The organism is Citrobacter amalonaticus, from assembly GCF_018252635.1.
In the GTDB taxonomy this organism is placed as follows: Bacteria; Pseudomonadota; Gammaproteobacteria; order Enterobacterales; family Enterobacteriaceae; genus Citrobacter_A; species Citrobacter_A amalonaticus_E.
In genome coordinates this window covers 692,057-807,399 of the sequence record NZ_JAGTXM010000001.1, presented here as the reverse complement: position 1 = coordinate 807,399, position 115,343 = coordinate 692,057, and the positions used below count along the sequence as shown (strand labels likewise).

Genomic DNA, 115,343 nt, shown 5'->3' with positions numbered 1-115,343 from the left:
TCATTTCTCCAGGCTGCAGGTCGATGCGATCGTCATCGATCATCATCAGCATGCCGTCACGCTCCAGCACCGGGCGCTCTGCCGCCAGATACAACGGGACGATCTCAATGTTTTCCAGCCAGATGTACTGCCAGATGTCCTGTTCCGTCCAGTTAGACAGCGGGAAGACGCGGATACTTTCGCCCTTGTTAATCTGCCCGTTGTAGTTATGCCACAGCTCAGGACGCTGATTTTTAGGGTCCCAGCGATGAAAGCGGTCGCGGAAGGAGTAGATGCGCTCTTTCGCTCGCGACTTTTCTTCATCGCGACGCGCGCCGCCAAATGCGGCGTCAAAACCGTATTTGTTCAGCGCCTGCTTCAGCCCTTCCGTTTTCATAATGTCGGTGTGCTTGGCGCTGCCGTGGACAAACGGATTGATGCCCATCGCCACCCCTTCCGGGTTTTTATGTACCAGCAGCTCGCAGCCGTACGCTTTGGCAGTACGATCGCGGAATTCATACATTTCGCGAAACTTCCAGCCGGTATCGACATGCAGCAGCGGAAACGGCAGCGAGCCCGGGTAAAATGCCTTACGGGCAAGATGCAGCATGACGCTGGAATCTTTACCGATGGAGTACAGCATTACCGGGTTCGAAAATTCTGCTGCCACCTCGCGAATGATGTGGATGCTTTCGGCCTCCAGCTGTCGCAGGTGGGTGAGTCGTTTTTGGTCCATAACCGTTCCTTTACAATACCGCAAATGTCGAGCACGTCAGATAACCCGACTATAGGGAGCGCAGGAGAACGAATGAAATTACGAATTGGAATGAGTAGTTCCTCAAAGGAATAACGATCTGGCAAAGCAAATATCAAAAAGTGCTTAACCCGCCGGAATTCGGGCATTTAAGAGCAAATGAAATTGTTTTAGCGAGGTCACAGTTTCATACTAGATGGATTAAAATTTTTGCTTTGTATTCAGGGCTTCTCCCGCTGGCTATTAAGGACTCACTATGTTTTCCGCGACGCGCCGTCTCTCTGCCCTCCTGGCGTTCGGCGTATGTTTTATTGTCCCCGCTCAGGCGTCATCGCCAAAACCAGGCGAATTTGCGACAGCACAGACCCGTCATATTGCAACCGTTTTCCCCGGAAGGATGACAGGCTCTCCGGCAGAAATGTTATCTGCTGACTATTTACGCCAGCAGTTTGAGCAAATGGGCTATCGCAGTGATATCCGCACGTTCAATAGTCGCTACATTTATACCGCTAAAAATAACCGCAAAAACTGGCATAACGTGACTGGCAGTACCGTCATTGCCGCTCATGAAGGCAAAGCCCCGCAGCAGATTATTATCATGGCGCATCTGGATACCTACGCGCCGCAAAGTGACGCCGACACCGACGCGAATCTTGGCGGGCTCACTCTGCAAGGGGTGGATGATAACGCCGCCGGTCTGGGTGTGATGCTTGAACTGGCAGAACGCCTCAAAGATGTGCCGACTGAATATGGCATTCGTTTTATTGCCACCAGCGGCGAGGAAGAGGGAAAGCTGGGAGCCGAAAACTTGCTCAAGCGCATGAGCGCGGCTGAGAAGAAAAATACGCTGCTGGTGATTAATCTCGACAACCTGATCGTCGGTGACAAACTGTATTTTAATAGCGGGCAAAGCACCCCGGAAGCCGTACGTAAGTTAACCCGCGACCGGGCGCTAGCCATTGCGCACAATCATGGAATTGCCGCCACCAGCAATCCAGGCCTCAATAAGGCCTATCCCAAAGGCACCGGTTGCTGCAATGACGCCGAGGTCTTCGATAAAGCGGGAATTTCGGTGCTGTCCGTCGAAGCGACAAACTGGAGCCTTGGTAAGAAAGATGGTTATCAACAGCGCGCCAAAACCGCCTCTTTCCCGGCGGGAAATAGCTGGCACGACGTGCGTCTTGATAATCAACAGCATATCGATAAAGCCCTGCCTGGACGCATTGAACATCGCACTCGTGATGTCATGAGAATTATGTTACCACTGGTTAAAGAGTTGGCAAAGGCGAGTTAATTAATGCGAAATGCCGGATAGGGTATTCGCCCGACTCCGGCCAAAATAAACAGTTAATATTATTTTGAGCATAATAATTTTAATTATGCTCTGTATAATAATAAATTATTGAATACCCATCGATTGCTTCATTTGCGCGAGTGCATCGGCGCCTTGCTTACAGCCAACATCCTGATTTTCAGCAGGAAGATCCGCAAGCTGCTTTTTGGCCTGCTCGAGCTGCGGTTTCATGGCTTCCATCTGCTGCTTCGCCTGTTCGCTGGTTTTTGACGCCTGGACAATCAGCGCGTCAACATCGTCGAAATATTTCTGACATGTTTCTGTAATTGCGGCAAAAGAAGAGCCTGACACTAGAGCCAACGCTGAAACCAAAATAACTTTTTTCATTATCCAGATCCCTTAGTAATAAATAAACGTCACAGCTTTCAACAATAACGCCCCAAGGGTAAAACAAAGCAATTTATAAAACAGCTCGAGATAACACTTTCAGATTTTTATTTCGCATTGTTAATAGCTCAATCACATATTCGGTTATCCCCGCTGACGCGAGGAACACGCAAGCGAGCCTTAAAGTCAATAACAACACGGTTATATTAAAAGTGAGGAAGAGAGTGTGACAGTCAGAAATACATTCCACCCATAAAGAATGGAATGTATGTAATCAAGATGAGATTACCCTTCATGCAATCCGCATTCACGCTTGAGACCAAAGAAGCGGGTCTCTTCCTCCGCCATGCCGGGTTCCCATTTGCGTGTGGTGTGGGTATCACCGACCGAAAGATAACCCTGATCCCACAACGGATGGTATTTCAGCCCGTGTTTTTGCAGGTACTGATAAACCGTGCGGTTATCCCAGTCGATAATCGGCAGCACTTTAAAAACCCCACGCTGGATAGCCAGCACGGGCAGATGCGCACGACTGCCAGACTGTTCGCGTCGCAGTCCCGCAAACCAGGTTTGCGCATTCAGTTCCTGCAGTGCCCGGTTCATCGGTTCGACTTTGTTGATCGCATTGTATTTCTCAATGCCCTCAACGCCTTGCTCCCAAAGCTTACCGTAACGCGCTTCCTGCCAGGCGGCGCTCTCGGTGGCGCGATAGACTTTCAGGTTCAGCTTCAGTTTGTCCGTCAACTCATCAATAAACTGGTACGTTTCCGGGAACAGGTAGCCGGTATCGGTGAGGATCACCGGGATATCCGGGCGGATCTGATTCACCAGATGCAGGCTGACCGCCGCCTGAATCCCGAAGCTTGATGAAAGGACGTATTCGCCAGGTAAATTCTCCAGCGCCCAGGCTACGCGCCCCTCAGCGTCAAGTTTTTCCAGTTGGCTGTTGGTTTCAGCCAGTGCCATCACGCGCTCAACTTTCGGCAACGCGTTCAGAGCGTGTAGATCGAGTCTGGACATAGATTCCTCACTGTTTGACTGCCTGATGGCGCTTCGCTTATCAGGCCTACAAAATCCGTAGGCCGGATAAGGCGTTCACGCCACCATCCGGCAATAAGACGTTATTCCCAGAAATCCCGTGCGGGATCGAGCACCGGGCGAATAATGCCCGCACGCACCGTAAAGTCACCGAAGCCTTCACCCGCTTCGCGCTCTTTCGCCCAGCGCCCAATCAGTTCGTCCAGCGAATCAAGGATTTCCGGTTCCGTGATGTTCTCTTTGAACATGCGCGGAATACGCGTGCCAATTCGGTTACCGCCCAGATGCAGGTTATAGCGCCCCGGCGCTTTCCCCACCAGCCCCACTTCCGCCAGCATCGCGCGACCACAACCGTTCGGACATCCTGTGACACGCATGACAATATGCTCATCGCTCACGTGATGCTTCGCCATCAGGCCATCAATTTTATCGATAAACGTCGGCAGAAAACGTTCGGCCTCCGCCATCGCCAACGGACAGGTCGGGAACGACACACAGGCCATAGAGTTTTCGCGCTGTGGCGTCACGGTGTTCATCAGACCGCTCTCTTGCGCGATCTTTTCAATCTTCGCTTTCTGGCTTTCCGGGACGCCCGCGATGATCAGATTCTGATTCGCGGTAATACGGAACTCGCCTTTATGGATTTTGGAAATTTCCAGCAGGCCGGTTTTCAGTGGACGTCCCGGATAATCGAGGATTCGGCCATTTTCAATAAACAACGTCAGGTGCCATTTATTGTCGATGCCCTTCACCCAGCCAATGCGATCGCCGCGACCGGTGAATTCATAAGGACGAATCGGTTCAAATTTGATGCCTGCCCGACGTTCCACTTCCGCTTTGAACGTCTCAACGCCGACGCGCTCAAGGGTGTATTTGGTTTTCGCATTCTTACGATCGGTACGGTTGCCCCAGTCGCGCTGGGTGGTCACCACCGCTTCCGCTACGGCCAGCGTATGTTCCAGCGGTAGATAACCAAACTCGCTTGCCGTACGGGCATAGGTTTTCTTATTACCGTGCTCTATGGAAAGACCGCCGCCCACCAACAGATTAAAGCCTACCAGCTTGCCGTTTTCCGCCACCGCGACAAAGTTCATGTCGTTGGCGTGCAGATCGATGTCGTTCTGCGGCGGGATCACTACCGTGGTTTTAAACTTACGCGGCAGATAGGTCTGACCCAGGATCGGCTCTTCATCCGTTGTCGCCACTTTTTCCTGATCGAGCCAAATTTCCGCATAGGCACGGGTGCGCGGCAGCAGATGCTCAGATATCTTTTTCGCCCACTCATAGGCTTCGGCGTGCAGCTCAGACTCGTACGGGTTCGAGGTGCACAACACGTTACGGTTCATGTCATTGGCCGTCGCCAGCGCATCCAGCCCCACGGAATGCAGCATCTGGTGCACCGGCTTCACGTTTTTCTTCAGAATCCCGTGAAACTGAAACGTCTGGCGGTTGGTAAGACGAATGCTGCCGTAAATCGTATTTTCACCGGCAAATTTATCAATTGCCTGCCACTGTTTGGTGGTGATGACGCCACCCGGCAGACGGCAGCGAAGCAGCATCGCGTGACGCGGCTCCAGCTTCTGCTCTGCACGCTCGGCGCGGATATCACGGTCATCCTGCTGGTACATTCCGTGAAAACGGATCAGCAGGAAGTTATCACCGTTGAAACCGCCGGTGAGACCGTCATTTAAATCTTCAGCAATGGTGCCGCGCAGATAGTTGCTTTCCAGCTTCATGCGCTCGGCGTCTGTCAGTTTACCTTCGACCACCAGGGGCCCTGGATGTTTTTCGCTCATTAGTAGACATCTCGCTGATAACGGCGCTCAACGCGCAGCTCACTTAAAAATTCATCCGCTGATTCCGCATCCATCGCACCAAATTCAGCAATCACGTCCAGCAGTGCTTGCTCAACGTCTTTCGCCATGCGATTAGCGTCACCGCAGACATAAATGTGCGCACCGTCATTAATCCAGCGCCACAGTTCTGCGCCCTGTTCGCGCAGTTTGTCTTGTACATAGACTTTTTCTTTTTGGTCTCGTGACCAGGCGAGATCGATACGGCTCAGCACGCCTTCTTTGACGTAACGCTGCCATTCCACCTGGTAGAGGAAATCTTCGGTAAAGTGGGGGTTGCCAAAAAACAGCCAGTTTTTACCGGACGCTTCGTCGGCGGCGCGCTGTTGCATAAAGGCACGGAACGGCGCAATGCCGGTTCCCGGACCAATCATAATCACCGGGGTTTCAGGATTCGTCGGCAGGCGGAAGTTATCGTTATGTTCGATGAACACACGAACTTCGCCATCTTCTTCGACGCGATCGGCGAGGAAGCTGGATGCGCCACCGGCACGCGCGCGACCTTCCACTTCATAACGCACCGCACCCACGGTGATATGCACTTCGCTCTCCACTTCCGCTTGAGACGAGGCAATGGAATACAGGCGCGGCGTCAACGGACGCAGCAGGTCGACCAACGCTTGTGCATCCAGTTGCGCGGGCGAAAAGCGCAACATATCGACGATGGGCGTCGTGGCGGCGTAATGCTGCAACTGTGCCTTATCGCCGACCAGCGGCAGCAACGATTCACTGCGCGTTAAGGTGGCGTAGTTTTCAACGATATTGGCAGTATTGACGGTCAGTTCAACATGCCACTGTAGCGCTTCGGACAGCGGAAGAGACTGACCATTAACCGTTACAGGCTCATCACCTTTTAGCCAGACCAGTTCCACCATCTCTTTAACCAGCGCCGGATCGTTTTGATACCAGACGCCCAGCGCGTCGCCAGGCTGGTAGCGCAGACCCGAATCACCGAGATCGATTTCGATATGACGAACATCTTTCTCTGAGTCACGCCCGGTGATTTTTTGATTCACGGATAACACCGCGCTCAGCGGTGCTTCTTTGGTATACGGACTGGTATGGATTTCATTTACCGCTCCGCTGGCAACCGCCTGAGTCTGTGTCGCAACCGGCGCACGTGATTTCAATACTTCAACCACACGGGCACGCCACTCGGCGGCGGCAGTCTGGTATTCCACATCTGCGTCAACGCGATCTAACAAGCGCTCACCGCCAAGTTCCGCCAGCTTGCTGTCAAAATCTTTGCCCGACTGGCAGAAAAACTCGTATGACGTGTCACCCAGACCAAAAATAGCAAATGCGGTGTTTTCGAGCTTCGGTGCTTTTTTAGAGAACAGGAACTTATGCAACGCGACGGCTTCTTCCGGCGGTTCACCTTCTCCTTGTGTAGAAGTGACGACAACCAGCAACTTTTCATTGGCAATTTGTTTGAATTTGTAGTCGCCCGCGTTTACCAGCGTGACGCTGAGTTTCGCCGCCAGCAGGTCATCACGCAGTGCTTCCGCCACACGACGCGCATTGCCCGTTTGTGATGCGGAGATAAGCGTGATGCCCGGCATTTCAGCCGCAGGAGCCGGGGTTGCAACAACAGCGCCGGGTTGCTGATTCAGCGTGCCCCAGAAATAGCCAGAAACCCATGCAAGCTGCATGGGGGTGAGATCGGTGGTGGCCGCCTGAAGGCGTGCCAGTTGCTCCGGGTTCAGCGGAAGCAAAGCGGAAGGTGGGGCCTGTGTCGTCATGCGTCGTTATGTTCCAGTAAGCAAAGCGGATTTCAGTCATAAAATCCAAACTGATGATAAGGGTAACGGCGCTGATAGTAACAATTAAAGAAGGGATGGAAATAACAAATAACCAAATGAACTAACCTGTTTTAGTTATAGTTGTTAACGACAAAAGTGATTAAGTAACTGTATGATATATAAATAGTTATTCAGTGTTTCTCATTAATATGTGGCATTCTGCTGCTTAGCGCCCTTTTAACTAATGATAAAAATTGTACTTTACGGTACCCTACGGCGTTTTTTTGCATTCTTGAGAGTAAATAATGTCCACCACCTTGTTTAAAGATTTCACCTTCGAAGCCGCTCACCGCCTGCCGCACGTACCGGAAGGGCATAAATGTGGCCGCCTGCATGGTCACTCATTTATGGTGCGTCTTGAAATTACCGGTGAAGTCTGCCCGCATACCGGTTGGATCATGGATTTTGCCGAGTTAAAAGCCGCATTTAAGCCGACTTATGACAGGCTCGATCATTACTACCTGAACGATATTCCTGGACTCGAAAACCCGACCAGCGAAGTACTGGCACAATGGATTTGGGATCAGGTCAAACCGGCAGTTCCTCTGCTGAGCGCAGTGATGGTGAAAGAGACCTGTACGGCGGGCTGTGTGTATCGCGGGGAATAAGCATTTCGCCTAGCCGGATAGCGACGTAAAGCGTCTATTCGGCTAACAGAAGAGCCCGGTAAGCTAACGCGCCGGGCTTTTTATCAGGCAATATTAAGATACTTATGCGTCTGCATCGACAGGCGCCAGTTGCGCGCAATACAGGTTTCGATGCACAGACGCGTAGCATCGTCTTTCTGGCTGATGGGTTGCAGCGCAATCACCCGCGGTTTATCGTCGCTCAGCGTGGCAAGCAGTTCGTCCAGCGCTTCAATATCACGTACGCGTCCAACTGGGTGTTTGATCTCATTTGCGCGTTCCAGCGCCTGTGACAGAACGTCATAACCGCCACGCATGTTCACCTTTGGAGAAACGGTCACCCAGGTGTTTGGCGTACAGCGCACTTCGTGCGTACCACTGGTCTCAATCTGGCAGCTAAAGCCGTTCTTTTCCAACAGGTCAGTGAGCGGCATCAGGTCGTGAATGCAGGGTTCGCCGCCGGTAATCACCACATGACGCGCGGTGTATCCTTGTCGGCCAATCACGGCCAGCAGATCTTCACTGCTCGCCGCGCCCCATTTATCACTCTCTTTGGTTTTCGCCAGGATGCTGTACAGGGAGACTTCCCGATCCTCAAGCTTATCCCAGGTGTGTTTGGTATCGCACCAGGCACAGCCAACCGGGCATCCCTGTAAACGAATAAAAATGGCGGGGACGCCGGTAAAGTAACCCTCACCTTGCAGGGTCTGGAACATCTCGTTAATCGGGTACTGCATAGCGTTCTCTGTTAAAGGAATAATACGTAATTATCGCAGATTTCGTCTTTCTGGTCATGCGCAGCGGCTGCGCTAATGGCTGGCATAAAAAAACCCGCCGAAGCGGGTTTCTTAGAGTATAAAGCGACAGTAATAGATTACTGACCTTTGATCTCTTTACGGCCGTTGTACGGTGCTTTTTCACCCAGCGCTTCTTCGATACGAATCAGCTGGTTGTATTTAGCAACGCGGTCAGAACGGCTCATAGAACCGGTTTTGATCTGGCCTGCAGCAGTACCTACAGCCAGGTCAGCGATGGTCGCATCTTCAGTTTCACCAGAACGGTGAGAGATCACAGCCGTGTAGCCAGCGTCTTTCGCCATCTTGATTGCAGCCAGCGTTTCGGTCAGAGAACCGATCTGGTTGAATTTGATCAGGATGGAGTTAACGATACCTTTTTCGATACCTTCTTTCAGGATCTTGGTGTTGGTTACGAACAGATCGTCACCAACCAGCTGGATTTTGTCGCCCAGTACTTTGGTCTGGTATGCAAAACCATCCCAGTCAGACTCGTCCAGACCGTCTTCGATAGAAACGATCGGGTACTGTTTGGTCAGGTCTTCCAGGAAGTGAGTGAATTCTTCAGAGGTGAACGCTTTGTTGCCTTCGCCAGCCAGAACGTATTTGCCATCTTTGTAGAATTCAGATGCTGCACAGTCCATCGCCAGAGTGATGTCTTTGCCCAGCTCGTAGCCAGCAGCTTTAACCGCTTCAGCAATTACAGCCAGCGCTTCAGCGTTGGAGCCCAGGTTCGGCGCATAGCCGCCTTCGTCACCCACAGCGGTGTTCATGCCTTTCGCTTTCAGCACTTTAGCCAGGTTGTGGAACACTTCAGAACCCATACGTACGGCTTCTTTCAGGGTTTTCGCACCAACTGGCTGAATCATGAATTCCTGGATGTCGACGTTGTTGTCAGCGTGCTCACCACCGTTGATGATGTTCATCATCGGAACCGGCATGGAGTATTTGCCCGGAGTACCGTTCAGCTCAGCGATGTGCTCGTACAGCGGCATGCCTTTGGCAGCAGCAGCAGCTTTGGCGTTAGCCAGAGACACAGCCAGGATGGCGTTCGCACCGAAGTTGGATTTGTTTTCAGTACCGTCCAGATCGATCATGATCTTGTCGATGCCAGCCTGATCTTTGGCATCTTTGCCAAGGATAGCCTGAGCGATCGGGCCGTTAACCGCGCCAACAGCTTTCAGTACGCCTTTACCCATGAAGCGGGATTTGTCGCCATCGCGCAGTTCCAGCGCTTCGCGGGAACCCGTAGATGCACCTGACGGAGCTGCTGCCATACCGACGAAACCACCTTCCAGGTGTACTTCGGCTTCAACAGTCGGGTTACCACGGGAGTCGATGATTTCACGACCGATGACTTTAACGATTTTGGACATTAGGTTTTCCTCAGTACAAGTTAAACTAAAACTCCAGACAAACAACGCGTACCTTTGGTACGCGTTGCCGTTCTAACTTTTTTACTTCTTACTTCGCCTGACGCTTCTGATGCTCGCTGGCGGCTTTCACAAAGCCAGCAAACAGCGGATGTCCATCACGTGGCGTGGAAGTAAATTCCGGATGGAACTGACAGGCCACGAACCACGGATGATTCGGTACCTCAATGATCTCGACCAACTGATCATCACCGGAACGGCCTGCAACGCGCAGACCCGCAGCTTCAATCTGTTTCAACAGCATATTGTTGACTTCGTAACGATGGCGATGACGCTCAACAATCGTCGGTGTGCCGTACAACTGACGAACCAGACTATCGTCCCCAAGCTGACACTGCTGCGCGCCAAGACGCATAGTGCCACCCAGATCGCTCTTCTCGGTACGGACTTCAACGTTACCGTCTTCGTCACGCCATTCGGTAATCAGCGCCACAACGGGGTACTTACAGTCTGGCACAAATTCCGTCGAGTTGGCGTTGTCCATACCGGCGACATTACGCGCAAACTCAATCAACGCAACCTGCATACCCAGGCAAATGCCCAGATAAGGAATATTGTTCTCACGCGCATAGCGTGCAGTCGCGATCTTCCCTTCTACACCACGGTAGCCGAAGCCGCCAGGGATCAGGATAGCGTCCAAATCTTTCAGGATTTCGACACCGCGCGTTTCAACATCCTGCGAATCGATCAGCTTGATGTTGACGGTCACGCGATTCTTCAGACCGCCATGTTTCAGCGCTTCAATCACGGATTTATAGGCATCCGGCAGTTCAATGTACTTACCGACCATGCCGATAGTGACTTCACCTGCCGGGTTCGCTTCTTCATAAATAACCTGTTCCCATTCAGACAGGTTAGCTTCCGGACAGTTCAAGCTGAATCGTTTACAAATATAATCGTCCAGCCCCTGAGATTTCAACAGGCCTGGAATTTTATAAATGGAATCGACATCTTTCATTGAAATAACGGCTTTTTCCGGCACATTACAGAACAATGCAATTTTTGCGCGTTCATTCGCCGGAACAGCGCGATCGGAACGACAAATCAGGACATCAGGCTGAATCCCGATAGACAACAGTTCTTTCACAGAGTGCTGGGTCGGTTTGGTTTTCACTTCACCCGCAGCAGCCAGATAAGGCACCAGCGTCAGGTGCATGAACAGCGCGTGTTCACGGCCGATATCAACCGCCAGTTGCCGAATCGCTTCAAGGAACGGCAGTGATTCAATATCACCGACGGTGCCGCCAATTTCGACCAGGACAACATCATGGCCTTCGCCGCCTTCCAGCACGCGTTCTTTGATGGCATTGGTGATGTGCGGGATAACCTGTACGGTCGCGCCCAGATAGTCGCCACGGCGCTCTTTGCGCAGAACGTCAGAGTAGATACGACCCGTGGTGAAGTTGTTGCGGCGGCTCATTTTGGTGCGAATGAAACGCTCGTAGTGACCCAGGTCCAGGTCGGTTTCAGCGCCGTCTTCAGTAACGAACACTTCCCCGTGCTGGATTGGGCTCATGGTACCCGGATCGACGTTGATGTACGGATCCAGTTTCATGATGGTCACGTTGAGGCCACGGGCTTCAAGAATGGCTGCGAGGGAGGCTGCGGCAATGCCTTTACCCAGAGAGGATACGACCCCGCCGGTCACAAAAATATAGTTCGTTGTCATGCTGAACCTGAGAAGTTAGGGTGAAACGATGGAATAACCAGGACGGGAAAGTAGTATACCCGAACATGACGTACGCCACAAACTTTCATTATCCCCTCTCCTTCGTTCTTCAAGCCGCACCGGTGTTGGCTTCCTTCACTCACCCCAGCCACATAGCATTTCTATGTTCCTGGGGATTCTTTCAGTCGCCGCCTTGTTGCGACTCGAATAACTCGAAGAAGCAGTATACACGGTCTTTCATCAGCATAACGGGAAGAGAAAATAGCCGCTTTGGGGTAAATGTTTTTGACGCAAATCAAGCGCTTGTTATTTAAAAAATCACACAAAACGCCCTTGACCACTCAATTCCCTTAGAGATCAATTTCCTGCCGTTTTACCTGCTGCCAGACTTCTTCCATCGTTTCCAGATCAACACCGGTCATTTCCAGACCCCGCGCCGCCACAATCCGTTCGACCTCACGAAAACGCCGCTCGAACTTTTGATTGGCTTTTTGCAGGGCGGTCTCCGCTTTAGTGCCTAAATGACGGGCCATATTGACGGTGGCAAACAGTAAATCCCCCATTTCCTCTTCCAGTTTAGCCTGGTCGACAACGACCTGCCGGGCCTCGTGCATGACCTCGTCGATCTCTTCGTACACCTTATCGACCACCGGCCCCAGCGTCGTCCAGTCAAAACCGACATTCGAACAGCGCTTCTGGATTTTCTGCGCCCGCATTAACGCCGGTAAACTGCGCGGAATATCATCGAGGGCAGAATGCTGCGCTTTTTGCGCCCGTTCGCCGGTTTTGATTTGTTCCCAACGGGCCAGCACTTCGCTGCTGTTGCGGGCGGAAGCATCAGCAAAAACATGCGGATGGCGACGCTCGAGCTTGTCACTGATAGCGGCACAAATATCATTGAAATCAAAACGCCCTTCTTCCTGGGCTATCTGCGCGTAAAACACTACCTGAAACAGCAGGTCGCCCAGTTCGCCGCGCAGATCGTCAAAATCCTCACGGGAAATCGCATCGAGCACTTCGTAGGTTTCTTCAAGGGTGTAAGGGGCAAGCGTGGTAAATGTCTGCTCGTTATCCCACGGGCAGCCGGTTTCCGGGTCGCGCAGGCGCTGCATGATGCCGAGCAGGCGGTCAATCTGGTTCATTGGTGAGTCCTGAATACCCAGGCCCGATAAGCGAATCGTCATCGGGCATTGTGATATTGCCGGATGACGGCTAACGCCTTATCCGGCCTACAAATCATTAATTACCGTGAAGACGACGCGCGTCAATCACATCAGGCACCTGATTCAGCTTACTGAGCACGCGTCCCAGCACCTGCAGGTTGTAGATTTCTATCGTCATATCGATAGTGGCAAGCTGCTGTTTGGTATCACTACGGCTGGCGACGCCAAGCACGTTGACCTTCTCGTTTGCCAGAATCGTCGTGATATCACGCAGTAAGCCACTGCGATCGTTGGCCTGAACCCGCACCACCAGCGAGTATCCTGCCGAATAGCTTTCACCCCAGACGGCATCTACAAGGCGTTCCGGCGCATGCGCACGCAGTTCGACCAGTTGCTCACAATCCGCCCGATGGACGGAAATTCCGCGTCCCTGAGTAATGAACCCAACAATCTCATCGCCCGGAATCGGCTGGCAGCAGCGGGCAATGTGATGCATCAGGTTACCTACGCCTTCTACAACGACACGACCATCGTCCTTACGCCGGTTCTGTGGAGCATGCGTTTTCTGCTGAAGCTGTTTCAGCGCGGCGGCATCTTCTTCGGCGGCGCTCGGTTTGTTGAACTGCGATTGCAGGAAGTTCACCATCTGATTCAGACGGATATCGCCCCCGCCAATCGCCGCCAGCAGTTCCTCCAGCTCGTTGAAGTTGTAGCGCGGCAGCAGATGCTTTTCCGCCTCTTTGAGGCTTATCCCCAAATGCGACAGTTCATCATCCAGAATCTGCCGTCCGGCAAGGATGTTCTTGTCCCGATCCTGTTTGCGGAACCAGGCGTGGATTTTCGAACGGCCACGACTGGTCGTCACATAGCCCAGATTCGGATTCAGCCAGTCACGGCTCGGGTTCGGCTGTTTCTGGGTGATGATCTCTATCTGATCGCCCATTTGCAGCTGATAGGTAAACGGTACGATGCGCCCACCGATTTTCGCCCCTATACAACGGTGCCCGACATCACTGTGAATGTGATAGGCAAAGTCGAGCGGCGTGGAACCTGCGGGCAGATCCACCACATCGCCTTTCGGCGTAAAGACGTAGACCCGATCGTCGAACACCTGGCTGCGCACTTCGTCGAGCATTTCGCCGGAATCGGCCATCTCTTCCTGCCAGGCGATCAGTTTACGCAGCCAGGCAATGCGGTCCTCATGGCCTGAACGCGCGCCGCCTGCGGCTGCGCCTTCTTTATACTTCCAGTGCGCGGCAACGCCCAGTTCGGCGTCCTCGTGCATTTGTCTGGTTCGAATCTGGATCTCAACCGTTTTGCCACCTGGCCCCAGCACCACGGTGTGAATAGACTGATAGCCATTCGGTTTCGGATTGGCAACATAGTCGTCAAACTCATCCGGCAGATGGCGATAATGCGTGTGTACAATCCCCAGCGCAGCGTAGCAGTCCTGCAATCGCTCGGCGACGATACGCACGGCGCGGACATCAAACAACTCATCAAACGCCAGATGCTTTTTCTGCATTTTTCGCCAGATGCTGTAGATGTGTTTCGGGCGTCCGTACACTTCCGCCTTCACGCCTTCCGTTTTCATCTCAGCGCGCAAATGCCCCACGAACTCTTCAATATAGTGCTCACGATCGATACGGCGTTCGTGTAGCAGTTTGGCGATGCGTTTGTATTCAGCAGGATGCAGATAGCGGAAGCAATAATCTTCCAGCTCCCACTTCAACTGCCCGATACCTAATCGGTTCGCCAGCGGGGCATAGATATTGGTGCACTCTTTCGCCGCCAGTACGCGCTCATCTTCCGGCGCGTCTTTCACCTCGCGCAGATGGGCGATTCGTTCGGCAAGTTTAATAACCACGCAGCGGAAATCATCGACCATCGCCAACAGCATCCGTCGCACGTTATCGACCTGCTCAGAGGAGACGGAATCGGTATGGGTCGCTTTCAGTTGGCGAATGGCCGCCATGTCACGCACGCCATGAATCAGATTGACGATAGACTTACCTACGCTTTCCTGCAGGGTATCTTCGCTAACGACATTGGCATCGGCCAGAGGGAACAGCAGCGCAGCCCGCAGCGTGTCGATATCCATACTCAGCGTCGAGAGAATTTCCACCATCTCCACGCCACGCCACAGCAGCAGCTCCGCATCGGGATGCCCCTGTGTCTGTTGCAGGCAATACGCCCAGGTTTCGGCTAAGCGTTCACATGACTGCTGGCTGGAGATCCCAAGACTTTCGATCCACTTTTTCGGGTCAAATTCCCCAGCTTTATTTAGATGTGCACTTCTTACCGCAACCATTGTCCTCTCCTTAAGGGACGTGACCTGTCGAAGTCGACAAGCCGTGATTCATTATGAATGCTCAAACAACACCATCGATTCCAGATGTCCCGTGTGGGGGAACATGTCGAGCATCGCCAGCCGCTGTATCTGGTATCCCGCGCGTAATAACGCCTCACTATCACGCGCCAGCGTGGCTGGATTACAGGATACATAAACAATGCGGCCAGGCTGCAATTTTATAATATGTTGCATTACACCTGCAGCCCCTGCGCGCGCTGGGTCGAGCAAGATTTTATCAAAACCGTTTTTGGCCCACGGCTGTCGGGTGACATCCTCTTCAAGATTTTCATGAAAAAATGTCACGTTGTGTAACCCATTTTGTTGCGCGTTTTCGCGCCCTTTTTCCACCAATGCAAGCACGCCTTCCACCCCGACGACGCTTGCCGCCCGGGTCGCCAACGGGAGTGTAAAATTGCCCATCCCGCAAAAGAGATCCAGCACGCGTTCGCCAGGCTGTATGTCCAGCCACGTCAGCGCGCTGGCCACCATTTTCTGATTCACGCCTTCGTTGACCTGAATAAAATCACGCGGACTAAAGTTTAAGCGTAGCCCGTTTGACTCATACCAGGGCGTCTGACCCGTCACCGTTTCCAGTATCTCGCTTTGCGGCGCCAGATACAGAGACAGTCCCTTTGAATGCGAAAAGCATTCCAGTTTTTCGTTATCCGCACGACTTAATGGCGCGGTATGGCGCAGAATCATCAGCGTGCCGCTGCCTGCCTGCACCAGTTCAACGTGCCCCAGATGGCGAATTCCCTGCAGGCTGCCGAGGCATGCCCTAAGATCGGGCAGCAATGCTTCAAGTTGGGGCACCAGAATAGGGCATTGTTTGACATCGACGATATCGCTGGACGCTGATTTGCGAAATCCCATCTGGAACTGCTGGGTTTTCGGTTGGTAATGGAGACTTAAACGCGCGCGTCGGCGATAGCCCCACGGCGCATCAGCGATCACCTCAGCGACATCGTTGTTCATCAGGCGTGACAGCGCGGCGCTTTTACTGCGCTGCTGCAGTTCGATACTGGCATGCTGTTGCTGACAGCCGCCGCAAATGCCAAAGTGTGGACAGCGCGGCGTAACGCGATCCGGGCTATCATTCAAACGGCGCTTAACCTGGGCTTTCGCGTACTGTTTTTTATCTTCGGTGATCGCCACATCCGCACTTTCCTGCGGAAGCAATCCGGGGATAAACAGCGTCTTTCCGTTGTGTCGCGCAACACCCTGACCAAAAGCATCGAGGTCATTGACGGTAACGGTTATGATCTGGCGCGTCGTCACGCGCCGTTTTGCAGAGTAGAATTGCGCCATCGACGAGGATATTCTCAATTTAACAGTGTGACCCTAATTGTCCCATAACGGAACTCCATGACCAACTACAGCCTGCGCGCTCGCATGATGATTCTGATCCTGGCCCCGACCGTGCTTATTGGTTTACTGCTCAGTATCTTTTTTGTTGTGCATCGCTACCACGACTTGCAGCGTCAACTGGAAGATGCCGGTGCCAGTATCATCGAGCCTCTCGCGGTCTCTACCGAATACGGTATGAACCTGCAAAACCGCGAATCCATCGGCCAACTCATCAGCGTTCTACATCGCCGCCACTCTGATATCGTGCGCGCGATTTCGGTCTACGACGAGAATAATCGCCTCTTCGTCACCTCGAATTTCAACCTCAATCCGTCAGAAATGCAGCTGCCGCCGGGCTCTCCGTTCCCGCGCCGACTGAGCGTTGAACGTCATGGCGATATTTTAATTCTGCGCACGCCGATCGTTTCAGAAAGCTATTCACTTGACGAATCCCCGGCCACTGATGCAAAAAACGCGGGTAATATGTTGGGATATGTGGCGCTTGAGCTCGATCTCAAGTCCGTCCGCTTACAACAGTATAAAGAAATCTTCATTTCCACCGTGATGATGCTGTTTTGTATTGGCATTGCGCTGATCTTTGGCTGGCGTCTGATGCGCGATGTGACAGGCCCCATTCGCAACATGGTCAATACGGTTGACCGCATCCGCCGGGGGCAACTCGACAGCCGTGTTGAGGGCTTTATGCTTGGCGAGCTGGATATGCTGAAAAACGGCATTAACTCGATGGCCATGTCACTCGCCGCCTATCACGAAGAGATGCAGCACAATATCGATCAGGCGACCTCTGATTTGCGTGAAACGCTCGAACAGATGGAGATCCAAAACGTCGAGCTGGATCTGGCGAAAAAACGCGCACAAGAAGCGGCGCGTATCAAGTCTGAATTTCTGGCCAATATGTCCCATGAGCTGCGTACCCCGCTGAACGGCGTGATCGGCTTTACGCGCCTGACGCTGAAAACAGAACTGAACACCACCCAGCGCGACCACCTGAATACCATCGAACGATCGGCAAATAATCTGCTGGCAATCATCAACGACGTTCTCGATTTTTCTAAGCTGGAAGCGGGTAAACTGATTCTCGAAAGTATTCCTTTTGCACTTCGCAATACCCTCGATGAAGTGGTGACGCTGCTGGCGCATTCGTCGCACGACAAAGGGCTGGAGCTGACGCTCAATATTAAAAATGACGTGCCGGACAACGTGATTGGCGACCCGCTGCGTTTACAGCAGGTGATCACCAATCTGGTCGGCAACGCTATTAAATTCACCGAGAGCGGCAACATCGACATTCTGGTGGAAAAGCGCTCGCTGAGTAACACCAAAGTGCAGATCGAAGTACAGATCCGCGATACGGGTATCGGTATCCCCGAGCGCGATCAGTCGCGCCTGTTCCAGGCTTTCCGTCAGGCCGATGCCAGTATCTCCCGTCGCCATGGTGGAACCGGGCTGGGGCTGGTGATCACGCAGAAACTGGTCAACGAAATGGGGGGCGATATCTCCTTCCACAGCCAGCCGCATCGCGGTTCAACCTTCTGGTTCCATATCAATCTCGATCTGAATCCGAATGTGATCAACGACGGTCCGGCCACCGCATGTCTGGCCGGAAAACGCATTGCCTACATAGAGCCGAATGCCGCCGCCGCGCAATGCACGCTGGATATACTCAGCGAAACGCCGCTGGAGGTGGTCTACAGCCCAACGTTTTCCGCACTGACCGTTGAGCACTACGACTTTATGCTGCTTGGCGTGGCCGTCACCTTCAAAGAGCCGCTGACGATGCAGCACGAGCGGCTAATTCAGGCGACGAAAATGGCCGACTTCCTGATGCTGGCGCTGCCGTGCCACGCTCAGGTGAATGCCGAGAAACTCAAGCAGGACGGCGTGGCCAGTTGTCTGCTAAAACCTTTGACCTCCACGCGTCTGCTGCCGGCGCTGGTAGATTTGTGCCGTCAAAACCCCCACGAAAGCGCACTGATCTCAGACGAGAGCAAAATTGCCATGACGGTGATGGCGGTTGATGATAATCCAGCGAATCTGAAGCTTATCGGCGCACTGCTGGACGATCTGGTTCAACACGTTGAGCTGTGTGATAGCGGTCAACAGGCGGTCGATCGCGCGAAGCAAATGCAGTTTGATCTGATCCTGATGGATATTCAGATGCCAGACATGGATGGCATTCGGGCCTGCGAACTGATCCACCAGCTTCCCCATCAACAACAAACCCCGGTAATTGCCGTCACCGCGCACGCAATGGCAGGTCAGAAAGAGAAATTACTGAGTGCCGGAATGAATGACTATCTGGCAAAACCGATCGAAGAAGAGAAGCTCTGTAACCTGCTGCAACGCTATAAACCCGGCGCAGCCGTTCCGACGCGCCAGATTAGCGCTGAACCGATCGAACCCGTTTTCAACCCAAATGCCACGCTGGACTGGCAACTGGCGCTGCGCCAGGCTGCCGGGAAACCGGATCTGGCACGCGATATGCTGCAAATGCTGATCGATTTCCTGCCAGAAGTGCGTAATAAAATTGAAGAGCAACTGGTGGGAGAAAACCCGCAAGGCTTAATCGATCTGATTCATAAACTGCATGGCAGTTGCGGCTATAGCGGCGTACCGCGCATGAAGAATTTGTGTCAGTTGCTGGAAAGCCAGTTGCGCGAAGGGACGCCAGAAGAAGATCTGGAACCCGAGTTTCTGGAACTGCTGGACGAGATGGATAACGTGGCGCGTGAAGCGCGAAAATGGCTGTTATAGGCCGGACAGGCATCGCGCCATCCGGCCTGCGGCTCGCTCAGCGTAGCGTCCGTCCCATTTTGAGCGTGGCTGCGACATTGCGTGCGGTCATGCGCACATTCTCTGCGGCATTCTTCAACGCATCGTCCAGCGTACAAATGGTATAAATCACGCTAAAGACCGCATCCAGCCCATGTTCATGGACGATGCCAACATCCGGCGTCAGGCTACCAGCAATACCAATCACCGGCTTGTGGTAACGCTTTGCCACCTTCGCCACGCCGACCGGCACTTTACCGTGAATGGTCTGGCTGTCGATGCGCCCTTCGCCGGTTACCACCAGATCGGCATCAGCGACACACTCATCCAACTGGAGAGCATCGGTGACTATTTCAATTCCTCGTCGCAGTTGCGCACCGCAAAACGCATACAGCGCCGCGCCCATACCGCCTGCGGCACCGCCGCCGGCCAGCTCAAGGACATCCACTTGCAGATCGCGGGCAATCATCTGCGCATAATGCGCCAGTGCCGTATCCAGACGATCGATCGTTTCTGCTGTTGCCCCTTTTTGTGGGCCAAACACCGCCGACGCCCCCTCTTTACCGGTCAACGGATTGGTCACATCGCAGGCCACTTCTATCCGGCAGGCCGCCAGACGCTTATCCAGTTGGCTGATGTCAATTTGCTCAAGCGCCTCAAGAGCCGCACCGCCCTGACCAATGTCATTCTGTTGAGCATCAAGCAATTTTGCCCCTAACGCCTGCACCATGCCCGCGCCGCCGTCGTTGGTCGCACTGCCGCCGAGCCCGATAATAATATGGTCTACGCCAGCATCCAGCGCATGACGAATCAACTCTCCGGTTCCCCAGGAGGTCGTTTTTAATGGATCGCGTAACGCGACAGGCACCTGTTCCAGACCGCTGGCTGCCGCCATCTCAATGAAGGCCGTGCGCTCATCGCCGGATAAACCGAAAAATGCGGTGACCGGCTCTCCCAGAGGGCCCGTAACGTCGACATCAACAATGCGCCCCGCCGTCGCGGCCACCATGGCTTCAACCGTTCCTTCACCACCATCCGCAACCGGAAGTTTTACGTAATCCGCATCGGGCCAGATTTCACGAAAACCTTGCTCAATGGCGTTCGCCACCTCAAGAGCACTCAAACTTTCCTTATACGAGTCCGGTGCGATCACTATTTTCATAAGCCGTCCTTACGCATGTTGACTCTGTTAAGCATACACCCGGTTTACCGATAAAAAATAACCGGCCCTTTTAGGACCGGTTGACATCTTAACGAACCATGCACGGACGTTTGTTATCGAACGTCCAGTTCGGGATAAGATACTGCATTCCCATCGCGTCATCACGTGCGCCCAGCCCGTGCTTCTGATACAGCTCGTGGGCTTTCATGACCTGGTCCATATCCAGTTCAACACCCAGACCCGGTTTTGCCGGTACCTGTACCATGCCGCCTTTAATTTCAAACGGCTCTTTAGTCAGGCGCTGGTTGCCTTCCTGCCAGATCCAGTGGGTGTCGATCGCCGTGATCTTGCCCGGTGCCGCGGCGGCCACATGGGTGAACATCGCCAGCGAAACGTCAAAGTGGTTATTGGAGTGTGAACCCCAGGTCAGACCGAACTCATGGCACATCTGCGCGACGCGCACAGAGCCCTGCATCGTCCAGAAGTGCGGGTCAGCCAGCGGAATATCCACCGACTGTAGTGACAGCGTATGGCCCATCTGACGCCAGTCGGTGGAGATCATGTTGGTCGCTGTCGGCAGACCGGTGGCGCGCCGAAACTCCGCCATCACCTCACGCCCCGAGAACCCCTGCTCAGCGCCACATGGATCTTCCGCGTAGGCCAGAGATCCTTTCAGGTACTTACCGATTTTGATCGCTTCATTCAGCGACCATGCGCCATTCGGATCCAACGTCACACGCGCCTGCGGGAAACGTTTTGCCAGCGCCACAATCGATTCCGCCTCTTCTTCCCCAGCCAGTACGCCCCCCTTCAGTTTAAAATCGTTAAAACCGTATTTTTCGTACGCGGCTTCAGCCAGACGGACGACCGCCTCGGGCGTCATCGCCTCTTCATGACGCAGACGATACCAGTCGCACTGCTCATCCGGTTGGCTCTGATACGGCAGCGGTGTAGCGTTGCGGTTACCGACGAAGAACAGATAACCGAGCATTTCCACTTCACTACGCTGTTGACCGTCGCCCAGCAGAGACGCCACGTTTACGCCCAGATGCTGTCCCAGCAGATCCAGCAACGCAGCTTCAATCCCGGTGACCACATGGATAGTGGTGCGCAGATCGAACGTTTGCAGACCGCGTCCGCCTGAGTCACGATCGGCAAAGGTATTGCGCACCGCATTCAACACGTTCTTGTACTCGCCGAGCTGCTTACCCACCACCAGTGGGATCGCCTCTTCCAGCGTCTGACGGATTTTTTCGCCACCAGGAATTTCACCTACACCAGTATGACCTGAATTATCTTTGATAATTACAATATTACGCGTGAAGAACGGGGCATGCGCACCACTCAGGTTCATCAGCATACTGTCGTGACCCGCAACCGGAATAACCTGCATTGCCGTAACAACAGGGGTAGTAAATTGTGCGTTCATTGTTGAGTCCTTATACAAATCAGTGACGGCCGAAAACGGGACGTTTACGGTCAAAAGTCCAGCCGGGGATCAGGTACTGCATCGGACCGGCGTCGTTTCTCGCGCCGCCTGGCAGTTTCTTATAAGCTTCATGTGCCTTCTGCACCTGATCCCAGTCCAGCTCAACACCCAGTCCAGGCGCGTGAGGAACAGCAATTTTTCCGTTTTTAATCTCAAGAGGTTTTTTCGTCAGGCGGCAATCACCCTCCTGCCAGATCCAGTGCGTGTCGATGGCGGTCGGTTTACCCGGCGCAGCTGCGCCAACGTGGGTAAACATCGCCAGTGAAATATCGAAGTGGTTATTAGAGTGACAGCCCCAGGTCAGCCCCCAGTCATCGCACAACTGTGCCACACGCACCGCGCCGGAAAGCGTCCAGAAATGCGGATCGGCAAGCGGGATATCGACAGCATTGAGCATCACCGCATGGCCCATTTCGCGCCAGTTAGTGGCGATCATGTTCGTCGCCACCGGCAACCCCGTGGCGCGACGAAATTCTGCCATCACTTCGCGGCCCGAGAAGCCTTGTTCGGCGCCACACGGATCTTCGGCGTAGGTGAGCACATCATTCAGCCCTTTACACAGCGAGATAGCCTCATCAAGCAGCCAGGCGCCGTTGGGATCAACGGTAATCCGCGCATCCGGGAAACGCTTTTTCAGCGCACGAGCAGTCTCTATCTCTTGCTCGCCTGGCAGCACGCCGCCTTTAAGTTTGAAATCTTTAAAACCGTAGCGATCCTGCGAGGCTTCCGCCAGGCGCACCACGGCGTCGCTGTTCATCGCTTCCTGATGGCGCAGATGATACCAGTCGTGATTGCCCGGCGTGGTTTCCAGATAAGGGAGATCGGTTTTCGTGCGATCGCCGACGTAGAAAAGATAACCAAGCACGGTCACTGCATCACGCTGCTTGCCTGGTCCCAACAGTTCGCAGACCGGCACGTTGAGCGCCTTACCCAGCAGATCGAGCAGTGCGGCTTCCAGCGCGGCCACGGCATTGACGCGCAATTCGAAGGTCCACGCGCCTTTGCCAAAGGTATCAAAATCCGCGGCCTGATTGCCTTTGTGTACTCGCTGAACCACGTTGTTCAGTCGGGCCACTTCCTGACCGAGTACCATCGGGATGGCATCAACCAACGTCTGGTAGATGACCTCACCGCCTGGCGCTTCACCCACGCCGGTGTTGCCAGCGTTGTCGGTAAGGACCACGATGTTGCGGGTAAAGTACGCGTTATGCGCGCCGCCAATATTGAGGAGCATACTGTCATATCCGGCAACCGGAATGACCTTCATGTCCGTGATAACGGGGCTGGATTGTGTCGTCATGATAGTTGTCCTGCGACTGGTTTCAGTTCAATACGTTTAATATCCCCCACCAGCACCAGGTAGCTCAGTACCGCAATCAACGCGTGCACGCCCACATAAATCAATGCGCCGTTGAAGGAGCCGGTTGTGCCGACAATGTAGCCAATCGCAATAGGCGTCACGATGCCGGAGATATTGCCGAACATGTTAAACAGACCGCCGCTCAGGCCGCTGATCTCTTTCGGTGCCGTATCTGCCATCACCGCCCAGCCCAGCGCACCGATGCCTTTACCAAAGAACGCCAGCGCCATGAAGCCAATGATCATCCACTCGACGTTAACGTAGTTACAGAACACCATTACCATCGACAACAGCATCCCCATCACGATAGGCGTTTTGCGCGCAATGTTCAGTGAGCCGGTACGACGCATCAGCCAGTCGGAGATAATGCCACCCAGCACCCCGCCGATAAATCCGCATACGGCCGGAACAGAGGCCACAAAGCCCGCTTTCAGAATCGACATACCGCGAGCCTGCACCAGATAAACCGGGAACCAGGTGATAAAGAAGTAGGTCAGCGCGTTAATGCAGTACTGGCCGATGTACACGCCGATCATCATACGCGAGCCCAGCAACTGCTTTATCTGCCCCCACTTCACGCTAAACGGCACTTTGGCTTTGGTGTCTTTCTGATCCATATTAATCAGCGCGCCACCTTCTGCGATGTACTCCAGCTCTTTCTTATTCACGCCAGGATGCTGGTTTGGTTCGTGGATCACTTTCAGCCAGACAAAGCTGATAACAATCCCGAGGCCACCCATAAAGAAGAACACATGCGACCAACCCACTTCATGGGTCAGCCAACCCATGATCGGAGCAAAAATAACGGTGGCAAAGTACTGTGCAGAGTTAAAGATCGCGACTGCCGTTCCCCTCTCCTGTGCCGGGAACCAGGCCGCGACAATGCGACTGTTGCCAGGGAAAGATGGCGCTTCCGCCAGACCGACGAGGAAGCGCAGGGTAAACAGCGCGACGATAATACCGAATCCGCTAAAGATATCGACGAAACCCTGTAACAGGGTAAACAAGGACCAGATAAAGATGGACCAGAAGTAAACGCGTTTGGAACCAAAACGGTCCAGCAGCCAGCCGCCCGGGATCTGCCCGATGACGTAGGCCCATGAAAACGCAGAGAAAACGTAACCCATCCCGACCGGATCCAGACCAATATCTTTGGCCATCTCCGAACCGGCAATGGATAAGGTGGCGCGGTCGCCATAGTTGAAGGAGGTGACGATAAACAACATCACCACTATCCAGTAGCGGGCATTGGTGCGTTTTTCCGCACCGCTCGCAGCCTGACTTAATGAACTCATTGTTGCACTCCTGAATTTTCGCGTTAGTCACGCTCACTCTGAACAGCACAACTGGTAGGGGATCAGAGGTGACGTTTCGTGTTTTTTTGCAGCTTTTATTAGGTCGTTCGCCTTGCTTACTGCATTTTTTTATCGCTGGCAGGAGAAGTATAAAAAGCACATGGTTCTTGCTCACCGTGCAAGAACCCAACATTTAGGCAGCGTATCACTTATGTTTATGGCAAAAGCCCAGGGTGATGGAAGCGACTTCACGGAAATGAAAACATATAACGGAAATCGCGTGGGGCTTACGTGGAAAAGGCGGGAGTGTGAAACAGGTCGCTTGACCCTATGAAAACGCCCCTAAAAACCCTTCAATATTGAGGGCTTTTAGGGGCGTTTGCCCGAAGCTAACACGATTCAGTGTTGAGTAGAATAGAGGCAGGTTGTTCCCGAGCCTAGCGTCAAAAGGGAGTCCCTCCCGGTAGGGGGAGGGTTAACTCTCAGGATAAGAGTGTGCCCCAATGTTCGACCCAGGGATTGGATTCACTTTCAGGTTCCGGATGCTCACTGGCATCAATCAGCAACATTTCCCCCACGCGCTGTGCGCTTTGCTCCTGTAACAGGGCATCAAACTGTTTACCGCCGTTGCAGAAATTGACGTAGCTACTGTCGCCTAACGCAATCACGCCGTAACGCAGATTGGGCTGGAACCCCAGTCGATCTTTGATTCCCTGAAACAACGGCACAATGCTGTCCGGTAAATCACCTTGCCCGGTGGTGGAGGTGACCACCAGCGCGATTTTGTCCTGATATTCCTGCCAGTCCGCCAGTTCAGGATCTTCAAAAACAGTCGCTTTGTGCCCCTGGGCCGTCAGGATCGCTTCGGCCTCTTCGGCCACCAGCAGCGCGTTGCCATACATTGTTCCGACAAAAATCCCGATTTCCGCCATGCTTAATTACTCCCTGAATGAAGAACGTATGCATTCATCCTGACCTGCTGGCTCACTTAACTCAACCCTTTCATTCTCAGGGAGAAGTCCCTGCCAGCCAAACTGTGATAGCGCCTGCATCCAGACCGTATCCAGCCCGGCATGAATCGTCAACGGTTCACCGGTAAACGGATGGGTCAGCGCAAGCTGGCTGGCATGCAGCATCAGTCGGTTGCAGCCAAAATGTTCCGCCGCGCTGCGGTTCTGCCGCAAATCGCCATGCTTGCTGTCGCCAATAATCGGATGGCGCAGGTGCGCCAGATGACGTCTGAGCTGATGCTTGCGCCCCGTTTGCGGATCCAGTTCCACCAGACCGTAACGAGTCGTCGGATAACGCCCGGTCGCTAGTGGCATTTCAACGGTGGCGAGGCCACGGTAATGGGTTACCGCCGGCTGTGGATCCTTGTTTTCACGGGCAAACTTATCGGCAATTTTATCCCGTTCTTCCACCAGCGGATAATCCAGCACCGCCTCCTCCATTAGCCAGCCACGGACAATGGCGTGATAGCGCTTATGGATCTGGTGTTGCTCAAACTGCTGCGCGAGACGGCGTCCGGCTTCGCTGGATAACCCCATCAACAGCACGCCGGATGTGGGTCTGTCGAGGCGATGCGCGGTAAACACATGCTGACCAATCTGGTCACGCACGGTCTGCATCACTACCACTTTTTCATCGCGATCCAGCCAGCTGCGGTGGACCAGCCAGCCGGAGGGTTTGTTAACCGCAACCAGCCATTCGTCCTGATACAAAATCTCCAGCATCAGGATTTATCTTGCGCGAAAAGCGCATCCAGTGCCTGCAACGTCTCCAGCAGGATTTCGCGCTGCGGATGATCGGCGGTCAGGGCCATTTCGTAATAGGGGGCGACGGCAAACGCCTCGGGTAGCGGTTGCGCACTGTCCAGTAAAGTATGCATACGTGGGATCAAGACCCATTGCAGCCATTCAAGCGGCTCCATCGTATCCATACAAAATGGTTGGGAACTGGTAAACAGGTGGGCTTCGGGTTCATCCATCCGCCAGTGTTGATGTTCACGCAGCAGCGCTTCAAGTACATGGAGCTGCTGACGCACACGGTCATGGGTCGTCATGAAAGTCACCTCAATGATGAAAAATCTGGCGCGAAGGATACCACCAGTAAAAAGAGAAACAAAAAAAGGGAGCACTGTAAAAACAGTGCTCCCGGTTCGTTTCGCAGCATTCCAGCTACTTTTCGTGCTCCCTGCTCATCCGTGACAACTTTTCCTCTGGTCTTGCGACCCGTTGTTCATCCTGAACATTGTGCATCCTGCTCACACCACCCCGATGTGATTACTTCATCCTGAAGCGTCCTGGCCATCCTGACCCACCGACTATCCTGACCGGCTCTCGTTCTCCTTCCTGGAGGTGTCCTTTAACGCATTCCCGCGCTGTCCTCTTCACTTCATCCTGAAGTTTTTCCTTTTAACACCGTCCTGGTGTGTCCTGCTGAAGTGTCATCATCCTGATGTTCACTTCTTTATGCGACTCCCTGTCGACGTACATAGAATCGCCTTTTTCACGCCGTCTTACAAGACGCTTACAGACAATACCTTAAGGAAAATTTCATATGAAAGTTGACAGGAATTTATTAACTTAATGATTTATTAGAATATTAGTTATTTTTGCTTTCTGATGTCTTCATTTACTACCTGGCGATCTCCTACAGGGCTTGTAAGAGATCTCTCACATATTCATGGGTGAAATGGATTACAGAAGAGGCTTAAGTTGCGTAAGGAAATCCGCAAGAGAAGGGGCCAGAACGGTACGGTTACGGGTTCCCAGCGTTTCTTTGATCACTTCCCCCGACAGATTGCAGAGCGAAATGACCTCCAGTTCATTGTCCAGTGTGGCAATAAAAAGGGTCGGCGACAGTTTCAAACGTTTTTGCGTCACCAGATGACCAATCAGGTTCTCCTGAACCCGCCTGAAGTCATCAACGCTCCAGGTCTGTAACAGCGTCAACGTTTCACTGCCTGACTGCGCATGCATATCCCCGGCAAACTGCGTGGTATAAAATGCGTGAAGCGCAGGTTGTACCACAATATCGAAGGCGCGTTCAACCGCGTTTACATTCTGTTCACCTTCAAACGGCTGAGGTTGCCAGTACACAGCATCACGGGTCGTCGAGATAATGCAGGGAGAAGGCACGCCATACAGCGCTTCGCTCATCGGCCAACTGTCGTTTTTTGCATGCCATGCGTCGCAGTAACGCGTCGTAAAATCCTTCAGGGCCAAAGCTGTCTGTTCGTCCACCGGTTTCTCTCTTCATAAAAGCCAGGATACACTTGGCGCATAGTGTATCTGGTTTATGACGGTGAAACATGTCTTCTTATGAAAACCATCAGGCTCTTGATAGCCTGACGCTCGGTAAATCAACGGATTACCGGGATATTTACGACCCCAGCCTGCTACAGGGTGTGCCCCGTAGTCTGAATCGCGATCCGCTGGGATTAAAAGCAGACCGTCTGCCGTTTCACGGCGCCGATATCTGGACGCTGTATGAGCTGTCATGGCTGAATGCCAAGGGATTACCACAGGTGGCGGTGGGTCATGTGGAACTGGATTACACCAGCCTCAATCTGATTGAATCCAAAAGCTTTAAGCTGTACCTGAACAGCTTTAACCAGACGCGGTTTGACTCCTGGGAAGCGGTGCAACAGACGCTGGAAAACGATCTGCGCGCCTGTGCCGAAGGGAAAGTAACCGTTGCGCTATACCGTCTCGATGAGCTGGAAGGACAACCGGTCGCGCATTTTCACGGGACCTGCATTGATGAGCAAGATATCGACATCGACAGCTACCAGTTCACTACCGATTATCTGCAATCCGCCGCCGGTGGGGAAAAAGTGGTTGAAGAGACGCTGGTGAGCCATCTGTTGAAATCAAACTGTCTAATCACCCATCAGCCGGACTGGGGCTCGATACAAATTCAGTATCGCGGACGCAAAATCGATCGCGAGAAGCTGCTCCGTTATCTGGTCTCTTTCCGCCATCATAACGAATTTCATGAACAGTGCGTGGAGCGCATTTTCAACGACCTGCTACGCTTCTGTCAGCCGGAAAAACTGAGCGTTTATGCACGCTATACGCGCCGTGGTGGGCTGGATATTAACCCATGGCGAAGCAACACCGACTTTGTTCCGGCGACGGGCAGATTAGTTCGACAATGAATTATTTCACAATTTTGCGGGTCGGATTCCACGCGTAAGGTTGTGAAAGGTCATAAGCCAGGGCTATTGTAATCTACAGGGAATGACGTTTTGCGTCCCATAAGGAGTTTACTTGATTACACATATTAGCCCGCTTGGCTCAATGGACATGTTGTCGCAGCTGGAAGTCGATATGCTTAAACGCACGGCCAGCAGCGACCTGTATCAACTGTTTCGTAACTGTTCGCTTGCCGTTTTAAACTCCGGCAGTCTGACTGACAACAGCAAAGAGCTGCTGTCCCGCTTTGAAAGTTTCGATATTAACGTGCTGCGTCGCGAACGTGGCGTAAAGCTTGAACTGATCAACCCGCCAGAAGATGCCTTCGTCGATGGCCGTATCATCCGCGCACTGCAGGCAAACCTGTTTGCCGTGCTGCGCGACATTCTGTTTGTTAACGGTCAGATTCATAATGCGGGTCGCTTCCAGCATTTGGATCTCGAAAGCTCCGTGCACATTACAAACCTGGTATTCTCTATTTTGCGTAATGCTAGAGCGCTACACGTGGGCGAAGCGCCAAACATGGTTGTCTGCTGGGGCGGCCACTCCATTAATGAAAACGAATACCTGTACGCCCGACGCGTCGGGACACAGTTAGGCCTGCGCGAGCTGAACATCTGCACCGGTTGCGGACCAGGTGCTATGGAAGCGCCGATGAAAGGCGCAGCGGTGGGCCATGCTCAGCAGCGCTATAAAGACAGCCGTTTTATTGGGATGACTGAGCCGTCAATCATCGCCGCTGAACCACCGAACCCGCTGGTTAACGAACTGATCATTATGCCGGACATTGAAAAACGTCTGGAAGCCTTCGTGCGTATCGCCCACGGCATTATCATTTTCCCTGGCGGTGTAGGGACGGCAGAAGAGCTGCTGTATCTGTTGGGGATCCTGATGAACCCGGCGAACAAAGATCAGGTTCTGCCGCTCATCCTCACCGGCCCGAAAGAGAGCGCCGACTACTTCCGCGTGCTCGATGAGTTCATCGTGCATACGCTGGGAGAAGCAGCGCGAGTGCATTACCGCATTATCATTGATGACGCGGCCGAAGTGGCGCGCCTGATGAAAAAAGCGATGCCACTGGTGAAAGAGAATCGTCGTGATACCGGTGACGCCTACAGCTTCAACTGGTCGATTCGCATCACGCCGGATCTGCAAATGCCGTTCGAACCGTCCCACGAGAACATGGCTAACCTTAAGCTGTACCCTGACCAACCGGTTGAAGTACTGGCGGCAGACCTGCGTCGCGCCTTCTCCGGCATAGTGGCGGGTAACGTTAAGGAAGTGGGTATCCGCGCCATTGAAGAGTTTGGGCCTTACAAAATCCACGGCGACAGTGAAATGATGCGCCGGATGGACGATCTCCTGCAAGGCTTTGTCGCGCAGCACCGTATGAAGCTGCCTGGCACCGCCTATATCCCCTGCTACGAAATTTGCGCCTGACGCGAAAAGCGTTTCATGGACCGGGAGCGGCTGATGGCCCTTCCGGTTTTTTTATAATTACCAAAGAGATAACACGTTCACTTTATTAGTCCTGCTAATACATCATACAAAAAATAGCGCAACGCAAACGATTACCTTGCTAATGCAACCGCGTTTTATCATCCATAAATTAAATTAGTCGCCATAAACGACTATAAAGATCGCTTTTTGCAACGTAACCCCCGTATCTTTCTGACAATCCTTTCTGTCAATATGTTGTTAATGCTAGCCTTCGCACGCGTAAATTCGCTGTGATGATTTTTTAACAGACTAATGATCCAAACATATCCACTTTAAAAGTGGATTATTGCATTTGGGATCGCGATCACTGATAGATTCATTAGTTAAATGTATCTTTCTGCCCGCAAATTACTACGGTTAAAAATTTTATAAAAATCGTCACTGCAAGAATTTCGTTTTACGGTCAGGAGCTTTTTCCTGATTTTTAGCTTCCTCCAGGAGAAATAGATGGAAACCATTCAAACCAGCACAATTGCTTCGACTGAATCACGAAGCGCATGGCGCAAGACCGATACCATGTGGATGCTGGGCCTTTATGGCACGGCTATCGGTGCGGGCGTGTTGTTCTTGCCAATCAACGCAGGTGTTGGCGGTATGATCCCGCTGATTATCATGGCTATTATCGCCTTCCCGATGACCTTCTTCGCCCACCGGGGTCTGACTCGCTTTGTACTGTCTGGCAAAAATCCGGGTGAAGACATCACAGAAGTGGTTGAAGAGCACTTTGGTATCGGCGCGGGTAAACTGATTACCCTGCTGTACTTCTTCGCGATTTACCCGATTCTGTTGGTTTACAGCGTCGCGATTACTAACACGGTTGAGAGCTTCCTGACTCACCAGTTAGCCATCACCCCGCCGCCGCGTGCGATCCTGTCGCTGATCCTGATTGTCGGGATGATGACTATCGTTCGTTTTGGTGAGCAGATGATTGTGAAGGCGATGAGCATCCTGGTGTTCCCGTTTGTTGCTGCGCTGATGCTGCTGGCACTGTACCTGATCCCACAATGGAGCGGTGCCGCGCTGGAAACCCTGTCCTTTGACTCTGCGGCTACGACCGGCAACGGTCTGTGGATGACCCTGTGGCTGGCGATTCCGGTAATGGTGTTCTCTTTCAACCACTCTCCGATTATCTCTTCCTTCGCCGTGGCGAAGCGTGAAGAGTACGGCGATGCGGCAGAGAAAAAATGCTCGAAGATTCTGGCATTCGCTCACATCATGATGGTACTGACAGTTATGTTCTTCGTCTTCAGTTGCGTACTGAGCCTGACGCCAGCGGACCTGGCGGCAGCGAAAGATCAGAACATCTCGATTCTGTCTTACCTGGCGAACCACTTTAACGCGCCGATCATTGCCTGGATGGCGCCGATCATCGCGATGATTGCTATCACTAAATCCTTCCTCGGCCACTACCTGGGGGCACGTGAAGGTTTCAACGGGATGGTTATCAAGTCGCTGCGCGGTAAAGGCAAGTCTATTGAAATCAACAAACTGAACCGCATCACTGCGTTGTTCATGCTGGTAACGACCTGGATTGTCGCCACCCTGAACCCGAGCATCCTCGGTATGATTGAAACTCTGGGTGGTCCAATCATCGCGATGATCCTGTTCCTGATGCCGATGTACGCAATCCAGAAAGTACCGGCAATGCGTAAATACAGCGGTCACATCAGCAACGTGTTTGTTGTCGTGATGGGCCTGATTGCTATCTCCGCGATTTTCTACTCCCTGTTCAACTAAGTTGTTTAGCGCCGCTTTCGGGCGGCGCTTCCTCCCTGATATAACCGCAATGGATGCCCTATGATTAGCGTATTCGATATTTTCAAAATCGGCATTGGCCCCTCCAGTTCACATACCGTTGGACCAATGAAAGCTGGCAAACAATTCACGGATGATCTGATTGCCCGCAATATTCTGATGGATGTCACCCGAGTCGTGGTGGATGTGTATGGCTCCCTGTCGCTGACGGGTAAAGGCCACCACACTGATATCGCGATTATCATGGGGCTGGCGGGAAACCTGCCGGATACCGTTGACATCGATGCCATCCCAGGCTTCATCCAGGATGTCAACACCCATGGGCGACTGCTGTTGGCGAACGGCCAGCATGAGGTCGAATTCCCGGTGGATAAGTGCATGAATTTCCATGCCGACAATCTGTCTCTGCACGAGAACGGAATGCGTATCACCGCGCTGGCCGGCGATAGCGTCCTCTACAGTCAGACTTACTACTCTATTGGCGGTGGTTTCATCGTTGATGAAGAACACTTCGGTTTACCGAACAGTGCGCCGGTCAACGTACCGTATCCGTACAAATCAGCTGCCGATCTGCAAAAACACTGCCAGGAAACCGGGCTTTCCCTTTCCGGTCTGATGATGCAAAACGAGCTGGCATTACACAGCAAAGAAGAGCTGGAACAGCACTTTGCCAACGTCTGGGAGGTGATGCGCGGCGGCATTGAGCGCGGCATCACCACCGAGGGCGTTCTGCCTGGAAAACTGCGCGTCCCCCGCCGTGCGGCGGCGCTGCGTCGTATGCTGGTGAGCAGCGACAAAACCACGACCGATCCGATGGCAGTCGTTGACTGGATCAATATGTTCGCGCTGGCGGTAAACGAAGAGAATGCCGCAGGCGGACGCGTGGTTACCGCCCCGACGAACGGTGCCTGCGGTATCGTGCCGGCAGTCCTCGCTTACTACGACAAATTCATCCGCGAAGTGAACGCGAACTCACTGGCACGCTACATGTTGGTTGCTAGTGCAATTGGGTCATTGTACAAGATGAATGCCTCCATTTCCGGCGCGGAAGTGGGTTGTCAGGGCGAAGTCGGCGTGGCCTGTTCGATGGCGGCAGCCGGTCTGGCAGAACTTCTGGGCGGAAGTCCGACCCAGGTATGCATTGCCGCAGAAATCGGCATGGAACACAACCTCGGTCTCACCTGCGACCCGGTTGCGGGCCAGGTTCAGGTACCGTGCATCGAGCGTAACGCGATTGCTTCCGTCAAAGCGGTCAACGCGGCGCGTATGGCGCTGCGTCGGACCAGTGAACCGCGCGTCTGCCTCGATAAAGTGATCGAAACCATGTACGAAACCGGTAAAGACATGAACGCCAAGTATCGCGAAACCTCTCGCGGCGGCCTGGCGATGAAGATCGTCACCTGCGATTAATCCTTCCCCAGAGGCCTCCTTTTGCGAGGCCTCTTCCCGTTTTAGCCTCCGGTAATGGCCTGATCCCATACTGAATGTTACCCTACACGCTGATCTGTAAGGGAGAACACCGTGGCTGTCCATCTGCTTATCGTTGACGCGCTCAATCTCATACGCCGTATTCATGCCGTTCAGGGCTCTCCCTGCGTGGAGACCTGCCAGCACGCGCTTGATCAGCTCATTGTCCACAGCCACCCCACCCACGCCGTGGCGGTGTTTGATGATGAAGCGCGTAACAGCGGATGGCGTCATCAACGTCTTCCGGACTATAAAGCGGGTCGTCCACCCATGCCTGACGAACTGCACACTGAAATGCCCGCCCTGCGCGCCGCCTTTGAGCAGCGCGGCGTTGCATGCTGGGTTTCCCGCGGAAACGAAGCAGATGATTTAGCGGCAACCCTGGCGGTAAAGGTCACGCAAGCAGGCCATCAGGCCACTATCGTGTCGACTGACAAAGGCTATTGCCAGTTGCTCTCCCCGACGTTACGCATTCGTGATTATTTTCAGAAACGCTGGCTGGATGCGCCGTTTATTGAAAAAGAGTTTGGCGTTCAACCGCAGCAGTTACCGGATTACTGGGGACTGGCGGGGATCAGCAGTTCAAAAGTACCCGGCGTTGCCGGTATTGGCCCGAAAAGCGCCACCCAACTGTTGGTGCAGTTTCAGACGCTGGAAGGTCTCTATGCGCATCTGGATGAAGTGCCGGAAAAGTGGCGTAAGAAACTGGAGGCCCACCAGGAGATGGCATTTTTGTGTCGCGATATCGCTCGTTTGCAAACCGATTTGCGGCTTGACGGGAACCTGCAACAGTTGCGCCTGCCACGGTAGAATTGCGGGCCGGATGGCGCAGACCGTCCGACCCGGCACACAAACCGCGACGGTTCTCCACCGCTTATTCTTCGATACGTAATCCGTAGGTTTTAAACTTCTCGAGCACCACGGCGATTTCTTCATCGGATAACACCGGCACCGGATCCATCACCGCCAGCGTCTTCATATAGAGTTGCGCCAGCACCTCCACCTCGTGCGCCAGCCACAGTGCCTTTTGCAGGTTCTCCTCGCAGGCAATTAAACCATGGTGTTGCAGCAGCGTGGCTTTGCGATTTTTCAGCGCCACAACCACGTGTTCTGAGAGTTCGCGAGTACCGAAGGTGGCATAGGGCGCACAGGGAATCGAATTCCCTCCCGCCGCCGCAATCATATAGTGAATGGCCGGGATCGGCCGGTTGAGAATAGATACCGCGGTACAATGAATGGCGTGGTTATGCACAACGGCATTCGCATCCGGGCGAGTCTGATAAGCCGCCAGATGAAAACGCCATTCACTGGACGGTAATTTCCCCTCTTCGTACTTGCCGTCATTATCCACGTAGACAATCATCTGTTCGGTCATTCGCTCATAAGGAATGCCGCTCGGGGTAATCAACATACCGTCCTGATAACGCGCGCTCACATTTCCCGCCGTCCCCTGGTTTAAACCCAGGCGCGTCATTTCCAGACAGGTTTCAATAATTTCTCGAGATAAACGAGTTCTTTCCATCTCAGTTCTCCGGGGTACTCGGTTCAATGACTGATAACACGATTTTTGTCGCGCGTTTTATTTTTGTCTTAAGCGCTTAATTAATTTCATTTCTACTTTTACCGTCTCATGAACAGGGCGATCTTCAATGGCGTTGAGCATCATAGTGAACGCTTTTTCCGCCCAGGCGTTCTCATCCTGCTGCATTGACCATACGTTATTGGACAGGAATCCCAGCATCGGGTGTTCGTCGAACGTGCCGATATTGATCTCAGGCGGAATGACGCCAAAACGGTCGCGGATGGCTCTTACCGCGCCTTCCAGCACCGGTAACGACGAGGCGATAAACGCCTGCGGGCATCCCGCGTCGTCAATCAACGCCTGCATAATCTGGTATCCCCCTTCCGGGGTGTTCACCGGTCCTTCGCGCACCCAGTCACGGTGATGAATTCCTTTTTTACTGAGCGCATTCAGGTAGCCCGTCAGACGATCGCTGATACTGGGCAAACCGGTATCGCCCACCAGAAACCAGACCGGCAGCTTTTCAGCATCCAACAAACTCTGGGTTAAGTGTTCCCCGCCTGAAATATTGTGACTTTCCACCAGCGCGTTATCCGTGTATTTAAAATCACGGTCCAGCAATACCATCGGTTTTCTCACCTGACGTAAATGATGTTGCTGGTTTTCTAACGTTGACGGGACAATAAAAAGACCATCCACGTTACGGGCAATTAACGCCTTGGTGATTTTGTTTTCGTAATCGACGTCATCATAGGTACAGCTAATCATCAGTTGATAACCGGAGCGACGACAGCGCTGCTCCAGTTTCTCCGCCAGCGTGGCAAAGAAGACGTTAGAAATATTGGGAACGATCAGGCCAAGGGTATCCGTTTTATTCAGCTTCAGACTGCGGGCGGAATGGTTAATCACATAACCATATCGCTCAACATATTCATTAATACGCGTTTGCGTTTTGAGGCTGATTCGATACTGTTCAGCTTTTCCGTTTAGCACCAGTCTCACGGTTGTCACCGATAAATTCAGGTCGCTGGCTATCTGTTCTACTGTTTTAGCCATGTATGTGCCCCAGTCACCGTCCAAGCGTCAATTGACAATCATAAAAGCATTTTACACTTTTGTCTTACCGCATCAGTCGGTTAAGCGCACGCCGTTGATCACACCCGCTAAGCGGGGGGCGAAGACACCGCCCCCAGCCGATTTATTTCTTGCCGAAAGGATGTAACAGCTTGTCTATTTCCGGCGTATTGATGTTCTGGGCGCTCACGAATTTCACCGGGATATCGATCTCTTTCGCGACCGTTTGCCCGGACAGCGCCGCATTCAGGGTTTTAATCCCCTGGTAACCAATCTGATAAGCGTCCTGGACGACAAAGCCCTGGATAACGCCTGTGTTAAGGAAGTGAATAATCGCTTCGGTACTGTCGAAACCAATGACTTTCACCTTCCCTTTCAGATTCTGACTGTCGATGGCGTTGGCGACGCCCAGCGTTGAGCCCTCATTGGTGCCATAGATCCCGGCCAGATCGGGATTGGCCTGAATCATATCAATGGTCTTATCCATCGCTTTTTGCGGATCGCCATCGCTGTACTGCACGGGCAGCACCTTGATATCCGGATACTTTTCCTTCATGCGGGTAATGAACCCTTCCGAGCGTTCAATCGCGGATGACGTCCCGGCGACATGAGCGATAATGCCGACTTTGCCTTTATTATTCACCTGTGCTGCCAGCGCATCCGCCGCCTCAGCGCCAGCTTTACGGTTATTGGTCGCTACGAAGCTGACCGGAATATCCGAATTCACGCCGGAGTCAAAAGTGACGACCTTAATACCACGCGAATTCGCCGTTTCCACCAGCGGAGCAAGCGCATTGGCATCCAGCGCCGCCAGCAGCAGACCGTTCGGCTTTTGCGCCATGGCGTTTTCAACCAGTTGAATTTGTTCCGCAATTTGAGTTTCGTCCGCGGGTCCGACATAGCTGGTTTTATCGCCCAACTCCTTCGCCGCCGCTTCCGTCCCCATTTTCACGGTTTGCCAGAACTCATGCTGGAAACCTTTACTGATGACCGGAAGGTTCAAATCTTTCGCTAACGCACTGGAAGTGATGCACGCCAGCAGGGATAACGCATAGACAAAATGCCTGGTTTTCATTGTTGTACTCCGTTGTGAGTGTGTCACCCTTAACGTCAGGGTCAGTGTTCCCCGTGACTGCCGGGAGCGTAAATCAACGAATCTTTTTGCGTAACGTATCGAGATAGACAGCGGCGACGACCACAATCCCCATCGCGACCATTTGCCAGAACTGGGAGACCCCCATCAGGTTCAGGCCGTTTTTCAATACGCTCATGATGAATGCACCGATGATCGTGCCGCCGATGGTGCCAATTCCGCCCATCAGACTGGTACCGCCGATCACGACTGCGGCAATGGCTTCCAGTTCATAACCGACGCCGACCGTTGGCTGGCCAGAGTTCAGCCGTGAGGCCAGTATCACCCCGGCAATGCCGGTCAGCAGGCCGCAGAAGGCATAGACGAAGATTTTGACGCGCTGAACTTTGATCCCGGAAAGGTGCGCCGCCACTTCATTACTGCCCACGGCATAGACATAGCGACCAATAACCGTTTTCTTGAGGATGTAACCGGCAACCAGCGCGACAATCACCAGATAGAACACCGGATACGGCAGCACATCGAATAAACGTCCCTGCGCCAGCAACTTGAAGGTGGGATAATCGGCGAAATAGATGGCGCGCCCATCCGTCATTACCATGTTAATTCCCCTGACGGACATCATCAGCCCCAGCGTGGCGATGAACGGTGGAATCGTCATTTTGGTCACCAGCAGACCATTCACGTAGCCGCACAATCCTCCGGCCAGCACGCCTGCCAGAATACAGATCGGCAACGGAAGTCCGAGCGTCGCGCAGATGCCGACCGCTACACCGGAAAACGCCACCACCGATCCTAAAGAGAGATCGATCCCTGCGGTAATAATCACAAACGTTACGCCAATGGCCATAATGCCGATAACCGAGGTTTGCAGCGCAATGGTCATAATATTTTCAGTATTAAAGAAAAACGGCGAACTGAAACTGAAAAAAACAACCAGGATAATCAAACTAAAAAGTGGCGCAAGACGCATTAAAAGTTCTTTATTAATTTTTATTTTCTTAGTATTGCTGTCTGAAGAGGTTACAGAGATGGTCATGATTTAATCCTCTAACGTCGCATATTGCATGATTTTTTCTTGTGTGGCGTTACCAGCAGTTAATTCTCCAGTAATACGACCACTGCGCATGACTAAAATACGATCGCACATGCCCAGGACCTCCGGTAATTCAGAGGAAATCATAATAATCGATTTCCCTTTTGCCACGAGGCGATTCATTAATTCATAGATTTCCAGCTTAGCGCCGACATCAATTCCGCGAGTAGGCTCATCAAAAATAAGAATATCGGTATCTTTGCACACCCAACGGGCAATAATAATTTTTTGCTGATTTCCCCCACTCAAATTCAGCGCCGCCTGTTCAAGGTGCGGCGTTTTGATTCTGAGCGCCCTGACCTGTTCCTCACTCATTTTCTGGCAGCGTTTTGCGTCAACGTTGCCAAAACGGTCGGCGTATTCAGGATAATTTCCCAACATGATATTGCGCTCAACGGACAGATTAAGCGCCAGCCCCTCTTTTTTACGGTCTTCGGTTAAATAGCTAATACCTTGTGCAATGGCGTCAGAAATCCCCTTTATCACAATAGCCTTGCCGTTCAGCTTAATGGTCCCGCTGTCGATGGGATCGGCGCCAAAAATGGCGCGCGCCAGCTCCGTACGCCCGGCGCCCATCAACCCGGCAAAACCCAGGATCTCGCCCCGGTTCAACGTAAAGTCGATGTTATTGAGCACGCCTTTGCGCGTGAGCCCGCTGACCTCCAGCACCGGTTCCTGATGTACCCGCGCTTCACGGCGAGGATAGATGTTTCCCAGTTCGCGGCCGACCATCATCGCAATCAGATCGCTTATCTTCACCGTTTCATACTCAACGGTATCAATGTACTGGCCGTCGCGCATGACCGTCGCGCGATCGGCAATCAGCGCTAACTCTTCAAGACGATGCGAGATGTAGACAATCCCGGTCCCCTGCGCTTTAAGCAGTCGGGTCACCTGGAATAAGCTTTCTATTTCTGTTTCCGTCAGCGCCGCGGTGGGTTCATCCATAATCAGGATTTTGGCATTGACGGATATCGCTTTCGCGATTTCCACCATCTGCTGTTGTGCCACGGTCAGGTCTGCCACCAGCGTTTCAGGCGAAATATTCAGGTTTAATTTATGCAAAATCTCGGTTGCCGCCTGGCGCTGTTGTTTTTCATCCAGCCGCCAACGGTTATTTTTACAAAACTCTCTGCCGATAAAGATATTTTCTTCTACGGTTAATTCCGGAAAGAGATTAAATTCCTGATGAATAATGGTAATCCCGGCACTCTGCGCACTGAGCGGGTCGCTGAATGACACAGGCTTCCCCTCAAATATAATCTCCCCTTCATCCGGTTGATAAACACCGGACAAAATTTTCATCAGTGTAGATTTGCCTGCGCCATTTTCACCTAATAGCGCATGCACTTCACCTTTGCGAAGAGTAAAGTCCACATTACTCAACGCTAATACGCCGGGAAAGCGTTTGGTAATATGATTCATCTGTAAAAATGTTTCGGACATTGCTGCTTTCCTCAATAATCAGAAACCGCAGGCAGTGAATCAGGCGAAGTGCATTCTCAGGGAGCGAACGCCACTATGAATGTGATGACTTCCTGAAAACACGTTTACGTCACGTCGATATGTTGCCAGATATTGCTAACTCGAGTTAGCGATGTGCCCTTTAAAGCTATTTTAGCCACCAAAAATAGCCAAATCATTTGGGTTAAAACTGTGATACCGGACAGACATTTATTTGTAATCATCTGATTTTAAATACTTTAATAAATTTGACTGTCTTTATATTATTTGATGTAGATCGAATTTTAACCACTTCTCGTGAAGCGACTCACAATCCCGTCAGAAAAAAGTTGTGTATAAATCACGTCAATACCTAAGCTAACTCGAGTTAGCAAATTTATTGATTTCAGTCGACTGCTGCGGTGGTGCTCTGTCATCCGCCTGAGCAGCACGCCTACACGTGAGATGAGGAACCGCGAATGAAGAAGATTAGCCTGCCGAAAATTGGTATTCGTCCGGTTATTGATGGACGCCGAATGGGCGTTCGTGAATCACTGGAAGCCCAGACGATGAATATGGCAAAGGCCACTGCCGCCCTGCTGACAGAGAAACTCCGCTACGCCTGTGGCACGCCGGTTGACTGCGTTATTGCCGACAGCTGTATTGCCGGAATGGCAGAATCCGCCGCCTGTGAGGAAAAGTTCAGCGGTCAAAACGTCGGACTGACAATCACCGTAACACCGTGCTGGTGCTACGGCAGCGAAACCATTGATATGGATCCTCTGCGTCCGAAAGCCATCTGGGGCTTTAACGGTACCGAACGCCCTGGCGCGGTCTACCTGGCGGCCGCGCTGGCAGCGCATAGTCAAAAAGGGATCCCTGCGTTCTCGATCTACGGCCAGGATGTACAGGATGCCGGAGATACCTCGATCCCGGCCGATGTTGAGGAAAAGCTACTGCGTTTCGCCCGGGCAGGGCTCGCCGTCGCCAGCATGAAGGGGAAAAGCTACCTCTCGCTGGGCGGGGTGTCGATGGGGATCGCCGGTTCCATCGTCGATCATGATTTCTTTGAGTCCTGGCTAGGGATGAAGGTCCAGTCCGTCGATATGACCGAACTGCGCCGCCGCATCGATCAACACATCTATGACGAGGCAGAGCTGGAAATGGCGCTAGCGTGGGCGGATAAACACTTCCGTTACGGCGAAGATAAAAACGCGAAGCAATATCAACGTAACGCCGAACAGAGCCGGGCTATCCTGCGCGAAAGCCTGCTGATGGCAATGTGCATCCGCGACATGATGCAAGGGAACGCTAAACTGGCGCAGACAGGGCGCGTGGAAGAGTCGCTCGGCTATAACGCGATTGCCGCCGGATTTCAGGGGCAGCGTCACTGGACCGATCAATACCCTAACGGTGATACCGCCGAAGCGCTTCTGAACAGTTCATTTGACTGGAATGGTGTGCGTGAACCGTTTGTTGTCGCCACCGAAAACGACAGCCTGAACGGCGTTGCCATGCTGTTGGGGCATCAGTTGACCGGCACCGCGCAGGTCTTTGCCGATGTACGTACCTACTGGTCGCCAGAAGCAGTTAAACGCGTGACTGGTCAGCCGCTGACCGGACGGGCAGAACACGGCATTATCCATCTGATCAACTCCGGTTCCGCCGCGCTGGACGGCACCTGTAAACAGCGTGACAGCGAAGGAAAACCGACAATGAAACCGCACTGGGAGGTCACGCAGCAGGAGGCTGACGCCTGCCTGGCGGCAACCGAGTGGTGTCCGGCGATCCATGAATATTTCCGCGGCGGCGGTTACTCGTCACGCTTCCTGACCGAAGGCGGCGTGCCGTTCACCATGACCCGCGTAAACATCATCAAAGGTCTGGGGCCAGTACTGCAAATTGCGGAAGGCTGGAGCGTCGAACTGCCGAAAGAGGTCCATGATACTCTCGACAAACGCACCGATTCCAGTTGGCCCACTACCTGGTTTGCGCCACGTCTTACCGGGAAAGGACCATTCTCCGACGTCTATTCCGTGATGGCGAACTGGGGAGCGAACCACGGCGTACTGACCGTTGGTCACGTCGGCGCGGACTTCATCACTCTCGCTGCAATGCTGCGTATTCCGGTCTGCATGCACAACGTGGAAGAGGCGAAAATTTACCGTCCCTCAGCCTGGGCCGCGCATGGGATGGATAGTGAAGGCCAGGATTACCGCGCCTGTCAGAACTACGGACCACTGTATAAACGTTAAGGATCGCGCAATTGCCTGATGGCGACGCTGACGCAGCGTATCAGGTCTACGGAGAACGACTCGTAGGCCGGATAAGCGCAGCGCCATCCGGCGACGGGAGTCATTATGAAAAATGAAATCATCCTGGTTCTCGACTGTGGTGCGACCAACGTGCGGGCCATCGCCGTTGATCGTCAGGGACAGATCGTTGCTCGTGCGGCGGTTGCCAATGCCAGCGAGGAAGCCATGGAAAACAATGCCTGGCATCAGTGGTCGCTGGACGCCATCCTGCAACGTTTCGCACAGTGCTGCCGGAAACTGTCGGCTGAACTCACAGCCTTTCGGATCCGCGGCCTCACCGTCACCACCTTTGGCGTTGATGGCGCGCTGGTCGATCAAAACGGCGAATTACTCTACCCCATCATCAGTTGGAAATGTCCGCGCACCGCTGCGATAATGGACAATATCAGCCGCTTTATGCCACCGCGTCAGCTTCAGGCCCTTTCCGGCGTCGGCGCATTCAGTTTCAATACCTTATATAAGCTGATATGGCTAAAAGAAAATCACCCGCAACGGCTGGAACAGGCCCACGCCTGGCTGTTTATCTCCTCACTCATAAATCATCGCCTGACCGGCGAATTTACCACTGACATCACCATGGCAGGCACCAGCCAAATGCTGGATATCCAGCAACGGGATTTCAGTGCCGACATCTTGCTGGCCACAGGGTTGCCGAGACGACTCTTCCCGCGACTCGTGGAAGCCGGTGAACAGGTTGGTTCGCTGCAGCCCGAAATGGCAACGATGCTCGGTCTCCCACCGGGAATTCCCGTGATCTCTGCCGGACACGATACCCAGTTCGCGCTGTTTGGCGCCGGTGCGGGACAAGATGAGCCGGTTCTCTCTTCTGGCACGTGGGAAATCCTGATGGTACGAAGCGCCAGGGTCGATACGTCGTTACTGAGCAGACATGCCGGTTCAACCTGTGAACTGGACAGCCAGCCGGGACTTTACAATCCGGGGATGCAATGGCTTGCTTCTGGCATTCTTGAATGGGTGCGTAAGCTACTGTGGACACCCGAAACCCCGTGGCAAACGTTAATTGCAGAAGCGCAAGCGGTTCCTGCCGGGGCCGATGGCGTGCGGATGCAGTGCGAACTACTCTCCTCTGTGGACGCAGGCTGGCGCGGCGTCACCCTGAATACTACCCGCGGTCATTTCTATCGCGCGGCGCTGGAAGGATTAACGAACCAGTTGCGACATAACCTGCATACGCTGGAAAAAATTGGCCAGTTCAACGCCACAGAACTGCTGTTGGTCGGCGGCGGAAGCCGTAATACCTTGTGGAATCAGATTAAGGCCAACACCCTGGAGATCCCTATCAAGGTGTTGGATGACGCTGAAACCACCGTTGCCGGCGCGGCGATGTACGGCTGGTACGGCATCGGCGCATTTTCCAGTCCACAACAGGCCAGAGAACAGGTGCGCTACCAGTACCGTTATTTCTATCCCGAACCCAGTAAAGGTATATCGCATGCTTAAAACGATTTCTCCCCTCCTCTCGCCGGAGCTACTTAAAGTACTGGCGCAGATGGGACACGGCGACGAGATTATTTTCTCAGACGCGCACTTCCCGGCGCACAGTATGGGGCCGCAGGTGATCCGTGCGGATGGCCTCAGCGTCAGTGACTTACTGCGGGCCGTGATCCCACTGTTCGAACTCGACAGCTATGCGCCACCGCTGGTGATGATGGCGGCCGTCGAGGGCGATACCCTAGACCCGCACGTTGAAACGCGCTATCGCGAAGCGCTTTCCCTACAGGCACCCTGTCCGGCGATCGCGCGAATCGATCGCTTCGCCTTCTACACCCGCGCGCAAAAGGCCTTTGCGATCGTCATTACTGGCGAGCGCGCAAAATACGGGAATATTCTTTTAAAAAAAGGGGTAACGCCGTAATCTCAATCGCGGGCTGGGCATTTGATTGAGGGGTTAGAAGAGATGAAAGCGGTACGTCAGCAGACGATTGTGGATCTGCTCAGTCAGCATAAAAGCCTGACCACCGAAGCACTGGCAGCTCAGCTCAACGTCAGTAAAGAGACTATCCGCCGCGATCTCAGTGAACTACAGGAACAAGGGAAGGTTCTGCGCAATCACGGGCGCGTTAAAGGGATTGTGCGGGAAAACCCGGACAGTGGCGATCCCTTTCATATTCGCCTGAAGAGCCATTACGCGCACAAAGCCGATATCGCCAGAAAGGCGCTCGGCTGGATCGAAGAAGGCATGGTGATTGCGCTGGATGCCAGTTCCACCTGCTGGTATCTGGCGCGACAGCTGCCGGATATCAATATACAGGTCTTTACCAACAGCCAGCCCATTTGCCAGGAGCTCGGCAAACGCCAACATATACAGCTCATCAGTTCTGGCGGCAGGCTGGAGCGCAAACACGGCTGCTACGTCAATCCTGCGCTCATTTCACAGCTTAAATCTCTTGAGGTCGATCTGTTTATTTTTTCCTGCGAAGGGATCGACCGCCACGGCGCGATGTGGGATTCCAGCACCTTCAACGCGGATTTCAAATCGATCCTGCTGAAACGGGCGTCGCAATCGTTATTGCTGATCGACAAGAGTAAATTCAATCGTTCAGGAGAAGCCCGACTCGGCCATCTGGATGACGTAACGCATATTGTGTCGGACGCGCCGTAGTCATAACGGCTAACAGGAATGGGTTGCAGACCTGAGCAACATCAGTGCATCAGGTCTGCAACGGCGCGAGTTAACGCTCGTCGCGGCGCCCACCAACCGCGGCCCACAGGCGACGGACGTGCACCGTCACTTCTTCACGGTCGTGATACAACTGGCGTGCCTGAATCTGCGCATTCACACCGTGCTCGTCAAGCTGCGCCTGAATATAAGCAAGGTTCTGCGAGACCTCTTCGTAGCGCTTTTTCATCGGCAACTTGAGGTTAAAGATGGTTTCCCGACACCAGCCATTGACCAGCCACTGCGCCATCAGCGCCGCCACTTTCGCCGGCTTCTCAACCATGTCGCACACCATCCACGAGATGTTGTTGCGATTGGGGCGATACTTGAAACCGTCTTCGCGCAGCCAGGTGACCTGCCCGGTATCCATCAGACTCTGCGCCATCGGGCCATTATCGACCGAATACACCCACATGTTGCGTTTAACCAGTTGATAAGTCCAGCCGCCAGGGCAAGCCCCTAAATCCACCGCATACATTCCGTTTGCCAGACGCTCATCCCACTCATCTTGTGGAATAAACACGTGCAACGCCTCTTCCAATTTCAGCGTTGAACGACTTGGCGCATCGGCCGGGAACTTCAGGCGCGGAATACCCATATAGTACGGCGAGTTATTACTGGCCCATGAGTAGCCGGTATAGCAACAGCCCGGCGCGATAAAGAAGACGTGCACCACCGGGCGTTTCGGCGTCTCATAGTTCGTGAGAACGCCAGCATCACGCAACGCAGCACGCAGCGGCACGGTGAATTTACGGCAGAACTTCATCAGCTCTTTGCTTTCGTTAGTATCCGCCACTTCCACGCGCAGATCGCCGCCCTTCTCCACCACGCCCTGCAACATGCCGACAATCGGCGTAATGCGATCTTCTGGCGGCAAGTGCTGTAGCAACTCGCCAACCACAAACCACTGACGGGCAAAAATGAGAGAACTGAACGGCAGCTCGCTGATAATTTTTTCGGCGTCTTCAGCCTGATAGCACTCATAGATGACATAGCCCGCGTTCTCTTTGACGCGAGCAAAACCGAAACGCTCCCGACGCCCTGCTTTATCGGTAATCTCGGCGGCACACTCTTTTTCAAAGCCCGGGCGACACAACAACACAACCTTATTCATGAACTACGCCCTTACGCTTCAAACGGATGGCGCCGATTAACATCAGCACCCAACCTGCCAGGAAGCTGACGCCGCCGACAGGGGTAACAAACGCCCACAGGCGAAGATGAGACAGCGCCAGGCAATACAGGCTGCCGCTGAACAGCACCGTACCCAACGCAAGGAAAACGCTACTCCAGTAAAACCAGATGCTGATCCGGCGTTGCATCGCAACCGCCAGCCCGAAGATAGCCAACGTATGAAACGCCTGATATTGCAGGCCGGTCTGGATCCAGCCCATTTCAACCACACCGAGGGTTTTGCTCAGGACATGCGCACCGAAAGCCCCCAGAGCGACATAAATAAAGCCACTGATAGCGGCAAAAATCAGCATAAAACGGCTGGTCATGGTAATACCCTAAGTAAGTTATTGTTCGTAACGAAAGCGGAATTTCTCTTGTTCCGTGGCCGCTTTCGCCAGTATCCACTGACGGAAAGCGGCTATTTTACCCAGTTCTGCCTGACTGTCATGACAAACCAGGTAAAATGCATTTTTACTGACCAGAACATCATTAAACGGGCAGACCAGTCGTCCCGCTTCAATTTCTGACTGCGCCATCACGTTATTCGCCAGCGCCACGCCCTGCCCGTGGATAGCGGCCTGTAGCACCATCGCACTATGGCTAAAGATAGGTCCCTGCTGAACGTTGATATGATTCAACCCCAGTTGTCGCGTATAGGTTTGCCAGTCACGACGCGAGGCATCGTGCAGCAGGGTATGTGAGGCTAAATCCTCTGGCGATTTCAGGGGCTTATCACCCGTCAGCAGCAACGGCGAGCACACCGGCAGCAGATATTCTGCGTACAATTTTTCTACACGGAGTCCCGGCCAGTTGCCGCGACCATAAAAAATTGCCACGTCGACATCGTCCGCCAGTTTATCTTCCTGACGGTCCACCGCCTGGATCCTGACGTCAATTCCCGGATAAGCTGAGTTAAAGCTAGAGAGTCGGGGCACCAGCCACTGAATCGCAAAACTGGGCAATAAACTGACCGTCAACGCCCCCTTTGCACTCCGCGCCTGAAGTTTACGCGTCGCTTCGGTTAATTGCGAAAAAATCTCTTTTATATCGAGAAAGTAGCTCTGTCCTTCTTCGGTAAGAAGAAGAGAACGGTTGCGTCGGCGAAACAGCTTAAGCCCCAAAAAATCCTCAAGTGACTTGATTTGGTGGCTTACTGCGGCCTGCGTCACAAAAAGCTCTTCTGCTGCGCGGGTAAAGCTCAGGTGCCGTGCGGCGGCATCAAAAACACGTAATGCGTTCAGAGGTGGAAGTCGTTTTGACATGGCTTTTAAACTTTGATGTTAAAAGAATTTAACAATTAAGCTACACTATGTAACCTATTAGTTTTTTTAATCTGAGCCATTATAATTTGTCCGTTGAGGAACTACCAGCAAATACCTATAGTGGCGGCACTTCCTGAGCCGGAACGAAAAGTTTTATCGGAATGCGTGTTCTGGTGGGCTTTTGGCTTACGGTTGTGATGTTGTGTTGTTGTGTTTGCAATTGGTCTGCGATTCAGACCACGGTAGCAACGCTACCCTTTTTCACTTCCTGTACATTTACCCTGTCTGTCCATAGTGATTAATGTAGCACCGCCAATTTGCGGTGCTTTTTTTTATCTGCTATCTACCGACTACTGATCTAACTCGACCATCTCTTTCACGTCGGTACGATTGATCTGCTGTTTGTTGCCATTAGCGTCCTTGTACGAAATCATCCCGGTTTCATCATCGGTTTTCGGCTTACCATCCGCGACGATGCTACGCCCGTCATTGGTGTGCATCACGTAGTTCGGACCGGAACAGGCGCTCAGGGCAAAAGTCAGCATACATGCAGAGATAATTGCGGCAGTCTTTTTCATCTGTTTCTCCTTAAAGCTGTTTATGCTACTTAAAACGTACTCTGTAACAGGCATAAATATTTGCCTAACATAATTCAGCATAAGCTACTGGTCTGATTTCGCCACAATATCCAGAGGATTCCTGGAGACCGTGCACTTCTTGAATCAGCGACCAATTTGCGCCACGATCGGGTTACTGAACCGAGGAATACCATGAACGCTTTCAATCCCGCGCAGTTTCGCGCGCAATTTCCCGCACTCGCTGACGCGGGCGTCTATCTGGATAGCGCCGCGACGGCCCTTAAACCGCAGGCCGTGATCGAGGCGACCCGGCAGTGTTATAGCCTGAGCGCTGGCAACGTCCATCGCAGCCAGTTCGCCGAAGCCCAACGTCTGACCGCACGCTATGAGGCCGCACGGGAGAAAGTGGCGCGTTTGCTGAATGCGCCAGATGACAAAACCGTCGTCTGGACCCGCGGCACCACGGAGGCCATCAATATGGTGGCGCAGAGCTATGCCCGCCCTCGCCTGCAACCGGGCGATGAGATCATCGTTAGCGTCGCAGAGCATCATGCGAATCTCGTGCCGTGGCTGATGGTCGCAGAGCAAACCGGGGCGAAAGTGGTCAGGCTGCCGCTCAATGCCAAGCACCTGCCGGACGTTGAACGTCTGCCGACGATCATTACCCCGCGCAGTCGAATCCTCGCTCTGGGGCAGATGTCAAACGTCACCGGCGGCTGCCCGGATTTAGCTTGTGCCATTACGCTCGCCCATGCCGCAGGCATAGTAGTGATGGTGGATGGCGCGCAGGGAGTGGTTCACTTCCCGGCGGATGTCCAGGCGCTCGACATCGACTTCTACGCTTTCTCAGGCCACAAGCTGTACGGTCCAACCGGTATCGGCGTGCTTTACGGCAAACCTGCGCTGCTGGAAGCCATGTCGCCCTGGCTCGGTGGCGGTAAGATGATCAACGACGTCAGTTTCGAGGGCTTCACTACTCAGGCCGCACCGTGGAAGCTGGAAGCAGGTACCCCAAACGTTGCTGGCGTGATTGGTATGAGCGCCGCACTGGAATGGCTGGCCGATGTTGATATCGTCCAGGCGGAAAGCTGGAGTCGCGGGCTGGCAACGCTGGCGGAAGAGGCGCTGGCTCAGCGTCCGGGGTTCCGTTCGTTTCGCTGTCAGGACTCCAGTCTGCTGGCCTTTGATTTTGCCGGCGTTCACCATAGCGATATGGTTACCCTGCTTGCGGAATATGGCATCGCGCTACGTGCCGGTCAGCACTGCGCGCAGCCGCTTCTGGCTGAACTTGGCGTCTCGGGTACGCTCCGTGCCTCATTTGCGCCGTATAATACCCAAAGTGATGTGGATGCGTTGATCAACGCCGTTGATCGAGCACTGGAAATACTGGTGGATTAATGACTAGCCCAATGTTTGCCGGACACCCGTTTGGCACAACCGTAACCGAAGAGACGTTACGTCATACCTTTCTCCCACTGACCCAGTGGGAAGACAAATATCGTCAGCTGATTTTGCTCGGTAAACAGCTTCCGGCGCTGCCCAACGATCTCAAAGCGCAGGCTAAGGAGATCGCTGGCTGCGAAAATCGCGTCTGGCTGGGATATACGCGTACCGAAAAGGGCACATTGCACTTTTTCGGCGACAGTGAAGGTCGCATCGTGCGCGGGCTGCTGGCCGTATTGCTAACCGCCGCAGAAGGAAAAACGGCGGCGGAACTGCTGGCCCACTCGCCGTTGGCATTGTTTGATGAACTGGGGTTACGTGCTCAGCTCAGCGCGTCGCGTAGTCAGGGACTGGCGGCGCTGAATGAGGCAATCATTAAGGCGGCTCATTCTGCCGGGTGACGACGCAAAAGCGTCTTATGCGGCCTGCTCCTGACGTGCCGCTTTTGCCATCATTTTTTTCAACGCGTGGGAGACTGCCACAAAACCAAACGTGGCGGTAACCATCGTTGCCGCACCGAAACCCGACGCACAGTCCATTCGTTTAGGCCCTTCGGCCGTTGCCTTCATGGCGCAAACACTTCCATCAGACTGCGGATAGACCAGCGCTTCCGTTGAAAACACACAGTCGACACCGAGTTTGCCTTTGCTGTTCTTTACGACGCCAAAATCACTTTTCAACCGTTCACGCAGTTTCGCCGCCAGCGGATCCTGGATCGTTTTCGCCAGATCGACGACCTGAATCTGCGTCGGATCGATCTGCCCACCTGCGCCACCGGTCGTCACCAGCGGGATCTTATTGCGCCGACAGTACGCAATCAGCGCCGCTTTTGGCCGCACACTGTCAATGGCATCAATGACATAACTGAACCCCGCGCTCATATATTCCGCAACGTTATCCGGCGTGACAAAGTCATCGACTACCGTCACTCGACATTCGGGATTAATCAGGCGAATACGTTCAGCCATCACTTCGGCTTTTGCCAGGCCGACATTATCACGCAGCGCATGAATCTGGCGGTTGGTATTCGTCACGCAGACGTCGTCCATATCGATGAGCGTAATCGCGCCAATCCCGGTTCGCGCCAGCGCTTCTGCAGCCCAGGAACCGACACCGCCGATCCCAACCACACAGATATGCGCATCGGCAAACCGTTGTAGCGCCTTTTCCCCGTACAGACGCGCGGTGCCGCCAAAACGCTGACGCCATGCATCACTGATAACCACAGACATAACACCTCAAATTCATTAATATCGAACGGTACGACTGCCTGATGGCGGCTATGCCTTATCAGACCTACATCATCAAGTAGGCCGGCTAAGCGAAGCGCCATCCGGCTACTAGCCGCTAAACACGTTACCTGCACCCGGTGCGCTCTTCAGCACCCACACGCGACCATAGTGATTATACCAACCTGCGCGGTGCCCGGCATCCGGGCCGATTCCCTGGTATATATCAAAGTGCTGGCCTTTAATCGCCCCGCCAACATCCAGCGCCACCATCAGGCGCAGTTCATATTGCCCGTTAAATTTACCGTTGTTGTCCAGCAGCGGGACCTCGGCGAGCAGCGTGGTGCCCGCTGGGATAATACTGCGATCAGACGCCACCGACGCGCGACCAATCAGCGGTACCGCACTGGCCCCTTTCACCGGGGCAAAAGATTGCGGTTTAAAGAAGACGAACGACGGATTCTGCTCAAGTAATTCACGCACCTCCGCTTCGCTGTGCGTTTCGCCCCAATGGCGAATCGCCTGCATTGACATATCTTCTCTCTTCACTTCGCCGCGATCGATCAGCACTTTGCCGATACTGCGATAGGCATGACCGTTTTTCCCGGCATAGCTAAAGAAATTGAGCGGGGAGCCGTCGCCAAAGTCGATATAGCCGCTACCCTGGACGTCCATGATGAAGTTATCCATCAGGGAGTTGCTGTACGCCAGAATATAGCTGTCGCTTAGCGCGCCGGAGTAGATCTCGGCGCGAGACGGCAGGCGACCGCGCTTAGGCGGCATGCGATAGATGGGATACTGGAATTCGCCCTGACGCGTATGACGCGCCTGAATCACCGGCGTGTAGTAACCGGTAAACTGCACGTTGCCGTAGTTGTCCGCCCCTTCCATCTGCCAGGCGTCAAGGCCGAACTGACGCATCGTGCGCGTATCGCCACCGGAACGCAGCCAGTCCTGCACGGCGTTGTAGACGTTGCTCTGATTACCATACAGGCGTGGAGAAGCACTGCGTATCTGATTGACCTGCTCGGCAAAATCGCCGGCGTTGATTGGTGCGCCAACCGCATCCGGCTGGTTCACCAGTGAGAAAGGCTGGGTAAACTTCCCGTCTTTATACTGCTGTCCGCGATCGGTTGGTTTAGAAGTACAGGCTGCCAGCATTGCCACCACCGCGCCCATGAGAAGGTAACTGACCCAACGTCCTTTCATTGTTCTCTTCTTCTAGCTGAAAATTATGCGCAATGAAGATAACAAACCCTGTCACCTAATGAAACGAGCACAGATACCCTGACGCAAATTTTGCACAATAATTAAGCTGAAATGCCTTGTTTTTGTTCATTTTCATTCCAAAACCGTGATCCAGGTGAAAAAAGGGTTGCATGAAAATGTTAGCAGAGTATAGTGCGCATCCACGGACGCGGGGTGGAGCAGCCTGGTAGCTCGTCGGGCTCATAACCCGAAGGTCGTCGGTTCAAATCCGGCCCCCGCAACCAATTAAAATTTGATGCAGTAACAGCTTCTGCACAGTGGCTTAAAATACACAGCAGAATGGCGGACGCGGGGTGGAGCAGCCTGGTAGCTCGTCGGGCTCATAACCCGAAGGTCGTCGGTTCAAATCCGGCCCCCGCAACCAATCAAATTTGAAGAAGTGAAAGTATCTGCATAGCAGTTCGAATCACAGGAAGGCGGCGACGCAGTGAGTCCTTAGGAGTTTACATCAGTAAATGACTAAGGTGGGCGAGGAAAGCCAACGCACATGTGGTTTGAAATGCGCAGCAGAAAGACGGACGCGGGGTGGAGCAGCCTGGTAGCTCGTCGGGCTCATAACCCGAAGGTCGTCGGTTCAAATCCGGCCCCCGCAACCACTATCAAACACCTTAACGGGTGTTTTTTTGTTTCTGCAGTCCGTAAAAAAAGCGCTTTTGAGCGCTTTTTTATTATCCCCTTCTCGCCAGCGTCGCCCCATCGGCGAAGTAGGCTTTGATCCCCGCCAGAATCGACTCCGCCACTTCCTGCTGGAAGGTTGCCGTTTTCAGCTTCCGCTCTTCTTCGATGTTACTGATAAAGGCCGTTTCGACGAGAATCGACGGGATATCCGGCGCTTTCAGCACCGCAAACCCGGCCTGCTCCACCTGATTTTTATGCAGATTGTTAATTTTGCCGAGTTTATTGAGCACCGCTTTACCAAATTTCAGGCTGTCTGCGATAGTCAGCGACTGCACCATATCGAACATGGTGTGGTCGACGTAACGATCGCCGCTTTTGCTCACGCCGCCGATCAAATCCGAGGCGTTCTGCGTCTGGGCAAGATATTTTGCCGCTGTACTGGTCGCCCCTTTGGTGGACAGCGCAAACACGGATGAACCGCTGGGCTGCCGACTGGTGAACGCATCGGCATGAATTGAGACGAAGAGATCCGCACGCTGCTTCTGGGCTTTCGCTACGCGCACCTTCAGCGGAATGAAGATGTCTTCATTCCGCGTCATGTAGACCTTCATGTTGCCTTCTTTCTCGATTAACGCGCGCAGTCGCCGGGCAATCTGCAACACCACATCTTTCTCACGCGTGTTGTATTTACCGACGGCGCCAGAATCTTCACCGCCATGCCCCGGATCGAGCATGATCACAATCGGACGGTCGCGCCCGGCTTTACCCGGCTGCGGCCCACTCTGCGCGGGCGGCACCTGCTTATCAAGATCGCCTTTGTTGTAATCTTCCAATAACGCCAACAGAGGATCCTGCATATCCTGCGCATTGGCTGGATAGAGATCCATTACCAGACGCTCTTTAAAACCTGCCACCGGCGCCAGGGCGAACAGTTGCGGCTTCACGTCTTGCTTCAGTTCAAACACCATGCGTACGGTTTGCGGATCGAACTGCCCCACGCGCGCCGACTTGATATAAGGATCGTCGGGACGAATTTGCGCTGCCATGCCTTTCAGCACGGAGTTCAGGTTCACACCTTCAATATCCACCACCACGCGTTCAGGATTGCTCAACGCAAACTGTTTGTACTTCAGCTGCTGATTCGATTCCACCGTCACACGGGTGTAACTGGATGCTGGCCAAATACGAACCGCAACGACCTGACTGGCCGCAGCCAGACCGACCTGACTGACGCTCAATAGCCACATGGCGCCCGCCCCTTGCAGTAAACGACGGCGACTGATAGGTGGATTGGATCCTGACATGCTTCTCCCGAGCAAAATAAACCGTAGTGGTGATGAGATAGTAAACGACTAAATTGACCGAAAACTTTAACGAATGACGCATAATCTGTCATCTATAAAAGGGTAAACATTGTTATTGTATTCACGGTATTACTGAGAAAAAACTTTGTCAGGGTCAAAATTTGCACTTGCGCGCGGCGGAAAAACAGAATAAAAATACACTAATTACGAATAATCATGCAATGAGGATATGCCGTGGTGAAGGAGCGTAGAACCGAACTGGTACAGGGATTCCGCCATTCTGTTCCCTATATCAATACCCATCGGGGAAAAACGTTTGTCATTATGCTCGGCGGCGAAGCCATTGAGCATGAAAACTTTTCCAGCATCGTCAACGACATTGGCCTTCTTCACAGCCTTGGCATTCGCCTGGTAGTGGTTTATGGCGCGCGTCCGCAAATCGATGCCAACCTCGTGACCCATCACCATGAGCCGATGTATCACAAAAATACCCGCGTCACCGACGCCAAAACGCTGGAGCTGGTAAAGCAGGCGGCGGGAACGTTGCAACTGGATATTACCGCTCGCCTGTCGATGAGCCTGAACAATACGCCGCTTCAGGGCGCGCATATCAACGTGGTCAGCGGCAACTTTATCATTGCGCAACCGCTGGGCGTCGATGACGGCGTGGACTACTGCCACAGCGGACGTATCCGTCGCATCGATGAAGAGGCGATCCACCGTCAACTGGACAGCGGTGCCATTGTGCTGATGGGCCCCGTTGCAGTGTCTGTCACCGGCGAAAGCTTTAATCTCACCTCGGAAGAGATCGCGACACAGTTGGCTATCAAGCTGAAAGCCGAAAAGATGATCGGTTTCTGCTCTTCACAGGGGGTAACTAACGACGACGGTGATATCGTCTCCGAACTGTTCCCGAACGAAGCGCAGGCGCGCGTAGAAGCACAGGAAGAAAAAGGCGATTACAACTCGGGAACCGTGCGCTTTCTGCGCGGCGCGGTGAAAGCCTGTCGCAGCGGCGTCCGTCGTTGTCACCTGATCAGCTATCAGGAAGATGGCGCACTGTTGCAGGAGCTATTCTCGCGCGACGGTATCGGGACACAAATTGTGATGGAAAGCGCCGAACAGATCCGCCGCGCTACCATTAACGATATCGGTGGGATCCTGGAGCTGATCCGTCCACTGGAACAGCAGGGCATTCTGGTGCGTCGTTCACGCGAACAGCTGGAAATGGAGATCGACAAATTCACCATTATCCAGCGCGATAACATGACCATCGCCTGTGCCGCGCTATACCCCTTCCCGGAAGAGAAAATCGGCGAAATGGCCTGCGTGGCAGTCCATCCGGACTACCGCAGTTCTTCAAGGGGAGAAGTATTACTGGAGCGGATCGCCGCCCAGGCGAAGCAGATTGGCCTGAGCAAGCTGTTTGTCCTGACGACCCGCAGCATTCACTGGTTCCAGGAACGCGGCTTTACGCCGGTGGATATCGACCTGCTGCCGGAAAGCAAGAAAGAGATGTACAACTATCAGCGCAAATCCAAAGTGCTAATGGCGGATCTGGGTTAACGGTTATCAAATGGCCGGATAGCGGCGTAAACGCCTTATCCGGACTACAAACACGCTCTCAACGTAGGCCGGATAAGCGTAGGCGCCATCCGGCAACATATCATTTAAACAACGTCGACAGCCCGCTACGTCTTTCGGTTCGGGTGGCAATCGCACTGCCAAGAATGCGTTCATCGGCATATAACGACAGACGGCGACGAGCGCGGGTGACGGCGGTATATACCAGTTCCCGTGTCACCACCGGCGTGCGTTGCGTGGGTAACACCAGCGCGGCATGATCGAACTCCGAACCCTGTGATTTGTGCACCGTCATCGCCCAAGTGGTTTCATGCTCCGGCAGACGGCTGGGTTGCACAGATTTAATGCTGCCATCCGGCATCGCAAACCAGACCCTTAATCCTTGCCCACGATCGAGCGCCACACCGATATCGCCGTTAAACAATCCCAATGCGCTGTCGTTGCGGGCAATCATCACTGGCCGCCCTTCGTACCAGCGGGAATGTGGCTGGCGATGAATTTTGCGCTTTTGCTGCATCGCCAGTTCGATGCGTTCATTCAGTCCGCTCACGCCAAACGGACCTTCGCGCAGCGCGCACAGCAGTTGAAACTCATTGAATGCCTGAATGATTAACGCAGGCTCCGCACGCGCCTGAAGCCGTTGCAGATAGTGTCCGTAACCTGTCAACGCGTCTTCAAGCATGGTGGTGTAATCTTCACTACTTTCCAGCGTTCGTTTATCAATATCACTGAAACCCTGCTGGAAAATACCGTTTATCGCCGCCTTATCGCCACGGTTGATCGCCGCAGCCAGTTGTCCGATGCCGGAATCACTGCCAAAACGGTAGCTCTTTTGCAACAGACAGAGACTGTCCCGCAGCGTAGCAGCCTCTTCACCCGCACCTGCCGGAACGGGCATCCCCGTCAAACGAGCCAGTTGCTGCGCCCGTTCAGGGGTATAGCCTGCATTCACCCAGGCACAAATATCGCCAAGCACCGCCCCCGCCTCAACCGAGGCAAGCTGATCGCGATCGCCGAGGAAAATGACGCGCCCATGCGCCGGCAACGCATCGATTAAACGCGCCATCATCGGCAGGTCTATCATTGACGCCTCATCCACTACCAGCACATCCAGATGTAGCGGGTTGCCCGCGTGATGGCGTAAACGCTGACTGCCTGGTTGCGCGCCCAGCAACCGGTGCAGAGTACTGGCATCATCCGGGATGCGTTTCTTTTGTTGATCCGTCAGCGGTAACTGGCGTAGCGCCTTGCCTAATGACTCCGTCAGACGCGCCGCGGCTTTGCCCGTCGGTGCCGCCAGGCGAATTCGGCAATGCTCGCCTTCCGCCATCTGGATCAGCGCCGCGAGCAGTCTCGCCACGGTCGTCGTTTTTCCCGTCCCCGGCCCGCCGGAAATCACCGAAATACGCCGGGTCAGCGCCACTGCCGCAGCCACTTTTTGCCAGTTGATTTCGTTTGTCGTCGGAAACAGCGCTTCCAGCGTTTGCGTCAGCAAGGCTTCATCCACCTCAATGGGCCGGTTCACCTCACTAAAGAAACGGGCAACGGTACGTTCGTTACACCACATTCGGTTCAGATACAGCCGATCGCCGTAGAGGACCATCGGTGATGGCCGCTCTCCACGACTGACGGCGTCCGAGGCGAGCAGGCATTCCGTCCAGTCCGCCGGTTCGCCTGCCTCACGTAAACAAGCCGCCAACAGCGGCGGCAGATCGGCATCGCTCGCCAGTCGTGCGAGCGGTAAACAGACATGCCCTTCTCCGGCATCCCGGCTGAGTAACGCCGCAGCCAGCGTCACGGCGGGTTCATGTTCGCCGGTCACCGCCAGAGCGAATTGCGCATCCAGAGGACGCAGTTGCTTCTGCTCGACGGCCTCAAGCAATCGCTTCTTTAGCGTCATGATGCCTCCTCCAGCGCCACACCGGCAAACATCTCGTCCATCCGGGCAATCAATTCACCCGCCGGACGAGTGGTGTAAATCCCCTGCTGTGGTTGTTCGTTGTCCACACCGCGCAGGAACAGATAAATCACACCGCCAAAATGGCGCTCGTAGTCGTAATCTGCGATGCGATGGCGTAAATACCGGTGCAGCGCAAGGGTATAGAGTTGATACTGCAAATCGTAGCGATGTGCCTGCATAGCTGCCGCCATTGCCTCAGGGGTATAAGCCGAGCTGTTTTCACCCAGCCAGTTCGATTTGTAATCCAGCAGGTAATAACGTCCGTCATGACGAAACACCAGATCGATAAAGCCCTTCAGCATCCCGCGAACCTGGGTGAACTCCAGTGACGGACACCCCGCCGAGAGCGGATCAAACTGGCGGATCAGCGCATCCAGTTCTTCCGCAATAAGCGGTTGGCTAATGGGCAGATAAAACTCCATCTCGACCTGTTTTTCACGCGCAGAAAGTTGGCTCAGGCTGACGCCAGTCTCATTAAGCGGCGCATGGAGAATCGCCGTCACCCACGCGGTGATGACCGGTTCCCAGTTGGCATCGTAGCCACCAAGCTCCAGTTTTTCCTGCACCCAGGCAGCCTCAACCGGCTGGGTAAAATCGAGATCTTCAAACAGGCTGTGTAAAAATGTCCCCGGCGACGCACCGCGTGGAAACTGGTGCGGCGTCAGTTCCGGCTCTGCAACCACCTCACCGACGCCTGCCGCATCGATGTCCAGTCGCGGCATAAGATCCTGCGCAATACCATGACCTCGCTGTTGCAGGCCGGAATAGCTGGTCACCCGCCAGTTATCGCCCGGCGTTCGTCGTACCCGTCGGGCATTCAGAGACGCCTCGCCTGCCACGGTGCCCGGCAACGGCTCCATACTGACCGCGTCCGGAATCCGGCAGGCGATGTTCTCATCACAAACTGCGTCTATCGCTGCACGTAGCCCACGAGCATCCATGGGTTCGCCTTTTTGCAGCAGACGCCCCAACGCGCTCTGATGCACATCGGTATCGCCCTTTTTATCGCCCCGACGACGAACCAGAGGGGCAACGCCCAGACTGCAGTGCCAGATTGAACGGGTTAGCGCCACGTACAGTAAACGCAAATCCTCCGCCAGCCGTTCGGCTTCAGCCAGCGCAACGCTTTCGTCCGCCTCGCTCAGATCCAGAATCGCTTCAAACGAGTTACGGTCGTGATAAAACGCCTGATCCTGAACGCGGAAATGAGTAATAAACGGCAGCCAGACCAGCGGATATTCCAGCCCTTTTGACTTGTGGATGGTAACGATCTGCACCAGATGGTTATCGCTTTCCAGACGCATCTGCTGGCTGGCGGCATTGCTGTCGGGCTCAAGAATATGCTGCGAGAGCCAGCGCACCAGCGCATGCTCGCTTTCCAGTTGCGAAGCGGCTTCCTGCAACAGCTCGCTGATGTGCAAAATATCGGTCAGGCGCCGTTCGCCTCCTGCCGTTGCCAGCAGGTTCTCCGCAATCTTGCGCGCCGACATCAGCGCACGTAACATCGGCATCACGCCGCGTTTTTGCCAGACTTGACGGTAGCCGACGAACTCTTCGACCACCCGATCCCAGGCATTTTCATTGCCGTTGAGCATGTCAATGTCGCGCGCGTTCAACCCCATCATTGAGGTCGCCAGCGCGCTACGCAGCGTAGTTTCTTTTTCCGGCGCCATCACCGCCTGTAGCACCCAGAGCATCTCCTGCGCTTCCAGCGTTTCAAACACGCTGTCGCGGTTGGAAAGATAGACGGACGGAATCGCCAGTTGTGTCAGGGCATCGCGTACCAGCGCCGCTTCCTGGCGGCTACGCACCAGCACGCTGATATCCGCCGCGCTCACCGGACGCGCATCGTGACCGCTGATAAGCATCGCCTCTCCGCGCAACCCGGCTTTCAGCCAGTCGCGGATCTGCGCGGCACACACCTGCGCCATATAGCTCTGATAATCCCCTATCCCACAGCTTTCCCCTTCCATCAGCCACATCGTCATCGCGGGTTGAGTTTCACCGTGAAATTCAAAACGCAGCGACTGATTTTTATCGGCGTATTTCACCGGCTGAAACGGGATCTCGCGGAACATAAAGGCGTCGTCCATCTGGCTGAACAACCTGTTGACGCTGTTTACCATGCCAGGGGAGGAACGCCAGTTAGTATCGAGGGTATAGTGCGCGCTGACCTCACTGCGGGCCTTCATATAGGTAAAAATATCCGCGCCGCGAAACGCATAAATCGCCTGCTTCGGGTCGCCAATCAGTAGCAGCGCGGTGTCTGGCTGATGCTGCCAGATACGACGGAAAATACGGTATTGCTGCGGATCGGTATCCTGGAACTCATCGATCATCGCAACCGGGAAGCGGGTACGGATCGCCGCCGCCAGCGCATCGCCGCTTTCACTGCGCAGTGCGCTATCCAGTCGACTGAGCATATCGTCAAACCCCAGCTCACCCCGGCGGCGTTTTTCGTTCGCCACCGTCTCACGGATCTCCGCCAGTGCGCGGGTAATCATCAGATCTCTGAGCGTTAGCGGTTCCGCCAGTAATTCATCAATCGCAACAAACAGCGGATGCTGCGGCACAACGCCGCCTTCTTTGGTTCTGTCCTCAAGGAAACGCTGAGAGAATTTCTCCAGTGCCTCTGGCAACTGGTAGCTTTGCGTTTCGGACTGCGCCCAGGCGCTGATCTTCTCGATCCATTTGCCCTGATTGCCACGGTTAAATTTACGCCGGTCGATGCCTGAGGCTTCTATCAGTCCCTCAAGTTCATCTACCGCTTCACACCACTGCTGCTTAAGCGCATTGATTCGCTGAACAATCTGTTGATGGCGGGACGCCAGCGTTTCGTCATCCGGCGGTGGCGCTTTGATGACCGGCGCTTCCCCTTGCAGGTAACGATTGATATCTGCGAGCAGCGCCTGCGGCCCTTTCCATGTTTCAAACACCACCTGGGCAATTTCCCGCGGCAAGGGGTAACAGTGTCGACGCCAGAAATCCGCACAGGCCTGATAACGCAGCAGCGATTCATCCTCGATCAACTGCTGCTCAAACAACATGCCGGATTCGAAGGCATTCAGACTCAGCATCCGCTGGCAAAAACCGTGGATGGTGAACACCGCCGCTTCATCCATCTGTCTTTCGGCGAGCAACAGCCACTGAGCCGCCTGCTTTTTATCGTCGATCTCGTCGAGCAGACGAGCATACAGAGGATTTTGGGTCGATTCGCGCAGGCAGGCGATACGCAGCTCATGAATGTTACTGCGAATTCGACCGCGTAACTCGTCGGTGGCGGCCTCGGTAAAGGTCACCACCAGCAGCTCTTCGACGGTCAGGGGACGGGGGAAAGCGGAGGAACCGCCGAGCCCGAGAAGTAAGCGCAGATAGAGCGCCGCGATAGTAAAGGTTTTGCCAGTGCCTGCAGAGGCTTCAATCAGGCGCTCGCCCGAGAGGGGCAAGCGCAGGGGATCAAGGGACTCAGCGACATCATTCATTCTGTTCTTTCACCAGGGGCAAAGTTTGCTGCAACGCGCTGACGTTATCCCACACTTTCCAGCCTTCCGGGTGCACAAAGTGCAGCTTCCCGTTTTGACCACCGGAAATCTGCGACAAGACCGCCATGCCTTGCGGCTCCACCACCGCCTGATGGAAGAAATCAGCAAGTTTTTGCGGCGTCAGCTGTTTTATCTGAGCCACAATTTTATCACGTGAATCGAAGCGCATATTACCGCGATCGAAATCTTTGCTTAATTTCGATGCTTCTTCGCCCAGCGTTTGCGGTGCCTGCAACATCTGCGCGACGATAGCCTGCTTAATCTGGGCGAACTCTTCTGGTTTCATTGCCCGCAGTTTTGCTTCCGCCGTGGGGAAAAATGCCTTGTAGCGATCCCAAAGATATGGCGGCTGTTTATCGCTACTTTGCAGCAGGAAACCCATTCCCCACTGGCGTCCGATGCTCATCGGGAAGGCAAACACCGCATATCCTAACTGCTCTTCCGTACGCAGTTGATTGTAGAACCACGGCTGAACAATCTGGCCCAACATGGCGCTGTAGGCCGCGCTGGCGTACTCGTCATAACCGCCAGGGACAAATACCGCCGCCAGTGCGGAGTCAGTGCTACTGCCCGCTTTCTCAAAAATGACCGACTGTTTCTTATCCACCAGCACATCTTTGTTGCGGCACCATTCGGAACCGTTCGCGCCCAGTTGCTTCTGGATATCTCGCGCCATCGTTGTAACCTGCGCTTCGCTCATGTTGCCAACCGCCAGAAACTCCGGACGAGCGCCCGTTTTCAACGCGTCCCGATAGGCCATCACCTCTTTCAGGGTGATCGACGGTAGCAGCGCACGCCGCTCGTCGCGAGAGAAATAAGGTACCTGAGAGATCATCTGCACCGGCATAATCGCCTGCTCGTAAGCTTTCCCTTTCTCGGCGGAATCCATCATCTGGCTATACCAGGATTTCGCCTGTTCAAGCTGCTCTTCGGTGGCGGTGTAGCTGAAATAACCTTCAAGCAACGCCTGGAAAAGTTGCGGCAGACGCTGGGTATAACCGTCGGCATTGAGCATTAAGCCATTATTAGCGTTGGTTGAGAAACCAATGCCGCCCACAGCCGCCTGGTTACTTAACTGGTCGAGCGCAATTCCCGCCAGATAGTCGTTCAGCGCAAACATGACCTGATTTCTGGCGCTGTCCATCGCCTGCGGATTACGCAGAATGACGCTCACATCCGCTTTTGGCTCGCTGGCGAAATGCTGGCTAGGGGCGTACACCACGCGCAGATTAGGTTCATTGACAATCAGCGCCGGACGGTCGTATTTCTTTTCTGGCTTAATCAAGGTGAAATCATCAGGAATGTAGGGGTTCAGTTCCGGCAGCGACAGAACTATCTTCTGCGCTTTTTTCTGCCAGTCGCTGAACGTCTGTTCGCTGATTTTATTGACCTGATAAGGAGCATCAACAAAGTAAGCGGTCTTGTTGTGCGGTTCTTTTGGGCTGATGTACCAGATTCGCGCATTTTGCGGCGTCATCATTTCCAGACGCGCCTGAATGGCTTTCGCATCATATTGATCGGCGATGTTCACCGCGTCCAGCGTATGCGCCACCGGTACGCGGATCATGGTATCCGCCAGCCATTCGACGTAGTCCATATCACGGGTGATCGACGGGTAACGGAAGTCGAGATCAAGCACATGCGACAGCTCGTCAAAGTAGCGTTTATCGACGCCCTTTTCACGTAGCAGATTGAGATAGCTGAAAATAGCCGCAACCACCTCTTCGCGATTCGCCAGGCCTTTATCGGTCAGAGTGGCTGAAATGGCTAACACTCCGCTGTTGCCATTGACCACCGGATCGGAATCCGCACGAATGCCTTCCACCAGCCCTTGTTTTTGCAGCCAGTCAGAAAGCGTACCCGGGCTACGGTTGCCAATCAGATAGGTGATCAGCTCGTCGGTTTTACTGCGAAACTGCGCGCTGTTGTTGTCGATTCGGAACTCAATGCGCAGCACTTTACGCGGCAGCGCAGGAACGTAATGGATGATAACGCCCTTCTGGGCATCGGTGACGACCGGAACGGTAATTTCCGGCTTTTCGATATTCTTGTTGGGTACCCGTCCAAAGGTCTCAGCCGCAATCGTTGCCAGTTCCGGCAACGGCTTATTGCTATAGATAACGGCTTTCATCAGGTTGGCGGAGTAATACTTGCTGTGAAAATCGCGCAACGCCTGCTGCACCGGATTACCCGGTTTGTCGCTTAAGGTTTCCAGGTTGCCGCCGGAAAAACGTGAGCCGGGGTGAGCCGGGTTGATGGTTTCTGCACTCACCTGCGCCATCCGCATCCCGTCACGGGTACGCGCCATTGTCAGTTCAGCGTTTACCGCATTGCGCTCACGCTCGGCATATTTTTTATCCAGCAACGGTTCAGCAATGGCATCGGCCAGGCGGTCAACGGCACCGGTAAGCGCGTCGTTTTCCACTTCCAGGTAAAACGCCGTGCGGTATGGCGCAGTGCTGGCATTGTGGCTGCCGCCGTGCAGTTTGAGGTATTCCGCAAGGCTATCGGCCTGTGGATACTTTTTCGATCCCATCAGACACATGTGTTCAAGATAATGCGCCAGCCCCTGATGCGCATCGGGATCTTCCAGAGACCCCACGGGCACCACCAGCGCAGAAAGCGATTTCACCGCCTGCGAGTCGGATACCAGTAATACCACCATGCCATTATCCAGACGGACGGCCTGATACTGGCGGGTATCTTTGTCGCTTTTACGGATGGTTTCCGCAATGGGTTGCCAACCAGTATCTGCCTGACTTAAGGGCGCCCAAAAGGCGACCAACAACAGTAACGCTTTGAACCAGGTGCTGCGGGGCATTCAAGAACCTCATCATTAACTTTCTTTCTGCGCAAAGACACATTGGATGCTTCTCTGAGCAGGGCAACGCATCATAAAGGAAGCATCAAAATTGCGCAATTTTTATACAATCATCGCGACTGATTAAATCTGAAAAGCGGAAGCAGGTAACGTTGTGACTGCAAAATAATGGCCTCAAAGGTTTCTGAGTCCAGCTGTCGCCACAGGCGTTGATACCAGATATCCTCGCCTTCGCCGCGCATAACCATGTTGCCTTCGTAAGCCTGCATAAACTTCGCGCGGGCTTTTTGTCGCGTATCATCGTCATCTAACATGGCATCATTCGCCGCGTCATAACAGGTTTTTATCCACGCGCCGCCGCTTTCTGGCAACACCAGCAACGGTGCGGACATCCCTTCGCGATATCCGTCAATCAGTTGCGCCAGATACCCCAATGCCTGCTCTTGATCCAGCGGTGGGAATCGCCACTCTCCGTCTTTTCGCAAAAACAGCCGGCTTTCACCTTTCCCTCCGCAGGCACAATAGACAAGGTGTTCGAGCCAAAGTTGCACGCCTTGCGAAATGCTGATTAACGAAGGCCGCCAACGCAATAAGCCATCGTCCTGTACCTGCGGCAGCCAGCCGGTCAACTGTACACCGTTGCAATACAAATTGACTTCCAGGCTTTGGCTCGGCTGACGGCAGGCCACGATCCTGTCCGCCAGCGTCTGCATTTCCTGATGCTGAGCTTCCCAGAGGATCTCACCAAAAGCGCCATACGGCAGATCTCCCGCCGCACGGAAGCGACGGAAAAGACGTTCGGCATCATCCTGTTCAACCAACGTATTCAGTAACTGCTGATTGAGTTGATAACGGGTTAGCCCTTCCAGGGTGAAGGGTTCGGTATCCGGGATCTCACTCTCTTCGGATCGGAAATTAACCTGCAAGCGCTGCTGGAAAAACGCCCTCACTGGATGCGCCCAGAAGCGTTGCAGCGCTTCCAGACTCAGCGTCTCAGGCATATCAAAGGCTAACGGCTGCACAAAATCGCTATGGACCTCGCCGCTGCGGCTTGCCGCCGGTAACCACTCGCTGGCATAGCTCTGTTGCTCACCGGGCTGGAAGTTTTGCGCATCGAACGGCACGCGGGTATGCAACCGGGCAATATGCGCTTTCACCCGTTTCTCGCTCTCATCGCTGGTCAACGCTTCGTCACCCGGCAAATAGTGGCTTTGTCCGATGTAATCGAGCAGTTCCTGAACCAGCACGGAAGGGAAACGTTCACTGTTATCCTGGATCGAGCGCCCGATATAGCTGATGTAAAGCGACTGCTGGGCAGAAATTAAGGCTTCAAGAAACAGATAGCGGTCGTCATCGCGACGACTGCGATCTCCCCGCATCGGTTTCTGACTCATCAGATCAAAGCCGAGCGGCGCAAGCTGGCGCGGATAGACACCGTCGTTCATTCCCAACAGGCAAACCACTTTGAAAGGAATAGAACGCATTGGCATGAGAGTACAGATATTTACCGGCCCCGCCAAAAAGCGCTGGCTGATCCGCTCCTGATCCAACCGCAGCGCCAGTTCATCGCGCAGTAGCGACAACGGGACCGCGTCATCATACTTAGCGTCTATTCCTTCGGCGATGATCGCCTGCCACTGTTGCTCGATCAGCGTCATGGCCGCCTCGGTTTCAGCATCAGGCAGGAAGAAATCGTTGAGCATCTCACGACACACCGGCAACCACTCTTCCAGCGGGCGTTCCTGTGCCAGGCCACAACGCCAAAGATTAAGCTGCATCAGTAACGATGCCAGATGTCCCACCAGTTCGGCGATCAGTCCGCTGGACTCATCGTAAGGCAGAACGGACTGCCATTCGCCCTGCTCACTTTCCATGGCATAGCCCAGCAGCATCCGCGTGAGACCAAATTGCCACGTATGCTGCCCCGTTGCCGGAAGTTCCAGTTCCCGCACGTTGTCGTCATCAATGCCCCAACGAATGCCCGATTCATTGACCCACAATCGCAAATAGCGCAACCCTTCTTCGCTGATATTAAAGCGCGCCGCCAGCACCGGGACATCCAGCAGCGCCAGCACATCTTCAGAAACAAAGCGGCTGTCAGGCAAAGACAACAGGCTAATGAACGCCTGCAATACCGGATGTGACTGACGCGCCCGGCGATCGGAAATGGCATAAGGCAGATAACGCTCCGCAGGGGCGCTGCCAAAGACAGCCTGAATAAATGGGCTATAGCTGTCGATATCCGCCACCATCACGATGATGTCACGCGGCGTGAGCGTTGGGTCCGCCTCCAGCATTGCCAGCAGACGATCGTGGAGGACTTCGACTTCACGCTGTGGGCTATGACAGATGTGGAAGGTGACGCTGGTATCGTTTGGATCAAGGCGTCGCTTATTGTCACTGCGGGAATACTCTTCAAGACTCACGCCCGCCACTGCGCGATTTTCCAGCTCAAGAATATCGGCCTGGATGTTATGCAACAGGTTGTCTGCCGTCACGTCGACAAACGCGTCCAGCTCCTGGCTGTTTTCCAGTTCAGAGAGCAGGTAAATATAGTCGCGTCCCAGTTTTCCCCACGAGGCCAGCATCGGGTTTCCGACATCCTGTTCGCCATCGCCGTTAAACAAACTTTCAGCCTTCTGATTGTCCCGAAACAGCGGCAAATGGCGGTCTTCAAAACTGTGTCGCCGCTGGCGTGCCAGCAGTTTCGCCAGATACGTCGGATCTTTGATATCCCCCCAGTAGTAGCGACAGGGATTGGTGAAGAGCAGATGAATATCGATATGTTTACCGAGCGCCTGAAGTGCCTGTAAGTATACAGGTGGTAACGCGGAGATCCCGCAGATAAACACACGAGAAGGGAGTCCTGACGGGCTGCGGTCAGCGTTTTCGAGGGTCTGGATAAACCGTTGATAGAGATTGGCACGATGCCAGCGCGGCTGCCCCAGCGCATCGGTATATTCCACCAACGCCTTCCACAGCGGCGCCTGCCAGCATTGCGCCTCTCCCAACCCTTCGACTTTTTGCCCTGCTTCCCACTGGATTAGCCATTCCGGTCGATAGACCAGATACTGATCGAAAAGATCCGCCGCCCGCGACGATAACTGAAACAGCTTACGTTTATCAGTATCGTCCGTCAGATAGTGGCGTAATAGCGCAAAGTCTTCATGATCCAGCAGTTGCGGAAGCAGCGTCATCAACTTCCAGCTCATGCTTTGTTTGTTGAAGGCGCTCTCTTTGGGGATCTCCGGCAGTACGCGGACGAACATGTCCCAGATAAAGCTAGCCGGGAGCGGGAATTCTATGTTGGCGGCAATGCCAAATTTCTGCGAAAGGGTCATCTGTAACCACTGCGCCATCCCGGTACTCTGCACCAGAATCATTTCTGGCTCAAAAGGATCGTCCAGCCGTTCACGCTCGACGATGAACTCCATCAATGCTTCCAGCACATCCAGACGGTTTGAGTGGTAGACCCTTAACATAGAGACTCCTGACAACTAACGGTTCGGGCAATGCAGACGCGTCATTTTTCCCTGCCTGCCCAGTGGAGAAGATAGCGTAACGCTGATGCTGACACATCCCGCCTGCGTTGTCTGCATCCGCTTGACCTGCCAGTTAAGCGGTGGCGAAAACAAACGCAGTTGCGTCTGCTGCCAGCCCTGCCGCCAGAGTTGAAGAGACTGGTCTCTGGTGAAAAAACTGTTCATCAGCGCCCGCTTATATCCGGTCAGCGCCGTCACCACCATCACCATGAGAACCATTGCCAGTATCACTTCCGGCAAGCTAAACCCGCGCTGACGGTTCAGGGGATCTGGCATAACGTAACCTCCCGTAGCGGACAGAAGTCGCTCCAGCCATGAGGAGAAAAAACGACGCTTTCCTCCTGCTGTTCACCTGCGCGCCATAGAGACATTCCCTGATAGCTGGCAACAAGCAAAGCGCGGCGATTAGCGAGTCTGCGCAAGCAGACGGGGACATTGGCTTCCCCGTAATACCGACACGGTTTATCTGAGCTTATCGACCATGGCTGCATCCTGCCCCACTCCATAGCGGACTGCACGACAGCCTGACGCTGTAGAGCCTGACTTTCTATCGCCACCCGCCAGGCAAAACGGCTCTGCTGCTGATTAACGCCTTGTAACAGTAAACTGCCAAGGACCAGCAACAGCAGAACCAGCGCCAGAGAGGAGACACCCCGCTCGCGATTCATAAATTAAAACCAGTAACGCTGTAGCGTGCATCAGCTACAGTTTGCGGGTCCACCCGGCTAATACCGCGCAGATGTAAGGTCAGTTCGGGCGCAAAGCCCACGATATCCTGGCGCGTGACCTCAAATGCCGTAATCTGCACAACGTCAGGATCGGTCATTTTATCCCATCCTTTTCCGTTACACGTTTTCGCGCCGCGCTGCGTCTCCAGCACGTTGTCACTCAGGCGAAACCCGGTTTGTTCTGCCTCCTTCACCGGCTCGTTTTCAAAGACGCCATTTGCATTGGCGTCCCACTGAACGATGACACACCGGCCCGCGTCGGTAATACTTACCCCTTCGCCGCTACAGTTACCGTGACAATACCCTGCGCGTTGAAGGTGCTTCGCGACGGTGTACACCCGCTGCCACACATCATCTTCCAGCGCGAGTTTGCGAGTCTGCTGCAAAATATCGCGCTGTAACGCTGGCAAAAAACGGGCGGCTCCCAGCAAAAGTACACTGCTGATCGCCATTGCAATCAGCACCTCAAGCAGAGAAAAACCACGTTCTCTTACTGGCAGCCCTGGGTATCGTCGCGCTCGCACAGGCGGATGCGTCCCCAGGGCGAAACCACCACCCGCCACTCGCCTGTCGCATTTTTCAGGCGAACGTTCCCCGGCCACGCGGTATTGCGTTGACCATAAAACGCCAGCGAGGCGGTGATTCCGACAAGGTCGACATCGCGCCAGAGCGGCACAAAAACGAACGCAGAGTGCGGCGTACAAGTAGTTTGTGAGGCTGTCGAACTGACAAGGCACCATGACGCGTCCTCCCTGATGGCGGTAATGATGTGATCGCGGTTATGCCAGTTGGCGTCCTCCCGTAGTTGCAGCAAGAAATCGCGCAGCTGACAGGCGGTCTGCCAGAGATGTTGCTGTTGCTGCCACTGCTGCCAGCCGTAGAGTCCTGTGGCACTCAGGCTAATAATAATGAGCATCGCGATCAGCGTTTCGATGAGCGTATAGCCCTGTTGTGTTTTCATGGCGGCAGTATGGCGCGTCAGGAGATTAAAACGAGGCGAGAATTCAGCTTTTTCGGCGCATTACGAGGAAAACGTCCCCTGTTGCAGCGAATTGCAACATTTCAGGAACCCGCACCGAAAAACGAAAATTAGGGTAAAAAAAACCGACGCGCTAAGGCGTCGGCTATGACAGGATAAACCCGGTTCAGATAGCAACCGGCGCTTTTATCCCGGGATGCGGGTCGTAACCCTCGATTTCAAAATCATCGAAGCGGTAGTCGAAGAGGGAATCGGGTTTACGTTTAATCACCAGTTTCGGCAGCGCGCGCGGTTCGCGAGTCAGTTGCAGATGCGTCTGCTCCATGTGGTTGCTGTACAGATGCGTGTCACCACCGGTCCAGACGAAATCGCCGACCTCCAGATCGCACTGCTGCGCCATCATATGCACCAGCAACGCATAGCTGGCGATGTTAAACGGCAGGCCGAGGAACACGTCGCAGGAGCGCTGATACAGCTGACAAGAAAGTTTGCCATCCGCAACATAGAACTGGAAGAACGCATGGCACGGCGCCAGCGCCATTTTGTCCAGTTCGCCAACGTTCCACGCCGAAACGATAATACGGCGCGAATCGGGATCATTTTTCAACTGGTTCAGTACCGTCGCGATCTGGTCAATGTGGCGACCGTCCGGCGTCGGCCAGGCGCGCCACTGTTTGCCATACACCGGACCCAGGTCGCCGTTTTCATCCGCCCATTCGTCCCAGATGGTGACGTTATTGTCGTGCAGATAGGCCACGTTGGTGTCACCTTGCAGGAACCACAGCAGCTCGTGGATGATGGAGCGCAAGTGGCAACGTTTTGTCGTCACCAGCGGGAATCCTTCCTGCAGGTTAAAACGCATCTGATGACCAAAAATGGAAAGCGTTCCGGTTCCGGTACGGTCGTTTTTCTGTGTGCCTTCATCCAGCACTTTTTGCATCAGTTCTAAATACTGTTTCATGGTTCCTCAGGAAACGTGTTGCAGTGGGCGACGACGATAGGCCCAAACCATCATGATCACACCAGCGACAATCATCGGAATCGAGAGGATCTGTCCCATGCTGATGTACTGTACCCATTCACCGGTGAACTGCTGATCCGGCTGACGGAAGAATTCAACAATGATACGAAACGTACCGTAGCCAATCAAAAACAGTCCGGAGACTGACCCCATTGGACGCGGTTTACGAATAAACAGGTTAAGAATGATAAACAGCACTACGCCTTCCAGCGCCATCTCATAAAGCTGAGACGCGTGGCGCGGTAGGGAGCCGTAGGTATCAAAAATAGATTGCCATTGCGGGTTGGTTTGCAGCAACAGAATATCTTCAGTGCGTGACCCGGGAAACAGCATAGAATATGAGAAATTCGGGTCGACACGGCCCCACAGTTCGCCATTGATAAAGTTACCCAGACGCCCGGCACCCAGACCAAAGGGAATCAGGGGGGCAATGAAATCAGAGACCTGGAAGAAACTACGCTTCGTGCGTTTGGCGAAAATAATCATCACCAGAATCACACCAATCAGGCCACCGTGGAAGGACATGCCCCCATCCCAGACGCGGAACAGGTACAGCGGATTATCCAGAAACAGCGGAAAGTTATAGAACAGCACGTAGCCAATACGCCCGCCGAGGAAGACCCCGAGGAAACCTGCATAGAGTAAGTTTTCGACTTCATTCTTAGTCCAGCCACTGCCAGGGCGACTGGCACGGCGCGTCGCCAGCCACATCGCGAAAATGAAGCCCACCAGATACATTAAGCCGTACCAACGAAGTGCAACGGGCCCAATTGAGAAAATGACCGGATCGAATTCCGGAAAATGCAGATAGCTACTGGTCATCTGTCACCACAAGTTCTTGTTATTCCGCTGAAAAGACTCAGCGAGCGATATGCGCACCCACTGCTTACAGGCGCTCCAAAGGAGCGAATGATAGCATAAGGGGGTTAACGAGGCTGCGGAGAAGATGTAAAAGATCTGTATAGCGCTTTTACATCCCCCCACGGATCAGACCGCCCATCCCACGCCGCTCCATAAACGCCGCCACCTGATGACGCACTTCCGTTGCCAGTTGCGCCTCAAGGCTACGCTGAGCAAGCGTTTTGGCCTCTTCGTAATCAATGCGGCGCAGCAGGTATTTCACGCGCGCCACGGAGCGACCGTTCATTGAGAGATGGCGAAAACCCAGCCCAATCAGGATGGTCACGCACATCGGATCGCCCGCCATTTCGCCACATACGCGCAGATCAATATCACTGCGCTCGGCTTCCTGTGCAATCAATGACAGCGCACGTAACATCCCCGGATGCAGACTGTCGTAGATGCTGGCGACGCGCGTGTTGTTGCGATCCACCGCCAGCACATACTGGGTCAGATCGTTAGTCCCGACGGAAATAAAATCGACGCGGCTCGCCAGATTCGGCAGCATAAAGACCATTGACGGCACTTCCAGCATGATGCCGATACGCGGTTTCGGGATCGCGTACCCAATCATCTCTTCCACTTCGCGGCCCGCACGTTCAATCAGGCGGCGCGCTTCATCCACCTCATCGATACTGGTTACCATCGGCAGCAGAATACTCAGGTTACCCGTCGCCGCATTGGCACGCAGCATGGCGCGGACCTGGACAAGGAAGATCTCCGGCTGATCGAGCGTAATGCGGATCCCTCGCCAGCCCAGGCAGGGATTCTCCTCACTGATTGGCATGTATGGCAACTGTTTGTCCGCGCCAACGTCCAGCGTTCGCAGCGTCACCGGCTTGTCGTTAAACATCTGCAACATGCCCTGATACTGCGCCACCTGCTCCTCTTCAGAAGGAAAACCGCTTTGCAGCATGAAGGGAATTTCGGTGCGATACAGGCCTATGCCGTCAATACGACTGCCCAGTTTTTCTTCATGTTCAGGGCTAAGCCCCGCGTTCAGCATCACTTTGACCCGCTCACCGCTTTTCAGCTGTGCGGGTAAATTGACGTCATCTTCCGCCAGACGGCTGAGTTCATTCTCTTCGCTGATTAACCGCTGATATTCCTGGATTAATACTGGTTCAGGATCGACCAGCAGCTCACCACGATAGCCATCCACCACCAGCGTGCGACGGTGTAACACCGAGGGTTGAATATCAGCGCCCATTACGGTGGGAATACCCAACGCACGCACCATGATCGCAGCATGGGAGTTGGCCGCCCCGTCGCGAACCACAACGCCCGCCAGTCGGTCCTGCGGCAGTTCCGCGAGTGTTGTGGCGGAGAGTTCGTCAGCTACCAGTACGAAACGTTCTGGCCAGGCATTTGGCCCTTGAATGGAATCATCGAGATGGAACAGTAAGCGTTGGCCCAGCGCACGCAGGTCGCCTGCCCGTTCTTTAAGATAGTTGTCGCTCAGCGCGGCAAACTGCTCGGCAAACTTTTCGATGATCGTTTTGACCGCCCACTCCGCCACCGAGCCGTTATCGACTTCGGTAAACAGCTCGCGTCGCAGGCGAGCATCGGAGAGCAGGTGCGAATAGAGATCGAATATCGCGGCGGTCTCTTTCTGTGCGCCAGCGGCAAATCGCTTGCTGTAACGGCGAAACTCATTTGCCGCTTCTTCCAGCGCGCCGGTCAGGCGCTCACGTTCCAGAGCGGGATCCAGCGTCGAGGCCTGATACACCTGCTCCATCAACGGTAGCGTCGCATCCTGCCAGCCTTCCGCAATGGCCACGCCCGGCGCCGCCGGCAGCGCCCGAATACGCGTCTGGCGATACTGGCCAAACAGGGCGGTAAGCTGAGATTGTGACAGGATCGCCGCCATCTGCGTGGCGAGCGTCACCAGGAAAGATTCTTCACTTTCATCGTACTGGCGCAGTTCGCGCTGTTGTACAACAAGAACGCCCAGCAGTTGACGACGCTGAATGATCGGCACACCGAGGAAAGCACGGAAGCGCTCTTCCTTTACCGAGGGGATGTATTTAAAACTGGGATGTTTTTGCGCATCCGCGAGGTTGATAGGTTCCGCCAGCCTGCCAACCAGGCCGACGATACCTTCATCAAACGCGAGTGCGACAGTTCGACCGCGCGGTTTTTTAAGTCCTCGCGTCGCCATAAGGTAATAACAACGCCGGTCATGATCGGCCAGGTAAACCGAGCAGACCTCCGTATCCATCGCAAGACAGATGTCAGTGACCAGAATATTCAGCGCTTCATTCAGACGCGGAGCACTGGCCACCTTTTCGACTATTTCGCGCAGGCGGGTGAGCATAATTTGCGTGGCTTAACCTCTTTTACGTCGATAAGCAGGTGTACTTTGCGGCTTCGGCGTCGCTTCCTGAAGCGCCATCACAACACTTGCGAACTCTTTCATCACCCTGCGGTAGACATCGCGTTTAAATGAAACCACTTGCCGGACCGGGTACCAGTAACTTACCCATCGCCAGCCGTCAAACTCAGGAGTGCTGCTGGTTTGCATATTGATTTCCGCGTCCCCGCTCATCAACTGCAAAAGAAACCACTTTTGTTTCTGGCCGATACACACCGGCTTTGTATCCCAACGCACCAAACGTTTCGGTAACTTGTAACGCAACCAGTTGCGAGTAGAGGCAAGGATTCGCACATCTTTACGGCTTAACCCTACTTCTTCAAACAGTTCCCGGTACATCGCCTGTTCTGCTGATTCTCCTGGATTTATCCCACCCTGTGGGAACTGCCAGGAGTGCTGACCAAACCGTCGGGCCCACATCACTTGCCCCTGACGATTACAAATTACGATACCTACATTTGGGCGGTAGCCATCGTCATCAATCACCGGACTACCTCAACATAAACCTTATATGAGAATGATTGTTTCACACTCCTGACAGACGGTAAACCACTGAGTTAAGGCGGTGTGCATCTAATAACAATTGAATAACTCACAGTTAAAGACAAAGTTATAAACAGACACTCACCCATTTGGGCGATTTTATTCACCTTTTCTGTGGATAGAGTTGTGAAGAAGTACGGAATTACTCCGGGAAAACCCGGAACAGTCCGAATAAACAGCCGGGAGGGTAAAAAAAATATTTTCTGTTATTCATGAAGTTACTGACTAACTTTAGTTGTTAGCAGCCAAAAGAGTGATAACCATCACACTGACGATCTTCAGGCTGATGAAAGATCGAGCAGCGCTGACTTTATCCACAGATTATGCCAATAAGTTAAACACAAATTGGGTGAAAATTCGATTTTGTCGCACGTCAAGGCTGTAAATGGAAACAGTAGTCGGGGTTTTTCACAGTTATCCCATCTTTCTGTGGATAACATGGTGTAAGATCCTGTTTAAATTCAGTGACCAGAAATGGAAAACCCATGCTTCGGTTGCGCAACATGTGATGTCATAAACTAAAAATCAATATAAATCATGGCATTGAATATCATATATGGAAAACGATAAACTTCTTTCCCACGGTATAAAAACCTTGTTCATTTTTTCACCTAAGGTGTGACACCATGTCCGGACTCCATCCTTTACGCTTTCCACCGGAATCTGAAGCCCTTCTGCTCCAGCAGGCGCAGCAGCTTTCGGGCTATTCGCTTGGCGAACTGGCGGCGATAGCAGGTATTGTTACGCCGAAAGATCTCAAGCGGGACAAAGGCTGGATCGGCGTGTTGCTGGAACTCTGGCTGGGGGCCAGCGCCGGAAGTAAGCCTGAACAGGATTTCGCGGCATTAGGCGTCGAGTTGAAAACCATTCCTGTGGATAGCCTCGGACGACCGCTCGAAACCACGTTTGTCTGTGTCGCACCGCTGACCGGAAACAGTGGTGTGACGTGGGAAACCAGTCACGTGCGACACAAACTGAAGCGGGTATTGTGGATCCCGGTGGAAGGCGAGCGCAGCATTCCCCTTGCGCAGCGGCGGGTGGGATCGCCGGTGCTGTGGAGTCCTGATGAAGAAGAAGACCGTCAACTACGGCTCGACTGGGAAGAATTAATGGACATGATTGTGCTCGGTCAGGTTGAACGTATTACCGCCCGCCATGGCGAATTTTTACAATTGCGCCCGAAGGCCGCAAACGCCAAAGCGCTTACCGAGGCGATCGGCGCCCAGGGCGAGCCAATACTGACGTTGCCGCGTGGTTTTTATCTGAAAAAGAACTTCACACGCGCCCTGCTGGAACGCCACTTTTTGTTACAACAGCGTTAGACTTTCGCCCGGTGCCCGGGAAGCATATAATTAGCGTTTCTTTTTTTGGCAGGACTTTGTTCAATGTTATTTGCATGGATAACCGATCCTAACGCCTGGCTTGCGCTCGGTACGCTGACGCTGCTGGAGATCGTGCTTGGGATCGATAATATTATTTTCCTCTCTCTGGTGGTTGCAAAACTCCCGACTGCGCAACGTGCGCACGCCCGTCGTCTCGGTCTGGCGGCGGCAATGATCATGCGGCTGGCGCTGCTGGCCTCCATCGCCTGGGTAACCCGGCTGACCAATCCGCTGTTCGAGGTGTTTGGTGAGTCCATCTCCGCCCGTGACCTTATCCTTCTGCTTGGCGGATTGTTCCTGATCTGGAAAGCGAGTAAGGAGATCCACGAATCCATTGAAGGTGAAGAAGAAGGGATGAACATGCGCGTCACCTCCTTTCTGGGGGCCATCGTGCAGATCATGCTGCTCGACATCATCTTTAGTCTGGATTCGGTGATCACGGCGGTCGGTTTGTCCGATCATCTGTTCATTATGATGGCGGCGGTGGTGATTGCCGTTGGCGTGATGATGTTTGCAGCGCGTCCTATTGGCGAGTTTGTTGACAGACACCCGTCCGTGAAGATGCTGGCGCTGTCGTTCCTGATCCTGGTGGGCTTCACCCTGATTCTGGAAAGCTTCGACGTCCACGTGCCGAAAGGGTACATCTATTTCGCCATGTTCTTCTCGATTGCGGTCGAGAGCCTGAATTTGTTGCGAAACAAAAAGAACCCGTTGTAATTGCCCTTTTCGCTCCCTCCGGGGAGCGAATATCTCACCTTTTCTCCTCTCAGATTAAGATTTTCCTGCTTTCCCTGCCCACAACTTCAGGTTATTACTAGACTGTTATCAGACGCAGGCCACGTGAGGATAAATGGATGAAAAAATGGGCAGTGATAATTTCCGCAGTAGGACTGGCTTTTGCCGTTTCCGGCTGTAGCAGCGATTATGTCATGGCGACCAAAGATGGTCGGATGATCCTGACCGACGGGAAACCTGAGATTGATGACGATACCGGTCTGGTGAGCTACCACGACCAGCAGGGCAACGCCATGCAAATTAACCGCGACGACGTTTCTCAAATCATTGAACGTTGAGAGTTGAGGTCAGCCGCGCTGCTGGCCTTAACAATTTTTCTTCCCTTTTTCCCTTCCCTCAGCCATTTTTATAATCCTTATGTCGTGATTATAAAAAGGAAACGGCTATGCAATATCACCGTATACCCCACAGCTCACTTGAAGTTAGTACTCTGGGGCTGGGCACAATGACGTTTGGTGAACAAAATAGCGAAGCCGACGCCCATGCACAGCTCGATTATGCCGTCGCGAATGGCATTAACCTGATCGATGTGGCCGAGATGTACCCGGTCCCGCCGCGTCCGGAAACCCAGGGGCTCACCGAAACTTACGTCGGAAACTGGCTGGCCAAATATGGTAATCGTGAAAAGTTGATTATCGCCTCCAAGGTCAGCGGCCCGTCACGCAATAACGACAGCGGCATTCGCCCGAATCAGGCTCTGGATCGTAAAAACATCCGTGAAGCGCTGCACGATAGCCTGAAGCGTCTTCAGACCGATTATCTGGATCTTTACCAGGTTCATTGGCCGCAACGCCCGACTAACTGTTTCGGCAAGCTCGGCTACACCTGGACCGACTCTGCACCGGTGGTCTCGCTTTTGGATACCCTGGATGCGCTGGCGGAATTCCAGCGCGCGGGTAAAATCCGCTACATAGGCGTCTCGAATGAAACGGCCTTTGGCGTGATGCGCTATCTGCATCTGGCGGATAAACATGACCTGCCGCGCATTGTCACTATCCAGAACCCTTACAGCCTGGTCAACCGCAGCTTTGAAGTGGGGCTGGCAGAAGTCAGTCAGTACGAAGGCGTTGAACTACTGGCTTATTCTTGCCTGGGATTTGGCACGCTGACCGGCAAATACCTGAACGGCGCGAAACCTGCCGGGGCGCGCAATACGCTGTTTAGCCGCTTTACCCGCTACAGCGGCGAGCAGACGCAAAAAGCCGTGGCAGCGTATGTCGATATCGCCAGACGCCATAATCTCGATCCGGCGCAGATGGCGCTGGCCTTCGTTCGTCGTCAACCGTTTGTTGCCAGCACGCTACTTGGCGCCACTACCATGGAACAATTGAAAACCAACGTCGAGAGCTTGCATCTGACGTTAAGCGAAGCGGTGTTAGCAGAGATTGAAGCGGTGCATCAGGTTTATACCTATCCTGCACCGTAACAGAACCGCGCCGGAGGAATGCCGGCGCGCTAATTATGCCTGGCGGCGCTGCCAGATCCACAGCGCCGCTATCGCCAGCGCAAACAGACCGCCAAAACCGATACCCACGGCAACGACCGGGATCCCTATCCACACCGCCAACGAGTAGAGTCCCAGCATCAACAGCATCGCGCTGTTCTCACCGAGGTTCTGTACCGCGATCGCATTCCCCGCGCCGACACTCTTCTTACCACGCTCCTGCAATAGCGCGTTCAGCGGCACCACAAAGAAACCGCCCAATACACCGATCAGCATCAGCAGCGCATAGGCAGGCAACAAGGCGTGTTGCAGAGAAAAAATCAGCACAACGACGCCAATCAGGATCCCCGCCGGCATACAGCGTACGACGGTTTCCAGCGTCACCAGTCTGGCAGCGGCCCCGGCGCCAGCTACAATACCGATGGCGACCATGGCGTTGAGATAAGTGGGCGTCGCGTTATCAGTGATGCCTAACGCCACTGGCACCCATAGCACCAGCAGAAAACGCAGCGTCACGCCCGCGCCCCAGAACAGACTGGTGCCCACCAGCGAGAAACGCGTTTCGCCGTTGCGCCACAGTGAAACACAGGCGCAGAAGAAACTGCGCGTCATCTTCACCAGATGCCAGGACTGCCCTGGACGAGCGGCTGCCAGTTTGGGAATAGACAGGTTCGCTACCACGGCACCGGCATAGGCCAGCGTACAGGCAACCAGCGCGGCAAGAACATGCCAGTCTGCCAGCACGCCACCCGCCACCGAGCCGAGCAGGATCGCCGCAATAGTGGATGCTTCCATCAGACCGTTCGCTTTCACCAGCTTATCGCCGGTAGTCAGTTCCCCCAGAATGCCGTATTTGGCCGGTGAGTAGGCCGCCGCGCCAATCCCCACCAGCGTATAGCCGATGAATGGATTGAAGCCAAAACAGATAGTTGCCGCCCCCAGCAGTTTCAGACCGTTGGCAAACATCATCACCCGGCCTTTGGCAAAACTGTCGGCAATCTGACCCACAAACGGTGCAAACAGGATGTAAGCGCCCACAAACACCATTTGCAGGATCGGCTGGCTCCAGTCCGGATAAAACTGTTCCTTCAGCAACGCCAGCGTGGCAAACAACAGGGCGTTATCGCCAAACGCAGAGAGAAACTGCGCCGCGATAACCGACATCATCCCCTTCGACCAGACAGAAGTATTGGTATGTACTGACTCAGGCATTTTGTTTTTCCGGATCATCAACCCAGCTTTTCAGCGTCACGAAATCCGGCTTACCGCTGCCGAGTAACGGGAGTTGTTTCAGGTAACGGATATCGCGCGGCACCGCCAGTTCCGGCACGCCGTGCGTACGGGCATATTGCTGTAATACGTCACGCGTGAGCTCACTATCAGTAGTAAAGAGCACCAGCGCTTCGCCTTTGCTGGCATCGCTCTTGATCGCCGTCGCGTGCATTTTTTCCGGCGACACGCCGAGCGCCAGTTGCTCAACCATCTCCAGGGAGACCATTTCACCGGCAATTTTCGCAAAGCGCTTGGCGCGTCCCTGTATTTGCACGAATCCCTGCTCATCAAAACGCACGATATCGCCAGTGTCATACCAGCCACGCTCCAGCTCGCCGCTGGCATTCTCCGCCGCAGGGACTTCCAGTACCCCCGGTTTTTCCACTCGCAGATAACCGTTCATGATATTTGGCCCTTTCAACTGCAAACGCCCCCCTTCTTCAATACCCGGGATCGCCAGCAGACGCGCGTCCATGCCGGGCAGGATCCGCCCAACGGTTCCAGGCTTTGCCGCCATCGGGACGTTAATCGATACCACTGGCGCACATTCCGTCACGCCATAACCTTCGAGAATGCGCAGGCCAAACTTATCCTGCCAGAGCTGTTTTGTGCTCTCCTGTAGTTTCTCCGCTCCCGCCACCACATAGCGCAGACGATAGAAATCATACGGATTGGCAAAACGCGCATAGTTACCGAGGAACGTGGAGGTGCCAAACAGCACCGTGCAGTTTCGGTCGTAAACCAGTTCCGGCACAATGCGATAATGCAACGGGCTTGGATAGAGGAACACGTCAGCGCCAGTGAGCAACGGCGTAAACAGCCCCACCGTCAGACCGAACGAGTGAAACAGCGGCAGCGCCGACATAAAACGGTCATTGGCAGTAAAGTCAGCAATGGTTTTAATCTGCTCAACGTTAGCCAGCAGGCTCTTGTGGCTATGCACCACCCCCTTAGGATGACCTTCAGAACCCGAAGTAAAGAGGATCACCGCCGCCTCTTCCGGCTGCTGTTTGACCTGCGCCCGATGCGGCATCAGCAGATGCGCAAAGATCCACAGCTTGTCTGCAGTGGTCACATCGGCTTTGAGATCTTCCAGATAGACCCAGCGAACCTGCGTCAGTTGCTCCGGCAGGTGCCAGAGTTTGCCTTTATCCAGGAACTGGCGAGAGGTAAAAATGGTTTTGATTTCCGCGGCGGTGATAGCGCTGGTCAGCCCGTTGACACCCGCCGTGTAGTTCATCATTGCCGGGATACGACGACGAGACACCGCGCCGAAAATCACCGCCGCGCTGATCGCGGCATTGGGTAGCATCAGGCCGATTTTTTCGCCTTCTGCGCTGTATTTTTCCAGAATACGTCCGACAAACAGCGTTTTAGTTAGCAGTTGTCGATAGCTGTCCGGTTTGAAGTTGATGTCTTCGATGCAGTGCTTGCCCGCACCATAGCGGTACATCGCTGCCAGCAGCGATTCATACAGCGTTTCGCGCGGACGCACCGCCATCCGTGCTTCCATCATTTTCTGATGCAGCATTTCACCGGCGATTTTACGACGTTCGCGTGCGCGAGGGGCATCGGGCATGGGCAAATGAGTTGGTGGTAAAATATGCAGATGGATCTGCGGGAAGAAGCGGCGTTTCACCAGCCCTTTCAGGCGACTGAAATGGGTGAGCTCCGCCCCTTCGATCCGCACCGGCACCAGCGTCGCACCGGATTTCGCGGCGACAAATCCAGCGCCGTCGTAGATTTTCATCAACGAGCCGCTCACCGAAATGCGCCCTTCCGGGAAAATGACCACCGGACGGCCCTGCTCGATCAGTCGAACCAGATGTTTAATCGCCATCGGTTTCGTCGGATCAAGCGGTACAAAATCGATCAGCGAGGTTAACCAGCGCATGTACCACTGCTGGCTAATCGAGGTGTAGACCGCAAACACTGGACGTACCGGTAGAAACAGCGCCAGCAGAATGCCGTCGATAAACGAGACATGGTTGGGGGTGATTAAGACGCGCTCTCCCTGCAACGCCTGCATATCCCCCGTCACGCGTACCCGATAGAGCACACGACACAGGTTACGGAAAAAGCCAAATAACATTTCAACTCCCTTTGCGCACGATTCGGTAAAATAATGGTGGCAGATTACACGAACAAGGCAACGGGAGCGACAGTAAACTCGGGGCGAAAAAAAACCTGCGCATCCGCGCAGGTTGGTGCAAGAGACAGGGTACGAAGAGCGTACCGAATAATCTCACCAATCAATACCTCTGGGATCTTGATTGTGGTCGGTGCATGACCGCTTCGCCAGCGAGAAAACGCAAAGGAATGATGGGAAATGCAACCAGTTGTGTAAATTATCGCTTACTGTTACAGATTGCGGTACTAGCAAAAAAAAACCTGCGCAACTGGCGCAGGCTGGTGTAATTCGTGTGCTCAACCCGAAAGTTGACTTCACCTATCAATACCTCTGGGATCTCAACTTTATCAAGCTGTTGGGAAGCGTCGCCAGCGAACAATCGCAACAGCCCTTCGCAAAGTGTAACTAATGGTTTGCATCGTTCGATTTTTGGCTTAATTTCGAGGATTTTGCTCACATTTGCCGCGTCACAACAGGCAATCTGCTTGAACCAGCAGCCGTTTTCCGTAACACTGACAGAATGTAAGCGTTTACCCACAATAGGTACTGTCATGGCGACCATAAAGGATGTAGCCCGACTGGCTGGTGTATCAGTCGCCACCGTTTCCCGCGTCATCAATGATTCCCCCAAAGCCAGCGAGGCGTCACGCCTGGCGGTGACCAGTGCGATGGAGTCGCTCAGCTACCACCCCAATGCTAACGCGCGCGCGCTCGCACAGCAGTCCACCGAAACCATAGGTCTGGTGGTTGGCGATGTTTCTGACCCGTTTTTCGGCGCGATGGTGAAAGCCGTTGAACAGGTCTCTTATAACACCGGCAATTTTTTACTGATTGGCAACGGCTACCATAATGAACAAAAAGAGCGTCAGGCGATCGAGCAGCTTATTCGTCACCGCTGCGCGGCGCTCGTCGTTCACGCCAAGATGATACCGGATCCCGACCTGGCATCATTAATGAAGCAAATTCCCGGCATGGTGCTCATCAACCGGATCCTGCCCGGTTTCGAACAGCGCTGTGTGGCGCTGGACGACCGTTATGGCGCCTGGCTGGCAACCCGCCATTTGATCCAACAGGGCCATACACGCATAGGCTATCTGTGTTCGAATCACTCCATTTCGGATGCGGAAGATCGTCTCAAAGGCTATTACGATGCTCTTGAAGAGAGCCATCTCCCGGTCAACGATCGCCTTGTAACGTATGGCGAACCCGACGAAAGTGGCGGTGAGCAGGCGATGACTGAACTGTTAGGCCGCGGCAGAAACTTCACCGCGGTGGCCTGTTATAACGATTCCATGGCTGCTGGCGCGATGGGCGTGCTGAATGATAACGGCGTGGACGTCCCGGCGGAGATCTCGCTGATCGGCTTTGATGATGTGCTGGTTTCGCGCTACGTTCGCCCACGCCTGACCACCGTGCGTTATCCTATCGTGACGATGGCGACACAGGCCGCAGAACTGGCGCTCGCGCTGGCGGAAAAGCGCCCACTACCCGATGTCACCCATGTTTTCAGCCCTACGCTGGTCCGTCGCCACTCTGTGACGACGCCAACGGAGCCGGGCAATGCGTCATCAAACGAGTAATCAGGATCGCGTCATGATAACAATGCTGGATGTTTCCCGTCGTGCCGGTGTCTCGAAAGCCACCGTTTCTCGTGTGCTTAACGGCACCGGTCAGGTCAAAGAAAGTACGCGTCAGAAAGTGTTTAAGGCGATGCAGGCGCTGGATTATCGTCCGAACTTTCTGGCTCGCTCGCTGGCTAACCGAACCAGCAACAGCATTGGGTTGGTCGTATCGACCTTTGATGGCTTCTACTTTGGTCGCCTGCTACAACAGGCTTCGCGGCAGACTGAATCTCACGGCAAACAGTTGATTGTCACTGACGGTCACGATACGCCAGAGCGCGAACAGGAAGCGGTGCAGATGCTGGCCGACCGGCAGTGTGACGCCATCATTCTCTACACCCGTTATATGAGCGAAAAGGCGATCCTGGCGCTGGCGGATTCGATTACGATGCCGTTGATTATCATCAACCGCGACGTCAGCCTCGCCCGCGAACGCGCCATCTTTTTTGAACAGGAAGACGCGGCATTTCAGGCGGTGGATTACCTGATTTCCCAGGGACACCGCGAGATTGCCTGTATTACCGTGCCGGGACACACGCCGACCGGGAAGTCGCGTCTGATGGGCTACCGTAAGGCGCTGGAGAAAAATGGCATCGACTGGGATCCGGCAAAGGTGAAATATGGTGATTCCAGCATGACGCGCGGCTATGACGCCTGTAATGAACTGCTACAGGAAGGGGTGACGTTCAGCGCCCTGTTTGCCTGTAACGACGACATGGCGCTGGGTGCGTCGAAAGCCCTGCACCAGGCCGGGCTTAACATTCCGCAGGATGTATCGCTGTTTGGGTTTGACGATGCGCCGAGTGCAAAATGGCTTGAACCGGGATTATCGACGGTTTATCTCCCCATCGACACAATGATTACCACGGCCATCGACCAGGCAATCCGCATGGTCAATGGCGAAGAGGTCGAGCCGATCCCGCCCTTTACCGGCACGCTGGTGTTGCGCGACTCGGTGACCACTGGGCCGTATTTTAACAAATAATCATAATGTTATCTGCGCAACGCAATGCCTGATGGCGCTTCGCTTATCAGGCCTACAACCGTGTTCGGCTTAAAGTAATTCCAGCGCTAACAGCTCTTCAATGGTCTGGCGACGGCGAATCAGCCGCGCCTGACCGTTGTCAAATAACACTTCCGGCAGCAGCGGACGGCTGTTGTAGTTTGACGACATCGAGGCGCCGTATGCGCCGGTATCATGCAGCACCAGATAATCTCCCGGCGCCACCGCTGGCAGCGCGCGGGTTTCCACCTTGCCGCCCTCCTGCTGGGTAAAGACGTCGCCGGATTCGCACAGCGGCCCTGCGACGACCGTGTCGACTCGTGGCGCGTTCTCCAGTGAACGGCCATCCGCCGCCAGCGCGGTAATATGGTGATAACTGCCATACATTGCCGGGCGCATCAGATCGTTAAAGCCGGCATCCACCAGCACAAAATGACGACTGCCCATCTGCTTCACGCTGCGTACCTGGGTGACCAGCACGCCAGACTGTGCAACGAGAAAACGTCCGGGCTCAATTTCCAGCTTCACATGATGTCCCAGATGACGAGCGATCTGCTCGCGCGCGGCATTCCACAAGCCAAAGTAATGCCGGGTATCCACCGCCTCTTCGTCGTCGTGATAAGGAATCGACAGGCCGCCACCGGCGGAGATCGCCTCCAGATCCTGACCAAAATCCACCACCTGACGCACCATCGCACCGCACACCTGTTCCAGATGACCATAGTCAACGCCAGAACCGATATGCATGTGTATGCCCGCCAGCTTCAGTTGATGACGGTGCATCACCGCCAGCGCCTGCGGCAAGTCGGTATGCCAGATACCGTGCTTACTGTTTTCGCCGCCGGTATTGGTTTTCTGACTATGACCGTGACCAAAGCCAGGATTGACGCGCAGCCAGACGCGATGGCCCGGCGAGACCAGCCCAAGCTGATCGAGCATATCGACAGAGCCGGCGTTGACCGGTATGCGTAATTCGCTGACGCGGGCCAGGGTGGCGTTATCAATCACATCGGCAGTAAACACGATGTCATCCGGATGCGTATGCGGATCGTATCCCGCCGCCAGTGCGCGTTCGATTTCGCCTAATGACACGGAGTCCACTTTTACGCCCTGCTCGCGCATTAAACGCAGAATATGAATATTGGAACAGGCCTTCTGCGCGAAGCGCACCACATCAAACTGCTGTAACGCCGCAATCTGGCGACGCACGATCTGCGCGTCGTAAACCCAGACCGGGCAACCAAATTCGGCTGGCAATCTGAGCAGGTTTTCCGCGGTGAGATCGGTATCGGTGTAATACAGTGAATGAGGCATAACGGACTCCGGATATGACGTTTTTTATGATTACGCCACAGTGCGAAGAGAATAAAAAATATCGTTTTATACCGACTCTATGCAAAAATGATATGGTTATTATCAAGCGAGGTGACTATGGCTACCGTCAACTTACGTCATATTGAAATCTTTCATGCGGTCATGACCGCCGGAAACCTGACCGAAGCCGCGCGATTGCTGCATACGTCACAGCCCACCGTCAGCCGAGAACTGGCGCGCTTTGAAAAAGTGCTGGGATTGACGCTGTTCGAGCGCACGCGCGGTCGCCTGCATCCGACGGTTCAGGGGTTACGCCTGTTCGAAGAGGTCCAGCGCTCCTGGTATGGGCTGGATCGGATTGTCAGCGCGGCGGAAAGCCTGCGGGAGTTTCGCCAGGGGGAACTGTCGATAGTCTGCCTGCCGGTCTTTTCGCAGTCGCTGCTGCCCGCGTTGATTCAGCCGTTTCTCGCCCGCTATCCGGACGTCAGCCTGAACATTGTGCCGCAGGAGTCACCGCTGCTTGAAGAATGGCTTTCTGCCCAGCGCCACGATCTGGGGTTGACGGAAACACTGCACACGCCTGCCGGTACGGAACGAACGGAGCTCTTCTCGCTCGATGAAGTCTGTGTGTTGCCGCCGGGGCATCCGCTGGCGGAAAAGCCGGTGTTAACACCGCAGGATTTTCAGGGGGAGAACTACATCAGCCTGTCGCGCACGGACAGTTACCGGCAACTGCTGGATACCCTGTTCACTGAGCACGAGGTTAAACGGCGGATGGTGGTGGAAACGCACAGCGCGGCGTCAGTGTGCGCTATGGTACGCGCCGGAGCCGGTCTTTCGGTGGTAAACCCGTTCACCGCGCTGGATTATGCGGCGAGCGGCGTGGTGGCGCGCCGTTTCAGTATTTCCGTGCCGTTTACCGTCAGCCTGGTCCGTCCTATCCACCGACCCGCTTCCGCGCTGGTCGAGGCCTTCAGCCATCATCTGCAAACCCGCCATCACCTTCTGGTGACGGCGCTGGAGCAGATCCTCGGGCCGGTTACGACAGCATAAACGTCACAGCATCAGCGGCATGGATCGCGGCGGTGTCAAACACCGGAATCGGACTACGCTCTACCGGTACCAGCAGGCCGATCTCAGTGCAGCCAAAAATGACGCCCTCAGCGCCTTGCGCCGCCAGACGTTCAATCACTTCGACATAGTACTGACGCGAGGTCTCGGTAAAGTGTCCGAGGCAAAGCTCATCAAAGATTACCTGGTTGATCTTCGCCCGCGCATCCGCATCGGGTATCAGGCACTCAATGGCAAACTGCCGTTCCAGACGGCCGCGATAAAAATCCTGCTCCATGGTGTAACGCGTTCCCAACAGCGCAACCCGGCTCATTCCCTGCGCAGAGATGACGCGCCCGGTCGCATCGGCAATATGTAAAAAAGGCAGCGAGCAGCGCGATTCGATGGCCTCCGCCACTTTGTGCATCGTGTTGGTACATAAGACGATCCCTTCCGCTCCCGCCTGCTGTAACCCAAGCGCGGCCTGCGCAAGAATATCCCCGGCTTTGTCCCACTCACCGCGGCTCTGACATTCTTCGATCTCATGGAAGTCAACGCTGTGCAATAGCAGGCTCGCAGAATGAAGTCCACCCAGTTGCCGTTTGATCCCTTCGTTAATTAACCGATAGTACGGGATCGTCGATTCCCAACTCATCCCGCCTAACAAACCGATCGTCTTCATTACCTGCTCCTTCATCAGTGATTTACAGCAGTGAAACAAACTTGTGATCAAGTTTCCAGTTCATTTGATCTGCCGTTTTCTTTGCCACGCGACTGAGTTAGCTTTAATGAAACATTGTTTCAAACACTAACAGGATCCCACATGTTTGTTTTCCATAACAAGACGACGCTTGAAGATCTGGGCAATGGCGTCACCCGCCGCATTCTCGCGCATAACGGTAAAATGATGGCTGTCGAGGTTAACTTTGAACAAGGGGCGATCGGCCCGCTGCATCACCATCCGCATGAGCAACTGACCTACGTGTTATCCGGTGAATTTGAATTTACTATTGGTGACGAGAAGCAGGTGGTACGCGCGGGGGATACGTTGTATAAGCAGCCGAATATTGTGCACGGCTGTGTCTGCCTGAAGCCGGGTACCCTACTGGATACCTTTACGCCGGTGCGCGAAGATTTTCTCACCGCCTGATTTCAGCAATAAAAAACCCTGCGCGATGGCAGGGTTTTATCAGCAAGTGGTAGCGAATTAACGCGCCAGCCAGCCGCCATCAACCGCCACGGTGTAGCCGTTAATGTAATCAGATGCGCTGGAAGCGAGGAAAACCACCGGCCCCATCAGATCGCTCGGCAGACCCCAACGACCTGCCGGGATACGATCGAGAATTTCAGCGCTACGCTGCTCATCGGCACGCAGTTGCTGGGTATTATTGGTCGCCATGTAACCCGGTGCGATCGCGTTGACGTTGATGTTGTGCTTCGCCCACTCGTTCGCCATCAGACGGGTCACCCCCATTACGCCGCTTTTGGAAGCGGTGTAAGACGGGACGCGGATACCGCCCTGGAAGGAAAGCATGGAGGCAATATTGATGATTTTGCCGCCATTACCCTGTGCAATAAAGTGTTTGGCCGCTGCCTGAGACATAAAGAACACGCTCTTAATGTTCAGGTTCATCACGTCATCCCAATCTTTTTCGCTGAAATCGATCGCGTCTTCACGACGAATCAGACCGGCGTTGTTCACCAGAATATCAATATGACCGAACTCAGCCACCGCGCGCTCCAGCAGTGCCGGGATCCCGTCGATCTGACGCAGATCGGCGGTCAGGCTCAAAAAGCGACGGCCCAGAGCGGTTACACGCTCGATAGTTTCGGTCGGTTCAACGATATTAATCCCGACGATATCGCAGCCGGCTTCTGCCAGACCGAGCGCCATGCCCTGGCCCAGACCGGTATCACAACCGGTCACGACAGCGACTTTACCTTCGAGAGAGAATGCGTTCAAAATCATTGTAAATCCTTAGTTTTTCATACCTGTCACGGACAGGCGTTATGAGCGCCCGCGACTAGCGCAGATCTTTCACCGCAACGTGGTCCATATCATCAAAGACCTGGTTTTCACCGACCATGCCCCAGATGAAGGTATAGGCTTTTGTGCCCACCCCGGAGTGGATCGACCAGCTTGGCGAAATGACCGCCTGTTCGTTGTGCATAACGATATGACGCGTTTCCTGAGGCTGACCCATCATATGGAAGACGCAGGTGTCTTCTTCCATATTGAAATAGAAGTACACTTCCATACGGCGTTCATGGGTATGGCACGGCATGGTGTTCCACAGGTTACCCGGCGCCAGTTCGGTAAGGCCCATGCTCAACTGGCAGGTTTCCAGCACATCCGGCACGAAATATTTATTGATCGTGCGACGGTTGCTGGTGAGGTTGTCACCTAATGTCACAGGCGCAACATCAGCAGGCGTCACTTTTTTGGTTGGATACGTGGTATGAGCCGGTGCGCAGTTGTAGTAGAACTTGGCAGGCGTTGCGCTATCGACGCTGGCGAAGACCACTTCTTTTGCCCCTTTACCGACATACAGCGCGTCACGGTGGCCGATCTCATAGCACTGACCGTCGACGGTGATAGTGCCTGCGCCGCCGATGTTGATCACACCCAGTTCACGGCGTTCAAGGAAATAGGTGACGCCAAGCTGTTTTCCGACTTCACCGCCGACGGAGACCGTTTTTGCTACCGGCATAATGCCGCCGACGATAATACGGTCAATGTGGCTGTAAACCATCGTGTATTCGTCAGCCACGAACACTTTCTCAACCAAAAACTCCTTGCGTAGCCCCTGGGTATCCAGTGTTTTGGCGTGCGCGCTGTGAATACTTTGTCTTACGTCCACATTTACCTCCAGTGATGTACTGAGCGGGAATCCCTCAACGGAGAGCGAAACGCTGTTCCGTTTTACGTTATGCGCCCATGATAGTCTTCCGGGAATCCGTTTTCAATTACAAATAAAACATCGTTTCACTTTTTCTGCATCTTATTATCAAAAGTGTAATTCCGATCACGATCGATTGATTACATGATTCATGTCCAAAGAAAAACTATTTAGAAAAACAAGGAAATAGAATTTCATCCTGCGTTTGTAATACCTGAACTTCCGCGCAAATAGCGCTCAGGTCATTCGTTTAACGCGAAAATCAGACGGAAGGCGAAACAAAGCACAGGCATGCCGTCACGATTTATCGTGCGGCATAACAGGGGGGAAAAGGGAAAAAGAAGCGTTAATCGCGCTCGATGGCTAATGCCACGCCTTGCCCGCCGCCAATACACAGCGTTGCCAGACCTTTGCGAGCATTACGTTTGACCATTTCGTGAACCAGAGAAACCAGAATACGACAGCCGGATGCGCCAATCGGGTGACCAAGGGCGATCGCGCCGCCGTTGACGTTCACCCGGCGCTCGTCCCACTCCAGCATTTTACCCACCGACAGCGCCTGCGCCGCATAGGCTTCATTTGCTTCAATCAGATCCACATCGGCCAGTTGCCAGCCGACCCGCTCCAGACAACGGCGAGTGGCATACACGGGAGCGATCCCCATCAGCGCAGGATCCACGCCGACGCTGGCAAATGCGCGGATGCGCGCCAGCACGGGCAGATTCAGCTCCTGTGCTTTGGACTCGCTCATCATCATTACCGCTGCCGCGCCATCATTTATTGAAGAGGCATTGCCTGCGGTCACCGACCCCAGCAGTTCGAAAGCCGGATCCAGACGCGCCAGGCCTTCTGCGCTGGCATCGGTTCGCGGCTGCTCGTCGGTATCAATTATCACAGTTTGCCCATTACGCTGGGTTGCGACCGGCACGATTTCCGCTTTAAACCGACCGGCATCAATGGCCGCGCGTGCCTTTTGCTGCGAACTGAGCGCATAAGCATCCTGCAATTCGCGACTGATGCCATATTCCCGCGCCAGATTCTCTGCGGTCACGCCCATATGGTAATCATTGAAGGCATCCCATAACCCGTCATGCACCAGGCTATCGACAAGCTGGCTGTTGCCCAGCTGCGCGCCGGTTCGACTGTCGGTGAGGACATGCGGCGCGCGACTCATGTTTTCTTGCCCACCGGCAATCACGATGTCCGCTTCGCCACACTGGATCGCCTGCGTGGCGAGATGCAGCGCTTTCAGCCCGGAGCCACAGACGTCGTTGATGGTGATCGCCGAAACGGTGTTCGGTAATCCCCCTTTGATTGCTGACTGACGCGCCGGGTTTTGCCCCGCTCCCGCCGTTAGTACCTGTCCGAGGATCACTTCATCAACGGCGTGCGCGCTCACACCGCTACCGTCAATCAACGCTTTGACCACGATACTGCCCAGTTCGACAGCAGAATGGCGCGCCAGTGTTCCCTGGAAGCACCCAATTGGCGTACGTAACGCCCCGACGATCACCACCTCTTTCATTACGACCTCAGCGCAAAATATCACCGCAATAGTAGAGGATTGTTAAAAATAGTTATCCTGATTGTTTAAGAAAGGTGAGTTTTATCACAAAGGAAATCGTTATTACACCTCGCAGCCCGGGGCGCTGCCTTGTTGTAAATGGTATCTCAGCCAACTCCCCGCCACACCAGGCGGGGATTTTTTGTTCCAGAGCAGATCGATCGCGATAGCTTTCGGCCATCCCGGGACATCCAGTTGCACCAGCGGTTTTTCCGCTGCGAACTCCTCCACTAATGCGCAAGGAAGCGCGCACCAGCCAAACCCCTGTACCGCCATACTCAGCAACAGCAAATAGTTCGGCGCGGACCACACCGGACCACGGGCAAGCTGGGCGCCATGATCGATATAGGTGTTAAGACGTAATTCTCGCCAGGTATGCAGTTGATCCCACTGAAGTTTCTTCTCTTTCGCCAGCGGATGAAAAGCGCAAACGTAGAGTCCCATCCACGTTTGCATCGGCAAGCGCGTCGCACCGATATCAGTGGGATAGTGGTCTCTGGCTTCAATCAAACCGACCTGCGCTCGCTCTTTTTGCAGCAGATCGATGACGTCCACATCCTCCCCAATCAGACACTCAAATTCGGTATGCGGAAACTGGCGATCAAACTGCACCATCAGTTCCTCCAGCACGTCGGGGTGCAGTGTGTCGGAGAGTACAAACGTCAGACGCGTTTCGGTCTCACCGGTCAGCGAAAGTGCCACCTCATCGAGCCGATCGCTGGCCGACAATATCGCCTGAACGTAGCCAAGTACTTTCTTTCCTTCTTCCGTTAGCACCGGCTGACGGGCGGAACGATCAAAAAGCAGAACACCAAGGTCGGCCTCAAGGTGGGCAATCGCCGTGCTGATGGTGGACTGACTTTTCCGCAGTCTGCGTGCCGCCGCTGAGAAGGAGCCACAGGAAACGGTCTCGACAAATGCGGTTAACGCTTCGGGTGAGTAACGCATGAACTATCTACTTTATCGATGGATTCTATCTTTTAGATATCACATAAAGCGATAAAATTCCCGCTATTCCGTTATCCGGGCGTATTAAAGAAAGGTAAGTTATGCAACACAATGCGGTTCAACGTCGTTCGTTACTGGAGCGTGTCTTCCACGCCGTCTGTTTTGAAGGTATTGCCACGGCGATCCTCGCCCCCACCACGGCCTGGTTGATGCAACGATCGGTGCTGGAAATGGGCGGACTGACGATCCTGCTGGCGACCACGGCGATGATCTGGAACATCATCTACAACGCGCTGTTTGACCGTTTCTGGCCTTCACATCTGGTGAAGCGAACGGCGAAAGTACGTGCGTTTCACGCGCTGGGGTTTGAAAGCGGCTTTATCGTCATCGGCGTGAGTATTGTGGCGTACGTGCTGAACGTAAGCCTGATACAGGCCTTTACGCTGGAGATCGGTTTCTTCCTGTTCTTCCTGCCCTACACCATGTTCTACAACTGGGCTTATGACACGTTGCGCGTACGCGTCGTGAAGCGTCGCGAACAGCGCGTGACTGCCTGATAACCCACACGTTTGCCGGGATCCATGCGGTTCCGGCAAGACCCGTTGCTACCCATTCTCCCGTTCAGTTCTCACGCCCGCCCGCTCATTTATGGTAAATTGCGCTTCTTTTTGTTTATTTTATAGTTGATACGTTCAAGAAATGTCGAAAATTTGGTCAAAAGAAGAGACGCTCTGGAGCTTTGCGTTATATGGGACTGCCGTGGGCGCAGGGACCCTGTTTCTCCCCATCCAGCTTGGCTCCGCGGGCGCGATTGTACTGTTTGTCACCGCTCTGGTCGCCTGGCCTCTCACATACTGGCCGCATAAAGCTTTATGTCAGTTTATTCTCTCGTCGAAAACGTCTGCGGGAGAAGGGATCACCGGCGCGGTGACGCACTATTATGGTAAGAAGATCGGCAGCCTCATTACCACGCTGTACTTTATTGCCTTTTTCGTGGTGGTCCTGATTTATGCCGTCGCCATCACCAACTCCCTGACAGAACAGTTAGCCCGTTATCTTGAGATTAGCCTCGGTATCCGCATGGGAGTCAGCCTTGGCGTGGTATTAATCCTGAACCTGATTTTCCTGATGGGCCGCCATGCGACCATTCGGGTGATGGGCTTTCTGGTGTTCCCGCTGATCGCCTATTTTTTATTTCTCTCGCTGTATCTGACCGGTAGTTGGCAACCCGCATTGCTCACCGGACAAATGGCGTTCGATCAGCACACGTTGCATCAGGTATGGATCTCGATTCCGGTGATGGTTTTTGCTTTTAGCCATACGCCTATAATCTCCACGTTTGCTATCGACAGACGTGAGAAATACGGTGAGCTGGCCATGGGTAAATGCAAAAAAATCATGAAGGTAGCCTATCTGATCATCTGCTTAAGCGTGCTGTTCTTCGTCTTTAGCTGCCTGTTGTCAATTCCGCCCTCTTACATCGAAGCGGCTAAAAACGAAGGCGTCACCATTCTTTCGGCATTATCCATGATGCCTGCCGCCCCGGCCTGGCTCTCGATTTCAGGCATCATCGTCGCCGTGATAGCGATGTCGAAATCCTTTCTCGGCACTTACTTTGGCGTTATCGAAGGGGCTACAGAGGTGGTCAAAACCAGTCTGCAACAGATTGGGGTGAAGAAAAGCCGTGCCTTTAACCGCGCGCTGTCCATCATGCTGGTATCCGCCATCACCTTCATTGTCTGCTGCATCAACCCGAATGCGATCTCGATGATTTACGCCATCAGCGGGCCGCTCATCGCCATGATTTTGTTCATTATGCCGACCCTGTCGACATACCTGATCCCAGCACTAAAACCGCACCGATCGCTCGGCAATCTGATCACCCTGATTGTCGGCCTGTTGTGCGTGTCAGTGATGTTCCTTGGTTGATATCGGAGTAGACGGCTCGTTCGGGCCGTTTACTCCGTGCTGCGACATAACAGTGACGGCGCGCCTACTGTAGTAAAGGCCCACCCTTCCTGATAACGTTTAATCAATAGTGAGAAAGAAGCGCGATCGGAGAGATAAAACGAAGGCAATGACCGGTGGCCTTTTTTCGCCTCTAAATTGTCACTTGGGAACCGCACGAGATTATTGGTGCTAATAATGTAATTATCACGCATCTTGTAATACGTGAAATAGACAATCCGACTAATTTTATAATTATCATCTTCCGGCGTATGCAATTCACCGGTGATCGTGACGACTCCCTGATTATTTTGCATCTGATAGACAACGTCTCCCCGGAACGCCTCATTATTAACTTCCCATACCACTCGTCCCTGACAATCAATGCTGTTTTTCACTTTATGGAAATACCAATAACCTACACCGGCTAACGTCACCATTACAATCAGCAAAGCGAATATTAAAATTTTAATTTTCATCATTAATTGAGTACCAGGTCGTACATTTTGTCTGAGGGTGTTCTCTTATATCTAGCTGACATGCAACGGCCGCAATATTCTTCGCACTATTCATTCCCGAGAGATACACATATTTATGATTCTGACAGATATCCGGATGTCTCGTCAGGAATACCGCATAGCGAGTATTTAACGTGCTTCGACCTTTCAGTAACAGAGTACAGGATGAAAAGGAAGTGTTATCAATAATGGCATAAGAAGAGAACAGCGATTCGGCCGTCGGATAAAACAGGCCCAAAGAGACGCCGACACCGATCAGCAATACGGAGAGCATGATAATCCCTAACTTCAGTGTGGTCTTTGAAGGCTGCTGTTTACGCGGTGCCGCCATCATCGCTGGTATGCTGGTGACGCCTTCCGTCTCCTCCGTTCCCACCTTATCAACCGATTCCGTCTCGGTCTGTTGAATATCCGCAGTCATTATCATACCGCGTCGGGCAACCGTTCTAATCAGATCGCGCGGCAACCCGACATCAGTTAATGCATTTCGGAGCATAAGCACCGTCTGATATAACGTATTGACGGAAGTGATAGCGTTTTTATCTCCCCATCCCGCCTTAACGAGTTGAGCTTGTGGAATAACAACCCTACTATTTAAAAGGAGATGTAAAAGTATGAAACTCGCAGGGTTTTGAAGAATGACCGTTTTTTGCGTATTTTTATTCGTCAATGTTCTGTCACCCGGGTGAAAGTCAACCAGGTTATTAATTGTGTATATTGTTGTGTGTGTGTACTTCTCAAGCACTGTGTGCATTCTCGCATTTACATGATGAATGTTATGCTACAAAAATCTTATACGGAGATCACTAAATATATAATAGATATGTCAGTGCAATCATAAGCCAAAAATAAAAATTCTTATAAATCAATACACTTCCACCTGAAAAGGATCATGTATTCTTAATTAAGACCATTTTAGATGCTTTATCACTAAGCACCCATTATTATTGTTTCACGTTTAAAAAACGGACAAACAGATAAATAGCATTACTTAATAAAAGGCAGAACCCTTGTTACATTTCTTTCAGACAATTTAACATAAGATCAACTTTTTGCCATTAATGCGATTTAGCGATAAAACTTAAACATTTTTGCAATATAGATTTTCCTGGTGGTTGTTACAAAATTCCTGGAGACGTTTTTTCATGCTTCGCCAGTTGAGTAATGCCCCCGCCAGAAACCTGAATTGATACAGAGATAATCCCCCTAAAAAATCCGGGATTAAGAATAATAGCAATAAACATATTTTCGGATTTCCTCTCTATCAAAGTTGCATTTTGTAGAGTATTGACATGTTTTAAAACGGATGAAATTATGAAATCATCTACGGATAGGGAGGCTCTCAATATGGGGCTGGACGTTAAATTAAAGAATTTGACATGCAGCAGTTGTACCTTGCATTGTAAAATAATGCCCGAAAAATCACCCCGCTTACAGTATTGCGCCAATGCCTGTTTTTGCATGTGGCCAGAAGAAAGCATTTATTTTAATAAGGGGGTCATTGAAGGTATTTTAAATAACAATCACAACGCCAGACTTAGTGGTTATATTTTTGTGGATTTCTCTATCAGCTTTTTACGCCTGTTTTTGGACTCAGAGTGGATAGAATATCTCGCAAGCACCCGCATGGGCATTATTTTGATAAGCGATCGCAACATGCAGTCGCTCGCCAACTACTGGCGCAAAAAGCATCCTGCCATTTCCGCCATCATCTACCACGATGACGGACTGGATGTCGCCAATGAGAAGATCAGGCAGGTGTTTATCGGGCGGCATTTGTCGTTCATCAAAGGTAATACGTTGACGCAGATGGAATTCACCATTCTGGGCCATATGGTCGCAGGCAGTAATCCGCACCAGATCGCTCAGTTGTTGGAGATGGATATCCGCAGCATCTACGCCTACAAACAAAGAATTGAAAAAAGAATGGGTGGACGAATCAATTCATTGTTCATTCATTCGCATCCGGTCTCTGGCAATAAGTCATCTTACCCGTTGTTGCTCAAAGAGACGGATGGTACAGCAGTGCATTTGCAACGACGCAGATGAGTCCGACTACAGGGAACGAAATGGACAAGGATTATCAAGTGGGATATTACGAAGAAGAAACGCGCGCGCTGAGTTCGGTACTGTTATCGCTTTTTACGGCCCGTGCTGAGATTGCTTTCGGTGAGCTGGAGTGCTCTTTGCAAAAACTCGCCTTTCCACCTGCCGTACGCAGGTTGTGTGAAGAGGCATTGCAAAGTCAAAGTGAAGACGAAACGGATCGGACGAATGCCCGGGCAGTTTGCTGCCTGCTACATGCGCTTGAATCCATCAGTGGCTATAAACACGTTGAGCGCTATATTGCCCAGCGAAATCAGGCTGTCGTGTATTGCTAAGACACCGAGTCGGGACTCTGTTCCCGGCTATTTTATATAGGAATCCAGAACCTTCAGGACTACATCCAGATCCTCTTCCCGCTTTTCTTCGTCGCTCTGATGGACAATATGCTCGGTCAGATGCCCTTTAATTACTTCTCGCATTAAACCATTCACCGCCCCACGTATCGCGGCGATCTGCTGCAACACGGCTGCACACTCGTGAGGCTCATCGAGCATTTTCTTCAGTGCAACCACCTGCCCCTGAATTTTGCTGGTTCGGGCTTTTAGTTTCTGTTTATCCCGGATGGTATGTGACATCACTACACCTCATTAACATAAATCCTTTTGGATTATAGCATTACGTTTCTACTAGGGGGTAGTATTCGGTACTGGGGGGGAGTAGAATCAAATGAAGACTGGCAACTAAGAATCATTATCATGGGTGAATTTTCAACACTTCTTCAGCAAGGTAACGCGTGGTTTTTTATTCCCAGCGCAATTCTTCTCGGCGTGCTTCATGGACTGGAACCCGGGCATTCGAAAACGATGATGGCGGCATTTATCATCGCCATTAAAGGGACGATCAAGCAGGCGGTGATGCTGGGACTGGCGGCAACGCTCTCCCATACCGCCGTGGTCTGGCTAATCGCCCTCGGCGGTATGTATATCAGTCGGGCATTTACCGCAGAGTCCGTGGAGCCCTGGCTGCAACTGATTTCCGCCTTCATTATTCTGGGTACCGCAACCTGGATGTTCTGGCGAACATGGCAGGGTGAGCGAAACTGGCTCGCTGATATGCAGCATGATGCTCACGGTCACCACCACGATCATCATGAACACCACGATCATACACCGCACGATCGCGAGCATCATCACGACCATAGCGTCCTGGCGGGACTCACGGAAGGATCAAAAGCCTGGCAAGACGCACACGAACGTGCGCATGCCAGCGATATTCAACGTCGGTTTCACGGCAAAGAGGTCACTAACGGACAAATCCTGCTGTTCGGACTGACTGGCGGACTGATCCCTTGTCCAGCGGCAATTACCGTGCTGCTGATTTGTATCCAATTGAAGGCCTTTACGCTCGGCGCAACGATGGTGCTCTGCTTTAGCCTGGGTCTGGCGATTACACTGGTAACCGTCGGCGTGGGCGCGGCTGTCAGCGTCCATCAGGTCGCTAAACGCTGGAGTGGATTCAACGCGCTGGCAAGAAAAGCGCCCTATTTTTCCAGCCTGTTGATTGGTCTGGTCGGTCTGTATATGGGCATTCATGGCTACATGGGGATTGTTCACGCCTCCTGAAAACGTTCTTCTGACGCACAGCGCCTGTCGCTGTGCTCACGCATCTTTCCAGAAAATCCCCCCACTTCGCAGTAAAGGTGACTATTGGCTCACTCAACACAGCCTGCTGCCGCTGCAAAATACGTTGCATTTGCACAAAAATCGATTCCCCATCACTGTTTCATAACAAGTCTGCCCCATAGATTGCGACGTGAATGATAAAAGCGACTCAATATCAATTACAGGATATGCTTTTTTTTTCTGTTTTTTGATGTCGAACAATCCGCGATTACTGGAAACCATTCCATTTGATTTCCAAAAGAAGAGCAGTAATCACATAAAATTCTTAACCCGGCATGTCATTTGAAAAATGGTTAGCACGATTAACTATTCATTTTTCCTTATGCATAAAATGTGAATTATCCTAACATGACACATTAATAATGTGGTGATACGCTTTGCGCTCAACTAAATACTTCAATATTAATCATCTAATAATCTAAAACTCCTAATAAAGTTAATGCCGATCTATTTCCAGTTTTTAATAGTCCCAACCTATCACTAACATTCTATCTGTTCGTTTTAAACGATTTTCCTCTCCAGGAATATTCCGGATAATATCCGCAAAGACAAATAAACTTATTCGTACGGGTAAAGTTAAGCTCACTGCGAAAATACCATCATTGCCGTTATAATATTTCTGACGCAGTAAACCTCTCACCCTTTAAGAAAATTACCAATAATTTTATTTTGTCCTTATTCCCGCTCAGAGCCATCACGTTAAATGTCCCTGCGCATGGAAGAACCCTGTTTTACAGGGGAAATCAACACGACTGAAAAAATAAATGGAGTTTGAATTATGACCTTAAATCGTGCCTTTCTTTCGGCGCTGATGGCTTCTGTGCTTTTTTCCTCAAACGCACTAGCCTCTGACAATACCATTACGTTTATGGGTGAAGTGAGTGACGAAACCTGTTCTATATCGGTAAATGGCTCGAATGCTTCTCCGGTGGTATTGCTGCCGACCGTAACGGCTACCGAACTGAATGCTAATCAGGTGGCTGGCGCGACGACTTTTGATGTCGGTGTGAGCAACTGTACCGGCTCGCCAGCGGGCGTGCAGATCTCAACAGTCTTCGTTGGCAACAATATCAGTTCTGCCACCGGAAACCTGGGCAGCACCGGTTCTGCAACGGATGTGGAGATCCAAATTCTCGACACCAGCGGCAACGAAATTGATTTCCGCAGCGCTTTTACCGGCACCGGCGACCTCTCTCTCGCCGCTAACCAGACCTCAGCAAGCGCGACCTATAAAGCCCAGTATTACAGCGGTGGTGCCGCCACCACGGGTACGGTGCTGGCCTCACTGCAATACGCTGTTTCTTATCAGTAAAAGTTGTTCTGGCGGGAATGTACTCCCGCCATCTATATTCAGGGAAAATACCATGCGAATCTCTCCTCGTCATCGCACGTTTATTTCAGGCTGCCTGTATCTTTTTTTAGCCACGTGCTGTAGCCACGTCAATGCCAGTATTACGATGACAGGAACGCGCATCATTTATAATGGCGCGGCGAAATCGACTGATGTGCATCTGAAAAATAAAGATGCTATTCCTTATGTTGTCCAGAGCTGGTTCGATAACGGTAATATGGCCGATGGCCCGGAAAAATCTGCGCAAGTTCCGTTTATTGCCACACCGCCGGCATTTCGTATTCAGTCTGGCGAAGGACAAATCATTCGTATTGTTTACACTCAGGGAAAAGAATTACCGCAGGACCGGGAGTCGCTGGTCTATTTTAATTTCATGCAGATCCCCCCGACCAATGCCGGGCAGTCAGCAAGCCAAACCGAAAAACAAAACAGTCTGCTGATTATGTTACGCAATCGGGTTAAACTTTTTTATCGCCCGGCGGGGTTGGTTGGCGATCCGCAAAAAATGCTGGAAAATTTACAGGTCAAACGGATTAGCGGAAATAAAGAACTAACAATAAGTATTAAAAACAATCAGCCATATTTCGTCACGGTCGCGGCCCTGCGACCCGACGGTTCATCGCACATCCAGCACCCCAAAAATGACATGATTTCGCCTTTTGCCAGCGAAACGTTTCACTTTCCGCGAACCGCTGACGCGCAGCGCGTACGCATAACCTTGATCAACGATCAGGGAGCACGCATCAGTGCCGACTATCCTCTGTAAACCCGTCGTCGCACCTCTGGTCGGCCTGGCGTTCATCCCCGTGGCGGCGTGTGCGGAGTATTACTTTGACCCGGCGCTTTTGCAGGGTTCTGATTTTGGTAAGTCACTGGATCTCGATCGCTTTAATCAGCGGGATGATGCGCTTTCAACGGGCGACTATATGCTCGACGTCTATCTCAACAACCAGTTGATTCGCCATCAGGCGTCTGTCACGCTGGTCAAACCGGAAGGCGATAATGCGCGGATTCAGCCCTGTCTGACACCGGAACTGATTACCGCCAGCGCCATTCGTACCCGGCAAAATCCCTCTCCCAAGGCCTGTCTGCCAATCGATAGCCTGGGACAGAAAATCAATTGGGAAGTGGATTTAAGCGCGTTACGCCTGAATCTGGTGGTTCCTCAGGCCGAACTCTTGCACTCGCCAAGAGGCTTCATTCCGGTATCCGAATGGGATGCCGGGGAAACCGCACTGTTTCTGCGCCACAATACCAACTTTTACCACACCGAAAATACGGACAGCCATCTGCGCTATGACTATCTGTGGAGCAACGTTAACGGCGGACTCAATCTTGGCCTGTGGCAGGTTCGCCATCAGGGCAACCTGCGCTACGCCGATGACAATCAGACGGGGGGACACTATAAATACAATGCGGTAGCCACCTCGGTACAGCGGCCGTTGCCGCAACTGGATAGCATCATTGCCTTCGGTGACAACTACACCAACAGCAGTCTGTTTGGCAATCTGTCATTCAATGGCGTCAAGCTCAGCACTGACCAACGCATGTGGCCACAGGGCAAACGAGGTTATGCCCCAGAAGTGCGCGGTGTTGCCACCACAACGGCCCATGTTGTTGTGCGCCAGCAGGGAAAAGTCATTTACGAAACGACCGTTGCGCCCGGCGCCTTTGTCATTAACGATCTGTATAACACCCGCGGTCAGGGCGATCTGACTGTGGATGTCGTTGAAGCAAACGGACAGGTTTCGCGCTTCACCGTCCCCTATTCCGCCGTACCGGACTCGATTCGTCCCGGTAACTGGAATTACGAACTGGCGATGGGCTACGTTCGTCAATATTACAGCGTGGAGAATAAATTTGTTGAAGGCGTGTTGCAGCGTGGGATGAGCAACGCACTGACGGCCAACATGGGTTCGCGACTGGCGGATAACTATCAGGCTTTCCTCGCAGGCGGCGTGTTGGCAACCTCCGTCGGGGCATTCGGTTTGAACACGGTCTTTTCCAGCGCTCGTGTGGAAAATAACGAAAAACAACAAGGCTGGCGCGTCGAAGCAAGCTACAGTAAAACCTTCACCACCGGAACCAACCTGGTCCTCGCGGCCTATCGCTATTCCACCAGCGGCTATCGTGATTTGCAGGACGTACTCGGCGTACGTCGCCAGGAGAAAAACGGCACGATCTATTACTCTGACACCCTCAATCAGCGGAACAACTTCTCGGCAACCCTCAGCCAGCCGATGGGCGACTGGGGCATGCTGAGCTTTACCGGCAGCACCTCGGATTACTATAACAACGCCTCGCGTATCACCCAGTTGCAGCTCGGTTATAGCAATAGCTGGCGTGATATCAACTTCAATATCAGCGCCGCGCGCCAGCGGAGTACCTATTCCAACCGCTACTTCAGCAGCGTTAACGATCGTGATTTTAATAACGAGAACCAGCGAAAATACACGGAAAACACCGTGTCGCTGGGGATCTCAATTCCGTTCGACTTTGGCTCCAGTCGCTCGCAAATCAACATGGACATGAACCGCAGCCGCGACAGTCGGACGGCAACGGTCGGGATGAGCGGGACGACAGGTGAAAAAAGTACCACGTCGTGGGCGCTCTACAGCGGCATCGAACACAATAACGACAGCGGCGACAGCACAACCTGGGGCGGTAATCTTGAACACCGCACCTCTGTAGGCGCCTTCCGCGCCTGGGCCTCCCGGGGCGAAAGCTATCAGCAGTATGGGCTGGGGATGTCCGGTACGCTGGTCGCCCATCGCGGTGGGATGACTGCCGGCCCGTATACCAGCGACACCTTCGCACTGGTGGAAGCCCCCGGTGCACGCGGTGCCGAGATTCGTAACGGTCAGGGCGCGACGGTGGACCGTTTCGGCTATGCGATCCTCCCGTCGTTAACGCCCTATCGTTATAACACCATTAGCCTCGACAGCCAGAATATGGCCGATGACGTCGAACTTCAGGGCGGCAGCAAGCGGCTGGTCCCCTATGCCGGCGCAATTTCCCGCGTAACGTTCAAGACCACGCACGGTAAAGCAACATTGATCAACACCACCCTGCCTGACGGCAGTCAGCCACCGATGGGCGCGGACGTCATGGACAGCGATGGCGAAGCCGTGGGCATCATGGGCCAGGGCGGGCAAATCTACGCCCGAATCGCCGCACAGTCCGGGGTGCTGTTCGTTAAGTGGGGTAAGAACGCCGCCCGACAATGCCAGATCTGGTATCAATTACCAACGACGCGCGACACGCCGCTGTATCAACTTACGCTACCTTGCCGCCAGGAGTGATGGCTTATGAAATTATCCTCTTTTCTTCCGCTGCTGTTGGTCGGTGTCGTACTGACACAGCCGGCATGGTCTGCCTGTAAAAGGGTAACCTCTGCCAACGATCTGTCTCAGGCGGCGAAAGATGCTGGCTACATCGGCGCCAGTTGGGGTGGGGTTGGCGATAGCGAAGTGAGGGGCAAGCTGGGATTACCCGGCGCCATTACTTTAAGCAGCGGCACGGGTTTTCAAAGCGAAGGCACGCTGCTCGCCAGCTCAACGGCCAGTTTTGTCCCTAACGGCCGCACCCAGGGCGTCAACGCCAATCAGATCTATTTCCGCTGTGACGTCGCTGAAATCGGCAAGGTGTATGAGTATTACGCCACCAACGGTGATGATGCCTGGGGCGGCAGAGAAGCGGTTGCAGGGATTGAAGGCGCTTACTACACCTACGTCAAAAACGTGGCGCTCAGACTGACCAACCTGAAAACCGGGCAATACTATTCACGCTACTGGCAAACACGCCTCATCCCTGAAAGCGAGATGTTCAATGATGGAACCTACATTTACATCCCGGGCAGCGCCTTCAGCGACATTTTCATTGAGCTTTTTCGCGTTGATGACGCATCGAAAGGGGTGAGTAGTTCAAATCGCTATGGTTATGCCTACGCGGGGCCAGCGGGTTATATCGCCTTTCACGGCGGAGGGATGAGCTCCGGACTGTTTGACGGCGCTGACAGCAGAACCCACTACGACGGCTGGGGTGCCATGCAGTGGCCCGGCGGCTGGGCACTCACCAACCAGACCTACTTTGTGCGCGGCGCGGCCTGTCGGATCGACGACTATCCTGCCATCGTCCGCCTGCCGCCGATTAGCGTCGGTGAACTGAGCGGTGGCGGTACGGCGCGGACGCCCTTTAACATTACCGTCGAATGCGAAACCGGCGCGATTTCCAGCACTGCGGTCTCAACAACCAGCAAAGCGAACGTCGCGATGGGTTTTCTGGTGAATAACCAGACGGCGGCGAATGCGGCGAACCAGTTAGGGCTCAAAACCGGGTCAGGGGCCTGGACCTGGCTACTCGATAATCATTATGGTGCCAGCGGCGTGGCGTCCGGTGTGGGCATTCGCATCTACAGCGAGAAACTGGGCGGTAGCGCCATCAACCTTCTGCCAAACCTGACGTCAACCGCCACAGGCAACGCCGGAGGATGGTACGGTTATGCCGATTTAACCAGTAAAACCTCAACAAGCGGGTCGACCGAATTTTACAACGGTGAATTCACCGCTTCGCTGGAAGCCATTCCCGGCGAAGCCATTACAGCAGGATCGGTTTATGCACAACTTCAGGTGGTGGTTAGCTTTCAGTAGCGCGGTGCTGCTGAAGGCTCTGCCGTTCTCCGCTCACGCGGTGGTAAATAGCGAAGTGACCCGGGTAATTTTTAATGCCGGTGACAAAAGCGCTTCGCTGGCGCTGATCAACTCTCCGCAACAGCCAGCCCTGGTTCAGATCTGGACCGATACAGGCAACCCCGCAAGCCAGCCCAACGAGGAGACGACGCCCGTCATCGCGCTGCCGCCGGTATTTAAAATGCAGCCCGGCGAGCTGCGCAGCATTACGCTGCAACTGACCGACACCTCAGCTTTACCGCGCGATCGCGAAGCGCTGTACTGGCTGAACGTGTATCAGATCCCCCCCATGACGCAGACCGATGCGCAGGTGACACAGAAAGTGGTACTGCCGTTACGCATCCGCATGAAGCTGTTCATTCGTCCGAAGGGTGTCGGTGCGCTTAAGGAAAGCGATGCAGAGAAGCTACGCGTATCGTATGTCGAACCGCAAAAGCAGTTACAGATAACCAACCCCACCCCGTGGCATATCACGCTGGCCGGGATACGCTGTGAGTCCGGCAGTGCAAGCGGCGTCATGGTTGCGCCGCTTGCCTCCGTGTCGGTCCCGCTCCAGGGACGTGGAGCATCGTGTTCATCGGTTCACTATGAAGCGATCAACGATCACGGCACCCTCTGGCAATATGAAAAAGCCGTATTACGTCTGCCGTAGCGTAGGCCAGCAGACCGCGTTCAGGATGAAACGCGTCCCCACACCAGTTGCCCCTTATGGAACGTGGCGGATCGTGGTGAAATACGTGCGACCGCCTCAGCAGAACAACTGGCGTCCACCAACACAAAGCTGGCGTCATCCTGCGCTTTCGGCCAGACACGCTCTCCTTTCTCGTTCAGCGGCAGCACATTACCTGTCGCGAGGAACAGCGCGCGGGAAAGGCTTTGTTCATTAGGACGGATATAGAGTTGCGCATAAAGGTTCGCCTTCTCCAGCATGTCGCCCAGACCGTAAGGCGACCAGTGGTCGATCACGCTGTCGGTACCGGTTATCACCGTTACGCCTTTATCGCGTAACTGTTTTAGCGGCATATGTAAGGTGCCAATCGGAACCGTCGACGCAATGGTCACCTGCTGCGCAGCCATACGGGCGGCGATCTCATCTACCTGCTGTTCGTTCATTGTCGCCAGCGCGAAGGCATGGCTGATGGTCAGCTTGCCCTTCAGTTGCGGCGTTTTCTCAACCGTTTCAACCATATACTTCACCGCTGCCACGCCCGCCGGACTGGTTTCGTGCAGGTGAATATCCACGCCTTTGTCATAATCAAGGGCAATCTGGAACATGGTGTCGAGAGATTTTTCCATCGCGCCGTCAACGTTTGTCGGATCCAGCCCGCCGACATAGTGCGCGCCAGCCTGCATCGCTTCACGCATCAGCGGTTCCGCTTTCGACAGCAGCAGACCGTGCTGCGGAAACGCCACGATTTCACAGTCGAAGCCCGCTTTACGCCGTGCCAGCACCGCCTGGAGATTCTCCAGGTTTTTCAAACCGGACACCGGTTCAATATTACAGTGGCTGCGCGCTATGGTGGTCCCTTTCGACTGCAGAAGGTCGATCAGTTTTTCGGCATGGTCCTGAGTGTAAGGTTGCAGTTCTGGCAACAGCTTTTGCTCAAGTGTGATCATGTCCTGGATGGTGGTGCCTGCCGGACGATTCAGCGAACGCCACGGTCCGCCGTAGAACGTTTTGTCGAGGTGTATGTGCATGTCGCGCGTGGCTGGCAACATCAGCTTGCCGCCCGCATCGTAATGCGGCAGTGTGGCATCCGGGTGGCTTTTGTTATCACGTAACGCGACGATTTTGCCGTTCTGAATTTCTACGGTTTGCAGCGCTGTACGCGTGTGAACCGCCACCTGCCCCTCATAGTCAAAACCCGTCTCAAGCAGGACATTATCGAGGTAGTAATGGGTGTCGTTAATCTTCATGGTGCCCTTGACGTCACAGGTTGTTGTATCCGAGGTTGCCGCGTACGCAACGGGCGCACCAGCACTCAATAGGGCGGCGGCGGTAACCATCTTCCCGCTCTGACTCAGAAACTCACGTCGGCTTTTATTTTGCTTCATCGTTGCTTCCTGTTATGAATGGACGATATGGGTGCCCGTCTCGCCGCGAATCGCAGCAGGCAAGCACTCAGGCGTGGTGATGATGACGCGTTTACCGCCGTGCTGGAGAAACGCCAGGCTGGCGACAATTTTTGGCAGCATACTGCCCGGCGGGAAGTGGCCTTCCTGCATGTAACGGGTCATCGTGGGGATGTCGACCCAGTCCAGCGCCTGCTGTTCCGGTTTGCCAAAGTGAATGCACACCTTTTCCACGCCGGTAGTGATCACCAGAATGTCCGCCTGGATCTCTCGCGCCAGCAGCGCGGTAGAGAGATCTTTATCGATAACCGCATCGACGCTCTGATAATCGCCCTGCTCACCGCGCACCACCGGGATCCCGCCACCACCCGCACCGATAACCACAAAGCCTTTCTGGGTCAATGCTTTAATGGCCTGGGCTTCAACAATGCGCTTCGGTTCAGGTGACGCGACAACCCGACGGTAGCCACGTCCGGAATCTTCCACAAATTGCCAGCCGGGGTTGGCCCGCTGTAATTCATCACGCTGGGCTTCGCTAAAGAACGCGCCGATAGGTTTGGTGGGATGCGTAAATCCGGGATCGTTCTTATCCACCTCAACCTGAGTGACAACAGTGACGGCTTTCTGCTCGCCACGTTTCGCCAGTCGGTTATTCAACGCCTGCTGGATCAGATAGCCAATCCCACCCTGAGTATCAGCGACACAGTTTGCCAGCGGCGTCAACGGCAGCCCTTCGCGCTCATGGGCTATCTCCGCACGACGCAAATCCAGCCCAACCTGCGGGCCGTTGCCGTGGGTCAGCACAATATTGTAGTCCGACGCCAGCATCTCCAGTACGGTATCGGCGACGGCTTTCACCGCCTCGGCCTGATGTTCAACCGACTGGCTGGCGTTATCTTTGATAATGCTGTTGCCACCAATGGCAACGACCACAAGTTCTTTCATCGTGTTGGTTTCCGGTACAGAATGTGATGTGGTTATGGTGTGTTTTGAGAAAGCCCCCCGGCTCAGGAAGCGCCGGGGAGTGAGCGGTTACGCGCCATAGCGTTCACACCAGCTCAGGATCGCTTTTTCGAAGCAGGCAAACGGCGGGTGGACAATCCCTGCGCCAATCATGCCGATCCCTGCATCTTTATGCGCAATCGCGGTATTGATCACCGGTAGAATGCCGCTGCTGCCGACGCGAGTGATGTCAATCGCCGTCGGTATGCCCATAAAGCCCAGCAGCGGAATGGTCACATTCGGGTTTTCGCCCAGTGTGATTTCACGCATCTGACGGGAAAAATCGATCGCCTCTTCCACCGTTCCGCCAACCAGCGCCACGATGGCCGGTGCCGTGGCCATCGCAAACCCGCCGATGCCGTAGGTTTCGGTAATCGCACTGTCGCCGATATCCAGACCGGAGTCTTCCGGTTTGTACCCGGCGAACATCGGGCCAATCACCTGCTGTGCCGGACCGGTAAACCACTGCCCCGGCAGGCCGCTGACCCGCAGACCAAACTCCACGCCGTTACGCGCCATTGTGGTCACCACGGTGCTGTATTCGATGCCATGCGCCGCGTCCATCGCCGCCTTACACAGCGCCATCCACGTCGGGCCGGAGAAGTAGTCGCTGCTGGCGACAAAGTCGAACACTTCACGCTGTTGTTCAACCGGGTAACCGGCCTGTATGATCCCCGGCGTCAGCGCCTGAATCAGCAACGTGGTGCCGGCGTTGTTGCGGTTGTGGCACTCATCGCCCATATGCAGCGCCTGGGCCAGCATGAGACGCAGGTCAATTTCACCGATAATCTTCATCGCATCGCGCAGCATAGGGCCCTGCACGTCACGCATCCAGTTCAGCCGGTCGATCACGCTCTGGTCGTTAGCGCCCATGCGTAGGATCTTCGCCATCTGCTCGCTCATGTTGGTGTAAGCGACGTTGCCGTAGGTTTTGTTTTCGACGATGTGCATAAACATCGATGCAGACGTTACCCCAGCCATCGAACCGACGCAGTCATGCTCGTGGCACGGCGAGAAGGTGATTTCACCGGAGGCTGCCAGTTCAGCCGCCTCATCGATATCTTTTGCCAGGCCTTCAAACACCAGCGCCCCGGTAACCGCGCCTTTCATCGCGCCGCACATTTTTTCCCAACTGACCGGCGGGCCGGCGTGGAGAATGGTTTTCGGCGTCATGCCCGGCACGACATTGATCGCCTGATCAAAACCAATCAACACGGGATGCGACTGGATAATCCGCTCCAGCGCCTGCTGGTTCGCGGCGGCGATTTTCTCCGCCAGCGGCGAATCGGCAATGCTATCCAGCGCATTCACTACCTGCATGTTGCCCTGGCCCGGCGGTGTCCAGTCGAGTTGTGTCACCTCGACATGCTGTTTTTTCAGATCGTCGCTAAACATCGCGATACCCACGTTGATGACGTTCAGCGGTTGGGTAAACAGTGACTGGTTCATCAGGCTTCCTCCCCTTTGCAGATAAATTCACGGGCCAACAGACCGGTGTTGGTGCTGCTGCTTGCCAGGATCACGCCCGCCTCGCTCAGCATCTGGCTCTGTTTTTCCAGCGACGGTGTATCGAGATCGGTGCCTAACACATAAGCGAGGATCACGAGTTCACGGCCATCAGCGGCGGCGATCGCTTTCGCCTCTTTGATCGCCTCGAGAGTCGAACCCACAGGATCCTCGTGCGAGCCAAAGCCGAGCACGAAATCCATCACGATCACGCCCACTTCGGGATCGTTGGCCTCCTGTAACAGCCGGCTGATGCGGTTGGTCGGGTCGATCATGGGGTGCGGCTTACCGTTGGTGAAGTCGTCATCGCCAAAGTCGAGGAAGGTGTGCTTCACGCTGCGATTCAGATCTGCCAGGCGGAAGGCCGGATCGGGATGAATATTGCTATAGACGTCGCCGTGTTTCTCCATCACCGCAAACAGGGTTTCATCACACAGCGTACCGCCACAGAACAGACCGCGGATGTACTTTTGCTGCGGGGTCAGACGCGCGCGAACCTCGGCGATTAGCGTCTCGTTCAGCGGATGCAGGTTTAGCGATGCGCTCTTCACGCCGCTCAACAACACCGCTTTCAGCGCAGCCTCTTTCGTCCCGCGAGCATACTGCAGCCCCTGCTCATCAGCAGGCGGTTGTGCACGGCCCAGGAAACAGGCAATGACGGGCTTACGACAAGCTCGCGCACGCTCCAGTACCTTACGTGCCACGGCCGGGGCCGGTGGTTTTGAGATCAGAGCGATGATTTCCGTTTCCGGATCGTCTTCCAGCATCGCGATAGCGTCCAGCATCATCAGGCCGCCGATTTTCTCACTCAGATCGCGCCCCCCGGTGCCAATCAGTTGCGATACCCCACCGCCAAATTCATGAATGCGTACGCTCAGCTCCTGACTACCGGTACCCGACGCGCCCACAATGCCGATATTGCCGCGGCGGACCGCGTTACCGAAGCACAGTGCTGCGCCGTTGATAATAGCGGTGCCACAGTCCGGCCCCATCAGCAGCAGCCCTTTTTCGTGCGCCAACTGTTTGAGCGACAGTTCGTCTTCAACAGAAACGTTGTCAGAAAACAGCATCACGTTCAGATTGTTTTGCAGCGCCTGACGCGCTTCACGGGCAGCAAACAGACCATTTACCGAAATCACCGCCAGGTTGCTGTCCGGAATATGCTTTTTCGCACTGGCCAGCGTGGCATAGCGCGCTTCGTGCGAGCCACTTTCCGCTTTTTTTATGAACAGTTCTTCAATGGCCATCAGCGTTTGATCATTGTCTGCGCCGTCTTTGCCGTTGATCACAATCATCAGGTCGCCGTTTTTCGCTTCAGCCAACTCCGGCGTCAACAACCCCAAATTTTTAAGCACTCCTTTATTCATCTCGGTCGCCATCGCGACAAATGCTTGATCCACGCCGTCGAGTTTATTCGCGCGAGTGGAAATAGACATAAGCGACACGGAATCAAAATAGGTATTCTGTTTAATGACTATCTTTACTGACATAATTCCCTCCATACAGTTGGCTCAACGCGCAGGCATCCGCCATGCCATACAGCATGTCGCAGCCGGAACTTGAGCCAATATTTTTAATATTGGCAATAGACTGGATAGAAAAATCATTGGGCTCATTAATCATGCGGCTAATAAACCCGGAAATATTTTCGCGATAACGCTGTTCAAATGCGGCCTTCAGCGTAATTGCGCTAAGCAGCGTAGTATTTTCCCTGCCCGATTTCAGTGCCGTACAAAATGCCTCCCTGTATTTTTCTGCCGGATGTCCCGTAATAAACAAAATAACACTCAGACCAACCAGATAATCGTCTGCCGAAGGCGTCAGGCCTATACCCAGGCCCATCATTCGGGTCACGGCGGGTACAATTTTCGCCCCTTGTTGCATTGCACTTAGTAATGTATTTCGTCGTTGCTGTAATTCGTGACATAGCGCCTGATAAAATGGATTATCTCCACGCCAGAGAAATAATGTCTCATTCTCCCGTAACTGTTGATGGATAAAGTCGCTCCACCGCAGCCAGGGAATTTCCCGGAATCTTTCGGGACTCAATTGCAGTTTCGGCGTATGCCAGCCATGACAGAACGTCGTGTCTATCCATTTATCATCACCAATCGTTATCCCTGAAGGATGAAACTGAACCAACTCACCGGGCCGGAACAAGCCGTCAAAGTGGGTGAGCGCTAACCGGGCACTATTGGGCGCGTTGTCATACTCTTCACACAACAGCGTCAGTAACTGGTGCTGTGCCGGGAGATAGAGATTGACCGCCCTGGAAAAAACCTGTTCGACCCGCCCAATGCCACGTTCGCAGAGAAAGTTCGCATCCGCAGTTAGCGCTTGCACACACCGCCGTTTTGGGGTGTTGATAGCGTACCTCCTTCGTCAGGCACCTGCGGCAATCAACAGTTGAGCGATGGCCTCAAAACCTTTTTCTCTTGCCAGTTCCAGCGGCGTTTTGCCGTACTTATCCGTCATATGCGGGCTGGCGCCATTTTCCAGTAATAAGGCAACAATCGCCTGCTGTGTTTCACCACCGTCATTTAGCACAATGGCTTCCAGCAGCGGCGTCCAGCCAACAAAGTTAGTGTGATTCACATTAATCGACGTCTGCGTTAATAACGTTTTGACGATATCAAGATGGCCTTTTTCACAAGCAGGCGTTAAACCCACACCGCCGAAACGCGTTAACCGATTGAGATCGGGATTGGCCGGTAGAATTAAACGCAACAGGGTAAGATCGTTATTCAGACAGCTTAGTAAAAAAGGATTTAAACAGGTCTGATCCTGTAGGTTAATATCCGCACCTGCGCTAATTAAGGCGGTAACACAGTCATATTTTTTATGCAAGCTAGCCAGAATAATAGCCGTCTGTCCCTGGCGATTACAGATATTTACATCTACACCCTGTTCCAGGCAGGAAAGTAATGTCTCCACATCCCCCAACTGCGCAGCCAAGAGGTAGTCTGTCATCAGACTGTTATTTGTCATGATCATTCCCCTGATTTTTGTGGCTGTATCTGATGAACTGAGAATAGCAACGAAATTTATAGAAAAGAACCCGCTTAAATTTTATTCGCCATAAGCGGATTAATTATTGAATGATTTTTAACAATCCACACAGACTGTGCAGTAGTGCACCCTTTATTTCTTTGCCGCTATTCCCCTTAACTCAATCAGGTTTTCTTTCTATATAGTTTTAGTTGCCGAACGAAACCACACGATCCAGACGTTTATAACGAGAGGAGATAAAGATGAACGGACTCACCGCAACAGGCATTACTGTCGGCATTTGCGCAGGTCTCTGGCAGATGGTGTCCTCGAGGGTTGGGCTGGCTCCAGGCTGGGAATTACTGGGAACCATCGGTTTTGTCGCGTTTTGCAGCTTCTATGCTGCCGGGGGGAGTAAAGCGGGATTCGTAAAGAGCCTGTTTGTTAACTATACCGGCGCCGTCTGGGCTTTTCTGGCGGCGCTGGCCTCAGGATGGCTTGCTACCGTGAGCGGGCTTTCTTCGTTCTGGGCAAGTGTAGTCATGACCGTACCGTTTTCCGCCGTCATCGTCTGGCAGGGGCGTTTCTGGTTAACCTCGTTTATTCCGGGTGGTTTCCTCGGCATGACGCTGTTTTTCGCCACCGGACTGAACTGGACGGTAACGTTACTCGGCTTCTTAGCCGGGAACTGCGTGGGCTTTATCTCGGAATACACAGGGCGAAAGCTGAGCGAAGCAACTTCGAAAGAGACCGCCTAGGCGTATACTGGCCGGATAAGCACTGCGCCACCTGGCGGGCTGTAACAAATTGCCGGATAGCGGTGTAAACACCTTAACCGGCCTACTGAGCCCAGCCAACGCGGTTTTTAAAAATCATTCAAAAGTGGTTGCTAATTAATAACCTCAACCCATAAATTCATCTCATTAAAGAGGTCCGATAAATAGCTGAAGCCAGGAGCCGGTGCATGAATTCAATTTTTACGGAGGAAAATCTGCAAGCCTTCACCACTGCCGCGCGTTTTGGCAGTTTCAGCAAGGCGGCGGAGGAACTGGGCCTGACGACCTCAGCCATCAGCTATACCATCAAAAGGATGGAGGCGGGTCTTGATGTGGTGTTGTTTACCCGCAATACCCGCAGTATTGAACTCACCGAGTCGGGGCGCTATTTTTTTCGCAAAGCTACTGATCTACTGAACGACTTTCACGCCATCAAGCGCAGCATTGATACTATCGCGCAGGGCATTGAGGCACGGGTACGTATTTGCATCAATCAGCTTTTGTATACGCCAAAACACACCGCGCGATTACTCCAGGTACTGAAGAAACAGTTTCCGACCTGTCAAATTACGGTCACAACCGAAGTGTATAACGGCGTCTGGGATTCCATCATCAACAACCAGGCCAATATCGCCATCGGTGCCCCCGATACGCTGCTGGACGGTGGCGGTATTGATTACACCGAAATTGGCGCCATTCGCTGGGCCTTTGCGATCGCACCGGATCACCCGTTGGCGTTCATGCCGGAGCCGATCGCCGAAAGTCAGTTGCGTCTCTATCCGAACATTATGGTGGAAGATACTGCGCATACCCTTAATAAAAAGGTGGGTTGGTTGCTTCATGGGCAGGAATCGATTCTCGTACCGGATTTTAATACCAAATGCCAGTGTCAGATCCTCGGCGAAGGAATTGGTTTTTTGCCGGACTATATGGTGCGTGAAGCGATGGAGGATTCACTGCTGGTCATACGACAGATCCATAACCCACGTCAGGATTCACGGATGCTGCTCGCCACCCAGCACTCCGCTACCGGTCAGGTGACCCAGTGGATCAAAAAGGAATTTGGACCGCAGGGAATATTAACAGCGATTTATCAGGATTTACTGCATCGGGAAGGATGAAATGAGCCGGACAGCGTAAGCACATTGTCCGGCCTATTCTCAGGCCCGAATATCGTCATACTCACGGGTTTTATCAAACTCGTGTTTGGCAAACGGACAAAGCGGGATCACTTTGCGATTCTCGCGGCGCATTTTTTCCACCACTTTCGCCACCAGCTGTTTTCCAACCCCTTGTCCCTTCAGGCTGGCATCGACATCAGTATGCTCGATAATACTTAAATGTTCACCGGTCGGAACAAAAACGATTTCAGCGACCTGATTCCCCTGCGCATCATTCACATAGAATTTATTATGACCTTCCAGAATTTCCATCCTTCCCTCGCTTATTTACGACGATATTGCAGCGCCCCACTTGGGCAGGTATCGATAACCTTGATCACCGTTGATACATCCACTTCATCAGGCATAATCCACGGCTTGCGCTTCAGATTAAAAAGTTTGGCGTTTCCACGCACACAATTTCCGGAGTGCTGGCAAATCGCCGTACTGAAGTAAACATCGATTTTCTCACCGGTATAAACGCGGTAACCCGCATCCTCAAGTTGCTTATCCATGACATTGCCTCTTTTTTTGTTCATCCCTTAAGCATAGCGCGTGGAGCACCGCCACCACTACTTTACTGTTAGATGAGTAAATACTCATCCTTTCACTGAATTTAAGGATAAAATACCAGACCCTGAGATATTTAAGACGTTATATTATGTATTTCATGACATTTAAGGTCATTCGCTCTAATTGACTATTTTCCATCAGCTCGGCATAATAAATCTTTGAAAAAAGCGATTACAAAACCGTTGTTCTCATTCAAAATAATATTCAAAAAGAGTCAGTTAAAAAAGAAAACGATCTGTTAACAAGTCTTAAATCAACCTGTTGAGACTGATTTCAATGCTTTCTTCTCCGCTCAGTTGAAAACCAGACAGTAGAAATGACGTATTTGCAGGCGAAAAGAGATCATTAACGCCTTTCAGGGACGTAATACCAGCAGGAGTCACTACCAATGAACATGACATCTATACTATATTTATCCCCTCCAACAGTCCGGTGCAGTCAATTTAATCTAAGTGGTTGAGTTTCTTGGCACTAAAACCGTCACATTCGTAATGCAGGTGTAATCTCGTCGGGTAAGCCTTTGAGACTATTAGATGATTACACCACCTGAGGATGCATAGCGGTAGAAACCACCGGTTTTGTTAAAAAAATGATTTATTGTCAACATACCTATGTGAAATTACAGAATAAAAACATTAGTTTCATAAAGCAGACGACTTACAGTGTTCGCATATAATCTATGTAACAATGTGTTCAGATTTTTCTACACTTAAGTCACTACTATTTATAACTTTCGTACACCGTGAACCTATATGTACTGGATTATTAACGATAATATTGAATTCAGACCTGATAGTAAAAAGTTAATTTCTGCCACTAATCCGGAAATTAACGTCGTGTTGACAACGCCTGCCAGCCGTTGTCTGCTTTTGCTGCTTGAAGCATCACCTGACGTGGTCACTCAACAGGAGTTCTTCAAAAAGGTGTGGGAAGATGAAGGAATGCTGGTTCCGGCAAACACCCTTTACCAGAATATTTCTATTATCCGTCGTGGCCTCCGCGCCGTCGGTGAGACCGACCGAATCCTTGTCGCCACGGTACCGCGCAAAGGGTTTCAAATCGATAAAAGCGTTAAAATCACCCGCGTAGCGGCCGTTCAGGTGGCAGAGGCTCCCCCGGATACGCTACAAGGTGAAGATGAACTGGATGTTGAGCAGCACATTGACGCCGAGTCGACGTTTGCACCTGAAGAAACGGCACCTCCTGCCCGTACGGAACCGGTCAGTAAGAGCCGCAAATTGCCGCTCTTTGTTGGCATCACCGCCATGGCAGCGGCATTTTTCATTGGTGCAGTTGGCATGAACTTCGTCTGGCACTTTAGTGATACGAAACCTTTCTTCGCTAACTACACTTTCGTCGAGCAGGACAAAGGTTGTCATTTCAACACCACTGATGACAGCCACGATAACAAAAACAGTTATGCGCGCTTTAAGGCGCTGATTCTGGGATCTGGTCTCGATTGCGAAAAATACCCCTGGGTGTACTTCCCGCTGTCAGAAACATCTCCCGGATTAGCGGTTCTTGTCTGTCGCAAGAATTACCTGAAATCAGCCGTTCCGGGTTGTATCACACTCTCTTTTCGCGGAGTAGGAAGTGAGTAAAAAAACAATCATGATGATGAGTGCGGTATTTTTATTCGCGGGTGTGCTCATCGGCGCGATATACAATGTTTTCATGTCTAAACATTACGACAAACAGGAATGTTCGATGTCGCTGGTGGTGTTTCATAAAAACGCACGCGCAAATATCACACTGAATTACATGTATTCCCTGAAGAACCAGAACGGCATCGTGGCCGTCAGTGGGACCTACATTGAAGACAACAAACTTAAAGGACGAATCAGACGAGATGTCGCCTATAACTGGACTGAAAACCAGGATTCGTATCACTTACACTCAACCAGAATCAACAAGTTTGAAATAATCGAAACGTTGCCGGATGATCTGTTAGCCGATATTCTGCCCGATTTTTACGTTTATCCCGATAAAGATGTGAGTTA

Annotated in this window: 100 protein-coding genes and 3 tRNA genes (2 of these 103 running past the window's edge); 41 read left to right on the top strand and 62 right to left on the bottom strand. The window is 53.3% G+C overall.

What is annotated here, in order from left to right; translation table 11 throughout:
• On the bottom strand, nt 1-715 hold the 5' portion of the coding sequence (gene cysD, locus KE671_RS03725; RefSeq protein WP_042322572.1) for a sulfate adenylyltransferase subunit CysD. The gene continues 194 nt to the left of window position 1, outside the view; only the first 715 of its 909 coding nucleotides appear in the window; its start codon is at nt 713-715; the stop codon falls past the left edge of the window.
• Between the two features lie 274 nt (nt 716-989).
• On the opposite strand from cysD, the gene KE671_RS03720 reads away from it, so the two are divergent.
• Nucleotides 990-2,027, top strand: coding sequence for an aminopeptidase (locus tag KE671_RS03720; protein WP_206161761.1), 1,038 nt, complete (start codon nt 990-992; stop codon nt 2,025-2,027).
• A 105-nt stretch (nt 2,028-2,132) separates the two neighbouring features.
• Here the strand turns inward: KE671_RS03720 and KE671_RS03715 are convergent, their stop codons facing one another.
• The 4 genes from KE671_RS03715 to cysJ all read right to left on the bottom strand — a co-directional run bounded on the left by KE671_RS03715 (nt 2,133) and on the right by cysJ (nt 7,047).
• Nucleotides 2,133-2,414, bottom strand: a complete 282-nt coding sequence (locus KE671_RS03715; protein ID WP_206161760.1) for a DUF5339 domain-containing protein — start codon at nt 2,412-2,414, stop codon at nt 2,133-2,135.
• A gap of 285 nt (nt 2,415-2,699) precedes the next feature.
• Entirely contained in the window at nt 2,700-3,434 is a 735-nt protein-coding gene (gene cysH, locus KE671_RS03710) for a phosphoadenosine phosphosulfate reductase (protein WP_206161759.1), read from the bottom strand.
• 101 nt (nt 3,435-3,535) lie between these two features.
• On the bottom strand, nt 3,536-5,248 hold the full coding sequence (gene cysI, locus KE671_RS03705) for an assimilatory sulfite reductase (NADPH) hemoprotein subunit (RefSeq protein ID WP_206161758.1): 1,713 nt from the start codon (nt 5,246-5,248) through the stop codon (nt 3,536-3,538).
• Nucleotides 5,248-7,047: an NADPH-dependent assimilatory sulfite reductase flavoprotein subunit gene (gene cysJ / locus KE671_RS03700; protein ID WP_206161757.1), complete on the bottom strand. Its 1,800-nt coding sequence runs from the start codon at nt 7,045-7,047 to the stop codon at nt 5,248-5,250. The genes cysI and cysJ overlap by 1 nt, the downstream gene beginning before the upstream one ends.
• Nucleotides 7,048-7,352: 305 nt before the next feature.
• Between cysJ and queD the strand changes: the two genes are divergently transcribed.
• Nucleotides 7,353-7,715, top strand: a complete 363-nt coding sequence (gene queD / locus KE671_RS03695; protein WP_206161756.1) for a 6-carboxytetrahydropterin synthase QueD — start codon at nt 7,353-7,355, stop codon at nt 7,713-7,715.
• An 83-nt stretch (nt 7,716-7,798) separates the two neighbouring features.
• Here the strand turns inward: queD and queE are convergent, their stop codons facing one another.
• The 6 genes from queE to rlmD all read right to left on the bottom strand — a co-directional run bounded on the left by queE (nt 7,799) and on the right by rlmD (nt 16,453).
• The gene (gene queE, locus KE671_RS03690) at nt 7,799-8,470 is read right to left on the bottom strand and encodes a 7-carboxy-7-deazaguanine synthase QueE (protein ID WP_195296720.1); all 672 of its coding nucleotides are present in this window, start codon (nt 8,468-8,470) and stop codon (nt 7,799-7,801) included.
• A gap of 137 nt (nt 8,471-8,607) precedes the next feature.
• Nucleotides 8,608-9,903 carry a phosphopyruvate hydratase gene (gene eno, locus KE671_RS03685; protein WP_042322547.1) on the bottom strand — a complete coding sequence of 432 codons (1,296 nt, stop codon included), beginning with the start codon at nt 9,901-9,903 and terminating at the stop codon, nt 8,608-8,610.
• 88 nt (nt 9,904-9,991) lie between these two features.
• Nucleotides 9,992-11,629, bottom strand: a complete 1,638-nt coding sequence (pyrG, locus tag KE671_RS03680) for a glutamine hydrolyzing CTP synthase (protein WP_206161755.1) — start codon at nt 11,627-11,629, stop codon at nt 9,992-9,994.
• A 350-nt stretch (nt 11,630-11,979) separates the two neighbouring features.
• Complete coding sequence (gene mazG, locus KE671_RS03675; protein ID WP_206161754.1) at nt 11,980-12,771, bottom strand: nucleoside triphosphate pyrophosphohydrolase; 792 nt, start codon at nt 12,769-12,771, stop codon at nt 11,980-11,982.
• A gap of 97 nt (nt 12,772-12,868) precedes the next feature.
• Entirely contained in the window at nt 12,869-15,103 is a 2,235-nt protein-coding gene (gene relA, locus KE671_RS03670) for a GTP diphosphokinase (RefSeq protein ID WP_206161753.1), read from the bottom strand.
• 51 nt (nt 15,104-15,154) lie between these two features.
• Nucleotides 15,155-16,453, bottom strand: a complete 1,299-nt coding sequence (gene rlmD / locus KE671_RS03665) for a 23S rRNA (uracil(1939)-C(5))-methyltransferase RlmD (protein ID WP_206161752.1) — start codon at nt 16,451-16,453, stop codon at nt 15,155-15,157.
• Nucleotides 16,454-16,510: 57 nt separating this feature from the next.
• Between rlmD and barA the strand changes: the two genes are divergently transcribed.
• The gene (gene barA, locus KE671_RS03660) at nt 16,511-19,267 is read left to right on the top strand and encodes a two-component sensor histidine kinase BarA (protein ID WP_206161750.1); all 2,757 of its coding nucleotides are present in this window, start codon (nt 16,511-16,513) and stop codon (nt 19,265-19,267) included.
• A 37-nt stretch (nt 19,268-19,304) separates the two neighbouring features.
• On the opposite strand, the gene KE671_RS03655 is transcribed toward barA, so the two are convergent.
• The 8 genes from KE671_RS03655 to syd all read right to left on the bottom strand — a co-directional run bounded on the left by KE671_RS03655 (nt 19,305) and on the right by syd (nt 27,836).
• Nucleotides 19,305-20,447, bottom strand: coding sequence for a glycerate kinase (locus KE671_RS03655; RefSeq protein ID WP_206161749.1), 1,143 nt, complete (start codon nt 20,445-20,447; stop codon nt 19,305-19,307).
• Nucleotides 20,448-20,535: 88 nt separating this feature from the next.
• On the bottom strand, nt 20,536-21,876 hold the full coding sequence (gene gudD / locus KE671_RS03650) for a glucarate dehydratase (RefSeq protein ID WP_206161747.1): 1,341 nt from the start codon (nt 21,874-21,876) through the stop codon (nt 20,536-20,538).
• 19 nt (nt 21,877-21,895) lie between these two features.
• Entirely contained in the window at nt 21,896-23,236 is a 1,341-nt protein-coding gene (locus KE671_RS03645; protein ID WP_206161746.1) for an enolase C-terminal domain-like protein, read from the bottom strand.
• Nucleotides 23,233-24,591, bottom strand: coding sequence for an MFS transporter (gene gudP / locus KE671_RS03640; protein ID WP_206161745.1), 1,359 nt, complete (start codon nt 24,589-24,591; stop codon nt 23,233-23,235). Before gudP ends, KE671_RS03645 begins: the two co-directional genes overlap by 4 nt.
• A 482-nt stretch (nt 24,592-25,073) precedes the next feature.
• Nucleotides 25,074-25,523 (bottom strand): flavodoxin, encoded by a 450-nt coding sequence (locus KE671_RS03635; protein ID WP_206161744.1) that lies wholly within the window; start codon nt 25,521-25,523, stop codon nt 25,074-25,076.
• 6 nt (nt 25,524-25,529) lie between these two features.
• A complete protein-coding gene (gene truC / locus KE671_RS03630) occupies nt 25,530-26,324 on the bottom strand; it encodes a tRNA pseudouridine(65) synthase TruC (RefSeq protein ID WP_206161742.1) in 795 nt (264 codons plus the stop codon).
• Nucleotides 26,324-26,653, bottom strand: coding sequence for a YqcC family protein (locus KE671_RS03625; protein WP_206161740.1), 330 nt, complete (start codon nt 26,651-26,653; stop codon nt 26,324-26,326). The genes truC and KE671_RS03625 overlap by 1 nt, the downstream gene beginning before the upstream one ends.
• Nucleotides 26,654-27,290: 637 nt before the next feature.
• Nucleotides 27,291-27,836, bottom strand: coding sequence for a SecY-interacting protein (gene syd, locus KE671_RS03620; RefSeq protein ID WP_206161739.1), 546 nt, complete (start codon nt 27,834-27,836; stop codon nt 27,291-27,293).
• A gap of 68 nt (nt 27,837-27,904) precedes the next feature.
• Here syd and queF point away from each other — a divergent pair, with 68 nt between their 5' ends.
• The 5 genes from queF (at nt 27,905) to xni (ending at nt 34,322) form a co-directional block, all read left to right on the top strand.
• The gene (gene queF / locus KE671_RS03615; protein WP_206161738.1) at nt 27,905-28,753 is read left to right on the top strand and encodes an NADPH-dependent 7-cyano-7-deazaguanine reductase QueF; all 849 of its coding nucleotides are present in this window, start codon (nt 27,905-27,907) and stop codon (nt 28,751-28,753) included.
• 112 nt (nt 28,754-28,865) lie between these two features.
• A complete protein-coding gene (gene ppnN / locus KE671_RS03610) occupies nt 28,866-30,230 on the top strand; it encodes a nucleotide 5'-monophosphate nucleosidase PpnN (RefSeq protein WP_042322511.1) in 1,365 nt (454 codons plus the stop codon).
• A gap of 507 nt (nt 30,231-30,737) precedes the next feature.
• A complete protein-coding gene (gene sdaC / locus KE671_RS03605) occupies nt 30,738-32,027 on the top strand; it encodes an HAAAP family serine/threonine permease (RefSeq protein ID WP_206161737.1) in 1,290 nt (429 codons plus the stop codon).
• A gap of 60 nt (nt 32,028-32,087) precedes the next feature.
• A complete protein-coding gene (gene sdaB, locus KE671_RS03600) occupies nt 32,088-33,455 on the top strand; it encodes an L-serine ammonia-lyase (RefSeq protein ID WP_206161736.1) in 1,368 nt (455 codons plus the stop codon).
• 111 nt (nt 33,456-33,566) lie between these two features.
• Nucleotides 33,567-34,322 carry a flap endonuclease Xni gene (gene xni / locus KE671_RS03595; RefSeq protein WP_206161735.1) on the top strand — a complete coding sequence of 252 codons (756 nt, stop codon included), beginning with the start codon at nt 33,567-33,569 and terminating at the stop codon, nt 34,320-34,322.
• Nucleotides 34,323-34,386: 64 nt separating this feature from the next.
• Here the strand turns inward: xni and fucA are convergent, their stop codons facing one another.
• The 5 genes from fucA to KE671_RS03570 form a co-directional block, all read right to left on the bottom strand.
• Nucleotides 34,387-35,034 carry an L-fuculose-phosphate aldolase gene (gene fucA, locus KE671_RS03590; RefSeq protein ID WP_206161734.1) on the bottom strand — a complete coding sequence of 216 codons (648 nt, stop codon included), beginning with the start codon at nt 35,032-35,034 and terminating at the stop codon, nt 34,387-34,389.
• Between the two features lie 57 nt (nt 35,035-35,091).
• The gene (locus KE671_RS03585; protein WP_206161733.1) at nt 35,092-36,090 is read right to left on the bottom strand and encodes a LacI family DNA-binding transcriptional regulator; all 999 of its coding nucleotides are present in this window, start codon (nt 36,088-36,090) and stop codon (nt 35,092-35,094) included.
• Between the two features lie 142 nt (nt 36,091-36,232).
• Nucleotides 36,233-37,183, bottom strand: a complete 951-nt coding sequence (locus tag KE671_RS03580; protein ID WP_206161732.1) for an ABC transporter substrate-binding protein — start codon at nt 37,181-37,183, stop codon at nt 36,233-36,235.
• 73 nt (nt 37,184-37,256) lie between these two features.
• A complete protein-coding gene (locus KE671_RS03575; protein ID WP_206161731.1) occupies nt 37,257-38,240 on the bottom strand; it encodes an ABC transporter permease in 984 nt (327 codons plus the stop codon).
• Nucleotides 38,241-38,243: 3 nt separating this feature from the next.
• Nucleotides 38,244-39,743 (bottom strand): sugar ABC transporter ATP-binding protein, encoded by a 1,500-nt coding sequence (locus tag KE671_RS03570; RefSeq protein WP_206161730.1) that lies wholly within the window; start codon nt 39,741-39,743, stop codon nt 38,244-38,246.
• A gap of 476 nt (nt 39,744-40,219) precedes the next feature.
• Here KE671_RS03570 and fucI point away from each other — a divergent pair, with 476 nt between their 5' ends.
• The 4 genes from fucI to fucR all read left to right on the top strand — a co-directional run bounded on the left by fucI (nt 40,220) and on the right by fucR (nt 44,678).
• Nucleotides 40,220-41,995: an L-fucose isomerase gene (fucI, locus tag KE671_RS03565; protein WP_206161729.1), complete on the top strand. Its 1,776-nt coding sequence runs from the start codon at nt 40,220-40,222 to the stop codon at nt 41,993-41,995.
• Nucleotides 41,996-42,100: 105 nt separating this feature from the next.
• Nucleotides 42,101-43,516: an L-fuculokinase gene (gene fucK / locus KE671_RS03560; protein ID WP_206161728.1), complete on the top strand. Its 1,416-nt coding sequence runs from the start codon at nt 42,101-42,103 to the stop codon at nt 43,514-43,516.
• Nucleotides 43,509-43,931, top strand: a complete 423-nt coding sequence (fucU, locus tag KE671_RS03555; protein ID WP_206161727.1) for an L-fucose mutarotase — start codon at nt 43,509-43,511, stop codon at nt 43,929-43,931. The genes fucK and fucU overlap by 8 nt, the downstream gene beginning before the upstream one ends.
• Nucleotides 43,932-43,973: 42 nt before the next feature.
• Entirely contained in the window at nt 43,974-44,678 is a 705-nt protein-coding gene (gene fucR, locus KE671_RS03550; RefSeq protein WP_206161726.1) for an L-fucose operon activator, read from the top strand.
• A gap of 70 nt (nt 44,679-44,748) precedes the next feature.
• Here fucR and rlmM read toward each other — a convergent pair whose 3' ends face one another.
• From rlmM to KE671_RS03530, 4 genes are all read right to left on the bottom strand, one after another.
• Nucleotides 44,749-45,849 (bottom strand): 23S rRNA (cytidine(2498)-2'-O)-methyltransferase RlmM, encoded by a 1,101-nt coding sequence (gene rlmM / locus KE671_RS03545; protein WP_200033675.1) that lies wholly within the window; start codon nt 45,847-45,849, stop codon nt 44,749-44,751.
• Entirely contained in the window at nt 45,842-46,237 is a 396-nt protein-coding gene (locus tag KE671_RS03540; RefSeq protein WP_046486574.1) for a DUF423 domain-containing protein, read from the bottom strand. Before KE671_RS03540 ends, rlmM begins: the two co-directional genes overlap by 8 nt.
• Nucleotides 46,238-46,255: 18 nt before the next feature.
• Complete coding sequence (gcvA, locus tag KE671_RS03535) at nt 46,256-47,173, bottom strand: glycine cleavage system transcriptional regulator GcvA (protein WP_042999488.1); 918 nt, start codon at nt 47,171-47,173, stop codon at nt 46,256-46,258.
• Nucleotides 47,174-47,523: 350 nt separating this feature from the next.
• Nucleotides 47,524-47,751 (bottom strand): YgdI/YgdR family lipoprotein, encoded by a 228-nt coding sequence (locus KE671_RS03530; protein WP_042322452.1) that lies wholly within the window; start codon nt 47,749-47,751, stop codon nt 47,524-47,526.
• Between the two features lie 192 nt (nt 47,752-47,943).
• Between KE671_RS03530 and csdA the strand changes: the two genes are divergently transcribed.
• Nucleotides 47,944-49,149: a cysteine desulfurase CsdA gene (csdA, locus tag KE671_RS03525; RefSeq protein ID WP_206161725.1), complete on the top strand. Its 1,206-nt coding sequence runs from the start codon at nt 47,944-47,946 to the stop codon at nt 49,147-49,149.
• Entirely contained in the window at nt 49,149-49,595 is a 447-nt protein-coding gene (gene csdE, locus KE671_RS03520) for a cysteine desulfurase sulfur acceptor subunit CsdE (RefSeq protein ID WP_206161724.1), read from the top strand. The genes csdA and csdE overlap by 1 nt, the downstream gene beginning before the upstream one ends.
• 15 nt (nt 49,596-49,610) lie before the next feature.
• On the opposite strand, the gene tcdA is transcribed toward csdE, so the two are convergent.
• Nucleotides 49,611-50,426: a tRNA cyclic N6-threonylcarbamoyladenosine(37) synthase TcdA gene (tcdA, locus tag KE671_RS03515; protein WP_206161723.1), complete on the bottom strand. Its 816-nt coding sequence runs from the start codon at nt 50,424-50,426 to the stop codon at nt 49,611-49,613.
• A gap of 108 nt (nt 50,427-50,534) precedes the next feature.
• Nucleotides 50,535-51,632: a murein transglycosylase A gene (mltA, locus tag KE671_RS03510; protein WP_206161722.1), complete on the bottom strand. Its 1,098-nt coding sequence runs from the start codon at nt 51,630-51,632 to the stop codon at nt 50,535-50,537.
• 207 nt (nt 51,633-51,839) lie between these two features.
• Between mltA and KE671_RS03505 the strand changes: the two genes are divergently transcribed.
• From KE671_RS03505 to KE671_RS03495, 3 genes are all read left to right on the top strand, one after another.
• A tRNA-Met gene (locus KE671_RS03505) sits at nt 51,840-51,916 on the top strand.
• Between the two features lie 63 nt (nt 51,917-51,979).
• A tRNA-Met gene (locus tag KE671_RS03500) sits at nt 51,980-52,056 on the top strand.
• Between the two features lie 155 nt (nt 52,057-52,211).
• A tRNA-Met gene (locus KE671_RS03495) sits at nt 52,212-52,288 on the top strand.
• 72 nt (nt 52,289-52,360) lie between these two features.
• Here the strand turns inward: KE671_RS03495 and amiC are convergent.
• The gene (gene amiC, locus KE671_RS03490) at nt 52,361-53,614 is read right to left on the bottom strand and encodes an N-acetylmuramoyl-L-alanine amidase AmiC (RefSeq protein ID WP_206161721.1); all 1,254 of its coding nucleotides are present in this window, start codon (nt 53,612-53,614) and stop codon (nt 52,361-52,363) included.
• 234 nt (nt 53,615-53,848) lie between these two features.
• Here amiC and argA point away from each other — a divergent pair, with 234 nt between their 5' ends.
• Complete coding sequence (argA, locus tag KE671_RS03485; protein ID WP_042322440.1) at nt 53,849-55,180, top strand: amino-acid N-acetyltransferase; 1,332 nt, start codon at nt 53,849-53,851, stop codon at nt 55,178-55,180.
• 100 nt (nt 55,181-55,280) lie between these two features.
• Here argA and recD read toward each other — a convergent pair whose 3' ends face one another.
• The 12 genes from recD to rppH all read right to left on the bottom strand — a co-directional run bounded on the left by recD (nt 55,281) and on the right by rppH (nt 73,551).
• A complete protein-coding gene (gene recD, locus KE671_RS03480; RefSeq protein ID WP_206161720.1) occupies nt 55,281-57,098 on the bottom strand; it encodes an exodeoxyribonuclease V subunit alpha in 1,818 nt (605 codons plus the stop codon).
• A complete protein-coding gene (recB, locus tag KE671_RS03475; RefSeq protein WP_206161719.1) occupies nt 57,095-60,640 on the bottom strand; it encodes an exodeoxyribonuclease V subunit beta in 3,546 nt (1,181 codons plus the stop codon). The genes recD and recB overlap by 4 nt, the downstream gene beginning before the upstream one ends.
• A complete protein-coding gene (gene ptrA, locus KE671_RS03470) occupies nt 60,633-63,521 on the bottom strand; it encodes a pitrilysin (protein ID WP_206161718.1) in 2,889 nt (962 codons plus the stop codon). The genes recB and ptrA overlap by 8 nt, the downstream gene beginning before the upstream one ends.
• A gap of 110 nt (nt 63,522-63,631) precedes the next feature.
• Entirely contained in the window at nt 63,632-67,003 is a 3,372-nt protein-coding gene (recC, locus tag KE671_RS03465) for an exodeoxyribonuclease V subunit gamma (protein WP_206161717.1), read from the bottom strand.
• 15 nt (nt 67,004-67,018) lie between these two features.
• Nucleotides 67,019-67,339, bottom strand: coding sequence for a prepilin-type N-terminal cleavage/methylation domain-containing protein (locus KE671_RS03460; protein WP_206161716.1), 321 nt, complete (start codon nt 67,337-67,339; stop codon nt 67,019-67,021).
• On the bottom strand, nt 67,324-67,731 hold the full coding sequence (locus KE671_RS03455; RefSeq protein ID WP_206161715.1) for a DUF2509 family protein: 408 nt from the start codon (nt 67,729-67,731) through the stop codon (nt 67,324-67,326). Before KE671_RS03455 ends, KE671_RS03460 begins: the two co-directional genes overlap by 16 nt.
• Complete coding sequence (locus tag KE671_RS03450) at nt 67,728-68,291, bottom strand: prepilin peptidase-dependent protein (protein ID WP_206161917.1); 564 nt, start codon at nt 68,289-68,291, stop codon at nt 67,728-67,730. Before KE671_RS03450 ends, KE671_RS03455 begins: the two co-directional genes overlap by 4 nt.
• A complete protein-coding gene (locus tag KE671_RS03445; protein ID WP_206161714.1) occupies nt 68,282-68,752 on the bottom strand; it encodes a prepilin peptidase-dependent protein in 471 nt (156 codons plus the stop codon). The genes KE671_RS03450 and KE671_RS03445 overlap by 10 nt, the downstream gene beginning before the upstream one ends.
• Nucleotides 68,753-68,936: 184 nt before the next feature.
• Entirely contained in the window at nt 68,937-69,731 is a 795-nt protein-coding gene (gene thyA / locus KE671_RS03440) for a thymidylate synthase (RefSeq protein ID WP_206161713.1), read from the bottom strand.
• A 6-nt stretch (nt 69,732-69,737) separates the two neighbouring features.
• Nucleotides 69,738-70,613, bottom strand: coding sequence for a prolipoprotein diacylglyceryl transferase (gene lgt / locus KE671_RS03435; protein WP_206161712.1), 876 nt, complete (start codon nt 70,611-70,613; stop codon nt 69,738-69,740).
• A gap of 148 nt (nt 70,614-70,761) precedes the next feature.
• Complete coding sequence (gene ptsP, locus KE671_RS03430; protein ID WP_206161711.1) at nt 70,762-73,008, bottom strand: phosphoenolpyruvate--protein phosphotransferase; 2,247 nt, start codon at nt 73,006-73,008, stop codon at nt 70,762-70,764.
• Nucleotides 73,009-73,020: 12 nt separating this feature from the next.
• Nucleotides 73,021-73,551 (bottom strand): RNA pyrophosphohydrolase, encoded by a 531-nt coding sequence (rppH, locus tag KE671_RS03425; protein ID WP_195296667.1) that lies wholly within the window; start codon nt 73,549-73,551, stop codon nt 73,021-73,023.
• Nucleotides 73,552-74,234: 683 nt separating this feature from the next.
• Here rppH and mutH point away from each other — a divergent pair.
• From mutH to KE671_RS03405, 4 genes are all read left to right on the top strand, one after another.
• A complete protein-coding gene (gene mutH / locus KE671_RS03420; protein WP_206161710.1) occupies nt 74,235-74,930 on the top strand; it encodes a DNA mismatch repair endonuclease MutH in 696 nt (231 codons plus the stop codon).
• Between the two features lie 63 nt (nt 74,931-74,993).
• Nucleotides 74,994-75,707 (top strand): TerC family protein, encoded by a 714-nt coding sequence (locus tag KE671_RS03415; protein WP_206161709.1) that lies wholly within the window; start codon nt 74,994-74,996, stop codon nt 75,705-75,707.
• Nucleotides 75,708-75,844: 137 nt separating this feature from the next.
• Nucleotides 75,845-76,063 carry a lipoprotein YgdR gene (gene ygdR / locus KE671_RS03410; RefSeq protein ID WP_000758655.1) on the top strand — a complete coding sequence of 73 codons (219 nt, stop codon included), beginning with the start codon at nt 75,845-75,847 and terminating at the stop codon, nt 76,061-76,063.
• Between the two features lie 107 nt (nt 76,064-76,170).
• Entirely contained in the window at nt 76,171-77,211 is a 1,041-nt protein-coding gene (locus KE671_RS03405) for an NADP(H)-dependent aldo-keto reductase (RefSeq protein WP_206161708.1), read from the top strand.
• Nucleotides 77,212-77,244: 33 nt separating this feature from the next.
• Here the strand turns inward: KE671_RS03405 and lplT are convergent, their stop codons facing one another.
• Both lplT and aas read right to left on the bottom strand, forming a co-directional pair.
• Nucleotides 77,245-78,441, bottom strand: a complete 1,197-nt coding sequence (lplT, locus tag KE671_RS03400; RefSeq protein WP_206161707.1) for a lysophospholipid transporter LplT — start codon at nt 78,439-78,441, stop codon at nt 77,245-77,247.
• Nucleotides 78,434-80,593, bottom strand: a complete 2,160-nt coding sequence (gene aas / locus KE671_RS03395; protein WP_206161706.1) for a bifunctional acyl-ACP--phospholipid O-acyltransferase/long-chain-fatty-acid--ACP ligase — start codon at nt 80,591-80,593, stop codon at nt 78,434-78,436. Before aas ends, lplT begins: the two co-directional genes overlap by 8 nt.
• 181 nt (nt 80,594-80,774) lie before the next feature.
• Here aas and KE671_RS22770 point away from each other — a divergent pair, with 181 nt between their 5' ends.
• The 3 genes from KE671_RS22770 (at nt 80,775) to KE671_RS03380 (ending at nt 83,239) form a co-directional block, all read left to right on the top strand.
• The gene (locus KE671_RS22770) at nt 80,775-81,041 is read left to right on the top strand and encodes a hypothetical protein (protein WP_241029729.1); all 267 of its coding nucleotides are present in this window, start codon (nt 80,775-80,777) and stop codon (nt 81,039-81,041) included.
• A 142-nt stretch (nt 81,042-81,183) separates the two neighbouring features.
• Complete coding sequence (galR, locus tag KE671_RS03385) at nt 81,184-82,212, top strand: HTH-type transcriptional regulator GalR (RefSeq protein ID WP_206161705.1); 1,029 nt, start codon at nt 81,184-81,186, stop codon at nt 82,210-82,212.
• A gap of 13 nt (nt 82,213-82,225) precedes the next feature.
• Entirely contained in the window at nt 82,226-83,239 is a 1,014-nt protein-coding gene (locus tag KE671_RS03380) for a LacI family DNA-binding transcriptional regulator (protein ID WP_206161916.1), read from the top strand.
• Nucleotides 83,240-83,308: 69 nt separating this feature from the next.
• On the opposite strand, the gene lysA is transcribed toward KE671_RS03380, so the two are convergent.
• Nucleotides 83,309-84,571 (bottom strand): diaminopimelate decarboxylase, encoded by a 1,263-nt coding sequence (lysA, locus tag KE671_RS03375; RefSeq protein WP_206161704.1) that lies wholly within the window; start codon nt 84,569-84,571, stop codon nt 83,309-83,311.
• A gap of 117 nt (nt 84,572-84,688) precedes the next feature.
• Here lysA and KE671_RS03370 point away from each other — a divergent pair, with 117 nt between their 5' ends.
• A complete protein-coding gene (locus tag KE671_RS03370) occupies nt 84,689-85,624 on the top strand; it encodes a LysR family transcriptional regulator (protein WP_206161703.1) in 936 nt (311 codons plus the stop codon).
• On the opposite strand, the gene KE671_RS03365 is transcribed toward KE671_RS03370, so the two are convergent.
• A complete protein-coding gene (locus KE671_RS03365) occupies nt 85,611-86,303 on the bottom strand; it encodes an aspartate/glutamate racemase (protein ID WP_206161702.1) in 693 nt (230 codons plus the stop codon). The genes KE671_RS03370 and KE671_RS03365 overlap by 14 nt on opposite strands.
• Before the next feature lie 141 nt (nt 86,304-86,444).
• Here KE671_RS03365 and KE671_RS03360 point away from each other — a divergent pair, with 141 nt between their 5' ends.
• A complete protein-coding gene (locus KE671_RS03360; protein WP_206161701.1) occupies nt 86,445-86,771 on the top strand; it encodes a cupin domain-containing protein in 327 nt (108 codons plus the stop codon).
• A gap of 57 nt (nt 86,772-86,828) precedes the next feature.
• Here KE671_RS03360 and kduD read toward each other — a convergent pair whose 3' ends face one another.
• From kduD to KE671_RS03340, 4 genes are all read right to left on the bottom strand, one after another.
• The gene (kduD, locus tag KE671_RS03355) at nt 86,829-87,590 is read right to left on the bottom strand and encodes a 2-dehydro-3-deoxy-D-gluconate 5-dehydrogenase KduD (RefSeq protein ID WP_005123393.1); all 762 of its coding nucleotides are present in this window, start codon (nt 87,588-87,590) and stop codon (nt 86,829-86,831) included.
• A gap of 55 nt (nt 87,591-87,645) precedes the next feature.
• Nucleotides 87,646-88,482: a 5-dehydro-4-deoxy-D-glucuronate isomerase gene (gene kduI, locus KE671_RS03350; protein WP_042288966.1), complete on the bottom strand. Its 837-nt coding sequence runs from the start codon at nt 88,480-88,482 to the stop codon at nt 87,646-87,648.
• 385 nt (nt 88,483-88,867) lie between these two features.
• Nucleotides 88,868-90,046, bottom strand: coding sequence for an acetyl-CoA C-acetyltransferase (locus KE671_RS03345; RefSeq protein ID WP_206161700.1), 1,179 nt, complete (start codon nt 90,044-90,046; stop codon nt 88,868-88,870).
• 102 nt (nt 90,047-90,148) lie between these two features.
• Entirely contained in the window at nt 90,149-91,033 is an 885-nt protein-coding gene (locus KE671_RS03340; RefSeq protein ID WP_206161699.1) for a LysR family transcriptional regulator, read from the bottom strand.
• A 101-nt stretch (nt 91,034-91,134) separates the two neighbouring features.
• Between KE671_RS03340 and KE671_RS03335 the strand changes: the two genes are divergently transcribed.
• Both KE671_RS03335 and KE671_RS03330 read left to right on the top strand, forming a co-directional pair.
• Entirely contained in the window at nt 91,135-91,590 is a 456-nt protein-coding gene (locus KE671_RS03335; protein WP_102603643.1) for a multidrug/biocide efflux PACE transporter, read from the top strand.
• 142 nt (nt 91,591-91,732) lie between these two features.
• On the top strand, nt 91,733-92,962 hold the full coding sequence (locus tag KE671_RS03330) for an amino acid permease (RefSeq protein WP_206161698.1): 1,230 nt from the start codon (nt 91,733-91,735) through the stop codon (nt 92,960-92,962).
• Between the two features lie 29 nt (nt 92,963-92,991).
• Here the strand turns inward: KE671_RS03330 and KE671_RS03325 are convergent, their stop codons facing one another.
• Nucleotides 92,992-93,462 carry a hypothetical protein gene (locus KE671_RS03325; RefSeq protein WP_206161697.1) on the bottom strand — a complete coding sequence of 157 codons (471 nt, stop codon included), beginning with the start codon at nt 93,460-93,462 and terminating at the stop codon, nt 92,992-92,994.
• Entirely contained in the window at nt 93,449-94,168 is a 720-nt protein-coding gene (locus KE671_RS03320; RefSeq protein ID WP_206161696.1) for a winged helix-turn-helix domain-containing protein, read from the bottom strand. The genes KE671_RS03325 and KE671_RS03320 overlap by 14 nt, the downstream gene beginning before the upstream one ends.
• A 677-nt stretch (nt 94,169-94,845) precedes the next feature.
• Here KE671_RS03320 and KE671_RS03315 point away from each other — a divergent pair.
• Nucleotides 94,846-95,547, top strand: coding sequence for a helix-turn-helix transcriptional regulator (locus tag KE671_RS03315; RefSeq protein ID WP_206161915.1), 702 nt, complete (start codon nt 94,846-94,848; stop codon nt 95,545-95,547).
• A 20-nt stretch (nt 95,548-95,567) separates the two neighbouring features.
• On the top strand, nt 95,568-95,879 hold the full coding sequence (locus KE671_RS03310) for a hypothetical protein (RefSeq protein ID WP_206161695.1): 312 nt from the start codon (nt 95,568-95,570) through the stop codon (nt 95,877-95,879).
• Between the two features lie 27 nt (nt 95,880-95,906).
• On the opposite strand, the gene rcnR is transcribed toward KE671_RS03310, so the two are convergent.
• The gene (gene rcnR, locus KE671_RS03305) at nt 95,907-96,179 is read right to left on the bottom strand and encodes a Ni(II)/Co(II)-binding transcriptional repressor RcnR (RefSeq protein WP_042999451.1); all 273 of its coding nucleotides are present in this window, start codon (nt 96,177-96,179) and stop codon (nt 95,907-95,909) included.
• A gap of 120 nt (nt 96,180-96,299) precedes the next feature.
• On the opposite strand from rcnR, the gene KE671_RS03300 reads away from it, so the two are divergent.
• The 6 genes from KE671_RS03300 to KE671_RS03275 all read left to right on the top strand — a co-directional run bounded on the left by KE671_RS03300 (nt 96,300) and on the right by KE671_RS03275 (nt 103,917).
• Nucleotides 96,300-97,166 carry a nickel/cobalt efflux protein RcnA gene (locus tag KE671_RS03300; protein ID WP_206161694.1) on the top strand — a complete coding sequence of 289 codons (867 nt, stop codon included), beginning with the start codon at nt 96,300-96,302 and terminating at the stop codon, nt 97,164-97,166.
• An 838-nt stretch (nt 97,167-98,004) separates the two neighbouring features.
• Complete coding sequence (locus KE671_RS03295) at nt 98,005-98,538, top strand: fimbrial protein (protein ID WP_206161693.1); 534 nt, start codon at nt 98,005-98,007, stop codon at nt 98,536-98,538.
• Nucleotides 98,539-98,590: 52 nt separating this feature from the next.
• Nucleotides 98,591-99,343, top strand: coding sequence for a fimbria/pilus periplasmic chaperone (locus tag KE671_RS03290; protein WP_241029728.1), 753 nt, complete (start codon nt 98,591-98,593; stop codon nt 99,341-99,343).
• Nucleotides 99,324-101,879, top strand: coding sequence for a fimbrial outer membrane usher protein (locus tag KE671_RS03285; RefSeq protein ID WP_206161692.1), 2,556 nt, complete (start codon nt 99,324-99,326; stop codon nt 101,877-101,879). Before KE671_RS03290 ends, KE671_RS03285 begins: the two co-directional genes overlap by 20 nt.
• A gap of 6 nt (nt 101,880-101,885) precedes the next feature.
• Nucleotides 101,886-103,226 (top strand): fimbrial usher protein StbD, encoded by a 1,341-nt coding sequence (gene stbD / locus KE671_RS03280; protein ID WP_206161691.1) that lies wholly within the window; start codon nt 101,886-101,888, stop codon nt 103,224-103,226.
• Nucleotides 103,192-103,917 (top strand): fimbria/pilus periplasmic chaperone, encoded by a 726-nt coding sequence (locus KE671_RS03275; RefSeq protein ID WP_206161690.1) that lies wholly within the window; start codon nt 103,192-103,194, stop codon nt 103,915-103,917. Before stbD ends, KE671_RS03275 begins: the two co-directional genes overlap by 35 nt.
• A gap of 20 nt (nt 103,918-103,937) precedes the next feature.
• Here KE671_RS03275 and KE671_RS03270 read toward each other — a convergent pair whose 3' ends face one another.
• The 6 genes from KE671_RS03270 to KE671_RS03245 all read right to left on the bottom strand — a co-directional run bounded on the left by KE671_RS03270 (nt 103,938) and on the right by KE671_RS03245 (nt 110,834).
• Complete coding sequence (locus KE671_RS03270; protein WP_206161689.1) at nt 103,938-105,320, bottom strand: amidohydrolase family protein; 1,383 nt, start codon at nt 105,318-105,320, stop codon at nt 103,938-103,940.
• Nucleotides 105,321-105,332: 12 nt separating this feature from the next.
• Entirely contained in the window at nt 105,333-106,283 is a 951-nt protein-coding gene (locus KE671_RS03265; RefSeq protein ID WP_206161688.1) for a carbamate kinase family protein, read from the bottom strand.
• A gap of 87 nt (nt 106,284-106,370) precedes the next feature.
• Nucleotides 106,371-107,789, bottom strand: coding sequence for a DUF1116 domain-containing protein (locus KE671_RS03260; protein WP_206161687.1), 1,419 nt, complete (start codon nt 107,787-107,789; stop codon nt 106,371-106,373).
• Nucleotides 107,789-109,336: an acyl-CoA synthetase FdrA gene (gene fdrA, locus KE671_RS03255; RefSeq protein WP_206161686.1), complete on the bottom strand. Its 1,548-nt coding sequence runs from the start codon at nt 109,334-109,336 to the stop codon at nt 107,789-107,791. The genes KE671_RS03260 and fdrA overlap by 1 nt, the downstream gene beginning before the upstream one ends.
• Nucleotides 109,314-110,189 carry a DUF2877 domain-containing protein gene (locus tag KE671_RS03250; RefSeq protein WP_206161685.1) on the bottom strand — a complete coding sequence of 292 codons (876 nt, stop codon included), beginning with the start codon at nt 110,187-110,189 and terminating at the stop codon, nt 109,314-109,316. The genes fdrA and KE671_RS03250 overlap by 23 nt, the downstream gene beginning before the upstream one ends.
• A 39-nt stretch (nt 110,190-110,228) precedes the next feature.
• Nucleotides 110,229-110,834: an ankyrin repeat domain-containing protein gene (locus KE671_RS03245; protein WP_206161684.1), complete on the bottom strand. Its 606-nt coding sequence runs from the start codon at nt 110,832-110,834 to the stop codon at nt 110,229-110,231.
• 263 nt (nt 110,835-111,097) lie between these two features.
• Between KE671_RS03245 and KE671_RS03240 the strand changes: the two genes are divergently transcribed.
• Nucleotides 111,098-111,592, top strand: a complete 495-nt coding sequence (locus KE671_RS03240) for a DUF1097 domain-containing protein (RefSeq protein WP_206161683.1) — start codon at nt 111,098-111,100, stop codon at nt 111,590-111,592.
• Between the two features lie 206 nt (nt 111,593-111,798).
• Nucleotides 111,799-112,731, top strand: coding sequence for a LysR substrate-binding domain-containing protein (locus KE671_RS03235; RefSeq protein WP_206161682.1), 933 nt, complete (start codon nt 111,799-111,801; stop codon nt 112,729-112,731).
• Between the two features lie 39 nt (nt 112,732-112,770).
• Here the strand turns inward: KE671_RS03235 and KE671_RS03230 are convergent, their stop codons facing one another.
• On the bottom strand, nt 112,771-113,043 hold the full coding sequence (locus tag KE671_RS03230) for a GNAT family N-acetyltransferase (RefSeq protein ID WP_125369796.1): 273 nt from the start codon (nt 113,041-113,043) through the stop codon (nt 112,771-112,773).
• 11 nt (nt 113,044-113,054) lie between these two features.
• Complete coding sequence (yjdI, locus tag KE671_RS03225) at nt 113,055-113,285, bottom strand: 4Fe-4S mono-cluster protein YjdI (protein WP_206161681.1); 231 nt, start codon at nt 113,283-113,285, stop codon at nt 113,055-113,057.
• Between the two features lie 810 nt (nt 113,286-114,095).
• Here yjdI and KE671_RS03220 point away from each other — a divergent pair.
• Together KE671_RS03220 and KE671_RS03215 are read left to right on the top strand one after the other, a co-directional pair.
• A complete protein-coding gene (locus tag KE671_RS03220; RefSeq protein ID WP_206161680.1) occupies nt 114,096-114,944 on the top strand; it encodes a winged helix-turn-helix domain-containing protein in 849 nt (282 codons plus the stop codon).
• On the top strand, nt 114,937-115,343 hold the 5' portion of the coding sequence (locus KE671_RS03215) for a hypothetical protein (RefSeq protein ID WP_206161679.1). The gene runs 76 nt beyond the window's last position; 407 of the gene's 483 nt are visible here — the first part of the coding sequence; its start codon is at nt 114,937-114,939; its stop codon lies off the right edge, out of view. The genes KE671_RS03220 and KE671_RS03215 overlap by 8 nt, the downstream gene beginning before the upstream one ends.

Excerpts from the sequence above, each read along its gene's own strand:
- KE671_RS03720 (WP_206161761.1), top strand. The coding sequence starts at position 990 with ATGTTTTCCGCGACGCGCCGTCTCTCTGCCCTCCTGGCGTTCGGCGTA.
- csdA (WP_206161725.1), top strand. The coding sequence starts at position 47,944 with ATGAACGCTTTCAATCCCGCGCAGTTTCGCGCGCAATTTCCCGCACTC.
- mltA (WP_206161722.1), bottom strand. The coding sequence starts at position 51,632 with ATGAAAGGACGTTGGGTCAGTTACCTTCTCATGGGCGCGGTGGTGGCA.
- KE671_RS03580 (WP_206161732.1), bottom strand. The coding sequence starts at position 37,183 with ATGAAAACCAGGCATTTTGTCTATGCGTTATCCCTGCTGGCGTGCATC.
- rcnR (WP_042999451.1), bottom strand. The coding sequence starts at position 96,179 with ATGTCACATACCATCCGGGATAAACAGAAACTAAAAGCCCGAACCAGC.
- KE671_RS03245 (WP_206161684.1), bottom strand. The coding sequence starts at position 110,834 with ATGACAAATAACAGTCTGATGACAGACTACCTCTTGGCTGCGCAGTTG.
- rlmD (WP_206161752.1), bottom strand. The coding sequence starts at position 16,453 with ATGGCGCAATTCTACTCTGCAAAACGGCGCGTGACGACGCGCCAGATC.
- fucR (WP_206161726.1), top strand. The coding sequence starts at position 43,974 with ATGAAAGCGGTACGTCAGCAGACGATTGTGGATCTGCTCAGTCAGCAT.
- pyrG (WP_206161755.1), bottom strand. The coding sequence starts at position 11,629 with ATGACAACGAACTATATTTTTGTGACCGGCGGGGTCGTATCCTCTCTG.
- recC (WP_206161717.1), bottom strand. The coding sequence starts at position 67,003 with ATGTTAAGGGTCTACCACTCAAACCGTCTGGATGTGCTGGAAGCATTG.
- KE671_RS03340 (WP_206161699.1), bottom strand. The coding sequence starts at position 91,033 with ATGCGTTACTCACCCGAAGCGTTAACCGCATTTGTCGAGACCGTTTCC.
- KE671_RS03645 (WP_206161746.1), bottom strand. The coding sequence starts at position 23,236 with ATGACGACACAATCCAGCCCCGTTATCACGGACATGAAGGTCATTCCG.
- KE671_RS03540 (WP_046486574.1), bottom strand. The coding sequence starts at position 46,237 with ATGACCAGCCGTTTTATGCTGATTTTTGCCGCTATCAGTGGCTTTATT.
- KE671_RS03300 (WP_206161694.1), top strand. The coding sequence starts at position 96,300 with ATGGGTGAATTTTCAACACTTCTTCAGCAAGGTAACGCGTGGTTTTTT.
- KE671_RS03310 (WP_206161695.1), top strand. The coding sequence starts at position 95,568 with ATGGACAAGGATTATCAAGTGGGATATTACGAAGAAGAAACGCGCGCG.
- lplT (WP_206161707.1), bottom strand. The coding sequence starts at position 78,441 with ATGCCTGAGTCAGTACATACCAATACTTCTGTCTGGTCGAAGGGGATG.
- KE671_RS03240 (WP_206161683.1), top strand. The coding sequence starts at position 111,098 with ATGAACGGACTCACCGCAACAGGCATTACTGTCGGCATTTGCGCAGGT.
- queF (WP_206161738.1), top strand. The coding sequence starts at position 27,905 with ATGTCTTCTTATGAAAACCATCAGGCTCTTGATAGCCTGACGCTCGGT.
- gudP (WP_206161745.1), bottom strand. The coding sequence starts at position 24,591 with ATGAGTTCATTAAGTCAGGCTGCGAGCGGTGCGGAAAAACGCACCAAT.
- KE671_RS03655 (WP_206161749.1), bottom strand. The coding sequence starts at position 20,447 with ATGAAAATAGTGATCGCACCGGACTCGTATAAGGAAAGTTTGAGTGCT.
- KE671_RS03405 (WP_206161708.1), top strand. The coding sequence starts at position 76,171 with ATGCAATATCACCGTATACCCCACAGCTCACTTGAAGTTAGTACTCTG.
- csdE (WP_206161724.1), top strand. The coding sequence starts at position 49,149 with ATGACTAGCCCAATGTTTGCCGGACACCCGTTTGGCACAACCGTAACC.
- kduD (WP_005123393.1), bottom strand. The coding sequence starts at position 87,590 with ATGATTTTGAACGCATTCTCTCTCGAAGGTAAAGTCGCTGTCGTGACC.
- KE671_RS03380 (WP_206161916.1), top strand. The coding sequence starts at position 82,226 with ATGATAACAATGCTGGATGTTTCCCGTCGTGCCGGTGTCTCGAAAGCC.
- KE671_RS03230 (WP_125369796.1), bottom strand. The coding sequence starts at position 113,043 with ATGGAAATTCTGGAAGGTCATAATAAATTCTATGTGAATGATGCGCAG.
- KE671_RS03445 (WP_206161714.1), bottom strand. The coding sequence starts at position 68,752 with ATGAAAACACAACAGGGCTATACGCTCATCGAAACGCTGATCGCGATG.
- amiC (WP_206161721.1), bottom strand. The coding sequence starts at position 53,614 with ATGTCAGGATCCAATCCACCTATCAGTCGCCGTCGTTTACTGCAAGGG.
- mutH (WP_206161710.1), top strand. The coding sequence starts at position 74,235 with ATGTCCGGACTCCATCCTTTACGCTTTCCACCGGAATCTGAAGCCCTT.
- KE671_RS03585 (WP_206161733.1), bottom strand. The coding sequence starts at position 36,090 with ATGGCTAAAACAGTAGAACAGATAGCCAGCGACCTGAATTTATCGGTG.
- KE671_RS03290 (WP_241029728.1), top strand. The coding sequence starts at position 98,591 with ATGCGAATCTCTCCTCGTCATCGCACGTTTATTTCAGGCTGCCTGTAT.
- KE671_RS03415 (WP_206161709.1), top strand. The coding sequence starts at position 74,994 with ATGTTATTTGCATGGATAACCGATCCTAACGCCTGGCTTGCGCTCGGT.
- sdaC (WP_206161737.1), top strand. The coding sequence starts at position 30,738 with ATGGAAACCATTCAAACCAGCACAATTGCTTCGACTGAATCACGAAGC.
- stbD (WP_206161691.1), top strand. The coding sequence starts at position 101,886 with ATGAAATTATCCTCTTTTCTTCCGCTGCTGTTGGTCGGTGTCGTACTG.
- KE671_RS03275 (WP_206161690.1), top strand. The coding sequence starts at position 103,192 with ATGCACAACTTCAGGTGGTGGTTAGCTTTCAGTAGCGCGGTGCTGCTG.
- KE671_RS03220 (WP_206161680.1), top strand. The coding sequence starts at position 114,096 with ATGTACTGGATTATTAACGATAATATTGAATTCAGACCTGATAGTAAA.
- KE671_RS03635 (WP_206161744.1), bottom strand. The coding sequence starts at position 25,523 with ATGGCGGAAATCGGGATTTTTGTCGGAACAATGTATGGCAACGCGCTG.
- KE671_RS03315 (WP_206161915.1), top strand. The coding sequence starts at position 94,846 with ATGGGGCTGGACGTTAAATTAAAGAATTTGACATGCAGCAGTTGTACC.
- KE671_RS03325 (WP_206161697.1), bottom strand. The coding sequence starts at position 93,462 with ATGATGAAAATTAAAATTTTAATATTCGCTTTGCTGATTGTAATGGTG.
- cysH (WP_206161759.1), bottom strand. The coding sequence starts at position 3,434 with ATGTCCAGACTCGATCTACACGCTCTGAACGCGTTGCCGAAAGTTGAG.
- fucU (WP_206161727.1), top strand. The coding sequence starts at position 43,509 with ATGCTTAAAACGATTTCTCCCCTCCTCTCGCCGGAGCTACTTAAAGTA.
- KE671_RS03260 (WP_206161687.1), bottom strand. The coding sequence starts at position 107,789 with ATGAACCAGTCACTGTTTACCCAACCGCTGAACGTCATCAACGTGGGT.
- KE671_RS03370 (WP_206161703.1), top strand. The coding sequence starts at position 84,689 with ATGGCTACCGTCAACTTACGTCATATTGAAATCTTTCATGCGGTCATG.
- tcdA (WP_206161723.1), bottom strand. The coding sequence starts at position 50,426 with ATGTCTGTGGTTATCAGTGATGCATGGCGTCAGCGTTTTGGCGGCACC.
- eno (WP_042322547.1), bottom strand. The coding sequence starts at position 9,903 with ATGTCCAAAATCGTTAAAGTCATCGGTCGTGAAATCATCGACTCCCGT.
- KE671_RS03235 (WP_206161682.1), top strand. The coding sequence starts at position 111,799 with ATGAATTCAATTTTTACGGAGGAAAATCTGCAAGCCTTCACCACTGCC.
- gudD (WP_206161747.1), bottom strand. The coding sequence starts at position 21,876 with ATGAACGCACAATTTACTACCCCTGTTGTTACGGCAATGCAGGTTATT.
- fucA (WP_206161734.1), bottom strand. The coding sequence starts at position 35,034 with ATGGAAAGAACTCGTTTATCTCGAGAAATTATTGAAACCTGTCTGGAA.
- galR (WP_206161705.1), top strand. The coding sequence starts at position 81,184 with ATGGCGACCATAAAGGATGTAGCCCGACTGGCTGGTGTATCAGTCGCC.
- KE671_RS03335 (WP_102603643.1), top strand. The coding sequence starts at position 91,135 with ATGCAACACAATGCGGTTCAACGTCGTTCGTTACTGGAGCGTGTCTTC.
- truC (WP_206161742.1), bottom strand. The coding sequence starts at position 26,324 with ATGCTGGAGATTTTGTATCAGGACGAATGGCTGGTTGCGGTTAACAAA.
- gcvA (WP_042999488.1), bottom strand. The coding sequence starts at position 47,173 with ATGTCAAAACGACTTCCACCTCTGAACGCATTACGTGTTTTTGATGCC.
- KE671_RS03365 (WP_206161702.1), bottom strand. The coding sequence starts at position 86,303 with ATGAAGACGATCGGTTTGTTAGGCGGGATGAGTTGGGAATCGACGATC.
- ptrA (WP_206161718.1), bottom strand. The coding sequence starts at position 63,521 with ATGCCCCGCAGCACCTGGTTCAAAGCGTTACTGTTGTTGGTCGCCTTT.
- KE671_RS03530 (WP_042322452.1), bottom strand. The coding sequence starts at position 47,751 with ATGAAAAAGACTGCCGCAATTATCTCTGCATGTATGCTGACTTTTGCC.
- recB (WP_206161719.1), bottom strand. The coding sequence starts at position 60,640 with ATGAATGATGTCGCTGAGTCCCTTGATCCCCTGCGCTTGCCCCTCTCG.
- KE671_RS03345 (WP_206161700.1), bottom strand. The coding sequence starts at position 90,046 with ATGAAAGAGGTGGTGATCGTCGGGGCGTTACGTACGCCAATTGGGTGC.
- barA (WP_206161750.1), top strand. The coding sequence starts at position 16,511 with ATGACCAACTACAGCCTGCGCGCTCGCATGATGATTCTGATCCTGGCC.
- KE671_RS03455 (WP_206161715.1), bottom strand. The coding sequence starts at position 67,731 with ATGAATCGCGAGCGGGGTGTCTCCTCTCTGGCGCTGGTTCTGCTGTTG.
- fdrA (WP_206161686.1), bottom strand. The coding sequence starts at position 109,336 with ATGTCAGTAAAGATAGTCATTAAACAGAATACCTATTTTGATTCCGTG.
- cysJ (WP_206161757.1), bottom strand. The coding sequence starts at position 7,047 with ATGACGACACAGGCCCCACCTTCCGCTTTGCTTCCGCTGAACCCGGAG.
- KE671_RS03460 (WP_206161716.1), bottom strand. The coding sequence starts at position 67,339 with ATGCCAGATCCCCTGAACCGTCAGCGCGGGTTTAGCTTGCCGGAAGTG.
- mazG (WP_206161754.1), bottom strand. The coding sequence starts at position 12,771 with ATGAACCAGATTGACCGCCTGCTCGGCATCATGCAGCGCCTGCGCGAC.
- KE671_RS03295 (WP_206161693.1), top strand. The coding sequence starts at position 98,005 with ATGACCTTAAATCGTGCCTTTCTTTCGGCGCTGATGGCTTCTGTGCTT.
- recD (WP_206161720.1), bottom strand. The coding sequence starts at position 57,098 with ATGACGCTAAAGAAGCGATTGCTTGAGGCCGTCGAGCAGAAGCAACTG.
- lgt (WP_206161712.1), bottom strand. The coding sequence starts at position 70,613 with ATGACCAGTAGCTATCTGCATTTTCCGGAATTCGATCCGGTCATTTTC.
- ygdR (WP_000758655.1), top strand. The coding sequence starts at position 75,845 with ATGAAAAAATGGGCAGTGATAATTTCCGCAGTAGGACTGGCTTTTGCC.
- aas (WP_206161706.1), bottom strand. The coding sequence starts at position 80,593 with ATGTTATTTGGCTTTTTCCGTAACCTGTGTCGTGTGCTCTATCGGGTA.
- ptsP (WP_206161711.1), bottom strand. The coding sequence starts at position 73,008 with ATGCTCACCCGCCTGCGCGAAATAGTCGAAAAGGTGGCCAGTGCTCCG.
- queD (WP_206161756.1), top strand. The coding sequence starts at position 7,353 with ATGTCCACCACCTTGTTTAAAGATTTCACCTTCGAAGCCGCTCACCGC.
- KE671_RS03625 (WP_206161740.1), bottom strand. The coding sequence starts at position 26,653 with ATGACGACCCATGACCGTGTGCGTCAGCAGCTCCATGTACTTGAAGCG.
- KE671_RS03265 (WP_206161688.1), bottom strand. The coding sequence starts at position 106,283 with ATGAAAGAACTTGTGGTCGTTGCCATTGGTGGCAACAGCATTATCAAA.
- queE (WP_195296720.1), bottom strand. The coding sequence starts at position 8,470 with ATGCAGTACCCGATTAACGAGATGTTCCAGACCCTGCAAGGTGAGGGT.
- thyA (WP_206161713.1), bottom strand. The coding sequence starts at position 69,731 with ATGAAACAGTATTTAGAACTGATGCAAAAAGTGCTGGATGAAGGCACA.
- KE671_RS03715 (WP_206161760.1), bottom strand. The coding sequence starts at position 2,414 with ATGAAAAAAGTTATTTTGGTTTCAGCGTTGGCTCTAGTGTCAGGCTCT.
- sdaB (WP_206161736.1), top strand. The coding sequence starts at position 32,088 with ATGATTAGCGTATTCGATATTTTCAAAATCGGCATTGGCCCCTCCAGT.
- fucI (WP_206161729.1), top strand. The coding sequence starts at position 40,220 with ATGAAGAAGATTAGCCTGCCGAAAATTGGTATTCGTCCGGTTATTGAT.
- cysI (WP_206161758.1), bottom strand. The coding sequence starts at position 5,248 with ATGAGCGAAAAACATCCAGGGCCCCTGGTGGTCGAAGGTAAACTGACA.
- yjdI (WP_206161681.1), bottom strand. The coding sequence starts at position 113,285 with ATGGATAAGCAACTTGAGGATGCGGGTTACCGCGTTTATACCGGTGAG.
- KE671_RS03270 (WP_206161689.1), bottom strand. The coding sequence starts at position 105,320 with ATGAAGCAAAATAAAAGCCGACGTGAGTTTCTGAGTCAGAGCGGGAAG.
- KE671_RS03360 (WP_206161701.1), top strand. The coding sequence starts at position 86,445 with ATGTTTGTTTTCCATAACAAGACGACGCTTGAAGATCTGGGCAATGGC.
- relA (WP_206161753.1), bottom strand. The coding sequence starts at position 15,103 with ATGGTTGCGGTAAGAAGTGCACATCTAAATAAAGCTGGGGAATTTGAC.
- fucK (WP_206161728.1), top strand. The coding sequence starts at position 42,101 with ATGAAAAATGAAATCATCCTGGTTCTCGACTGTGGTGCGACCAACGTG.
- KE671_RS03330 (WP_206161698.1), top strand. The coding sequence starts at position 91,733 with ATGTCGAAAATTTGGTCAAAAGAAGAGACGCTCTGGAGCTTTGCGTTA.
- rlmM (WP_200033675.1), bottom strand. The coding sequence starts at position 45,849 with ATGAATAAGGTTGTGTTGTTGTGTCGCCCGGGCTTTGAAAAAGAGTGT.
- KE671_RS03575 (WP_206161731.1), bottom strand. The coding sequence starts at position 38,240 with ATGACCATCTCTGTAACCTCTTCAGACAGCAATACTAAGAAAATAAAA.
- KE671_RS03570 (WP_206161730.1), bottom strand. The coding sequence starts at position 39,743 with ATGTCCGAAACATTTTTACAGATGAATCATATTACCAAACGCTTTCCC.
- lysA (WP_206161704.1), bottom strand. The coding sequence starts at position 84,571 with ATGCCTCATTCACTGTATTACACCGATACCGATCTCACCGCGGAAAAC.